The following is a 115,343-nucleotide window of genomic DNA, read 5'->3' on the forward strand; positions in this document are numbered from 1 at the left end:
TTTGTCACTACATACCAAACTGTATTTTTTTTATAGTAGGAAAGTTTATTTCTACCCAGAATTATACTGTCAATTTGCAGCGGTTCTTTCAAATCAATCTGCATTAACCCATTGCTGCTTTTGTCTTTCACCTTAAAACTTACAGCATTACAGCCGTATAAAGATTTGTTTATATAGTCGGGAGTAAAAGACAAATCATAACGCTGCACATCCCACCAAACACGCTCAGGTGTGACACTTCCACGAAGGGTATCGGCCTTGACAAAAACCGGTGTAGTTGCAGACTGAGCAAAAGCGATACATCCTGAAAATAAAACCGATACTAAACTGAATAACTGTTTCATAAAAATCAACTTACACTTAAGTATTTACAATGAATAGTTACTGCTTTTTTTTGCCGGCAAGAAGATAATAAACAGGGATACCCAATAGCCCTATTAATAATCCGGGCCATGTAAATTTAGGTTTGTACACAATCAGCAACATACAAAAAGCAGCACCCATAAGAATATAAAGCAATGGTAATATTGGATAACCAATGGCCTTATAAGGCCTTGGAATATCGGGCTGTTTTTTACGTAGAATAAATATACCGGCAATGGTTAAAATATAAAACAATACTACAACAAAAGAAATCATGTCTAACAAGTCGCCATATTTGCCACTGATGCACCACAGGCATGCTACAATACATTGCAACCACAGTCCGTAAGAAGGAACAGAAAACTTATTCAGGATGCCGGCTTTCTTAAAAAACAATCCATCCTGAGCCATTGAATAGTAAACTCTTGCACCGGAAAGAATCAATCCATTGTTACAGCCAAACGTAGAAACCATAATCATAACAGCAATGATGCCTGTGCCTGCCTGACCGAAAATAATCTCAGATACTGCAACACCTACCCTGTCTTTTTTAGCAAATGCAAGATCATGTAGTTGCAAAACGCCGGTATAAACAAGATTAGTACTGATATAAATGATCGTAACGAGCAGTGTTCCGATAAAAAGGCTAAGTCCTATATTTCGCTGGGGATTTCTGATTTCACCAGCTATAAAAGTAACGTTATTCCAGGAGTCGCTGCTAAAGATCGAACCCACCATTGCTGCCGCAACTGCACCGGCTGATGCGATAGCAGTATATTGTTCAAATGAGCCATCGGTATTTAATTGTTGAAGCGTCCACGCATGCTGCCAGTTGGCATGAAATACTTCAGGACTGGCAACAAAAATTCCGGCAACAATCAATCCGATTAAACTCAAAATTTTTGTAAGTGTAAAAGTTGTCTGAATAATTTTCCCATTCTTAATACCGCAGGAATTAATATAAGTAAGTACAATAATGATAGAAATTGCCAATACCTGGGCAGGTGTAATATCAAAAAAAGCAACACTAAACAACACTGAATCTTCACTAAAAACGGGAAAAATATAAGCAGTGAATTTAGCAAATGCAACTCCTACTGCTGCGATTGTGGCTGTTTGAATTACGGTAAAAAAACTCCAGCCATACAAAAAAGCAATGAGCGGGTTATAGGCTTTATTCAGATATACATATTGTCCCCCTGCTTTAGAGTACATAGCGCTCAACTCACCATAGCTTAATGCTGCACTGATCGTCATAAATCCGGTAATAACCCAGACAATTATAAGCCAGCCGGCACTGCCAACATTTCGGATCATATCTGCACTTACGATAAAAATACCTGAACCTATCATGGAACCTGCAACAATCATCGTTGCATCCAGAAGGCTCATTGAAGGACGAAATGCTGAGGATGGCTGCATAAAAAATTGTTGTAAATAAAATATCTTAAATCAGGATCAGATATAATTAATTAAATGATTAAACGGATAAGTGTCTACATTGAAATTCGTTGCAACAAAGCCAGAAAATTTAAACAGATAATTCCTTGCATGGTTATCTATATTTTATCCCGATCAGTGAAATATCATTTTCCTGATAAGAGCACCCTTTATAATAACTTTAAATTCTGTTTAAAATTTACCTTTAGCAGATGCAATAATATTTCGGTTTCCATCTGTCCAGTTATCTCTGTACCAGGTGCAGGGTTTAAATTCATCATTCAGTTCAATCATTTTACGCTGCATCTTTTCTCTTAATTTTTTTGCAACAGCTGTATACTTTATGTCATTAATCAGGTTCGTTATTTGTTGCGGGTCAAGTTTATTATCAAAAAGTAATTCTTTTCCGTCTTTTAAGTAACGGGCAAACGTAAACCGTTTGTCTCGAACAGCACGCCATTCAAAACCATCTAACCATTGATAGGTATGTCCCATTCCCTGCAAAAAAGCAAATTCAGGTTCGTCACTGGCTTTACCTAAACAGGTTTTACTTACATCCATTCCTTCCACAGTTGAAGGAACAGGCAATCCCGTTAAGCCAAGTATAGTGGGCATAAAATCAGGAGTATTGATTAGTGCATCAGATTTTAACCCGGCAGGAATTTTTCCGGGCCATCGTATCAAGAAAGGAATTCTTGCACTGCTTTCATAGAAAATCATTTTATATACCCGTCCGTTTTCACCAAACATTTCACCGTGATCAGATGAGAATATAAGAATTGTATTTTCGGTGAGCCCCTGTTCATCCAACTGTTTCATTAAATTTCCCATCAGTTCATCAACACTGTTTACCATTGCATAATAGACCCTCATCATCTCAGGCAATCCAGGCTTCCAGAAATTCAGCCATTCTTGCGGGTCGGTATTTCTGTCCATGTAAGGATCCGGTTGATCACGCCAGTTAGGTGGTAAATGAAATTGGGTGTTTACAAAGCGATTATAATATTTCTCCGGTACATTATTTTTCCGCCATGGATCATGCGGTAATCCAATCCATAAAAAAAGGGCAAATGGATTTTTATCTGATTTATGACGGTTGATGAAATCACTTGCAAAATTAAATTGTGCTTCAGGTTCATAATCTGTGGGATATTTTTTCGCTTCGGGTGCATCCCAATACTCACTGTTGAAATTAAGATGATGGAAATTATATGCTTTCCATTCACCATCAAAACCTAAACGATACGGACCAGGCGGCACATAATTATTCGCAGACCCATCATGTCCTCCTTCTATATTGGCCCACAAATGCCATTTGCCGATAAACCCCGTTTTATAGCCGTTTTGCATCAACACCTTGGGTAATGTTTCATGATTAGGATTGATGCGTAGCTCATTTACAACTACTCCTGTACTGGATGCATATTTTCCTGTAATAACACTTGCACGATGTGCGGTACAAACAGGTGTGCCGGAAACGCAATTGGTAAAATTTAAACCTTGCGAGGCCAATCTGTCAAGATTGGGTGTTATGGCTGTTGTGCTGCCTGAATAGCCAAGCATATCGTAACGTAACTGATCGGTCATTACGTAAATGACATTTGGCTTTTTACGTTTCTTTTGTGCATAAGTTGAAACGACAGTACATATAGACAGAAAAACGATTAAACAAGTTTTCATTTTCATTACAACGATATTTAAACAATGAATTAATCCGGAATATTCCAGTACACCGGTGCCTTCCAGCCTGTTGGTTGTCGTTCAGGCTTCAGCGTAATATTTATTTTTTTAAACTCTTCTAACAATTGAAGCATGACACGCAATTGCTGAAGATTAGTACCGGCAAGGTTGTTTTTTTCATTGGGATCTTCATCTATTCGAAACAATTCACCTTTATTTAATTTCCATTCTTTATTAACAACTGCATCTCCCCCCAAAAACAAATCACGTTTTAGAGTTGTGTTGTCTGAAATGGCTGGCCAAATATTGATACCATCCCGTTTTATATTATCTGTTCCACCAACTAAATTCAGCAGCGTAGGTAATACATCTATATACGCTGTTAGCTCATTGCAAATGCCACCTGCTTTAATTTTCTCCGGCCAGCTGATCGACGAAATAACCCTGACACCCCCTTCCCACTCAGAATACTTTTGTCCACGCAACGGAAAATTATTACCTCCCATCTTTTCTTCACCACCATTATCACTCATAAACCAGATGATGGTATTTTCTCTCAAACTATTTTTATCTAAGTATTCAATGATTCTTCCAATATTCTCATCAAGTGATGCAACCATTGCAGCATATGTCTGACGTACTGAGTTACCGTTACCTTGTGCACCATAACCGGGGTCAGATTCGTTATATCCCCTGTTAGACGGGTTGTTGCCAATTTGCAATAAAGGTCTATCCGGATCAAACCCATATTGCAGTAAATGTTCATGCTTCGCTTGCATAGGAGCATGTGGTGCATTAAAAGGAACGTATGCAAAAAAAGGTTCCGGCCCTTTACTCTTTTCATGAATAAACTCAATAACCTCGTTTGCTATTAAATCTGTTGAGTATCCTTTATCAAAAGAAGGTTCATAATTACGATGCCAGTCTAACTGATAAGAACGGTTATGTGTGAAATAGTCAATTGCACCATTGTAATGTCCATAATAAAAGGTAAAGCCCTGTTGCAACGGGTGATACTTTTTAGAAGAGTGACCCAAATGCCATTTACCAAAAGCACCACGATGTTTATACCCTGCCTTTGCCAGTGCCTCTGCTATTGTCACTTCTTGTGGCGGCAACCCATACTTCACAACAGGACTGATTACATAATCTCTTAATCCAAATCGATTCGGATATTTTCCTGTAAGAAGACCTGCTCTGGTTGGTGAACAAATAGGAGCGACATAAAACCTGTTCAGTTTAATTCCACTTTTAATAAGTGCATCGATGTTGGGAGTTTTTATTTCACTTCCATGCAAACTGACGTCATTCCATCCTAAATCATCAGCAAGAATGATGATAATATTAGGCGTCTTTACATTTTGATGTACGCTTTTCTGTGCAAACAAAACCTGCAAAAAACAAATCAAGTATAAGCAGAGACAAATTCTCAGTAAAAAGCGATGATTTTGATACTTAAATAAATATTGCATTATCAAATTAAGTTTGATACGGAGATGTATACAAAGCAGCTACTTTTTATGACTCATCTATTTTTTACTTATCTGATCATTTGAACAATTCTGTATTCTATAATGTTTTAGTTTTTTTCAAGACTTCGCAGGGTATATTTCGGCGATTGTACAGTCTTAAGCAATCCGGCAATTCATCGAACACGTTTATGATTTGAGTTCATTTATATTTTCAAATACATGTAAATACTCATATCCTTTCCCCCCGTTTTGCGTTCTGCTTTTTAATGCTGCCACTATATTGAAATATTCGACTACCAAACCCACCGATCATCATTACAACTGAAAATCGAAAAAGAATAACCCGGATAATATAATCAGCGTTACAGTTTAAAAAACTCCAGTCAATGGATTTTGATTACTGATTCCGCCAAACAATACTTCGTTTTCAGGAATTTGAATTATAAACTGCCATGAGCGTGCCGGAATAGTAAACTGATCGGCTGCATCGCCTGCTTTTGTCAAAGGAAGTTTGTTTCGTATAAAGTCAAAAAATATTTGCTCGCCTTCTCCAAACAATTCTTTTCTTCTTTCCAAAAGAATAGCGTCAATCAATTCGGTTTGTACAGCTGTGGTTGTTTGTTGAGCAACCGGCACTTCCCTTCGAACCTGTAATTGATTGAGTAATGTACGCGCCTCTGTCAATTGATTTTGTCTTGCCAATGCTTCTGCTTCTATCAATAACATTTCCGCACCACGCATTATCAGCATGTCTCCAAAAAAGTTAGGATCATCTCTGAATTTATCACTTGTCCATTCGTTTGTAAACCCAGCAACTAATTTAAACTGGCTACGCACATCAGCGGGGTCAACAATTGCTCTGAATGTACTATTTATACGGGTAAACGGAATACCTCCAATTGTACCGGGATTTCTATGTCCATTACTGGCCCAATAAGCAAAATGATTCCCGGCTCTCAGATTGTCTTCGGCTGTTTGATAAAAGCACCACATCCATTCTGCATTTCTGGTTTGAAAGCCGCTACGGAATTCAGTTCGGCTCATGAGTGGATAAGTTTGTCTGGCAGTGTTTGCAAATGTTGCAGCCTTAGCCCAATCTTCTTTTGTAAGATAAAGGTTTGCAAGTATCCCATTTATCACATCCTTGTTTATGTAGTCTTTGGAAGGCCGGACATAATTCGCCAATGCAGCTAAACCATCCAGCAAGTCTTTTTCTGCCTGAGTATAAACCTGTTCAACCGTTGAGCGATCTGCCTGCGGCCTCTCGGGAGTGGCAGGAGTAAGATAGATTGGTACACCCGGTCTTTCTTTAGCGATACTGTATGTATGTTGATAAAAACGAACGAGGTTAAAATAACACCACCCCCTTATTGCCAGAGCCTGTCCTTTCACAATCGCTATTCTATCTGCAGGTGAGGAAAGTCGATCAATATTTGTTAGAATGATATTACAGTTATTGATAATGGTGTAAAAATAAATCCATGTTTGATTAGAAGGCGCACTCCCCGCCTCTGTACGTTGGGGAAGAAAAATTGATCCCTGGTAATTCAGGTTACCATCAAACCTGTTCCAGATATCAGGGCTTGTTTGTGCGGTATATCGTTGCAGCCCCATAATACCGGGCCCAATTCCGGCTTGCTGATTTTTCATGATCCGGTAAACTCCACGTAACAATGTTTCAAAACCGGAAACAGATTCAAGTAATTTTTGCTCGGATACAGCTACTGATGGGTTTGTTGTAAGATATTTTTTACAACCGCCTGATAAAATAGATACTAAAGTTAGTATGAGAATTATCTTTTTCATATTTGTTGCTTCAGTTAATTTAAAAATGTTTGTTTACTTAAAACTGAATGTTTACACCAGCCAGATAAAATCTGCGAACACCATAATTGTATGCAGCAGTACCATCAAATCCACCCAGCTCAGGATCTGTATGCCGTTCTTTTGCTGATCCCCATGTAAGGAGATTATCACCCTGTACAAACACTTTAAACTCATTGAAAAATGGTTTCTTGAATATTTTATTCACCGGTAACTTATATCCAAGGTTCAGGTTTTTTAACCGTGCAAATGTGTTATTAAATAAAAACTGATCCGTTGGCCGCTGATTATCGCCAAACCTTACATGACTTCCCCTTGGAATACTGGCCGTTGGATTTTCCGGAGTCCATACTCCTTCTTTATACATTTCTGTTAATCCAAAAGCATTACGTAATGTGGTGCTTTCACGCCAGGGTTGATCAAACAGCACACCACCGATACTATAATAAAGCATGAACGATAAATCAAAATTCCTATAAGTAAAACTATTTGTTATACTGCCAAACAATTTTGGCAATGATGATCCAAGATATTCATACTGGCGTATATCATTGCTAACGGCTGTCCAGTTAGAAGTAGTATCAAATTTTGTTACATTCCCGTTTGCAACAAAGGTTTTAATAATCCATTGGTTATTTCCATTACGGTCATCAACACCCGCCCATTTAGGTCCCCAATATTCGTAAATAGAACGTCCCTCTTTCCACCTGCGTGCAGGCCCTGCAGTATTTGTAAATTCTGCCGGAACAGTTAGTTCATTTAAAGGAAGATCAACAATAACATTTTTATAGTGTGTAGCGTTTATCCCTATTGTCCATGTAAAATCACGTACATTAACTGCTCTGTAATTCAAATCAACTTCTATACCTGTATTACGGGTGGTCGCTATATTGGCATCAACTGATGTAATGCCGAAAGAAGGTGGTAATTGTTGTGCAAATAATAAATCTTTTGAACGACGGTTAAATACTTCAACTCCCACGTTTAACTTGTCAAAAAGTATTGCTTCGATCCCAATATTTGCCTGCTGATTTTTTTCCCATGACAAAGTAGGTGTTGGAAGCCTGCTGATAACCGCTCCGGGCTGCCCGTTAAAAATATTGTTTAGATTATAAAGCGCCTGGTATGCATATAGTCCGATATTGTCATTTCCTGTTTCTCCGTAACTACCTTTCAGCTTTAACTCGTTTACCCATTCTGCCTGAAACCATTTTTCCTGTGAAATTCTCCATGCTCCACCAGCAGACCAGAAATTACCCCAACGAACATCAGGAGAAAACCTGGAAGATCCATCTCTTCGAAAACTTGCAGAAAGAAAATATTTGTTTGCATAATTGTACTCTCCCCTTCCCAATAAACTTACTAAGCGGTAATTGTCTTCAAACGAACTGTTTTGAAAATTAGTTGAACCAGCAGACACTTCAAAAACTCCCGGTAATGCAAACCCTTGCGCAGAAGCGGAGGCTGATTGATTTCTCCATGCATAAACTTCATTGCTAACTAAAAAAGACAAAGAGTGATCATTAATTTTTTTACGGTAGCTTAACGAGTTATTAATGGTATAGCCAAATCGTTGTGTGAACGAACGTGAAGCTGTACCAAGATCAAAGGAAAGACCATTCACAGGGGATTCGTAGTAATGATTATTGTTGTTGTTCAGATCCCCGATCAATGAAAGACTATAATCTAAATCTTTTAAGATTTTAATTTCAAGATTGCCGGTTGCAATAAGTCTGTTATTGCTACTAAGATTAAAACGATAAGAATCCGGAGATTTTGGGTCCTGAATCCAGCCTAAAGCGTTGTTGCCCGGAAAATAAACACGTCTTGAAATAGAACCTGCTCCTCCCCAGTCAAGGGCTTTGTTTCCAAAGATATCTGTGAAGTAGGTATTATTTACATGATCCCATAAATAAGGAGAGAAGCCTCCTGCAAAAGTTCTTATAGTTCTGACTTCTTCGTTGGGATTATTCTCATTAGTTCTTACGTAAAAAAATGAAGCGCCCGTTTTAATACGATTATTTACAGGCACCGAAAAATTAAGTCGTGATGTAAACCGCTCGTATTTCTGACCAAGATAATTTCCCTGATCGTTTAAATAACTGCTTGAAAAAAACAGGTTACCTTTTTCACCAATTCCTGAACTTACATCGACAGAATGTTCCTGTCTGAGTTTATTGGTAAATACATCATACCAATCCCATTCATACAGTAATTTTGCATTGGGGTCAAGTTTCCCATCAAGTCCTATTGGAAAATCCATGTTCCACATATGGCGGTACTGCCTTACTGTGCCGTCAGGCATTGTAAAGGGATTTGGACCAACATGTCTGTTTGTAGTAGAAACAGTTGCATTTTGAGCTGCGTTTGCCGGAGTTCTACCCTGGAATAAAATACCATCGTCATAAAAACCTTTCCATACTGCCATCCATTGATCAGCAACTGATAAACGTTTGGGCAATGCTACAGCAAAATCACTGACACTAAAAGTTGAACGGTAGTTAACCCGTGGAGCTCCTTTTTTACCTTGCTTTGTGGTAATAATGATAACACCGTTTGCAGCTCTTGAACCATAGAGTGCAGTTGATGCAGCATCTTTAAGTATGGATACCTGCTCAATATCTGAAGCAGGAATACTGTTTAACGAGCCATCGTAGGGATTGCCATTTAAAATAATCAATGGATTGTTAGATGCAGTCATAGAACCAAAGCCCCGAATACTGATCAGAACATCTGCACCGGGACGTCCTGCGGTGTTGTTAATCTGCACACCCGGACTTAACCCTTGCAAACCGGCAGCAACATTGTTTGTAACGGAGCGCTGTAATTGCTCGCCTTTTACAAACGTTGCTGATCCTGTGAATGCTTCTTTTTTAGCTGTACCATAGGCAACCACAACTACTTCGCCAAGAGAACCGGATGACAGCTTGAGCCTGATGGTTAAATTATTCCCCGCATTGCGCAGAGAAATTTCCTGACTGGCATATCCAACATAACTAATAATCAGTACCGATGAAGTTCCCGGTACCTGAATCGTAAACTTACCGCCATCATCTGTTGTAGTGGAAGCAGAAGAGCCTTTCACCTGAACAGTAGCATCTTTTAATGGATTACCATTTTCATCATTTACCGTGCCTGTAATAATTTTCTGCTGTTGAAAATGTTCAGATTCAGCTCTTGCAAAAGCAGATCCTGATGCAAAACTTAAAAACAGGATAAGAAGAAATAAAGATTTTAGTTGTTGAAGCATAGCAGTTCATTTTAGTAAATTAAAATTACTTGCATAACTGCTCCTGCATATTCCACGCAATTATCTGATTATTTACTTTTTTTAACCGAAAGCCGTTATTACGGAAATTGAAAGGTGAAATAATAGTAATCACAATGATGTAAAGAACAATAAGAACCGGAGTATATGAAATAGTTTTTTTTAATTTCTTATCTGGAAAAATGAAGCGGTCACGACTGTAGATTTGAGAACAATTGATAGGCTGTTCCCGTGCAGAAACTTTGCTTCGAAATTAAGTTTTAGTAAAATGATACTGGTCGTTAAAAGAATTATGGATATGCTTATGGCTGCACTCATAAAATCGGAAATACACCTTGTCTTAAAAAAAACTACCAGCTTTATCCTTTTGTTCTACTGTATAAAGTCTGCTGTTTTCCCTTTAGAATTATTTTTTTTCAGAAAGATTGCTAAACAAAGCCGCCATAAGTCTTGTCAAATCTCAGTACATACCGGCTCTGAAATTTGCACTTTATCATCTCAACAATAGTACGGTTCCTTTTGCCTGAACCCTATGCCCCTTGTAATGAACTCCTTCATATACCCATATAAAATTGCCAGAATCCTGTGTCACTCCTTTGTATGTTCCATTCCACCCTTTTTCGGGTTGCAAACTTTCAAAAACCATTTTACCATAACGGTTATATATCCTAAAATAAATCATTTCTTTTATGTTTACAGCATATGGCTTTAATACATCGTTTAACCCATCATTATTAGGCGTAAATGCGGTTGGAACAAATATTTCCTCCTTATTAAAGACCTTTACATATTGCGTATCAACTGTCTTACAACCATAAATGTCCTCAAATTGTATGAGGTATTTTACATCATGTGCTCCGTTAAAAACTGGCTTATAGATAGATGGACTGCTGAGAAAAACAGCAGGACTCCATGATGCTTTAACACCAATATTTCTTGCAATAAGTGGAAAATCAGAATGGCTTGAAAAAAGTTTTTCGTCATAGGTAATGCCTTTGGGAGGTTTAATCAACTGAATGATGTGGGGGTTCGTTCTTGCCTGACATCCATCGGCATTTGTTAATAATGCATAATAGTTGCCTCTGTCAAAAACAGTAATGGAAGTATCAGTACCAGAATTATAAGTTTTGGCGTCTCTAATCCAAAGAATATGATGCTCTGGTTTCACCGTGAGTTTTGCAAAATCAGAAGTGCCAAAACATAAATCTTTTTTTCCTTCCAGACTCAACAACGTGTTGTTTACTTGCGAGGGCCTAACCCTAATACTGGCTGTATCTCTACATCCTCCGCCGGCACTCTTTACAATTAAAGTATAATTGGTAGTTTGCTGTGGGTTTGCAAATGGATTCGCTATTGTATCGTTTGACAAACCAATGCCTGGCGACCAAATGTATTGTAAGCCCGGCTTTGGAATACCGCCTAATTTCAGGGGATACCCTTTGCAATAAATACTGTCATATCCTGCATCTGCAACTGCATTTAATGTATCTCTCAGCGTATAATACAAAGTATCCTTACACCTGGTTCCTGTATAGTAGGTTCCTATCATTGCCATTACTGTTCCATCCGGAGGTATGGGTGATAAAAAGAGACGCTGCTCCGTTCCTGATAAATTAGTTAGACTTTGATTATACCACTCATATTTAGCGTACCCTCCAGGGCCATGTACGTAAGTGGCCGAATCGGCTTTGCAAAAAGGAGCCGACGAAAAAGGATTGTCGCAACCACTATTTATATCAAGATAAGCATAACCAAAATTATCACCTATATGGTTATCTGTTGCTGTGAAAGTCAATTCTATTTTCCGTCCCTTAAATTTTGTAAGATTAATTACAGCTTCTGTCCAGTTCTGGTATATGATAACTTCACGATTTCGGACAATTCGTTCTGCACTATCAAGGTTAAATCCATATTGGTATTTTGTTGAGAGGCACTCTGCAATTTCGTTCTTTGCAACATCTTTAACTGTTACATAGAAAGATGGTTCATTCTTTACGGTGCCGTATTGCGGGTCTCTGAAAACAACCGCAAACCAATAGGTAAATAAAATTTGTTGGCTTGATGATGGAACAGTAAAAGTGTACTTTATTTCATCTATTTCGCCGCCTGTGCCATTTCCTATTTGTGGCACTTCATCATTTCCTATTCTTACTGAATAGCCACTGCCGTTAGGGCATACAACTGGAAACCGTCCAAACGTATCAAGTTTTTGAATATCGTTAAACCGTGAATACATGGTATGCCGATTCCATACCGGCACGTTGTGGTAACGAATGATTGAATTATAAACACCATCACCGTCAAAGTCTAAATAATTACCCGTTCCTGTCGTCCAGTTCCTGAAATCACCTGATTCAAAATCAATATTAGGAGGGCATGTCTGTGCATTTAAAAACTGGTGGTAACCAATTGTACTAAATAAAAATATTGTAGTTAGATATTTCACTTAATGGCGAGCATAAATAATCACAAACCGTAAATCTAATCACTTAGTGAAAGAAATTACCTAATTATTTCTCTCTGTAATTTGAGCCAGTTCAATATCATTTTCTACACTTTTCTGAAAAGCTTTCCAGCTAAAATCAGAGGCGGTGTGAAATGGCATTTCATCTTTATTGTAATTTGCCAATGCGTTGGTATAATTCATCCACCACATTTTGCAATCTGTTAAATACTTTACGGCATTTGTCCGCTCATCTTTGCCGCCAAAACGGTAACGGGCCACATGTACTGCAGCTTTTAACTTATCAGAAAAATACCGGCCAAACCAATACCATGTTTCCAAATCATTTATTTCAACCATCACAGAGGAGGATGGTTTTGCAGCTTTCAGCACCTGAATTTCCTTAAGCAGTTGTGCATTGTTTTCATCATATTTTTTTGCAAGCTGCAATGGTGAAATCATACCCAATGGGATTTTTTCACCGATTTTTACAAAGTCGGCAACGTTAACATACAATGTTGTATCTAATACCGGATGACTGATGATATTATTAATATCAAAAAATTTAGGTTCTTTATTGTCTCCCCAACTGCAAAAGCCTTCGGTATAAATACTGCCATCAACTTTACCCTGATGAAAAGCTGCAAACCACAATTGATTATTCGTTGCATGCTTCCAGGCATTTAAAGCAGTTTTCCCACTTGTAATTTTATATTTTGCAGCAAGCATATTTTCAAAAACAGCATCAGATGTTAATGGATCATATAACAATCTGCCCCAACAGGCATACCAAAGCCATTGCCTTTGAAAATGATAATCCCAATCCTTAAATTTTCCCTGCTTGCTCATGAAATCCATAGCCGGTATAAAAACTTCACTGCCAACAAAACAACCATCTACATAACTATCCCCATTATTTTTGATAAACTCCCGTATAAAATCCGGCTGACCCCAACGTAATAAATAAAAGTCTTCATTACGTACGGTCCACACATACTTATACTTGTCCGGTAATGGGTTTCTATATTTATCTGTGAGCTTGCCGCCATGTACAATAAAAAGTTTGGGTGATGAATGCCCATGACTCCAGTTGTATTTAAACTCCACATAAGCGGGGTTGACAATATCTAACGATTCAATTTGCTTTCTTGTTTTCAAATCATTGTCTTCACTGGTACTTCCACCACTTCCTTCATTGGCAGATAAAGGTGCCCGGTAAACAAATTTTATTTTACGGTTTGCAGCTTTCATTCCTGCAAAAACAGTACGGTCGAGCCATGCCCTTCTTTCATCAGGGGATTGTCCGCCCATGCGCTCACCTAAAGTAATTCCCAATCCATTAAGATCCGGATATTCATTGATTACCTGTGTAATGATCTCTTTGGTGTATTGTTCAATAATTTTTGCCGTGTCACCCGGACCAAAATGTGATGGCCTTGCATTGTACTTCATCAGATTATTTGCTGCTGCAAACGATGGCGATACAAACGTGTTCCAGTTTATGATATAGGTTTCAATGCCCCGTTCCTTTGCCATAGCAAACAACTTTGTCCAAAAGTTTTTCCATGCCAGCATTTCCACATCTGTAAAAGAAGTGGCTTCAGGAAAATTAATTGGCTTAACCATGTAATGAAAAATATGAAGGCTCCACAGCGACAAAACATTAAACCTGTTTGCAGCCATCATATCTAAATAGCTTTCCCAAAATTTCAAATCCCGCACAACATTATCCTGTTGAGTCAGGCAAAAATTCTGACGGTAAGCCATCCATGGCAAATTAAACTTGATGGCACGAAATGAAAACCGTGGTTCTTCTTTTTTTTGAACAACACTTTTTAACTGAAAACCATTTTGCTCTAACTGTTCTTTTACATCCAATGCACCATACATAGCACCAGCGTCATCTGCACCTAAAATTGTAATGTGTCCGTTTTTGTTTTTAATAATAAATCCATTAGGTTTCAGTTGTGTATCTTTTAGGTAGGAGAATGCCGGATGTTTAACTGCATCACTCAACTTTACTATTTGTATAAACTCTTTTTTGTTGAATACACCTACCTCTCCCGTTATAAACATTTGCGGTACTGTTGCATGGAGTTTTTGAATGGCATAATGAATTACAGCTGACTGATTATCTATAATCGGTTTTTCAGCTATAAGACTTACAGGTAAAATAAACAAACAAGCTATGATAAGAAATAACCGCATATATATTATTTAATAGTTTTTATAATACTCTTCACTTGTTCCATTTCTACATTTCTATTCGCCGGAAAAGAAAACGGATGCAAATACCATTCTTCTGTAAAAAAAGCAGAGCCGCCGGGCTTTATAGTTTCCAAAGGCCCAATCGGTTCAATCTCCACCATCTGCTTACCGTTATACCATATAGATGTGTTTGCAGCAGTTACATCGCCATAGTATTTATTAGTAAACACAGTAATTTTTTTTATAAAGAGCAGATTGTTTGTTGCAGCATAGCCTATCCACGCTGGCTGAGCTACATCCATTTCTAACTTTGGTTTTTGTGGCGGGCCTTTTATTATTAAATAACCATCTCTATACAAAATATTTGAATCAACGGGAAGCATATTAATGGTATCCCTGTTCATAAACATGATATACTTATTAGGGAACCGACTTTTATCCGGCAACGGCATTATACAAATGCCATTGCCTGTTGCAAATGTTCTTGCCCAAAATGATGCAGTAAAGGGTTTGTTGCTTTTGTTTACAATTGTTTGAGTGCAGGTTAGTTTAGAGCTATATTCATCCAATTTAAAATCCCTGATTAAATAAATTTCATTAGCTGAATCTGTCTGGCTGATTAACTTTGCTGATGATTTACCGGTAATAGTTGCTTTCCATTTGCCAAAGAAAAACAAATCGGTATTTGGCTTGGTACGGGAAGGGCCGATATCAAATCGTCCGCCGGCTAAATGCCCTTTGCTGCGTGGCATAGATGGCGTACTAATCCATCCGTTTTGCAAACTGTCTTCGTACAAAACATTTATTCCATTAAGAGCATAGCTGATTACCCTGCCGCCTGCATTTGGTTCCAGCATTACAGTGACAGTTTTATTTTTTAATAGCACACAACTATCATATCCAAAAGCCGATACAAAAGAGGCAGTCGCCTTCTGTCCATGTAGCGGCAGTGTAAAGCCAAGTAGTAGTATGATACCGGCTGCAGTAATTCTATTTCGCTTCTGTTGTGTCACTCAGTTGTACGTTTTGTAATTCTATTCACCAAACCAGATACTGTCTTTACTAATTCATCATTCGAAAGAAATTCCCCATGTGGTTTCCTTATCAATAATAAAATTTCCCAGATCGCCTTTTGTTTTTTTTCCATTGATGATGATGTTTTCAAACCTCATGTTATAAACTGGATGCTTTGCATCATGCCCCATAATTAAACTGGGTATTTTCTGTCCACCATACATTTCAATATTCCTGAAAAGCATATCACTCATACTTCCACGTTCTGTATTCCACTGCCCCCAACGATTTGGTTTTGTAACCAGGTGAAAAATGCGCCATGTTGAATTATCTATTCGGATATTTTCAAACAGAAACTTTGTTTTATGTCCTTTACCTCCATGTATGGCACAAATCACCGCTTCGTTTTCATTGTCCCATTCATGTTCCACCCGTATCACTTCTATATCGTGTACATAGCAATTGCTGTAATCATTAGTGCCGTTCCAGCCCATTTGAAAAGGGGCACCGTTTTCCATTTGCCAAATGACACAGTTCTTTGTTTCAGTCTTATTTTGATAAAGCTTTACTGCATCATCATTTACTTTAAAGAAACAGTTTTCAATCAACGTTTCTTCACCTGCAGAAATACCATCGGTACTAAACCACCAACCCATCATTTTTACGTTATCAATATGATGTTTCTTTCCGCTTAATGTAATCATGAATCTTGGCGCATGAATCATAGTAATGCCTTCAATTTTTACATTGCTTGCATTCTTTAAGTTGATCATATGGTCGGCTGTTCTTGCAGCATAATCTTCACCACTAATTATTCCTCTTCCGAAAATTTCAATATCATTTATATTCTCTGCATACAACTGACCTTTGATATATGCTCCGCCGTGGATATATACTTTTTTCCCTTCGGGAATGATAAATTTTTCACCAATTGAATGAAAACCCGGGCCAAAATAAATAATGGATGTATCCGCAGCATTCGGAATATTTTTTTCAAGGGGGTTGGCAAAAATCAATAATGGATGTTCAATACGAATTCCGGTTTGGTATTCTACTGAGTATTGTCCCGGTTTGCTGATAACAAATTCTATAATACTATTTTTCTGTATTGTCTTTATACTTGCACTTCTGGGCAATACCTGTGCCGGGTTATGATGACTTGTATAATTATACACCCGAATAGTTACGGGTGCATCAAACGAAAAATTAACCCATGCGGTTGTTTTACTGTTGTTTGTGTAGTGAAGGGCATTCATACTATATACAAACAATGGGTATGTTTTGCCGTTTTGAATAAGCTCTACCTTATACTCTGCACTTGGATGAATATATTTATTATTGCCAACCATGTTTGATGTAGGTTCATAGGTTACCAATTTTGCAAAACAATCGTAGCTTATAAAACACAATATAACAACGAGTAAAGCTTTCATTTTTTTACAACTTGAACAGTCGCTTTTGGATTTTGAATGATTAGTTTGTCGCCTTGAATTTCAATTGGCTCAATACATAAATAAGGCTCCGCATATTTTTCGGAACTGTGATAGGCCATAAATAATTGCCCTTTTTCATTGGCAAAAACCGAGTTACTGAAAATAACCTGCGTAGGAGGTGCAAATGCATTGGGCTTAGGATAAGGCATTCGTAACTGTTCGTTTGCTTCTTCTTCAAAAAAAACATAAAGCGGTTCTTCCTGTGTAAACCTCCAGGGCCCTGTCGGCTTGTCTGCCACCATATAGCGGATGCGTTCTATATAACCTGCATAAAATTGTGTGAGGATAAGAAAATAATAATCCCCATTCTTGAAAACATAGGGTGCATCAAGGTATTTAAATTTTTCTTTCAACGCAGAAGGCCCGAGCATTTCAACAGGATCATGATGCAGTTTTCCAATTTCCACATCAAGTGTTGTGCTGTAAACCAAACCATCCATATCATAAAACACATACACCGAATCACCTTTGGTAAACAAGGACGCATTGAATCCTTCAAATAACGGTTTATCATTTGTAACAACATGGTATGGCCCCGTAATTTTTTCAGCTACTGCATATCCAAACCCCAATTTCTTATACGGACGTAAAACATCATTGCGGCAGTTGAAGGTGAGTAGATACTTATTTTGAACCTTATGAATTTCAGGTGCCGACCAAACATCTTTATACCAAACAGAATCTGAAAGACTATAACGGTTAATGAGTAACTTCTCTTCCTGCCAGTTAACCATATCAGTTGACTTATACAACATCACTCCTCTTTTTGGCCAGTATGTATTGGTATATTCTGTGCCAACGAGATAATAGAAACCAGCTTCCTGGTAAATATGAAAATCTTTTTGTCCATATGAATTCAGGCCATTAAGTATAGGGTTCGTCCATTTTTTTATTGGAACATATGATAGTGAAATAGGACTGTCTTTCTTTGTAACAATAAATTGTACGTTTTTAACAGAACTGTCATTAATACTTACTCTGCCCTGCGTTGCATTTTTTAAATAAACACCATTAATGCTTACATTTTCAAAAACGATGTTCTTTATACTGCTGACTGAATCAAATCCATTCAACACACTTAACCGCTTCATGGGTTTTCCATTTGATGTGGTCACTTTAATATTACGGAATGTAACGTTTGAAATCTTTCCCAGCTTGTCTGCTTTTGCCCAACGGTTCTTCATAATCTGCAAACTCACTAATTTCCAATCACTGTTCTCTACTCTTATATCTTCAAACAAATAGTTGCTCATGTGACCACTACCGCCATGTATAGCATCAAACACTGCTTCATTAGGATTTTCCCACTCATGATCACATCGTATGATATCGCAATCCCTGACAATAAAACCACTGTTATCGGTGTTCATATTCCAACTGATTTGAAACGGAGCACCATTTTCCATTTGCCAGATAGTAGTACGAAATACTTTGTTTCCACTACGGTATAATTTAATGGCATCGTCATTACATTTTAAAAAACAGTCTTCAGTTAATCCGTCCTCCCCAAAAGAAAAACCATCCGTATTAAACCACCATCCTAAACCTTTCACATTTTTAGCGTGTGTTCTTTTAGCACTTGTGGTAATGTAATAACCTGGGGCATCCACCATGGTAAACCCTTCAAAATAAAGGTCCGTTGATGCTGCATCAGGAAAATGAATAAGTTTACCATGTGTATGACCAAATCTTCTGCCACTGATAATCCCACGGCCAATAATTTTTGCATTGGGTGCATTACGGCCTATAATATGTGCACTGAGTACAGCCCCGCCTGCTACATACAAAGTTTGATTCGCTTTCATAAATATGGTATCCTGCTTATCATGATAGCCCGGGCCATAATACAACACATTTTCATCGTTTGGTTTTGGACTATTTTTTTCTAAAGGATTGGCAAAAATCAGCAACGGATATTTTTGAGAGCCGTCAAACTCCACTGCTATATTGCGGGGCTTCTCCAACGTAAATGAAACCGTATTCGTTTTCTTAGATACTGCAATGTTGTAGGACGATGGAAGTATTTTGCAATTACTAAATGCAGTATCTAACTTTGTTACGGTAACTGTAATTTTTCCTGCAAATGAAAAAATGGAATACGCTGTATTTTTACTCCTGTTTTTTTCAAATTGTGCATCACTTACATAAACAAAGCTCTCCACCGTTTTTCCTTTTTGTGTAATGGAAATTTTATACTGCTTTGATGCCGGCATTTGTGATGGTGCAGGATAAGTGACTACCTGTGCAGAAGTAACTAAAACAGGCATCAGAAAAACAACGGTTATCAAAAATAATTTGCTCATACTAATCATGTCGCCTCCTCTTTGGTGATTCAGCTTTATTATTATAGTTTTTCAATTCATTTACTTCAAAATCCTTAAAAGGCTTCTTTCCAACATTCAGCAATAAAATTTTATCAATTGCATATCCCTGAGAACGGCCTGATAAAGTAAGAGTGTAGAAACCTTTTTGTAAAAACACAAGGAATGGCGTAACAGTATGTTCTTTCGTTATATCATCATTGCTATTCCATGTCCATCCGTTGGGGTGACCTAATATGGCAACTTTATGAAACACTGTATCTTTTAATGCAGATGATGCTGATTGAAACTTAACCCATACATCATTCCCATCAGGGTCTGGTGTTTCAAGCCGATTAGCCGCATCCTTCATTTTACCCCTGATAAATAATTGATAGTTGCCAGGTGTAGCTATTTCAAAATGATATTTCAATAAACCTTCTCCAGGCTTTATGCCTTGTCCCGTCTTTGTCCACTCATAATAACCATAACCGCTTTGCCCACTACTGTCTGCTTTATAAAGCCATCCCGGAAATGATGGAACCGATTCACATTCCATTAGTAACTCACCATACTGTTCCCGAAACAGAAAAGCCGTATTCATTTGCTGATGCCTGCTCTCATGCCAATTTTTAATATTTCCTTTTTTAATTTTTATAGGATATTGTAATGATTCATTTGGTCTAAAAGTTGAATCGGACGTAACTAAAATTTTATCTATCTCACATCCATCTTCCCGCATAGATAACATCAACTCCTGTCTTCCTTTTACAGGTACATCAATTGTGATGGCGGCTTTGGTATCACGTTGTGTATTGCTCCACTTCCACTGCTTACTGCCAAATACCATTTTCTTTCCACTCTCAGGCCATATATTGTTGATACCAACATGCAGCGTATTATCATCACCGTCAGTATTTACTGCTCTTATCCATACGTAATATTTGCCTGCGGCAGGGAATTCAATCATATAACTTATGACTGCTGCCTGTCCACCTATTCCTTTAATACTGGTTTTTGAATTTATTCCATCTTCATCTTTTTGTCTTGCATCAGGCAGTAACTCAAGATAGGCGTTGGCAGATGCATTGCTTAAATGAGGTGCATCACTATCGGGCCCAATTACAGGTTGATGCCTTTCTGTTACAAGGTGCCACATTCTTGTTTCTGTTTTTGTTTGCCTGTAAAAATCTTCTGCTTCAAATACAATTACGTTCGATGTATCGGCATACAATAAGTTAGCTCCGTAAATTGCGCCATCGGGATTAGCAATAGCATGGTATATATCAGCTCTTACATTTTGTAATGAAAACGGCTTCGGTAATTTTCCATTATAAACAGTTGAGGAGGGACCCTTTTCTTCTGTGATCGTGAACGAGCTGTCTGTAGTTAAAATAAACTTATCAAACTCTTCTCCGTCTTCCCGCATACCAAATTGGACATCATGTATTCCTGCGGAAGAAATATCAAGGTAAGCCCTGCCTATTTTCCATGGGTTACGACTGATCCTGTTATCGCTTTTCCAAATCCACTTTTTTTTATTTACAGGTGATTGCAGAATTTTGGCAGATGCCGGCCATATCCCATTTATTCCTGCCTGCGTTGTATTATCTTCTTCATCATTACTGCGTAGTCTTGTCCATAGATAATACCTGCCCGCTTCCTTAAAGAAAACTTTATAATGTACTACAGCGACATTTCCATCGCTACCGAGATTTTCACCATTGATTATCGGATCTTCCTCTGTATGAAATAAATCGGGCAATGCTTCGATGTAAGCTAAACCAGATGCATCAGCATATGAAGCAGTATCGTGATCAGGCCACACCTGCGGATGCTGTAGCGGGCTGTTAATATACCATGCCCGCCTGTCGGTTTTTGTTTGTTTGTAAAAATGTTCGGCTTCTACAACTATAACATCCTTTTTACTGCCGGAAATAAAATTGCTGTCAACTAAAGGCAATATTGCCTGTTGTGCTGTTATATAATTACAGCTCCCCAGGAATAAAAATAAATGCAATAATCTGATCATTACTTTACGATGATTTTCTTAATAATTTTTTTACTCTGCTGTTCCAGTTGTATAAAATAGATACCGGAAGAAAATGCCTGAAAGTTCAACTCTACAACACCTTCATTCAAAACCACCTTTCTGTTTTTCAGTAATTGACCCGCTTCATTCAGTAAAGAGAAATAAACTATATTACCGGTCTTATTAACTAAATTGTATTGTTTGAAAGAAGTAGGGATAAGCAGTGTTTTACTCTCCAATACAGGATTATTTACTGATGTAACAGTTGTAAAATCAAAATAATCAGCACCTGCTTCAAACTCTGCTTCCACAGTGTGGTTAGCTGAAACGCTTCTGAACGTATAGTGCTGCAAACGGCCTGCATTAACGCCATCAATTTTTACATTTTTTATTTTATAACCTGAATTGGGAATAATATTTACGACCCTGTTCATACCACTTGGCGTAGGCAATATACCTGACGGCGAAACAGAACCATTTACCCCTGCTGAGGCTGTAATGTTGTGCAAAGGAGTTGTTGAGGTAAAGAAAATATTATAAGCTGTGTTTGTATCAATGTCAAAATAATCAGAGTAGTTCGATGCTGTAATAAGCTTGTCATTTAATATCAAATTGTCAAACGTTATATCGTGTACAGTTGCCTTGATACCATCTTTTACAAAACCCTTGAGAGGCTGTTTGATAACAGTACCATTGGCTGCTTTAAATGTATTCTCGAACAGGATATTCTGGAATAAAAAGTTTTTGATCTCCCCGGGATTGGCTGCGTCTAGTGGATCAGCGGGTTCATATTGAATGGTAATATTGGATAGCAAGGAACAGAAATCTTCTGCATATACATTTCGTATGGTATCATTTGCCAGGTTAACCCCTTGTTGCAGGACAGAACCAATAATACCTCTGTTACGGTTATAACTGTTCCATTCACTATTGATGTAATACATGTTTTCATAAGTAGTTTTGCCAACTCCTAAATTATTCCAACCCAACTGACCACTGGCGCCATTACGCATGGGCCAGAATACAGAGTTCCGAACTACATGCGGATCTCGTGCATAGTCATAATCATCTGAAGTTTTGATGAATATCTCTTCAATAACCGAACCACCCGACGGCCGGATTCCATCGTGATTGGATGCCCAGCCTATGATCTTAATATTTCTTATTACTGTGTTATTTGATGACGGGCAGGTGTGATGACAGGGATGTACTAAAGTTATACCCTCATAAAGGGTATTGTTACTTCCGGCAAAATTTAACCATGCAGTTTTTTGCAAAACGTTATTATTATCAGGTTCTTTCATTTCGTGCCATACATAATCAGCGCCGGATAAAATTCCCCTGCCAAAGATTTTACAATTATCATAACCATCTGCATCAATACTACCTCTTACAAAAGCACCACCTGCTAAATAAATCTGTTGCCCGTTTCGGGGAATATGATAACGACCTTTGTTTCCATGCTGGTCAGAAAACTTATTGATTAAATCCCAGTCACCCGGTGGAAAATAGATAAGCGAAGCCGCCTGCATTTGTGCATAAGAAACAGTATTGGAATACAGCAATACACCTGAAGCTGTTGTTGAGGGAATATTTGTTTCGGGTTTATCAGCAAAAATCATCAACCCATTTTTTATATCCTTACCACCGGAACCATCATCGTCCTTATTTTCATCGCTCACAAAATTTACACTGATATAAGCAGGCCTAAGCTGGTCACTGATTTTAAATTTAACTTTTCTGCCATCAAAGTAAACAGGATTAATGCCATACGACTTAGGCGATATATCAACTCTCACAGCCGCTGTACCATAGATCTTCTCCACTTCCACGAATACTTCCCCGGTAAATGAGAAGACAGCATAACTCATGGAACGGTCCTGAAGGATTCCGGTAACACCGTTTCCATCAGGCCCTTCGATCAGATTAGGTTTTGAAATATGCGTATAGACTTCCTGTGCGACAGATTGCTGACTAATCTTCACTGAAAACTTATCAGATTTTGGAGCTGTGGAAGGCCATGAAAAATTAGTAATCTGCCCATGAACAGAACTACAAATGCAGAACACGACAAAAAGCATCCAATATTTCTTTAATAGCAAGCTTATCATCTTGTCTAAGTTCGCATATAGAAAACAAACTATTTGGTGCTAACGTTCAACAAAGTGATGCAGATGTACATTAAACTGTCAATAATCATCAATAGGGAGCTTTTCAATATCAGTTTTATTAATCCAGTTAAATTTCAAAGATTCTCCTTTCATAAACCGTTCATAAAAACCGTTGTAAACAGCACCTGGGTACTGCTCGTATATATGACCATATCCCAACATTCGATAATCTCCTTCAGCTTTTAGTTTTGTTTCCATTTCGGTTTTCATGGCGGCTTCCAATAATTTGTATTGCGGTTTTCCTGCAAGGTTGATGATACAGTCGGGGTCTTTTTTAATGTCATATAGTTCTACAGCTACCCGATGACCAAAACAAAGTCTCCAATACGTTTTTTCTATTCCACTACGTCGTTGATTTAGTATAAAGGTTTTAGTTGCTCCGCCATCAGTATTTAAGTACCCCGTTTCAGGATTACATGCAGGCCATCGGTCAGGTTCATAGTTTATTAGATACAACATACCATTTTTATGCAAACCACGAATAGGAAAACCCCAATCATTCGGTCGTCCGATATCATGCCGCTCCTGTCCCACTAACACAAAGTTTCTTGCCGGTTCTACCTGACCGTTTTTGTTGCTGTTGAAAATATTGAACAGTGTTTTTCCTGCAAAGGAATGCATACCGCTCTGCTTTTGTGTAATGCCCGCTGCCTGTAAAAATGTGGGAGCTAAATCAATAAAGCTTACATAGTCGTCGATTTTTCTTCCAGTTGATTTTATTCCATCCTTCCACATAACAGCCATGGGAATATGATTGGCATTTTCATATTGATTACCTTTTACCCTCGGAAAAGGCATGCCATGATCGCTAGTGTAAACAATAATAGTGTTATCTAATTCTCCGGTTTCTTTTAAATACGCCAGGATTTTCTCAACCTGTTTATCCATGTATTCAATTTCAAACGCATAGTCGAGTAAATCATTTCGTATTGTATCAGTGTCAGGAAAATAACCGGGTACTTTTTTAATACTTGTCTTGCTTTTTTTCCCAATTGAAGCACCTGTTCCATATTCATAAGCACGGTGAGGTTCATTAAACCCAACCCAAAAAAACCAAGGTTTGTTTTTATCTTTTGATTGTTGAAAATATTTAAAGTTAGATGCGTAATCAATACGACTTATTTCTTTTGTTGGTGGTTGGACCCGAAAAGTATCGTAGCTCTTTATTAACAAATCTCTTTTCTTACCGTCGTGTGTAAGTGCAAATCCCGGTTGGTAGCCTTTTCCAGTGTAACCTGCTTCGTAACCATTCTCTTTTAATACTTCCGGAAACGTTTTAAACTGTGGTGGAAAATAAATCCAATGATTGGCTGCTGCTTCTAACTGCCAACTGTTTCTTCCTGTTAAAATACAACTGCGGCTGGGTGCACATTTTGCATTGGGCGTGTAAGCTTTATTAAATAAGATACCCTCTTTTGCTATCCTGTCGAAAGCTGGTGTATTTACATAGCTGCTACTATAAGCACTAAAATCAATTCCTGCATCATCGGCAATTAAAAACAAAATGTTTGGTGGCTTTTGGTTAGTTTTTTTATTCTTTTGAAAAGATAAAGATGCAAAAGCCAGAGTACAAAAAATAGGTAAAGCAAATTTTGATAAGAAGCTAAATATTGTTTTGAATTGACGCATATAATTGTTTTGAAACATTTTTACTTTTTATTGTATTGAAACTGCTTATCAAATTTAACTGTGTCAAATATTGGAGACGCCGGCATATCAAACTGATAATGTGGCAGCTTTTGTAAATTCACTGTTAGCTTTTTACCGGACGATATTTCCATTACATGACCACCCAATTTTTTATCATCGCTTATAAAATGAAAATGATAAGCTGCAGTATTAATGTCGCCAATAAATTGGGGACAGTAAAATCCAACCATTGTTCCTGTTACATTCTTCCCTTTAAAAACCGGCCTTTGCGGTATAAGCACATCTAATCCCTGTTTAAAAGGTAGCGACTGCTTATGAAGACCGCCAAGCGTAACAGAATCAAATACTCCTTGTATAGTGAATGCGTAAAAATGATTGGCTGTTGGCAATTGCTGATTTAACTGACTACGCAGTAAATCGTAATTCACAAAACTATTTAATAACACAGCAGTATCACTTTTAAAAAAACAGGCATCAGCATATACAATTTCGTCATCATCTTTTCCTTCACTGATTACACCATTTTCTCTAACCCTGTAAGCTTTTCCATCCAACATTACCAACTCGCCGTCTAAATAATCAAATGAGCCCAAGCCTATATTCCCATGCTCTTTTAATTCTGAAACTTTTAAATGCCCGTCAAACACCTTATTAACAAATGCCGCCCATATATTGTATTGATAAAATGTAGCTTCCGGCTTTACAGCAGTATTTGGTTTTGCAGTTGGACTACTGCAGGAAACAATTGCCGATAAAAACATTAGAAAAGAGTAAACTAAAATTCGTTGTATCATCATGACTTAAATTGGTTTTACACGGAATACCATACCCGGTTTTTCAACAGCGATATACAAATAACCATCCCTGCCCATTTCAGCATTGCGCATACGTCCTAAACCGGAGAATAATTTTTCTTGCTTTACTACTTTATTATTTTTCAGAACAATTCTATCAAGGTACATATACCGTAAAGAACCAACCATTATATTTCCCTTCCATGCCGGATATCTGTCACTGGTTATCATCGTCATTCCACAAGGAGCAATGGAAGGAATCCAATAAGTTTCTGCCTGCTCCATACCCTCTTTTTGTGTCAGGTTGGTAATCGGCTTACCGTTATAGTTAATACAATTACAGATCAAAGGCCATCCGTAATTAGCTCCTTTGCGGATAATGTTCAATTCATCGCCACCTCTTGGGCCATGTTCAGTTTCCCAAATAATGCCTGTTGATTTTTCAAAGATTAATCCCTGGGGATTTCTATGGCCATAGCTCCAGATAGTTGCTTTGCTTTTACCATCATTTATAAACGGATTATCTGGCGGAATTCTGCCATCATCAAATATTCTGTGAATTTTTCCATTATCGTTTTCGGTGCTTTGCGGAAATTGCTTTTCATTTCCTCTTTCACCCACTGAAAAATAGAGATAGCCCTTATCATCGAACATAAGTTTGGAGCCAAAATGATGTTTGGTTCTTGTGTAGGGTAAAGCCTCAAATATTTCCTGCACTTCAGTAAATTCATTGTCTTTAATTTTTCCTCTTACAATAGCTGTTGTCGTAAGCACAATGCTATCCGGCTTTTTAAATTTGGAGTAAGAAAGATACACCCAGCCATTGTCCTCATACGCAGGATGTAACTTTAAATCTAACAATCCGCCCTGCCCTTCTGCCAATACTTTTGGTGTTCCTTTAATAAGCGTTTTATTACGATGCTGATCAACTCTGTACAATTCGCCGCTTCTGTCAGTAATTAAATAATCGCCACCTGGCAATTGAGCAAATCCCCATGGACTTAACATACCCGTAGCAATGGTATCCAGCTGCACCTTCATTTCCTGGGTTTCAAAAACATTTGACTGCAGTTTATTTTTAGGCTTATAAGAATTTACATCTTCTATAAAATGCACGAACATCTCCGCCATTTTCCGTATGTCTCTATCTTTAATGGAATTATTGAATGACGGCATTCCAAAATCGGGGCTTCCTTTTTTAATACTTTTAAAAATTGAATCCGGCGCTGTACCATATTTCCAGTTGCGATCTACAAAGGCTTCCATTATTTCACCATGGCATCCTGAACAATTTTGTGCGTAAATTTTTCTGATTCTTTTTTCTGATGAACCGTCATCATTTCTTTTAGATATTGCGAAGCTGTAACAAAACACACTTGTCAGAATTACAACTACAACTTTTATCAGCGCTGGTATCTGCTTCATTTTTCAGTTTTTATTTGTCTCTACATTTGTTTGCTGCACTAAAGGCAAATCAGTTTCTCTTGAAAATTTCTCGGGATCTTTAGTAATAATGCGAATGTTTTTGAACTGTGCTTTCCATCCTTGCTGTTCGGGCTTATCACCTAATGAGTGCATCTTGAAGGCAATGTATCCGGCTTTTTGATATTTATCATTGATGAGGTTTACCGTTGGAATATCATTTACCCAAACTTTAATATGATTACCTATCATTTCAATGCGGATATGATTCCACTCATTGCTCCGGTTCGCATTTTGTGCACGGGCATCGTTTCGTAAATCATAAATCCATGCCCATGTTTTACCAAAATCATCAAAAATTCCTCCTGTCCATTTACGTTTTTCGTTGGGGTCTATTTTTACCTGATACCCGTATAGGTTTACGGATGCTGTATCAGGCGCATGATTTGCCCGGAATAATATTCCGGAATTAAATGGCGCATCCCGTTTAAAATCCATTTCGAGAATAAAGTTTTTATACTTTTTTTTCGTACTTGCAAATGTGTGTACAGTTGTATTAGCAGTCATATGACATTCAATGGCACTATCATTAACCAATACTTTTCCTTTACTGCCAATAATTGTCCATTTTTTTAAGGAATAGCCATTAAAAATAGACTTCCAAGGTTCAGTTTGCTGACAATAAGCGCTGCTTAATTGAAAGGCAGAAGCAATTAATATAGTTATGAATAATTTCATTTCTTTTTATTTCCCATTTTTTTAAAATCAAGAATTAAAATTCCATGACCTATACCCGTTGTTTCTCCCACAACAGAGTATTGAAAAGCCATAAATCTGCCATCATCACTTACCACAGGGTTGGTTGCTTTGTATTTTCCTTTTTCGTTGAAATATGTAATGCGATCCATTTTTCCTGTGCCATCTAAGGTCAGCTTGTATAAATCAATATAATCCCAGGTGGTATGACCACTGTCCCTTTTAGGATGATGCCTTGTACTTTCTACCATCATATACTTACCATCGGGAAAAACACCTTCGGGCTCATCATATCTGTCAGGACGGTTAGTGTAATTGATAATCGTTTTTGTTTTTAGATCAACTCCCATTACTTCTGCTTCGTATTCAACAGCCGGATAGTGTGCATTGAACAACAATTCATTTTCTAATGGCGGACGAAAATTTTGTGTTTCCAGTCTCCAGCCTTTTACAGGTTCAGGCAAATCCAGTGAACGAACAACTGTATCGATATTTTGTAGTGATGGAACTCCATTTGTGTAAACAATCTCCCCAACATAGATATCATCTGTCCCCCAACTCACTTTCATTTTTGTTCTGGATGGCGCAGCACCTTCTTTTACTTTTACATTCAAAGGATAAGGTGGAGACAATAAATCTTTCTTCAGTACCCATAGTTCCGCATTTTCGGGGCTTCGGCTCTTCCATGGATTTTGGGGATCGAAGCTCTTTGACCCGATTAACAAATAATCACCATTCGCCAGATAAAGCACACGTATAAACCCATTGTGAAAAAAGTGATGTGTTAACGGCTTTAATTTACCTGTTGCCAGTTCAACTTCATATACATCGCCAAACGTTTTTTCCATGAAAGCAATGCGTTTCCCGTCATGGCTCCAATCCGGACGTTCGCCAAATGTGGTTACTTGCTTGATGTGAGGTGGCAATGCTTTTATGAATGAATCGCTAACTACTTTCATTTGTGCCTGTGCTATGAATGCGGCACAATTGGCAAGCATTATAAAAAAAAGTGGCTTTATCATACTCTTTGTTTTTAATTGCACCCTTTAAATACAACTTTACTATTGGTATTATCATATATAACTATACTTTCTTTTTCATCACAATAACCTTCCACTTCAATTGTGCAGTTGCTTATACCTTTTGATTTTCTACCCAGCTGATACATATGAGATTTACTTTTTCCTTCCGCAGTTTTATGTGTAAAACTTCCTTCAAACTTTAAAATCATTTTGTCAGTAGAACTTTCATTTTGCTTGCTGGCCCATGAGACCACTCCCTGATTGTAAGTACCGTTTTCATTTCCCCCCATATTGTCAATTACAGTGCAGTTTCTGATTATACACTTTTCACCATTTATTCTGTGACCCCATGTTACCTGAAAGGGTGCTCCATTTTTATTGTGAACGATTGTCGTATTTTCAACAAGCCTGCATTCACTCACATAAACTGCATCATCCCAGGTATCGATGTAACAATCTTTAACTGTTACCAACCCGATTCCACCGTGTACACCATCCGTAGTATGAGTTCCTCTGTCTTCAATTAAGTCGCAACGTTCAACAGTTACTTTGCCAAAGCCGCCGTGTATATGAAACTTCATAGGATTTAAACTTCGTAAGTCATGCACATACAAGTCAGGTGATTTATCGCATCTGATAGCGGAGTAGGTTCTTCCTTTTTTACCATCGTCTACCGGACGGCTACCGTCACCTTTAATAATCGAAGTTGTACGGCTTTCGCCTGCAAACTCAATTGGTTTTATTCTGTCAGGCATATAAAAACTTCCTGTAACTGTTACGTTTTCCTTAATCACAACTTTATTCCATTCGTCAGGCACAAGAAATTTTCTGCCAATGTTTATATCAGCCACAAATGTGGCAACCCCATTTTTTACGATGGGATTATTTTTTGACAAATCCTGCGCATTTGCCTTACAAAAAAGAATGCAAACGCTTATGACAAAGACTACCGGGATTTTATTAGCAGATTTCATTTTACTTACTTATTAAGCCAATTATTGTTTACTTCGTTCGCCAATCACAATTTCAACTGCTTCTGCCCAAGTTATCAGGCCTTTTGCAGTAATATGCGCATTGATCTTGTAAGAACCATTCTTTAAACCCCGAATGATAAATTCATTTTTCTTTATTTCAATGGCATCGATTTTTTCTTTCCCATTAAACAGCTCAACTTTTTCATTTGGGTCCGTTTGCGGCGTATGGACTTTTACCCGAATTTCTGCTCCCTCGGAAAAAACGTCACCATTTAACGGGTATTCTATTCTGAAAGCACCCAAATCATTATTGGAAGTATAGGTGATATCAGCAATTTTTGATCGTGTTTTTAAACCATTTGTTTCTCGTATTGTTTTATGCGGAACGGTTGCAATGATATAAGGATCTGTTTTTTCAAAATCTGGGTAAATCATACCATTTCCATTTTGATCAATCACTTCAATCAGATACATAAAATCCCACAAAGCACCGGTATTTTTATTGTATTCAATTACATCATTTACTGCAGCAGCGGGTACAAAAGCAGTAAACACATCACCATTCCTTTTCATTTCTATTGTTTGATAATCCTGAAATTGGGTTAGTCCACGATACAAAACCCTGGCTGTTGAAATATCTGCCTGTGATGTTATGGTGGCTGTTATTCTTAAATCCGTATCAGGAAATAATTTTGAAATGGATTGGTGCCTTACTTTCGGCACTACTGTTTTTGAAATATTTGGATAGACAAGAGAAGGAATTGCAGTTTGATTATTTACAGGGCTCTTTTTTAATTCTTTAAATGCTTTTTTCAATAATTCAAATTCTGCAGCCCAATGATTGGCATCGCTCACTGTCATATCCAAATCTTTCCTGTATACATCTCCGGCTATTTGCACAATCTTTTCATATTCCTTTAAAGCCTTTGCTTCATAATGAATAGCAGAATCTAATGCCTTTGCACTTCTGTCCAATTGCAGGTACATCTGGTAAGCTACCGCAGCTTTGATTCTTTCTGCATGAAATGAGGCAATACCTGCGAGTATTTTCATGTCAAGGAGCGTTACGATCGTTTCCTTGTTAAGTTTAGCATTGGGTTGATTTTCAATTTTCCGGATGTATCGGTTGATGCTGTCTGACGTGCGTTGATACCAGGCAGCATTATGCAAAGGCCTGTATTTTGCTGTTGGTTTCTGTTGGAGTATAGCATTTGCTTCCTCTGCAAAGCTTGCAAAAGTTTGAATATCTAACGGCAACACTTTTGCATAGGCAGCCAAAGTTCCCTTTCCATTTAATCCGCTTCCACTGCCCCATTCAGGCACTCCACGTTGCTCCTGAAAATCAGGCATAGCTGAACTGATGATTCGTGGAATAATTTTACTGCTGTACGCTAAGGCCTGCACCATGTCGTTTGCGATGGTATACCCATAGTGTTTTTGAAACGCCCTTATAAATATTTCATTCTTTGTTTGCGGATTATAACCCATTCTTCCGATCATCAGGTTCTGACACCAGTAACGCTGAAACTCATATCGGGTATATTGATAGTTTTGAGTTAATGCCTGCTGTGAACCATTACCCATAGGTTCGGCTCCTTCTATTTCCATAAATTCAAACAATCCGGAAGGGTTATAGAGTTTTGAATTTAACGCAAACCTTCTTGCCCAATCTGCATCACCCCAAACTAATAACTTCTGCGAGCCACCATTCCACACCCTGTAAAGTATATCATACTCTTTAGGATAAGATAATAAATCAGCATAACCATGCCTGCGGTCTGTTTGATTGGCCTTCTGAATATGTGCCGGATGAAAAGGCATTCCCATCTGCTCTGCACTGAATTTTGTTTCTATGGCAAACCGTAATCCTTTATTCAAACCCAAATTAATAATGGTATCAGGCAATCCTTTTGCCCGTGGATAGAACTTTATGTTTCTGCCGGAATGATGGATGCCGTCAAAAACACTTCCCCAAAATTTAGTAAGTGTTGTCATGTCACGTGGCAGACCACTCTCCCAATGCATCCTGAACTGAAATGCATCAAAGGGAACCAACTCTACTATTTTCTTAATGGCGGCCTCTGTATAATCGGATAAGCGTTCGGCATCATCCGGGTTACTGACATGATTCCATATACCCAATGTAATTTTTATACCATGATCATGGGCTGATTGTACAATGTTCTGCAAAGCTTTTAAATTGCGTTGCTGCTCATCTGCAGATATCACAATGCCGCCTGTGTTTTTTGAAGGCCATTGCGGCAACTCAAAAAACAACGTATAAATTGGTGCTTTGTATTTGAAAATCAGATCATAAGAATTGATGCGGCTGCGGGCCAATTGTTCAAACAACGTTTCCCAATATAGCGGGTCGTGAAAAAAACCGTTCCGGACATGCTGGCTATTGATATATGTGGAAAGCGAACGTTCAGTGCAAAAAGGGCGCTCGATTGATTCTTTCATTACTTTATAAAAATCAGCTCCATCAGGAACAGCTTCAATCTGTTCTGCAAGTTCCAGCAGTGCATACATAGCGCCTGCAGGATCGTAACCAACAGCTAATAAAGTATTGCCGGGTACTTTCCTGATTAATAAAGATTCGGGAACCTGATAAAGTTTGCTGTTGAATGAAGAAAGAAATTTGTTATCCTGCACACCAACAATAATCTGTTTACCATCAACGGCTGGCCTATACTTATTATTCTGCTGAACAATAAAACCTTTCGCTTGCAAAGACTGCTTCAATTTTTCAATGCCAAACTGAACCGGTTTCGAAGGGCTAGTATTGGTGACGATGGTAATTGTTTCTCTGTCTTTGTCTTCCGTAGTTTTTTGTGCAAATAAAAAATGAACGCTGCAAAAAACAAACAGGGTAATAACTATTCGTCGAACAAAATGAATATTTAATATTTGTTTCAATTCATTTTCCATGTCTTACTGTTTTATAAACGTTGACCATTCTTTTTCCACTTCATTGGTCAATTCGTTCCAGTCAATGGTTCTTGTTTTAGATAAAAATTGCGGGTTGTAATTTCTTGAGGCGGCAGCAGCATATGATCTCCATTCAATCAAAGCGTTCTTTAACGAAGCAATTGTTTTTTGTTTGTACAAATCATCCTTTATTACACGATGCGCCTGGAGATAGTATGCAGCACGGATTTTATCTGCATAATATTTTCCCAGATAACTGAATGCATCCATATCATACAACAACTCACGGTATTCTTCAGTATATTTTCCCTCTGATACATGCTGCTGTTTGGTAAACACCAGTGTTGCATCGCCTAAACTATCCAATGAAGCTGCCACTTGTAAAGGAGTGATGCCGTTTATATCCTTTCGCTCCAATAGTGCTTTTACTGCATCTGGAATACTGATAATTCCACTCCCCTGCATCGGTTTCTTATTAATGAAATCCTCAACGGTATGAAACCCTTTACGCAAATCCAGACATCCTTCTACGGCCCACATAAAATCCCAGTCGTGCCAATGAAATTTTGTCGCAAGCGAAGTGATTTTTGATGCAGTTGCCCATGCTTTAAAAAGTTGTTGACTGTTTACGCCTTTGTATCGTTGTGCCAGCATCCCTTCAATAGTTGTTTGAGAAATGTCAGGATTGTAGCCCATGCGGCCCCACAACATGAAATTGTACCAATGTTTTTCAACTTCTAACTGACGGGGAGATGTTGGATGCTTACTGATAAACTCACGCCCCCACACATAACTGTCGGAGCCCATAAAATATCCTTCAGTAATCTGCTCAGGAAAGTTTTTAATAAATGCAGAAGCAAATGCAGGATCGCCCCAGCGAAAATGAAAAACATCATCGTTGCGAACATTCCACCAGCTTTTCAGATTGTATTGTTTCAATTCCTTTACATATTCATCGGCCCAGCGTGGTGCAGGTGTTGCATACATTCTTGCCCTTGCATATTTGAAACTTAAGTTGATTTCATCGGGATATTTACTGATAAAATCATTCACCATCTTGTCAACGCCACTTTGCCAATGCCGGTGTATAAATTCTATTTTACGTCCCGGTTGTATTTTTTTTGCATCCGTTATACCTTCGCCGTAAGTAGCCCATAACCATTTTTCACGATCATATTCATCCGTACGGTCTTCCATGTTTTCACCTGCAGTTATACCAATACCTGCCAGATCAGGATAAGTAAGAATAAATTCCTTTACAGCTTCACGCAAATATGCAATCGTCTTTACATTTTCCTGATCGTTATTGATTCCATACTTACCCTCGTTACCTTTTTTATTTTTTTGATCGCGGTACCAGCCGGATGGTGCCAGGCTATTCATCCATATATTCCAGGTAATAAAATAAACTTTCACACCCCGGTTTTTTGCATACCCCATCACCTTTCTCCAAAAAACAATCTTCTCTTCAATGCTCATCTTTTTCAACACAATGAGATTATCAAGCACCTGCTGCGATATGCCGCAACCTGCAATAAACTTTGCCGTTGGTTCATCTGTTCTGTCTTTATCCAATGGAAATGATGTGCCGCATACATCTTTCAAAGCTACATCAGGATAGTTCTTCATTTTTATCATAGATGGAAAAGGGTGCGGATTCCAGAGTGTAAGAACATTGTATCTGTTCCTGGCCATCATATCCAGATATTGTTTCCAGAAATCAAAATTCCACATCTCTGCAATGTTTTGTTGTGCGGCATCACCGGCATCCTGGTAAGAGGGGTTGCGTATATCCAGAGGAATATTAAATTTCAATCCCCGTTTCTTTATATACGGTTCACCTTTTATTGGAAAAGTTGATGGCACTTTATTGTTGATGCGGATTTGCTCTGCCATTTCCAGACAAGCGTACATTAAACCGGTGGTATCTCCTGCTGATATGATAAATTCCTTTTGTGAATTTTGGTTGATGTTGTAAGCCTGCGCCTGAAGATTTTTATCAATGAAAAAAAGAAAGGCAGAGTTATTTGCTGATTTGATTTCAGTAAATGCCTTCTTCAATTCAGCTTTACCAAAATCAAGCATATTTTGCTGTGCTGTTGCAGTGATTAAAATGGAGCCGGCCAGTATCAGCATTAACAGTCTTTTCATTTTTCAATAATTATATTGTTTGTTTGAAAAGAGTCAATCAAAATATCATCAGCTGAAAAAGGCTTACCGTTTATCAGAACGTTCTTAAATCTGATATCGGTTATCCATGACGCAGAAGTTTCTCCAGGTTTCCTTCCCCTGCTGGATATGATAGAACTTTTTCTAATGACAGGCCCGTTAACTGTAATATTTTCAAAATGTATATTGGAGATTGAACCAAGGTTTCCTGCACCATTTGTTTCCAGTCGTATCAGGCTCCACACCGGTCCCTCGATACGTATATTTTTAAACAGAATGTCTTTTATATCGCCAGGGCCGGATTTTCTTGAGCCGAATATCATACGGTTATTGGCTTCACTCACATGACCGGTGAAAATAATATCACAATCATGTATGTATCCGCCTTTGTGATTTTTAGGATCACCACCCCAACTAAACTGGAATACGCAACCGTTATTATTCTGCCAGAAAATACAATGGTGCACATTTACATAATCGGGTGATACATAAATTGCATCGTCGTTATTATTAAAAAAACAATCATAAACGGTTGTATGCGCCTGCCCTATTGCAGAAACGCCATCGGTATTATAAGGCCATGAGCCTACCATTTTCACATTGTGAATAGTGATGGGCACGCCTGAAGCCCTGATGAAAAACTGTCTTGGACTTGCAATGGTGATGCCTTCAATGTCAAGATGATCGCTTCCCAATCCGGGACCGTCTGCAAATGTGTTCCAGCTTTTTTCATTATCCATTGCCAGCAAATTAATGGCATGGTAACGCATCCGCTCCACAACACTTTGCTGGTAAGGCTTGCCTTTTAACCGGTATACATACTCACGGGAAAGGCTATCTCCGCTTAACACACCTCTTCCCCGGAAGCTGACATTGCAGGCCTGCATACCATGAAAAGTTCCAAGCACATAAGAACCTCCTGCCAGATAGATCGTTTGATTTGAAAACACTTCAAACCCAACACCAATTTGATGAACTCCCGGTTCAAAAAATAAAGTATGTGCTTTCTTCGCCAGTTGTTGTAGTTGTCGCCTGTCGGTACCCGGCTTTATCACCAATGTTCCCTTCAATTTTTTATCAGGAACTCCCCGTTCAGGTGCATCAGCAAAGAGAAACAATGGATTAAGGTAATCACCATTAATGACGATGGCCAGTTTATGCGGTTCATTTAAATCAAATACAAGTTCATTGCCTGATACTATTGCTTCAATACCTTCTGCAGAAGGAAGTATTTTGTATTCACCTATATCTCCATGCAAAAAACGGATACGGGTTTTTATATTCCCTGAAAAGGAATAACAAGTCCATGCTACAGATTGCTCAGTATCCGGAGGCATCGTTTTTCCCTTAAAATAAAACTGCCGAAGCGTTTCATTTTCATTAATTCCTTTTATCACGCCTGTACGAACTTCAACTGCATTATGCTCATCATTATCCAAGGGTGTACTCAGATAAACAAATGAAGAATACTGTTTATGATTTTGCTCTACCTCTACCTGATACTTTGGTGAAGAACGTACTCCCTTTGGAGCAGGGTATACATCAACAAAATCATCTGCAGCCGCCATTGAGGGAAACATGCCCGCAACGATTAAAAGGCAAATAAATACGTATTGCATTTTCTTCTGTGTCATTTGATATCATTTACATTCCAACTGAAATCATCCAGTGGTACTATCAATTTTCTTTTCAATAATTTCAACTATTGAATGAAATTCTTTACCGCCATTATCTTTCTGAATTTAATGATTGATGAAAGTTTGATTTCCCGCAATTCATGTATAGAAAGTGCTCCTCATTTCTATCTGGACGGAGATAATGACCTTCTAACCCTCCTTAACAATTCATCGTGAATCGCACTACTCCATTGTTTGAATTTTTGTTCGTTCAATTTTTCAGTTTCAGCATTATTGGATCCATCCGGTTTTATGTCAGACAATGAGACACCCCATTTCTGCAGCAGCACCCAATACGTTGCAGCGTCAGAATGATCAACACAATCCTGAACATACTTTCCTTCAGCAAATATTTTTCCTAGTGCCGAAGATTTGAATTGATTGTAGTACTCCTCGCCTTTTGGAGCGCCGCTCACAATACCATGTTGACCGATAGCTCCCAGCTCGTAATATTGAATGATCCCTTTCATTGCCTGTTCTTTCATGTAAGCACAAGCCGCTGCATCCTCCCTGCAATTAGCGACATGTTCCGGATGCTCTGGAGTTCCCTGGTGTAATGGAGAGTTTGTCCAGTGTGCAATAAATCTCACTTTCTTAAGTAAAGAAGTTTGATTTGTTGCTATGCAATAATTTACCAGAATGGCCGGCTCTGTTAATGAGCCCCAGCAAAGAACATTAAGCGTATCTTTTTCGTTTTGGAGTAATGCGAACAACGAATACACAGAGGCATAGTTACTGAGACTGCTGTATGTAACTTCAGGCTTAAATCGTTCACCGGTTTCTTTTATACAAGACTGTTGAAATGAAATATTCGGTGAAAAACCTTTTAATTTTTTGCCTGCTTCAGCAACGAAATCCTTGTACGCAGGTATAAAGTAATTGGTTGTCCACTCACCTTGGTTGGCTGATGTTTTATGTTCAGAGCGATGCGTACTGGCTACAACGATTCCTTTTGTATCGAATTCGTTTGCCATCAGTAAATAACCTGCCATTGCAGAAATATCGTCGGGATCATTTACTGTTCCCATATGATTTGTTCCTGTGATTGATTTGTCACTCATGTCCGTATATATCCAGACTTTAGGCTTGGATTGTGCATTAACATGACAAAAAGCACTAAGCAAGACTGCTGATACGATGAGATATCGAAAGATTATTTGTAAACACATCTTATAAAATAATTAAAAGGATTTTTTGTTTGACTGGCTAAAACTTTTGAATTTCTTCCTGTCCCGGTTTCTCATAACCGGGATCTTTTGCACGAACGACAACTTCACCGTTAACCATTTTTATTTCTAAGGGAACCAACGTTAAGCCTTGTTTATTGAGTGTGTATGCAGACTGACTGACGTCCTTTGTTTTTGCTTCCTGAGCTGTTAATGTTGGATGATTGGCATTATAAAAAGCAGTACACCACCAGTTTCCATTTTTATCTTTAAATGGTGTGCCGTGGCCTAAAAAACGTCCCGCAAATTTGCGTTCATCATATGGGCCTTCCAATTTGTCTGAAACACAATAGTAAAGATTGTATGTGCCTTTACGAAGTGAGTCTCTTGACCAACCGGTACCAAAGAAAATATATTTGTTTTCAAACTTGATGATGTAGGCACCCTCATGCCCCATTTTCCGATTGGATGGATTGATGGAAACAGGTTGCCCATCAAAGCCGCTTAAATCATTTTTTAATTTTTGAATTTGGGCACATTTTGATATCAGCCAGTGAGAACCATCATCGTTTGTAAAAATTGCCGGGTCATGTTGTCTGCCAAAGGATTCATTCCAATTATCAAAAGGACCTACCAGCTTACTGCTTTTCGATATAGCTATATTACCAATTCCAACATTAGAAGTATGAACAATAACCCACCTGTTATTAATGAAATACAATTCCGGTGCCCACAATTTTAAATGATCGGGCCCAAATTGACCTGGATTTAAGTTTCGTTCTTCTCTTAATTTAATATATTGCTGAAAGTTGTCTGTATTTTCAATTGTATACGGATAACCAATAAATTCCCATTTTGCGAGATCAGCACTTCTATAAACCGGAACTCCATGATCAATTATTTTTCTGCCATCAGCTGTTTCTTTTCCATGTTGAGTAACAGATAAATAATAATAACCATCTGGTCCAAGCGTAATGAATGGGTCACGCATCCAATCGTTAAATACATGAACAGCTTTGTTGTGCGATCGGATTTCCTTTCTGATATCATTTACATCCCTGTTATAAGATTGTGCAGATGTAATTACTGCACATGCCACAAATACTATTGTTAATACTTTTTTCATATTCGTTTTTAAATTGTGCTTACTCTTTATTTCTTTTTTAAGAAATGCTTTGCCGGAATATCATTAGTGAGTTCTTTAATCATAATATTCCTGTAAAATATTTCTGCTGTTTCTGATTGAAAACCAATGATGCCTTCACCTACGCTTAAATCTGTTGCATAGTTTACTAATTTGCCATTGAGTTTGTGTATCGCATACTTATTACCCATCACAATCACTTCACAGATATTCCATTCATCATTCAGTGCATGATGAGGTACATCACTCCCACGATGCTCCCCTGCTCTTTTGGGAATTGCAATACCGCCTTTATCAACTGATAAAAACTGATTTTTCACTGTATCTGCATACCATTGAAACAAGGTATTGCTCGCCCAAAAATCACCTGTATGATTTTTACCTGTTACATGATTGTAACGAACCTGGTACTCTATTCCATCAGGCCATATTTTATCATTAAATACATGATAATAACAACCGGCATCGTATTGAAACTGGTGAAAATTGTTGAATATTTTCTTTCCCCATTTATACTCAAACTTTAAAATAAAACGTCTGTATTTCTTTTTTGTATAAAATAAACCATGTGTGGTGTTTTTATTTGCCGTCATGCCAAAACTGTCGGGGAAATTTTTAAATACATGAATCACTCCATTATCAACACTATATACGTCAGCAGCTAAATCAGCGTCACCATTGCGCAGCTTTAAATTCCAGTTACTTAAGTCTTTGCCATTAAACAACGTTGTAAATCCATTATCACTTGCTGCTTTACCTGACGTTTTACAGGCAAATTGTGCAGCTACTAAAAAGAAACATAAGATGCCAGTTAATCTCATCATTTACTGATTTTAATTTGTTGAATTGTATAACTTGGCTTTGATTGTCTGATCATTCCTTTCTCATCAAACTCTACCGGATCAATTACCAGAAATGGTTTCGGTTGTTTTCCATCGTTTGCCTTTAAAATTCCATGACAGCTTAACCAGAGTTGTCCATCAGGTCCGTTGAAGATTTGATTATGACCTACCTGGTTAAAGGGACTTTGTTCATCGCCTGTGTATTCTAATCCATTTTTTACACAGGTTTGTTTGCTTTGTGCACCATAGAATGGATTGCCTTCATATTTTTTCCAGGGGCCTGTTACAGCAGGCGCAGTTGCATAACCAATTTCATATCCTCTTGTCCAGCTTGAGTAAAAAAGATAGTAGGTATTGTTTCGCTTAATCACATATGCACCTTCAATACCAATGGCATCCCATGCATGGTATTTTTTAACCTTGTTTACAGGCCTTCCATCGTAACCGGGTATTTTTGCAGTATCGCCTGTAGTTGTTAATTCATATTCAACTCCAGAAGCATTGATGGCAGATTGTGGCTTTGATTTAAATATACCCTTTTCAATATCCATTTCTGCAAAGCCAATTCCAAACTCACGGCCACGGTTCCAAAAGGCGTATACCTTGCCGTCAGTATCTTCAAAAAAAGTGAGATCATTTCCATTTGACAAAGGCTTTTCTTCTGTCACAATCTGATAAGGACCATCTATTCTTTCTGCAACAGCATACCCAACATGCTGACCTGCATAACCTGCTTTTGGATTACTGCAATTGAATGTAGCGTAATACTTCCCTTTAATCTTTTGAATTTCAGGTGCCCAAAAACGCCTGTAATACCACTTGGTACTGTCACCTCTTTCAACAATATATTTTACAAATTCCCATTGGTTTAAATTTTCAGAACGATACAATACTACTCCTTTGTTAAGGTTACTATTTGCTTCTTCCCTTTCCCAATGCGGATAAGATGTGCCAGTCATATACCACCAATTACCATCACGAAATACCTGGCAATCCCTGATGCCGTTTGCATCAATACCATTTGAAATGGGATTGATGTAATTAAATACGTTTTGCTGCGACCGGGCAATAAACGGTACTAACAAAAAAAACAAACAGTATATTTTCAATTTACTTTTCATCAGTTCTTATTCTATTCCTGTGTATTTAAAATTTTTGAATACTACTGTTCCGCTTCCTGCTGCAAACAGTTTGATGCGGTAACTGTCTTCTATCCGCAATCCTTTACCAAAAGAGACCCAATGCATTCCATCATTACTGTAATAAAGAGAAATGTCTTTCCTGTAATTTTTAATTTTGAAAAACACATGACCTTTTACAGAAGGATATTTTTCAGCTTCATTCATTCTCCAATCAGGGGCTTCTGAAAACGTAGCCATATAACCATCATAGGTAAGTCCATCATTCTCTACCGCAATTCCCGCTTTGGCGCCGCTTAATGGTATCTGCAACTCTACCGATACTTCAAAGCTTTTGTGAATTGCACCGATGCTCACTTGGGTTCCATCTCTATGATTGGTTCCGGATGCAGTCAATTGCAATACACCATTCCCGCTTTTAATCAAGCTTGAATTTTTAATATCATAATTCCAGAATGGATGCAGCAGCGTAGAATTGAAATCATCCTTTATCATCATGCCATCGCCTGCATTCTCTCCAAACCCTGGCTTCGGAATAAATGCTGATGAAGGAATACTATTTTTTACAACAGGCCACCCGTCCTTCGTCCAATCAACAGGCATGAGCAAGGTTGAGCGACCAAGACCTGTAAAATCTTTTAATCGTCCATGATATACCATCCACCAACTGCCGTCAGGCGCATCAAAGATGGTCCCATGTCCCTGGTGCCACCATGTTTCTTCTTCACTATAAGTATGTGTAATGGGGTTGTAAGGAGAGTTTTCCCAAGGGCCAATGGCTGCTTTACTTCTTGCCACTACATTCATATGTGCAGTAGAAGGACCATTGGTTCCGCCTTGTGCTGATACCATGTAATAATACCCATCTTTGTAAAACAACTTTGGACTCTCCAGGCATTTGCATTGCAGATTCCAATCTTCGGGATATTGCCAACCGTCATATACTTTTTTGGCTTCACCAATGGATTTAGTTCCTGTTGCATCCAGTTCAATTACCCATCCTGCACTTAGGTACAAATAATTTTTACCATCGTTACTGTGAATAAAGCCGGGGTCAATTGCTCCCCAATGCCCAATTCCTTTCGGGACAGGTATATCAATCTTTACAGGATCACTCCATTTACCCGCTGCATTTGTAGCAGTAGTAACAAAATTGCCGAAGCCCTTTTCATTTTCTTTTCGGCCGGGGTAATTATTGACGGGCATGTACAAATGAAACTTTCCATTGAAGTATTGGAGATCAACTGCCCAGACACGACTGTAACCTTTCAGAAATACACGGTTCACCGGCTTCCAGTTCACCATATCTTTTGAATGCCAGATGATAAAACCATCACCCCGGCTATGTGCCATATAAAAATCGTCATTCACACGAACAACAGATGGATCGCCATAGTTTCCGGGTATAATGGGGTTCATGTAATAGCCATTGTTTCTATCTGCCGTTGCCGATTGACCAACAGTAACATTACTTTGAGCAATTAATACGATTGCATTACAAAACAGAAATCCCGACAGAAATAGTATCAGTTTCATTTATGATCCCCTGCCCGTTTAGGTAAAACATAATTTTCTTTCGCCCATTTATACCATTCTTCTTTAAGCTCATTGATGATCTTAGGATATTGAGAAGCAATATCATTTATCTCACTTCTGTCCTTACTTAAATCATATAGCTCCCATGTTCCTTTACTGATAGAGTGAATGGCTTTCCAATTATTTTTCCTGATGGCTGCATTCCCCCCATGTTCCCAATACATGTAAGGATGTTTTGGCAAAGCTTTTCCTGTAAAAGACGGAACAAGACTAAACCCGGTTAGAGGATAAATCGATTCGCCGCCATGATATAATGACGGGTATGTTGTTTTTGATACATCAAGTACGGTGGGCATTATATCAATTAGGTAGGCAGGAGAGCTTACAATCGAATTTTGTTTTTTGATTCCCGCAGGCCAATGCATAATTAATGCTGTAGAGATACCTCCTTCCTCCGGTCTGTTCTTCCATTTTCGAAAAGGAGTATTTGAGGCATTGGCCCAACCCATACCATAGGAAACAGCGCCTGAATAATTAGGATTATTAATTAAGCTATCAGCTTGACTGCCCAATTCATGATAAGCTTCAGCACAGGCTCCATTATCACTTAAAAAAATGATCAATGTGTTTTCGTATACCCCTTTCTGCTTTAATGTATTTACAAGTTTTCCCACATTATCATCAATACATTTTACTTGAGCAGCGTATACAGCCATACGATATGCCACTCTTTGCTTTTCTTCAGCAGATAGTTTTTCCCATGCTCTGGCCGATGTATCTCTCTCGCTAAAACCCCATTCGTTTTTAATTAGGCCTGACGCTAATTGTTTTTTGTATCTCTCAGATCTAACCATATCCCAACCCTTCATGTATTTATCCTTAAACAATTTGATGTCTTCTTCTTTAGCCTGCAAAGGCCAGTGCGGTGCATTAAAGGCCAGGTATAAAAAGAAAGGATTAGAATCTTGTTGTTGATTGATAAATCCAATGGCTGAATCTGTAAACGCATCAGTTGTATAAAAAGGAGCGGCGGGTGGAGACAATTGCGTATTCATGTATGTCAATCCTCTTCCACCCTGTGGTTTTAAATAACTGGATGCACCGGATAGAATTCCATAATATTTTTCAAACCCTCGCTGTAACGGCCATTTTTCTTTTTCATGAAATCCTAAATGCCATTTACCAGTCATGTATGTATGGTAGCCTGCTGGTTTTAACACTTCTGCAATTGTTACGCAATGTTTGTTGAGATACCCTTGGTAACCGGGAGTACCCCAATCATTTGCATCCTTCCCGTCTTTTCGGCTTCCGGGATCTTCGCTCATTTGCCCAACACCTGTTTGATGCTGAAACAAACCTGTTAGTAAAGAAGCTCTTGTTGGACAACACCTGGATGTGTTATAAAACTGGTTAAAGCGAATGCCCTTACCCGCCAGTGCATCAATATTAGGGGTAGGTATTTCGCTGCCGTAACAACCCAAATCACTGTAGCCCATATCATCGGTCATAACTAAAACAATATTCGGCCGTTGTTGTGCCTGCAATAACAATGAGCAGCAACATAAACTAAATAGTATGAACGTTTTTACTTGCATTGAAAATAAATAGGTTTAAAATAATTGCCGAAGTGATGATGGTAATTGTTGAATAGGTTCCAGAACAATTCTGCGATAATACAATTCAGCGCCTTCGCTCTGCAGTGCAATTCTTCCTTTTGTCATTGGTTTTTTGATCCCGTTTTCTGAGAGTGACAATTTTTTTAAATGCATCACTACTTTTCCGTTAACAACATGCACACTGCTGTCTCCTGATGTATAAACCTCAACTGTGTTCCACTCACCTTGCGGTTTTTCATTGTCGGGGTTCTTATTGCAGCGGGGGCGGTTAACATGATCACCAAACCATACATATTCACTGCCGGGTGCATATACCCAGGATGAATCTTTAAACTGTGCCGGAATTTGCGCCATAGACGTATGTATTTTCCAATAATCACCACAATCATCTTGCTGAATCTGACATTCCTGTGCCAATGGCCAAACTCGGTTTTGCATGGGTCGATCCCCTGCATGGTATAGCAACCCTGCATCTCTGGGTAGTTGTAAGCGGGGGGCATACTTTTTTTCACCCCATTTATATTGAAGGCTGATATGATAATTTCCGTATTCCTTGTCGGTTGAAATGGTACCAAATACCCGACCACTTACATAAATAGCAGGTTCACCATCTTCCTGTACCACAGAAAAAATATTCAGAAAATCATTTGAACCAATAGGCTCTTTATAATTGCCAAGGCTGTCTTTGGGAAGCGAAAGTTGCAGAGATTTATGTGGCATTCCAATGTATTTAATCCAGCCATTGAAATCCTTGCCATTAAACAGGTCTTTGCTTTTCTTTCTCTCCTTGTCATTTACAAGAACAAAAGAAAACAGTAAAACCAAAACTATCAATCCGGAAAAGAATTTGAGCATACGCAACCGTTGAGTCTACAAATTAGCAGTTAATGCAGGGGGAATTTCAACTGCATATTCATTTGTTTTGCTGTATTGTACATAGTAGCCTTTCTGTTTTGAAAAAGCAATCGTTTGCCTGTAGCTTAGAAGAAAAAACAAAATGAGAGGTCTTGCCACTGCTTCACTTCTATTTATTCTTCAGTTTTCAGCCACCGGCCAATCACCCGCTTCAAAAAATCGTTCAACAGAAAATAGTACCGTTCTGTTATCCGGTGATTATGCAGACCCCTCCATTTTAAAAGATGGAAAGGATTACTATATGACCAATACCAGCATTAATTATTTTCCGGGGCTTCGGGTTTGGCATAGTACAGATTTGAAAACCTGGAAACCAATTGGATATGCACTTAACAGGTTTGTGGGAGAAGTATGGGCACCTGATTTTATAAAATATGGCGACACGTATTATATCTACTTCCCTGCTTACCCGGGCACTAACTGGGTAGTCACTGCCAAGAGCCCCTATGGCCCCTGGAGTGAACCCATAGATTTAAAAGTTAAGGGCATTGATCCGGGTCATATTGTTGGGAAAGATGGTAAACGATACCTGTATTTTAATGATGGCAAAGTAGCCGAATTGAATGACGATGGTTTGTCCTTAAAAGAAGAACCCAAAAAAGTGTATAACGGCTGGAAATACCCTGAAAACTGGACAGTTGAATGTATGTGTGCTGAAAGTCCTAAACTTCACTATTACAAGGGGTGGTTTTATTTAACTTCTGCGCAAGGTGGCACAGCAGGCCCTTCTACAAGTCATATGGTTGTTCAGGCTCGTAGCAAATCGCCCACAGGTCCATGGGAAAATTCACCTTATAATCCGATTGTGCATACCTATTCTTCTGCCGAAAAATGGTGGAGTAAAGGGCATGGGACGATTGTTCAAAAACCCGACAATGGCTGGTCTGTTATTTATCATGCTTATGAAAAAAATAATTTGCCGCATGGAAGACAGGTACTGATGGAAGATCTGGAATACAGCAAAGACGGATGGTATAAATTGAAAAGGAACCCGAAAGCAGAAAGTAAAACAGTTGTAGTAAAAAATTTGAAAACTAAATCTGACGATTTCAATCAAATCAAACTGCATGAACAATGGCAGTTTAGCGAAATGTATGATTTGAAGAATGTACAATTGCAAAATGGAAAATTAATCTTGCTTTCAGATAACGACAGCATAAAAGCGATGCACACAACAGCAGCAACATCAAATTATGAAATACAAATAGAACTTACGGCAGATTCTACAGTTGAAGCAGGCTTAGTGGCCTACTACCGTGACAATGGATACGCAGGTATTAATATTAAGGGTAATAGAGTTAGCCGTGTGGGTACCAGTTTAAAGTATGGAAGCCCGGCCTTTACTGTCAAAAGCATTCGTTTCTTGAAACTAAAACTGCAAGACTATGACCTTACGATGAGTTATAGTTCCGATGGAGTCAAATGGATAACTTTTCCAAACTCAATGAACCTTCAAACCTATCAGCACAATAATTTGGGTAGATTCAGTTCATTAAAACCAGGAATTTATTGGAAAGGAAAAGGGAAACTCATAATTGATAATTTTAAGTTTACACCTTTTTAAAAAATCATCTTTTGTCTTTTAATGAAATTACAACCTCAAAGTTTTTATTTGCAGCAGGCAAATACAGCTTCCATAAACCGTTACCCATGTTTTCGATTTTTTTGGCTGAGGAGCATCTTATGGGCAATGCGTTGTAAACAATCAGTTCGCCCGATTCAACCATCACAATCCTCAATTCATTTTCAACGTACTCAATTGACTTGACAGCATTTGCCGATAAATATTTATTAGGGTTTCCAATAACAGACCAACCATTTTTAATAGGTGACAACTGAACGAGTTTATCTGCAAAGCCGATTAAGTTAAACTTGTATGTATTTTTCAGCTTTCCTCCTTTTTGCTCGTACCAATCGTAGTATACTAATCCCTCTTTGGGTGCTTTCCACGATTCAGCTTTGGGCTGAATAAATTCACCAGCTGCCTCGTAATCTTTCACTGTAAAAGCAGTTGTTATATTTTCTGCTGGCGATGGATGCATTAGGTTGTAGGCCACGAATGCTGCTGTACCATGTTGTAAAGGTGCTACTACACGGTAAGCCTGTGGAGTTGTTAAAGCCGACAACATAACTGATTCTGGCAAAGGTACGGCAGGAGCCAAGGGGCGTAACAATTCTCCGTCGGAATATGATAATGGCAAAACTAAATTGTCTTGAAAATCATCGGGTGCATCGGATAAATAAATTGGTGCGCCAGACATAGCTTTGCTAACTGCCATCATACGTCCACAAAATTTATCGCTTGAATGAAACATATCGTGGTCGGGCCAAACGGCTTGTCCCATCCATAGTGTATTTTGGTATGACTGAAAAAGGTGTGATTTCGCTTTTGCTTCGTTGTTCAATAGGTAGTCTACACTTACCCGTGAGGAAGCACTGTATTTGGTATTCATCAAACTCAATAAATCAAGACAAAAGCAATTCATTAAACCGTTTGAAAATTCCAATGCAGCACATTCAAGTGATTGCGCATGTTGCGATACGATTTCTACTGGATTCGACATGCCTTCGTAAAATGCCAATTGCCGATTCTGATTATCAATTTTTACAAAATCAAAACCATGATTTTTAGCTGAACTAAGCAATGCACTATAAAACTTGTGGGAAGAAACCGAATCGCCTTTTGGCATCATTACCTCAAAAGGATTACCCTCATTTTTCTTAGTGATTTTTACAAGGTACGAGTCCAACTCACGGATTTCATGTTCGGGATGTATGCCTTGCCAAAGAGCATTCATCGTATGCCAAATTCCTGTCCATTTTATCTTCTCCGATTTTGCGTTCATCATAGGTGAAAACCCATTGGGAAAAGTTTTGGAGTTTGTTTTAAATGAAACCATTTGACTACTATTCATACCCTCTTGTGTTTTATAACTGTCTTGGTGTCCGTGGTCTAATAACACCCATCGTATGGGTATTGGGCTCTTTTCAATTTTCTGCATGGCATCTACCATCAGGTCGCTTGTAACTTTGGTTCGGTATTGTTCCCAACTACACCAACCAAGGTATTTAAATATTTCGGGGTATTCTTTTTCATGACGCATAGCTGTGCGGCCTTTCAGTGCCGGAGTATTTATTGCGTTTTTCCAGGCCTGTTGAAAGACATCGTATACATTGGTGCCCCGTGCATATGTTATCAGTGGGATATCTCCTGAAACTGCATCTACGCCAAACGTTGCCAATTTGATATGCAATTTTCCATCGTCAGCAATGACTAAATACGACATAGCTTTTGGACTTGCAATACCCTGTAGCAACAGGTATTCTTTGTTTTTGAGTTTAAACAGTGCAAGTAAACCATTACGGGAAGGCACTCCTGCTTTTGAATCCGGGTTATAATCTTTACTCACAATAGTTTTTAAATCGTTGGCAGCCCATGAAAAAACCCGGTTCATGCCATCTAATATTTTTTCACGCCCTATGGTACTGATAAATACAACAGATTCATATTCAGGAAGTGTAACACCAAATGTATCAAGCACTCCTTTTTTTGGTGTAGATGAATAACCAGTTAAAATTTCAACACCACTTTTTTGAATGGAACTTGCATCAAAAATATTTTTTTGAAGCTTGGTATTATTAGTTTGGCTGCTGCACTCAATGCTTAAAGCGATAAAAAGAAAACCTATAATCAGTTTCATCAGTTAATATTTATTTTTCGGCGATACCCTCAACAATATGGCCGTTAGAATCGCACCTTATTTTTCGGCTGCGGACTTCTTTTCCCAAGGCATCAGCTTCATTCCATTGGGCCTTAATTCGTCAATTAACTGATTGGCTTCCTTTGCCAGTTTCTTTTTCTTATTAAAATCTTCAACGGTTTCACCTGGATTCCAATACCATGGATGCGGTGTATGTGAAGTGTTCAATATGTTTTCCAAATCTTTCACTACATCGGGATAATATTGGGCTACATTTCTTTCACATGCCTGATCTTCATCAAGTAAAAAAAGACGTAATGGCTTGGCTGGATGTTCCCTTATACCAAACCAACTTCCTTTGCGTACTGCTTGTTCATTTTGTTTAAAGAAATAGAAAGCACGGTTATAAGGAATAGATACTGTTTTATTCTGAAGCACCGGCAATAAACTATAGCCATCAATATTTTTTGGTTTTGGTTGTTTTGCAATATCACAAAAGGTTGGAAAAATATCTACCATCCATACGGGTTGATTAAACAGCTTCACGCTTTTTTGTCCGGGATAATGAATAAAGAAAGGCACACGCATTCCCCCTTCCCGTACAGAAAATTTCCCACCATCAAACGGCCCCTTATTGTAGAGTCCTTCATCATCGGGCCAGGTTACATTACCTGCCGCATCTTTTTTTGTATTGTGCATGGAATATCCATTGTCTGACGAAAAAACGATTATTGTATTTTCGTAAACACCTTCCTCTTTTAATTTTTGAATGATTTTGCCAACAGAAATATCAAGTCGCTCCACCATGGCGCCCCACTCTCTCGATAATATCGGCATGTCTTTTCTGTCTTTCAACTGTCTTAAATTATCTACTATTGCAGGGCCATGTGGCAAGTTAGTAGTAAAGTAAAGCATGAAAGGTTTTGCTTTATTTTTAGCAATAAAATTCATAGCTTTTTCATCAAAAACATCAGAAGAATATACCCTCGATGCAGCATCTGGTTTTATTAATTTTCCGTTTGCATCATACATGCTTTCATAATCATGTGCTTTGGGATTATCTTCTTTGGCGTACAGAAATTCCATATCGAAATGCTGGTTGCCAGGATAATCAATTGTTTTTCCATTTTCATATAACTGCCACGGGAAGTAAGAGTGAGCTTCAAAATGCGACTGGTATCCAAAATGATAACTGAATCCTTGCTTGAGGGGATTACCTGTGTTATTGTAACTTCCAATTCCCCATTTACCAATAACTCCGGTAACATACCCTGCTTTTTGTAACATCTCTGCCCATGTATAAGATTCTGAAGGCAAGAATTCGAACCCCCTTGCACTGGAGTTATTACGAATAGGCGAACGCCCAACTTGCAAACCCGTCATTAAACAACCACGACTGGGCGCACATTCAGGAGCTGCAGTGTAAGCTTGTGTAAACCTTGTAGAAACAACGGCGAGTGCATCAAGATTAGGTGTTTTGTAATTGGTTTGACCATAGCAACTCAAATCACGAAAACTTAAATCATCTGAAAATATAAAGACGATGTTTGGGAGTTTAGATTTTTGCTGGGCTGATGATTGCACAATCAAGCACATCAAACAAATTCCCAATAAACTATTTTTTATTTTCATTACAGTATGATTTATTGTTTAAAAACAAACTCAACGGAAGCAATCCTGCATCTTCGTATTGACAATACTTTCAGTGCTGCTTCAACTAAATAAAATTATTGTGCCTGTTAGTGCAACACATTTCATCGTTTACTTTATCCTGTTTTTCATTTCCTGGATTACCGCTGCAAGTTCCTTCGCCTTTTCCGGATATTGCAGAATGACGTTTTTTGATTCGGTCTTATCCTTTATTAAATTATACAACTCAGGTTTTGTATCCGCTGCTGCATTTCTTTCACCACTTCTTACTAAATATTTCCATTCACCGTCACGAACACCAGTAATTTCTTTATTTGTGCTATAAAAAATATACTTCCTTTTTGAAACCTCTTTTGCTTGTAAGAATGCTGTAATATCAAAACCATCTGTTTCAGTTGAAGGCAGCGATACATTTGCATATCTGGCAATTGTTGGGAAGAAATCAACAGACGATACAAGTTGGCTACTCACTTTACCCGCAGGAATTACACCAGGCCACTGCGCAATACAAGGCACTCTCAATCCTCCTTCATAGGTTGTAAACTTGCCACCACGGAATGGAAATGCAGAACCTGCATCATCTTTTTTCTCCTGCCATGGTCCGTTGTCTGATGTAAAAATCACAAGCGTATTTTTATCCAGTTTATTTTTTTTAAGGTAATCAAGAAGCTTGCCCACATTAAAATCAATTTCTTCTACAGCATCTCCATATAAGCCACCTTTACTTTTGTTTTTAAATTTTTCTGAAGCAAATAAAGGGACATGCGGCATGGCGGGAGTGATAAAAAGGAAAAAAGGCTTCTTATTTGCTTTTTTGATAAAATGAATTGCTTTATCAAAATAACGTTGAGTAAGTGTAGCCTGATCAGCAGGATATTCTATTATAGAATCATTAAAAAACAATGGCACGTTATCTTTCAAATCAGATTTAGTTATGACGGCCCTGTTTTTTAAATTCTGCTGTACAAATTCCTGTTCTGCTTTTGCTTTTTCAATTGTGTAATTATTTTTAAACTGAATAGCGGCAGAAAATGGCTGGCCGCTATTGATGTACATATCATTACTATAAGGAATCCCAAAATATTCATCAAAGCCCTGCTTAGTTGGAAGATATTCTGTGTTATCCCCCAAATGCCATTTTCCATAACATGCAGTTTTGTATCCTTTTTCTTTAAGCATTTCTGCTATGGTTATTTCAGATTGAGCTAAACCCGTTTGCCCGGGTACCAACACGCCCCCAACGCCATTTCTTGCAGGTAATCTTCCTGTTAACAGCGAAGCCCTTGACGGACTGCATACAGAAGAAGTTACATAAAAGTCAGTGAAGCGGATACCGTTGGCAGCCATCCGATCCAAATTAGGAGTTTTTATATTGCTTGAACCGTAGCAGCCTATATCATTAAAACCCTGGTCGTCAGTAAAGATGATAATGATATTAGGCGCTGCTGTTTTACTTTGGCTAAATGCAAAATCAACTATAAAAAGCAATAAGATGCCAATCAGTTTTTTCATTACACTTTTTTATTTGGAAGGTGACCCTGCAAAAAAACAAGCCGATTTTAAAGTTGCTGCTTCTGTATTTCCAACCGGGCTGATAAGAATATCCTGTAACCCTTTTGCATAGTTTAAGCCCACTTCAACAATGCCGTTTTGTTTTACAGGCAATGTTGCCAGCAATATTCCCTGTTTTGTTTTAACCTGTAACAAAAAAGCAGTTGTTACATTTTTTACTTCAACAGAAAAATAATAGTAACCAGTTCCCAATTGAATGTTTGGAAAACTAAGGGCTTTGCTTTCATTTACGTTAACAGTATTTTTCAACAATTCAATTTTATAGGGTTGTCTGACCGTTATTTTTTCAACTCCCTCAATTGTCTGCTGTACAGGTATAATACTGCCATCTGCATTGTAGTTTAATTTGTCAATGCAAACAGAACGTTGCGTCCATGTACCCATGTTTTTAAACTCGTCCTGCCGCCAGGATGATAGTGCAGACGTGTGATAAAACAAATAATCCTGCCCATGAAACTCAGCAATGCCCACGTGATTGCTTTGTGTTAACCTCCACGGTACATAATTTTTTCCCGGTAGTTTCGGTCCGTTATTTACGTTAACTCCTAACTCATAATTTACAATGCCTCCATACTTATAAGGCCCGTTAATATTATCGGCGTATGAATATGCAATTTCAGATTTATCACGACTTGGGTCATCAGGAGTTTCTTTATCAATTTTGTTTCCATACTTTGTATGATAGGATATATAATACTTCCCATTTCTTTTGTGCATCCAAATGGCTTCCATAAACCGTTCTGTACCTAAGTCCAAATCAACCGGCTTTGTCTCCAGTTCCATCATATTATCTTTAAGCTTTGCCATTTTTTTATGACCCCACAACAAATACACACTACCATCATTATCGGCAAACACAGCAGGATCAATTCCTGCAGTTCCTTCAATTTTCGATTTCAACACTTTAAAATGTTTATCCGGTGCATCACTAACAGCAACACCAATGTAGGAAGTAACGACTCTTCCTTCTTTACCATTTGGCCGTATTGAATCGGCATGATGAATCCAGATTGGATAATACAAATAATACTTGCCATTTCTGTAAATCATATCGGGTGCCCATAGAGCCCAGTCCTGCTTCTTCACATCTTTCGGCATTACATCATCAATATTAAATACTTCGCCATGGTCTTTCCAGGTCACCATATCTGCTGAAGAAAAAGTATGATACTTGTGCATGGTTGGATAACCGCCACCATCCTCGCTATCCACAGATGTCACCATCCACATTCTTCCATCAGGCATCACATGCGGTGAAGCATCGGCTGTGTACCTATGCTTGATTATAGGATTACCAAAAGGATATGTTTTCGTATTACTGTTTTTCTTTTGACCAAAGACTGTTAATTGCAATACACAAGCTATTACTGTAATTGCTGAATAGCGGTCAAATTTTAAAATCTTATTTCTTGTGCGTTTCATAATTCTAATTTTATTTAGTTGGTTGATATTCAAACCAATCAAAGAAAGCTTTATTTGTTGACGGCTGACCGTTACTGCTTGCATACATACCTATATAAGGACCAATAAAACCACCGGCATTGTTTTGGCTGATGATCGCTGCATTTTGTTTTGCACCAAATGGTTTCATAGCATTTTCCTTATCACCAGCATAGAACTGAAAATACAATCCTTTCGCTTCTACTTTCAATAGCACATCATTTTTTATCCAAGGCATAGTGGCAGCAATTACCTCACCTTCTTTTTTTGTAACATAGTACAGCGTAAGTTTATCTACGGTCTTTTCAATCCGAAACTGACTGCTGTCGTTTTGCATTAACACAAGCCCCGCTACTTCATTTTCTTTAGTAGTCGAAAAATTGAATTTAACTGTTGCATTGAAATTAAAATGCTGAATACGTCTTGCTATAAAAGTTGGGTTGACCCATTGCTTTACAGTTTCAGGTCTTAACTGCAATGATAGCCATCCTTTCTTTTCCGTTAGTGAATACCATTTTGTCAGCGGTGTACGCAAAAAATTCCATTGATAACCTAATGTATCGGCAACAAATTCATCTTTAGCTGGAATTGAGGCAACAGGCGTCCATGGGAGATTTGGGCGTTTATCTTTCATCAACACTCTTCCAACATTCGGATTAAAAACGGGCACATTACCTTCCCATATCATTTTGGTTAAAAATGTTTCCCTCCCTAATTGATTATATCCAGCACTATCTCTGATGCCGAGTGCTACAGCCCACCATTCACCATTTTGCGTTTGCACAATATCGGCATGACCGATGGTGGTAATATCTGCCTTATTACCTAAATGACGATGCGACAAAACAGGATTGGATTGAAAAGGAATATATGGTCCTGTAATGCTATCACTTATAAACCCCGTTACTGCATGAAGATGCCATGTACCGCCTTCAGCTACTAATAAAATGTACTTTCCATTTCGCTTATAAATATGAGGCCCTTCTGCATATTTTGCATCATAAGCATGGCCTGTTGTCAGTTTATATGGTTTAGTAAGTGCCTTACCTGTTTTCACATCTATCTGCATTGTATAAACAGTATTCTGATTTGGATACATTCGTTTTCCAAATAAACTATCGTTGACTGCACCGCCACCGGAATACCATACTTTGCCATCATCATCAAAAAACAGATCAGGATCGATGCCCCAGGTCTTATCTATCCATATCGGGTCGCTCCATGGGCCATAAGGTGAGGTTGAAGTAACCATCATATTATCTCCGCAATTACAATCGTTCTTGCATTGCCTGCAAGTAACCATTACATAAAACGTTCCGTTATGGTATCGAATGGAAGGAGCCCAAATGCCGGCACTCCATTTCATGTTATCTTTAAACGTTAACTGAGAAGGTCGATTGAGCACATATCCAATCTGTTTCCAGTTTACCAGATCTTTACTGTGGTGAATGGGTACTCCCGGCCACCATTCAAAAGATGAGTTCACCATATAATAATCATCACCTACTCTGCAAATAGAGGGATCCGGATAAAACCCGGGCAGGATTGGATTATTAAAACTATCCTGTGCATTCTTTTGCTGAGCAAACGTAAACTGGTTAGTAATTAATAGAATTATTAAAAGTTTTGTTTTCATTCGATTGTTCCCATTGTTTTCTTTTGATTACTATTTTGTGGCACGTTTACATTTGGTATAAACACTTTCAACTTCTTTTTTATTTTCCGGTATGATTTATTATCGGCTTCGTTGTTATGCTCAAGATTATCTTTAAGATGATCATAAAGTTCTTCTGCACCATTTTTGTAACGGATATAATTGTATTGCTTCCATACAATAGAATTGTTGCCTTCTTCATGTGTGATGACAGCCGGAAGCCTGCGTTCTGTTGTCGGATTTTTTATTTGAGGAAGAAGCGATACACAATCGAGATTTTCAGCAAGATTAATTCCTGTTGCTTCCAGAACAGTGGCATGTATATCCATTAACGAAACAGCTTCACTGCATACAGCTCCCTTTGACTGATTATTGGGCAGATAAACTATAAGAGGTGAATTGGTTCCTAATTTCCATAGCGAATATTTCTCCCAGCGGTTTTTAGTTCCCAATTGAAACCCGTGATCGGTAAAAAAGATGACTATGGTATTATTGGCATATTTACTATTCTTCAATGCATCCAGTACATTACCAATGCAAGCATCGGTAAAGCTCATACAGGCGAGGTACGCCTGGTAAGCCAACTTAAGCTGTTGATGCTTCCGTATTTTATCTACAAAAGGTGAACTGAAATTTTGTTTATTGATTTCAGGAATATCAAACATATCTGCAGGATGATAGTCCGGCATTCCAATCTTATCTAACGGATATAAATCAAAAAACTCTTTGGGCGCAATCAATGGTTGATGTGGCTTGGAAAATCCTAATGCAAAAAAGAATGGCTTATCATGTTGTTGATTTAAAAACTCAACACAGGCTTCACTCATTTTCCAATCGCCTGTTTGTTCTTTCTTTTGAGTATTAGGCCCCCAAATGCTTGCGCCTGCCAGGTAATCAACTCTTTCTCCATTTGCATACTTCAGCGTATCATCAGCAAGCCATATAGCGGCGCCTGCTTTTGTTTTAAAACCTGTCGGCACTGCAGTTCCTGTTTGTCCAGCCACTTGCCTGGTCCAGGAAACAGGGTCGCTCAATGGATTTGGTTTTTCTGTATTGCCATGTGGATGATGAAATATTTTTCCAGCTTCAATAGTCTGATAACCGGATGCCATTAATTTTTGAGGTAGTGTCAGCAATGCTTTGTTATTACCTATTTCCCTGAAATTTCCCTGATTGGTATATTGTCCTGTTCTTTCAGGACGCAGCCCGGTCATAATTGCTGCTCTCGAAGGATTACAGGCTGGTGCTGCACAATAAGCATTATTAAACAACACACCTCTTTTTGCCAACGCATCAATATTGGGTGTAATGGCAGGTCCACCCATGCAGCCAACATAATTATTCATATCATCAACCGCAATCAGTAAAATATTGGGCTTTTGCTGTGCGTTTGAATGAACCAAAAAACAAATACAAATAAGAAGCAGTATCACTCTCATATCATCTATTTATTGTTTCAGAATTTTAAAAACACTTTTTCCTTTTTGCGATAGTATTTCAAGAATGTAATAGCCAGTCTTTAGATCTCTTGTAAGAATACCTGAGCCCGCATTTAGTTTACCCTGACTAATAATAATGCCATGCGTATTTAATAAACGGTAATCGCCAAAAAGAAAAAATCCGCTTGAAGTTTTAATGTATATGTTATCACTGAATGGATTTGGAAAAACGACTGGTGGATCTGACAACTGAGTTGCAGGTCTTACTGAATTCACCAAACAACCGGAGTATAAAATATTTTGTACTGTACTTGTACTTACTGTTAAGTAATCGTTGAAATTACCTGTGGTTATACAGTTGCTATTTACTTTTACATTTTTGAACTCAACGTTTTTAACAAGCCAGGTTGCAGTCCCGTTATTAGCAGCATTTGTTTCTCCACGGATTAATCCTTTTGAAAACTGATGATCTACTTCGAAATTTTCAATAAGTAAATCGCCTAAATAACCAACATTTGCTGCGGGAACCTGTACCGCTATATTACCGGATGCATCGGAACGGGGCTTTAAATTCACGATACCCGGTATAGAACCTTCAATCCTGAAATTACGTAATACGGTTTGTGTACTGCCACCATATCCAAAGGGTTTATAATCATAACCAACCTGTGATGCTACAATGCCATTATTATTTCCCAGCCCAATCCATTCCGGGTTAATTATATCAATATTCTCCATCAAGGAGCTACCTGAATTATAAGTATTGTCGCCGGCATTTCCTCCCCAACCATAGGTTATTATAGCGCCATTATGCCCTGCCCAAAAAACACAATCATGTACCCAATTATCAAAGTTGTAAAAAAAGTCATCCACTGCACGTATAAATGAAAAACTGATTTCAGAACCTGTGCCTGTTCTTACAGCATCATTATTTGAATGCCAACCATAAAATTTAATATTCTTAATTTTAGATTGGTTGCCTGAAACAATACCATGGTTTGGAGAATCCATAAATGTCAGACCTTCTATTCTTGCTCTTCCAATATTTATCAGCTGCCTGAAATCAATTCCTGTATAACCGGGAGTACGGGCCCAGGTATATTGTCTTCCAGTCCAAATTCCCCGGCCAAATAACTTTTGATTTAAATGACTGTTACTGGTCCTTTCAATGAGCCCTTCTACAAAAGCACCACCGGCTAAATAAATTGATTGGTTGTCAATGATCGTTATTTGACCATTAACAGAAATGTTTCCACCAGTTGCGCCCGCCTCAGCAAAATTTTTAAGATTATGGTAACCTGGTGGAAAATAAAGTAAGGATGCATTTTTTACAACAGCAGCAGGTAAACTATTGTCGTATACTACAACCCCGGCACCCGTTGTTGATGGAATATCGGTTTCTGTAGTATCAACATTGATACAAAGCATATGTTTAATCCAACCTCTGTTTGATGTTTTGTTATCCGCTGCTACAAAATTTACAGATATGTAGCGGCTTACTTCATCCATTGTAAACGAGGCTGTTTTATTGCTGTTAGACAGTGCAGCAATATACCCGTAACTACGTGGCGATATTTTAACTTCTGTTGCGCCTGTTCCAAATAATTTTTCTATTCTAAATGTAATGCCCGAACAGGATGCTGAATTGTATGCAATATTTACGAATGACAATGTCCTCCCTGTTAATTCAGTTTGCATCCAATCACCTTCCGCTATTGCATTTGACATTAAAACCTGCAACTCTTTTTCATTACCGGAATCATCTTTTACCCAAACTTTGTACTTATCAGACAGCAATGCCTGTCCAGTTGAGGTTGGCCAGGTATAATCCGTTACACCACATACGGCTTGTGCTTTCACAACTGTATGATTTGTGACAATGATAAAACAAATACCATAAATCAAACGAGAAATAAATCCTCCCATATAAAACTATTTTACAAGAATCGGATTACCCATTTTTAGAAATTTCAAAACCCCTCACCTGTATTCACTTTCAACTTCATTAGTTCAGAAGAAGGATATTTTTCCCGCATCCAGTCTTTGCGCCATAAACTTTTATTTATCTCTGTTACTTTCGCTTTGTCCAGTTTTATTACTTTTCTGTCGTAAGTATATAATCCGTTCATTTCATTTTCCACATCAGTCCATTGCGTATAAACGGCGGCACTTAGGCCCTCTGCTGCATAATCTTGTAATTGTTTAAAGAAACGCACATACTCTGCAGTTGCTGAATCTTTGCCTTTATAATTATAATGCACCCACGGCCCATCTGCATCCCAAATATGATTTTCGATAGTATAACCTATTGCTCCAAACTCGCCATTTACAATTGCTCTGCGATTACTGCCCAATGGAATAGTTGGAGGACGGTAATGATGATTACTCTTGATATGCCCTACTTCATAATCCACATCAGGTTTACCGGCATCAATACCGGTGTTACATGTTACTAATCTTGAAGGGTCTAGGTCCATCACCATTTTTGTAATTCTTTCCACATCATAAATACCCCAATGCTCATTAAATACGATCCAGTTAACAATGCTTGGATGATTCCAGTGCTGTTTGATCATTTGCTGCAACTCTGTTTCCCATTGTATTTTTTCGGCTTCAGTTCTTAATTTAAAAGTAGATGGCATATCCTGCCAAACCAGTATACCCATTTTATCGCACCAGTAATACCAACGGGAAGGCTCCACTTTTATATGCTTACGAATCATATTGAATCCCCAATCTTTTGCACCTGCAACATCCCATGCCAATGCTTCATCAGTAGGAGCAGTAAATATTCCGTCAGGCCAATAGCCCTGGTCTAACGGGCCAATCATGAAAGTATATTCACCATTCAAAACAATTCGTTGTAAATTTTTATAGGGTTTAATACCTACACTACGCATTCCAAAATAACTTGTTGCGCTATCTGATTTACCTGTGCTGTCAGTTAATGTAATTTTCAAATCATATAAGAAGGGAGATGCAGGGTTCCACAACTTTGGATTTTTAACAGGCACATAAATTGCTTGATTAATAGTGCCGGAAACCGATGCAATTTCTTTTCCGTTATCGAATGCTTTTACTTCAATTTTAGTTTTTTGCTGAAAAGAAGATGGATTAACAAGTACTGTAAGCATTTCGTTGTTAACATCAGGAACCAACTTAATATCACTAATGGATAATTTTGGAACCGGCTCCAGCCATACAGTTTGCCAAATGCCGCTATTCGGACAATAAGAATAACGTTGTGGTTCTTTAAACCTTGAATTTTCCTGTTTGCCTACGGCAATTCCTTCGTCGCTTCCAGGGTCATATACAAGTACAACAATTTCATTATTCCCATTACGGTTCAGAAAATCAGTAATATCAAAACTAAATGCATCGAAGCCACCACGATGGGTACCAACTGCTGTTCCATTTATATAAACAGTGGCTTCCCAATCAACAGCTCCAAAGTTTAAACGTATGTTTTGATTGCCCCAATCGGCTGGTATTGTAAATGTTCTTCTGTACCATGCTCTCTTTGAATCAACTTGTTTGCGGATCCCACTTAATGCACTCTCCCATGCAAAGGGTACCAGAATTTTATCAGAAAGCTTTTTAGGTAAAGGCATTTTATCTCCAGCTGAGTAAGATTTAAAATCCCAAACACCATTCAGATTTAACCACCTTTCCCGAACCATTTGCGGCCTGGGATATTCCGGTAAAACCTGATTAATATCTACCTTCTCTGCCCAAACTGTTTTTAAGGGAACATCAGCCATTTTCCATTGCTGTGAAAAAGCAGCTGCTGAACAAAAAACTACTATGACAAAACATACAACTTTCATCATATGAATAATGGTTTTAGATTTAAACTTGATAATCAACACAAGCCCTGTCAGAAATAACTGTTTGAAGCCATTGAACAAAAGCTGTATGTAATTGATGTTGCTGGTATTGCTGCAATTGTCCGAAGCTTTGAAAACTGCAATCAATCATCAAATCATAATTAGCATAAGGTGAATACATGATATTTTTATGAACAGCCATTGATTCAATACAACTTAAACCAGAAAGTTCATTCAAATGAGCAATCGCTACTGTACATAATTCATCCAAGCTTAAAATATGATTCTTGATGAAACGAAAAAAGACAACATGTCGAATCATACTAGTTTACTTTATACATTTCCATGTTATTTAACTCAGGCCCACCCCCTTTATTAGCTGAACCAGCGACTATAAAGATTTTTTTATTGTATAAAACAGCCTGTGTACCATGCCTGCCCTGCATGAGTTTTATACCTATATCCCATTGCTGTGTAATTACATTAAACACCTCTGCTTCACAATGTGCCATCCCCTGTTTGCCGCTTTCGCCGCCGATAACCATAAAAGCATTTTTACCAAAGGCAACAGAGGTGCACCCCGCCCGCTGCGTTGGGATATTCTTAGTGCTGTCTAACGTAGTCCAATTGTTAGCAGCTATATCATATACGTCTACCTCCGGCACAGTTAACTGAAATACTTGTTTTGACATTGCTGAACTTTTCCGGCCGCCTGCTACATAAATTTTATTATTTACTACAACAGCCTGAAAGTGATCCCGTGCATGTGGAGCATCGGCTAGCTGCGTCCATTTTTTTGTTTTAAAATCATACATATCCACCCATGCAACATGACGATCATAATGCCCATCAATGATACCTGCAATCAAATACAATTTGTTTTGATGAACAACACTTGCAGCAGCACCACGCAGCCTTACTGCAGGTATCGTTGTTTCAATATGCCATGTATGGTTCTTTGTGTTAAATGCATAAATATTGGCAATTGGTGTTTCGTGCGGATAGTTACCGGTAAAAGCACCTGCAATAATAACTTCATCGTTGTAGACCGATGCCTGCCAATGATTCATGATCATTGGCATTACTGCAACACTATCCCATGTATTGGTTTTGAAATTAAATCTGTTCACCGGCCTGTTTCCCCTTCCGCCAAATAGAAACATATCATCATTAACCACTGCTGCCGCACATTCATGCCGCTGAGAAGGCAGCCCCTTTGTCCCGACTGGCTGAAATGTTTGTGCATTTGCACCTGCTGTAATTACCAGCGACAAGACAGCGATGATTTTTTTTATTGGCATGCTATTTTAATTTCATTAGGATCAACACCCTGAATGCTGATATCTTTTGCTGAAAAACATGCAGCACCGATTTTCACATTCGTAAGAATGATCCCTGTTGTTTTAGCCGAAGCACCATTTTCCAGATAACTTAACTGAGACTGTTTTTCGTTGATGAAAATATTTTCCAATACGAGATTGCTAACAACCCCTTTTTTATCATTACCAATGCCAAGCAATTGATACAATCCCTGGTCAGCCCGTACATTTTTAATGGTGATATTACCGATAAATTTATCACTGCCTTTACGCAGATTGAGTAAGCCTGAATTACCGGCACCTCCTTTTTTATTCACCCAGCATTTTACTATATCAATATTGTCGGCTATACAGTTGTTGCCGCTTTGCCCTCCCCAGCTCAATTGAAACGGCGCTCCGTTGTGTTGCTGATAGATCACAAGGTTAGTTGCTTGTTGGTTATTGCCATACAACTTTACATTATCATCAAATACTTTTATAAAACTATCATCAATAAACGAATCATCGCCTCCGCCCCATCCATCGGTTTGATGATACCATGCAAAGAGTTTTACATTTTTTGTTTCCACTTTACTTCTGCCGAGTATGCAGAATTTAACAGGGTCAGTAATAGTGACGCCTTCAATAACCATATCTGTGCTTACAGCATACACAGTTGTAAATGGAATATTTGTTGGTCCGGGTTTGCGTTCGTCGCTTCTTGTTGTAATCACACCTTTACCCTTTATAACTGTTGACTTATTCCCATCATTGCACCAGAACGTACCCCATACTACTGCACCACCTTCAATATAAACCGTTTTGCCATTGGGCACTTTGTATTGCAAGCCCACATTGTGTACTTTGCCTGCTTCGAACCAAATAACATTTTTATCTTTCTTAGATGGAATATTTTGTTCCATCTCATCGGCAAATAAAAACAATGGATGCTCTTCCATTCCTGCAATATCAATAAACAACTTGCAAGGCTTGTCAACTGAAAAACGTAATTTATTTTTCTTAACTACCGGTGCAATATTGTGTTTGGTGGGGTAAATGTTGGCAGACGAAATATCTCCGTCTAACCGGGTTACACACACTTCAATCTTTCCATGAAACTCAAATGTCGTCCAGTGATTAAAGTCAGATAACTGCTCAGGTTTTTCAAAATTGGTTTGGCTGCTGTACACAAAACTTTCAATTGCTTTACCGTTTTGAATTACCTGAACTTTAAATATTGCCGACTTTAAATTAAACCCGCTCTTATTCTGCGGATCAGGATCAGGATAAACTTTTACCTGCGCTTCCACAGCGCATGCAAACAGAATAAAAACTACCACCCATATAAATTTGCTATTCCACATACGTAATTATTAATTCGTATTATTTTACTCGCCTCCGCCCCTGGTTCTGGCAATTTCAGACTTGTTTGTTTTGGGAAGATATTTACGCAGTTCATTAATGATTGCTCTGCTGCCGGGCTCATTAGCAATATTGTGCCATTCATAAGGATCTTTTTCTTCATCGTATAATTCTTCTCCACCTTTATCGTAGGCTATGTAACGATATTTCTTTGTACGCACAGCATGGTTATTGAAACCATGTGTAGTAACAGCAGGTAAATTCCATACCGTGTTTACATTTTGTAACAACGGCACCATACTTACCCCTTCCACATGTCGGGGGATCTCAAAACCACAGAGTTTTGCAAGAGTTGGATAGATGTTCATAAAATCAACCGGTGTGCTGCAGACACTACCTGCTTTAGTAACACCCGGCACTCTGAAAATCAACGGTGCCCTTGTGGCTTCTTCCCACAATGAAAATTTACGCCAATGATTTTTTTCGTTGAGATGCCAACCGTGATCGCCCCACAATACAACGATCGTGTTGTTTTTGTAATCACTTTTGTCCAATGCATCAATTATTTTTCCGATCATGGCATCTGCATAAGCAATACAGGCCATATACGCACGAATGGCCTTTTTCCATTCCAGTTCCGGATTTGCTGTTTTCATTAACGCTTCCCAATCGCCAAGCGCCAATGCCATTCGTTTTCCTTCCTCCGGCATATCGTCTAAATCATCTTTTTTATAAGGTGGAAGCTGAATGGTTTCTAAAGGAAATAAGTCATAATATTTTTGAGGCACATTCCATGGCATATGCGGCCGAAAAATTCCGGGTGCAAGGAAGAATGGCTTTTCATGCTTTTTATTAAGTTCCCCCATTGCCCACTCGGCAACGTGATAATCCCTTAAGTCATCATCACCTCCTTTCATCATTCCCCATTTAATACCACCAAAAGAACCTTTTTCATTTGCGCCACCGCCTCCATCTCTTCCGCCACGGAAATAAAAATCAAAATCAGTATCTCTATCAAAACCACCATGATAAATTTTACCACCACCCAATACTTCATAGCCTTTTGTTTTAAAGAAAGTGGGCATGGTTTGCTCTGCAGATATAACTGTTCTCCAATCATTATTATTTGCATATACACCTGTGGTAGATGGACGTTTGCCACTCATTAACGCTGCTCTGGAAGGGCAGCAAATAGGTGCTGCGCAATGGGCGCTTGAAAACAGCACACCGCTATTTGCCAACTTATCTATATTGGGTGTTTTTACCTGGTTGTTTCTTCCAAGGACACCAACCCAATGGTTAAGATCATCCACCGGAATAAATAAAATATTATACGGCTTTCCATCAGGGGCCATCCCCTTGCCTGCAGACTGAACGTCAACTGTTCCACTATTGGATGCCGCAGCTTTTTTTGTAGTAGAACATGCATATACAACGATTGCCAATACACTCAGGATAACTGCATACTTCTTTGCCATACTTGTTTTGCATTTTTTCTTGTTATTACTTTCATTACTGCACTGACAATATGCTCTGCATCCAGTCCATATTTCTTCATTAACTGATCAGGCGTACCACTTTCCCCAAAGCTGTCGTTTACAGCAATGTATTCCTGGGGTAAAGGATTATTTTTGATTAACACCTGTGCGACACTATCACCTAATCCTCCCAGTCTGTTATGTTCTTCGCAGGTAACAACACACCCGGTTTTTGAAACCGACGTCAGGACAGCCTTTTCATCAAAAGGTTTTATCGTGTGTATGTTGATAAGTTCGGCATGAATGCCCATTGATTCCAAACGCTCACAAGCCTGCACGGCTTCCCACACCAAATGTCCGGTGGCAATAATGGTAACATCTGTTCCTTCATTCATGAGCCATGCTTTCCCAATTTCAAATGTTTGTTCTGCATCTGTAAACACAGGTACTACAGGTCTGCCAAAACGCAAATACACAGGCCCTTCATAATTAGCTGCAGCGATCGTTGCTGCCTTGGTTTGGTTGAAATCGCAGGGATTAATTACGGTCATACCCGGCAACATTTTCATTAATCCAATATCTTCCAATATCTGATGGGTGGCACCATCTTCTCCCAAGGTTAACCCCGCATGTGAGACAGCAATCTTTACATTTTTATTACTATATGCGACTGACTGCCTTATTTGATCATATACTCTTCCTGAACCAAAGTTTGCAAACGTTGTGGCAAACGGAATATGTCCGGCTATTGATAAACCTGCGGCAATACCAATCATATTGGCTTCAGCAATACCGCATTGAAAAAAACGATGGGGATTTTCTTTGATGAATGTGTCAATTTTAAGTGAGCCTACTAAATCGGCACACAAAGCAACAACATCAGGATTTGTTCTTCCCAACTCCGTCATACCTGCCCCAAAACCTGAACGGGTATCTTTTTTTTCCGTGTATGTATATTTTTTCATTTTACAGTTTGCTTGTTTAATAATCACCCAGAGTTTCTTCTAATTGTGAAAGTGCAGTTTGCAACTGCTCATCGTTTGGTGCCACACCATGCCATTTATGACTGCCCATCATAAAATCTACTCCAGCCCCCATTTCAGTTTTCATCATTATAGCAACAGGCATTCCTTTACCACATAATTCTTTTGATTTGTTAAGCGACGCTACCACATCTGCCATATTATTACCATCCATATGTACAATTTGCCAACCGAATGCGCCGTACTTGTTAGCTAAATTTCTGTTATCCATTACCTGTTCAGTCGGACCGTCGATCTGCTGTCCATTAACATCAATAACAGCAACAAGATTATCCACTCTGTGATGTGGAGCAAATTGAACAGCTTCCCATATCTGCCCTTCGTTTTGCTCACCATCACCCATAAGCACAAATACAAGATGGTTATCATTCATTAGCTTCTTGGATAAGGCTGCGCCAATTGCAACTGATAATCCCTGACCTAAAGAACCGGCTGACATTCTGATACCAGGCAGATGTTCATGAGTGGTGGGGTGTCCCTGTAACCTTGAATTTAATTTTCTGAATGTTGCCAGTTCACTTACATCAAAATATCCGGCTCTGGCCAATACACTGTATAACACCGGAGAGACATGGCCATTGGAAAGAAAAAACAAATCTTCACCAACTCCTTTCATGTTAAACCGGCTGTTATGTTTCATAATATTGAAGAACAATGCCACTAATAAATCTGTACAACCTAATGAACCGCCCGGGTGGCCGCTTTGGCAACCATGTACCTGCCGCACAATATCGCGGCGAACCTGTGAAGCAATTTTTTGAAGTTGTAGAATATCTGAAATCTGTTTCATGTTTTTAATCTGCGTATTACATTTTTTGTGCGTCTTCTAAAAACTTAGCAAGGCCAATATCAGTTAACGGATGTTTTAATAAACCTAGAATCGGTTCCAGCGGTGAAGTAATAACATGGGCACCTGCTTCGGCACATTGAATAATATGATTGGCGTTTCGGATTGATGCAGCGAGTATTTGCGTAGAATATCCCTGAATTGAAAAGATATTTGCAATCTGTTTAATTAAGTGCATACCATCCCAGCCACTATCGTCAACTCTGCCAATAAAAGGTGAGAGATAAGTTGCGCCGGCTTTGGCGGCAAGCAGGGCCTGCCCTGCTGAAAACACAAGCGTACAATTGGTTTTAATACCATTATCAGAAAACCATTTTATAGCTTTAATGCCGTCTCTGATCATGGGGACTTTTACCACAATATTGTGATGGAGTGCAGCCAGCACTTTGCCTTCGGCAATAATACCTTCATAATCTGTAGCAATAACTTCAGCGCTGATATCACCTTCCACAATTTCACAGATTGCTTTATAATGGGCAAAAACAGCTTCAGCACCTTTTATGCCTTCCTTAGCCATCAGCGACGGGTTAGTAGTTACCCCGTCTAAAATACCCAATGCATTTGCCTCCTTAATCTGATTGAGATTAGCTGTGTCAATAAAAAATTTCATGTACCGTTAAGTTGTTTAAGTGTTAAAAGAAATCGCTTACCAGCAGGTAAATAAGCAATATTGCCAAACCAATACAAAAAACAAAAACCAATCTCATGCGGTTGAATTGTTTACGCTCGCTGAGATTGGTTTGCTTTCGAGCTTGTCTTGCTTGCATAAATTGAATAAATTTCAGCAGCAAGTAAGCATTGATTTCAGAAATTCCTTTGGCCTCTTCTTCCGATATTTTGCTCTATTGTTCTTAACTGTCGTTTTCAGTATCAAAAAAAGCCTTGGGAGGTTTTTGGCTAAACTCGGCCACGAATTGTGAAGGCGTTTTACCGAATTCTTTTTTGAAGGACTTGGTGAAATAACTCTGGCTTTGTATCCCTACTTTGAACATTACTTCCTGCACAGAAATATCTTCTGAGACAAGTATTTTTGCAGCCCGTTTTAATCTTAGCAATCGTATAAACTCTCCGATTGGTTGCCCGGTAACCCCCTTCACTTTCCCATAAAGCTTTGTGCGACTCATGCCGATTTTTCGGCAAATCATATCTACATCCAGTTCCTCGTCTTCCATATTACTTTCTATAATACCAATCAGTTCGTCAAGGAATTCCTTATCCCGGTCAGAATTTACCAGTTCCCTTGCTTCTGCAAAAACATCCTGATTGTACTTGGCTTTCAGTTTGTCTCTTTGCTCAAAGAGGTTGCGAATTGTGACCTGTAACAACCGAAGACTAAATGGTTTCGGAAAATAAATATCAGCCCCGCTTTCCAAACCTTCAAGGTGTGTGTCTACTGATGATTTAGCAGTTATGAGGATAAAAGGAATATGGCTAATGTCAATGTCACTGCGAACCGCGGCACATAATTCATTTCCATCCATTTCCGGCATCATTAAATCACTAATGATAAGATCAGGAAAAAACTCTTTTGCTTTTTTTAATCCCTCTGCTCCATCCCCGGCTTCTAATACTTCGTAATCGTTTCCCAAACTATCAGACAGGAACCGTCTCATTTCACTATTATCTTCAACGATCAACACCCGTTTAATTTGCGTATCGTTTTTTTTATCCTTTACCGGCCGGGTTAATTTAGTATTATTCTGACTATCGGCTTCAATCCAATCAATAGTATACTGTAAGTTTTCAAAATCAATTTGAAAATCTTCGTCGTCGCTGATCTCAAGAGATGTGTATGGTTTTGTATTCAGAGCAATACCTACCAGGAATTCTGTTCCTTCATTTCGTTGGCTATATACATGCAAGGCCCCCTTATGCAATTCAATCAGGCTTTTTACCAGTGCCAAACCTACGCCTGAACCCAAATGTTTTTCTCTGCCTGTTGTATTTACCCGAAAATATCGGTCAAAAATATTTTCGATTGAATTAGCAGTAATGCCAATACCGGAATCAGTAACCCTGATCCAAGCCATCTCCTGTTCACTCACAGAAGATGGTATTACAACATGGTTTTTATACTTTGGTTTGAATTCATGAATTGATTGAAGAACTTCAACCTCAACTGTACCGTTGCTGTCGGTATATTTAAAAGCATTCGCTATTAAATTTACAAGTACTTTTTCCATGATATTCGGATCAAAGTAAAGTCCAGTGTTAACTTCCGGCGTTTTAATGCTGAATGTTATATTTTTTTCAGATGCTAATTCTCTGAACTCTGTACTTATACTTTTTACAAAGTTCCCAAGGTCACCTTTCACCACTCGCAGCTTCATATTGTCGGTTTCCACTTTACGAAAATCCATTAGTTCATTTGTAAGTCCCAACAATCTTCGGGTGTTGCTATATATAAGTCGTAAAAAATTAAATTGCTCTTCCTTTGATGTTTCGTTGTGCAGCATTTTTTCTGTAGGCCCAAGGATTAAAGTAAGAGGCGTCCTGAACTCATGTGAAATATTCGTGAAGAACTGCAATTTCATTTGATGCATCTCTTCCTGTTTTTTTTCTTCCAGTTCCCGAAATTGAAGTTTCCGCTTTAGGTCAAACCAGGAATGCTGATAACTCCATATAATATAGATGATAAATCCCAACAAAATAATGTAAGCAATTTTTGCCAAAGTAGTTTTCCACCATGGAGCCAGCAATTTGATTGACAGTTCTTTTCCCTTACCTGTCCATACACCATCACTGTTCGCAGCTTCGACTCTTAAAGTATAATTCCCGTAATCCAGATTTGAATAGGTTGCAAAACGATTAGAGGCATCAGTGTATATCCAGTTTCTGTCATACCCTTTTAGTTGATAGCGATATTTACAACGCTCCGGATTAGCATAATGCATCGCAGAAAACTGTATTGAAAAATTATTCTGGGATGCCTCGAAAATTAATTTCTGTGAACTGCTGACTGCTTCCCTGAAAGCCTCGTGCCCTGGTTGAACAACCTCGCCATTGATAAGAAGTTCTGTAAATGATACAGAGGGTTCTCTTTGATTATTTGCAATTGCAGATGGATAAAAGAAACTAAGGCCGTTAATACCGCCAAAATACATTCTGCCACTCGCACCTTTATGTGCAGCCCCGATTTTAAAGCTATTGCCTTGCAAGCCATCATTTACATCGTAATAGATAAAACTATTTTTTGCCGGATTATACATCGCCAACAATTTTCCCGCAAGCCAAAGATTGCCCTGTTCATCCATTAACATTCCTTCAATATCTCTGATAGCCTGTGTACTGTTATCGTTTATTGTTGTAATAATATAGCTGCCATCTTTCTGTAATCTTATTTTGTTTAAACCACCTCCCAAAGTGCCTGTCCATATTACAGAATCTCCTTGCCGGAGAACAGGCCAAACGAATTCAGAACTCAACTGATTTCCGTTTGATGCATGATAATTTTTAATTGAAGCAATTGTTCCATCGGAATGCAGAAATATGTGATTTAGTCCATGATCTGTACCAACTAAAACTTCAGGTCGTTGATCATCAGTATAAATAAATGTTACACGGTCCGAAAGCAGTCCTTTTTTTGAAGCAGTTGTGATATGTTCAACTGTGTAATTATTTTTTCCTTTGTAATCGATCCGGCTTAAACCTGCATTCCAGGTACCTCCCCATACCTGACCAAATTTATCAACAGCGAGTGCAAAATAATTTCCCGAAACAAATGAACCAGGCGTATTGATTGCCCCCTTCAGGTTATCAAAACTACCATCCGGATAACGGATGCTGATACCTGATTCTGTACCAATCCACATGCGATTTTGATGATCTTTTACCAGTGATCGTATATTGTCACTCTGTAATCCGGAATTAGTTGGATGATACTGTTGATTTTTTTTTGTGTTAAAGTCGTAATAATTCAATCCGTTGTTTCGGGTGCCAATCCAGATATTCCCTTTCTCATCTTCTAGTATAGCACGGATATAATTACCGGAAAGAGTATTTGATGAATTAGGAATGCGCTGCAGTAATTGAAAAGGTTTTTGCTGCAAATCGGTCAGGTTTACACCACCTCCAAAAGTTGTCAACCATAAACATTCAGAACGGTCAATAAACACGGAGTTAACCGAATTAGATGAAATGCTTGTGCGTTCAAACTCGTTAAACCGGTATGGATAAAAAGCAGCTATTCTTGTGTTGTATTGCCACAGACCTCCTGCAGTTGAAAACCAAAAATCTCCCCTTTTGTCCTGTCGCATGTTGTTAGGAAGAGGGAAAGCTGAAGGAAAAGAAGTTAGTGGTATCAGCTCAGATGTTTGAACCGCAATACGACTCGTCTTTGTTGTCAATAAGGAGTTTTGTTTCTGAACATTGAACACATAAACACCCCTGCTATTACAGATAAACAGTTCGCCTTTTGCATTGATGTAAGTGGCTGTTATTGTGTTAGCGCCCGGATCAGTAAAAGAAATGGATTTACTGTCTCCGTTTTTTAAGATCACCAGCAATCCATTGGTATGATTCACCCATAGATTCTCCTTTTCATCGGTTCGCATCCCTAAAAATGTACCGGTGATTGTATATTGGGTTTTAAGCTTCGTAATTGAAAATTCACCGGACGTATTAAATAGCTGAACTGTATTTTGATTAACTGCAAACAATCTATTACCAGCAACCGCAATTTTTTGTAAAGGTTGCAGAAGTGCAACAGCTGTTTCATCATCAGTCGCAAGAAGTTTTTGATATGATAATGTTGACGTTTTAAAAACTGCCAGTCCGCCTTCCGTTGCCAGCCATAAATAATTATTTTTACATAAGGCAATATCCGCAATACGATTCAGATAAGCTGCACGGTTCACTACATTATTATAATAAACCTTTGTAGAATACCCATCAAACCGATTCAGTCCGGAATAGGTACCGATCCAGACAAACCCATTATCATCCTGAACAATTGAAGTCGCATCAGTATGTGAAAGCCCGTTATCAACAGTTAGATGCCTGAATCTGTAATTGACTTGCTGCGCAGAACTTTTAAACGCACCCAAGGCAACAAGTGCCAGTATGCAACAGATCAGTAGCAATCGTTTCATGAAAAAACATTAAAAGCAAATATAAAACTACAGAGCTTACCCGAAATAAAAATGACTTTCCGGGATCAACTCGTTTTATGGTCTAACAATCACTTAACAGGAGACAACTTAAAAAAAGCTGCACCATGCGAACCTATTTTTGTCTCGAGTTTGTCAGTTACTGTTCCTGCATCTGATTTTTTCCAGAGATCTCTTACTTTAAAAGTGCCTCTTAAATTTTCCAATTCAAGGGTAAATTTTACGGTTCTCTCATTTCCTGACAAATTGAATAATGCAACATATCTGTTTTTTGTTCCCGGCTCAGTTGCAATCCACACAGCATAATTTTCATCTTTGTAAACCTGCCTGTTATCTGTACTATACTGATTCACAGCCAAAACTTCGTCATTAGTTAAAAATGGCATAATACCTTTTGTTTCCTGAAGCAGATCAGCACCAAGCATCAATGGGCTTTTTGCGATACTCCACAAAGTCATCAATGTATAATGCTCTTCGTTTGTAAATTTACTCATTCGTTCCGGCCCATGGGGACGGTTATTTAATGAGAGTTTTCCGATTGGCAGCATATCTGCATCGGGCCAATGTCCCGGTTTTATAAATGGAGACCACGCATTTAATAAATCGAAATTATGTTCAAGCGATTCCCAGTTATCCCAGAAATCTGCAGATACACGCCACATATGTGAAAATTTTGAAACGTGGCTGGCTTGTGACAACGGCGCTTCGCCACACGAAAGACTCAATACCATTGGCCGCCCGCAATTAGCAAGTGCATTGCTGATGAGTTCTATTTCGCCCTTATGGTAAGGGGGATACATCATATCATCGGCTTTTATAAAATCAACCCCCCATTCAGCATATAGCTCAAACAGTGAATTATAATACTCTTGCGCACCTGGCTTTGATGCATCTACACCGAAAAAATTATTCTGCCAATTACAGGTGTCCCATGGCTCAGCAATATCTCTTGCGGTGTAAGTCGTTCCTTTAATTGGCAAGTTGTTGTAATATGCTTCTCGTGGAATACCCCTCATAATATGAATACCAAATTTCATTCCTTTTGAATGTACATAATCTGCAATTGCCTTAAAGCCGGCCCCGTTTTTTGCTGACGGAAAACGTTTTATTGATGGCAATACCCTGCCAAATTCATCCATGACTAATGTATCAAGTGGTGAACCATCCGGCTTCATACGGATATCAGGATGACCAAAACGGCGGCGAGGGTTACTCCAGTTACCTGGATCATCATTAAACCAACAATAATCGATTACTGCATAATCCCAACCGTGTTTCAATAGATTTTTTTCCATAAAATCAACGGTTGCTTTGTATTCCTTTTCGTTAATTCGGCAGTCGTATGCATCAAAACTATTCCATCCCATTGGAGGCTTTAAAGCAATCTGACGATTAAGCTTATCTGCTCCTTTGTTCATTTTTGCAGATTTCTTTTGTGCGTCTACTGTATTAGAAAAACAAAACAAGAGTGCGAAAACCATTACTAATTTATCCGTTGATGATTGAAGCATATTTCTCTTTTTGAAAGCTTTCATATAAGTCATAAATAAGTTGTTCATTTAAATTCTATATTTTTCCTGCCTGCCCCGGTTTTGGTTTAAATAATGACATTTGGGGATGTGGTTCATGTGCCTCTTGTAATATTTTTTCAAGCTGCTTCACCTTCTCAGGATATTTTTCTGACTGGTCTGTTTTTTCTTCCGGATCAATTTGAAGATTATACAATTCTGTTTTTCCGTTTTGTGAATAGGTAGTTGTATTCAGTTTAATGAGTTTCCAAGGATATTGAAGAACTGCCTGACGCCCACCGCTTTCATAAAACTCCCAATAGAGGTAGTTGTGTTTTTTTTGATTTGCCTTTTTATTTTGCAGCGTTGGAAGCAATGACACTCCATCTGCTTTTACGTTCATTTTAATACCGGCCATATCAGATACTGTCGGTAAAAAATCTATTTGAGAAAAAGGCTCATTATTAACGGCACCGGGCGTAATTACGCCTGGCCAAAAAGCGATCATTGGAACCCTGATACCGCCTTCATACAAATCTCTTTTGGTACCCCGGTATACTCCATTACTGTTAAAAAAATCAGCGCTATGCCCACCTTCATTATGCGGCCCGTTATCACTTGTAAAAATGATAAGCGTATTCTTATCAAGCCCTTCTTTTACAAGATGAGCTCTTATGTTTTTAACTGTTTCATCAAGTTTATTAATTGCAGCTGCAAACCCTTTCTCAACATCCGGCCAGTCTTTGCCGCCATAAATTCCATATGATGGCACTTCCATTCCATTTAACTTTATTTCATTGTTGGCGTGCGGGATTGTGGGCGTGTAAAACAGAAAAAACGGTGAGTTTTTATTCACTGAAATAAAATCAAGTGCTTTCTTTTCCATCAAGTCAGGAACAAATTGTTTTTTGACTGCTGCTTCACCGTAACCTTCAGGCGCATCTTCTTTAGAACCTACCCAACTGTTATTGCTCCATTGATCAACCGGCAGTAACTTGTTTTCTTTCAAAAAAAACTTCTTATCATTTTCGTACAAGAACTCAGGATAAAAATTATGTGCGTGCCACATATTGAGATAGCCAAAAGAATAGTTAAACCCGCAACGCTGCGGATCTCCGACAGGCTGCGGATGTCCGACACCCCATTTTCCAATTAATCCGGTATTGTATCCTTCTTTTTTGAGCAGTGTGGCAATAGTTTCCTCGTTACCAAGCATCTGAGGAAAAGGTTGATTTCCACGAACACTGTTATGACCATTGTGCAGTCCGGTAATCAATGCCGCCCTTGATGGAGCACAAACAGTAGCACCGGCATAAAAGTTTGTAAATTTTATGCCGTCCGACGCAAGTTGATCTATGTTGGGAGTTGAAAACTGCTTCTGACCATAGCAACTCAAGTCACCATATCCCAAATCATCGGCCAGAATAATAATTATATTCGGCTTTGTTTGCTGAGCAGTGCACGATGAACATAAATAAAGTAATAAAACAGAAAAACAGACAAATTTTCTCATAGTATTGAAAAGCAGAAAGCACCTGCCTTAGCAGCTTGCTTTCTGCAAAATTTAATTGTTGATAAGCTATTGAACCGTGATTTCAATTGTTTTATACCGACGCTCAATGTTATATTCACTTGCAGAAATTTCGTTGGGACGATTCGTTGTGTAACCATCGCCACTGTATTTTTTCCTGCCTATGTATGTAGCTACCATAACAGCTTTATAAACACCAGGAGTAGTATATCGGTAAGTATAATTTTGTTTCGTATTAGGATATACGTATGGAATTTTCACACCTTCATTAAAAGCCTCTACCATGTTTGCTGCGTCACCAACTCTTACTTCCTGCATATACACATTTCCAATATAGGATAACAAATCGCCATCATCATCAGTTGCTGCGGGATCATCAGCATTAAAGATTAACCTTATTTCATCAATTCCTTTTTTGGGATCCTTGCCCAAAGGTATATTAGTGGTGCGCCAGCTTGTTAATATAGTTTGAAGGTTAAATGCAAGGTTGTCTAAAAGTTCACGTACTGTTATGGTAGAATATAAAACAGGTGATTCTGCACCGTCTATTACCACCTGTACACCAAACTTTACACTTATACCGGTAGTGCTTGCTGTAGTAAATCCATCGGGAAAAGCGCAAAAAGGTGCGAAGGTGTTATTAGCTGTTGTATTCAATGCTCCTAAAGATGTCAGGTTTGCATTCGCATAATTCAGCATTTGTGGTACTACTGCCTGTCCAGGTTTTATTTTTAAAGTATATGGATTACCATCCGGGATACTCATTTTTATATACTTTGAATTAGTTGCATTTGAGTAATCCCATGCTACTAACCTTCCCTGGTATAATTCCATTGAAGTTCCGGAAAAATTATAGTCAGCCGGAATTGAAGTGAGACGGGGAACATACACGAAATATTCCTTCATATCCGGAATACGCAAAGCATAAACATTCGTCTTTAATTGTTCTTCGGTGTAACCAAGTTGCTCGATCAGTTTAATCCTGCTTTTTTCAAAATCCTTCCTGCTGTCGCCAGTATAAATTGCCAAAGCATCAGCTCCATCACCAAAAGAAAAATTGATGTCCTGGTTTACTCCCACTGTGGTTTTGTCTACAGTAAATGAAACATCTTTTATTTCAAGACCATCTTTGCGGCAGGATGAAATAGAAACGATGGCGATTAAAAAACTGAACAGATATGTTGATTTCATAATATTCATATTAAAATGTGAGGGATCAGTAGCCTTCATTTTGTTTAAGATTTTTATTTATATCAATTTCTTGCTGGGGGATAGGCAAATACTCAAATTTGGGCAAAGGATTCGTCAGCACACTTGTACCAAATTGTGTTGTACTTAAATTTCTGTTTGTAAGTGGGTTTATATCTGTTTTGGCCTGCATTACTCTGCTTATAAGCCTGCCGTAACGTGTTAAATCGTACCAGCGACAGTTTTGCTCACCGGCAAGCTCTCTCCAGCGTTCATCCAACAACTCATCTCTGAATTGTTGTTGAGTAAGCCCGTTTGCAAAGTCAGGAACATAATTTGCAGTTGCAGGAAATTCTTTGAAGTTTCTAATAGTTGGCGCAGCAGGCACTTCCCTAATTCCACGAAAAGCACATATCTGGTAAAAATATTTAGCCATTGTATCAGCCGCCTGTGTTGTTGTTAATACAGGGTTGTTGGCTGCAGGTGTCAAGCTGTAAACAACATTGCTTGTCGGAACTCTGCGGTAAATGTCAGAATATGTTCTTGTGTAGGTGCTGTTTTCAATGATCTTTGAGTTTACAGTAAGATTCGGATAGTACACAAAGTTTCTTGCTCTGTTACGAACAATATTCACTGCTGCTACCGGTGTAATGGAACCACCTGTTGGAACCACATCTGGTCCACTCAATTCATTTCCTGCTTCTGCATACATCAACAATACTTCGGCATATCTCAACACAGGTATGTCTGCATCATAAATATTTGTGGTATAGTTTGGTTGAGTCAGAGGTGTACGGCGATATTTTACAAATAAACGTGAGGGTGTATTCGTAGCATTACCATCGCCCCAGATAATGGAAAACCAACGGTTATTTACTCCGGGACCTGTTACAACATCAGCAGTTGCCGGCCGGTAACGAAATGAGTTCGCATTATTAACTGCTTCAAACCAATATGGTCGTGTGTATTGATATGGCTCTCTTGTTCTTAAATAAATTTCGCAGTTAGCTCCACCCGGACAATCACTGGCTGTGTTTTGGAGCCCTGCAATTCCATTTGTTTCAAACGAACGAAAATCGCCATCTTCAATTGTCCAGAATCTCCGAACGATATCACCCGGAGAATTGAAGTCAAATGCAGACACTCCAAAATCGTTTGTCAGAAATGCACCATTAGCACCTGCAAGTGTTCCGATTTCAGTATTAGTACCTGCATTATTTATAAAACCACTGTTTTCACCAAAACGTCCTGAACCTCCATCCAAAGCCTCAAATTCTACTGTAAAAAGAAATTCATTTGCACCCGTATACTGTTTGTCACGAATGAAATTATCAGGGTAATAAGTCTTCAACCCATATTTCCCGCTGGCAATAACCTGCTGAAAAGCTGCTATTGCATTTTGATAATGTTGCACCCCATCACCTGACAAATCCCTGTGTTTTATAATAGTGCCTTGTGTTAAATAAACTTTCCCAAGATATGCAAGGGCTGTAAACTTGCCAGCTCTTCCCCTTTCAGGATTTTCGGGCAATAATTGGGTAGCTTGGTTTAAATCTTCAATGATAAAGTTATAGAGCTTTGATTCCTGCTCTTTCATCTGACCTGCCGGCATATTTGAAACCGATTGAATTTCGCTTAGCTCTCTAAAGAATTTATCTATAAGAGGTACATTACGATATAACCTTACCAGATTGAAATAATAGAAAGCACGTAGAAACCTCGCCTCACCGTTTATTCTGGCCCATGTTGTACTATCGGCAACCGAAAGTTCTGATGCTTTCCCAAAAGTTTCAGCTCTCTCGATAATCAAATTGGTGCGTGCAATAGCTGTATAGTGTGCGTTCCAGATACTCAACGCTGTACCTGTAGAAGCATCGTAATTCATCCGTGCAATTGCACTGTTTGCAAACGTAGTACCAGTGGCCGGAACTGTATAGTCGGTTGTGAAATGAACATAGTAGGTAGAGCCTGTAATGTCATTATCTCTCAGGTTATTGTAGGCCTGACCTAATAATAACAATGCTTCAGTCGGGGTTTTTCCGAATGTATTTAAGTTTATGTCTGATTTTATCTCGTTTGTTGTAAATTTTTTACAGCTCGTATTATTAAACAAGAGAAACGCTAAGCAGATATATATTGAGAATGATATTTTCATAACTGTTTTTTTGTGGGTAATTAAAATGTCAAGTCTAAACCGAATAACAGGAATCTTGAGCGAGGATATGCACCCTGATCAAGGCCCGGAAATAATCCACGGTTAACACCTGTTGCAGTGTTTACTTCAGGATCATACCATGAGTAACGAGTTAATACAAAAAGATTTTGACCAGTTATTGAAATTCTTGCAGACGGAATTCTGAATCTCTTTAGCCATTTTGCCGGCAGTGCGTATCCTAATCGTACTGTTTCTAAACGCAGGTAAGAACCATCTTCAACCATCTCACTCCGTGAAAACAAACTATTGATCCTCGTCGTGAATATTGCTGAGGTTGACTGGTAGTTTGCATCCTGGTTTTGACGATTCCAAATACTGTTAACCACATCTTGTATAAGATTATTATCCCCTCTTAAATAAAATGCTCTGTTAATATTATTATTAACGTTATCATTACCATAAGACCAACGTAAAAAAGCATAAAGCTCAATACCTCGATAGGTAAGTGTGTTACCCATCCCTCCCGTATGTATTGGAAGTGTATATGCAATTGGCACGTACTCGTCACGGTCAATTATGCCATCACCGTTTACATCAAAAAATTGAAATTCACCGGTATTGTTATCCTGTGTTTTGCGGGCCGAATTATAACGTTCCAGATCTGTATTTACAAGGCCATCCTGAATTGTACCATAATATACTCCTATGGGTTGACCAATACGAAGTAATACATCATTTGGCAAACCACCGGCACCAACTGCTTTAAACCCAAGTTCAGGCACACCACCTAAGTCAAGAATTTCGTTTCTGTTAAAAGAAATATTGAAGTTTGTGGTCCATTTCAACTTCCCTTTTGTTGCGTTCCGTGATACCAGTTCAAACTCAAATCCTGTATTACGCATCGAACCTATATTCTTGATTGATGATGCAAAACCACTATAGCCAGGAAGCTGAATATCCAGCAAGATATTTGTATTTGTGTTATTGTAGTAATTAGTTGTAAGAGCGAACCTGTCATTTAAAAAACCAAGATCTAAACCAAGATTAATTCCTTTGGTTGTTTCCCATGTAATATCCGGATTAGCGAACCTGTTGTTTGGATTAACAATTGTTGTAAGCCCGTTATTAAATGGATAAAATACATTTGAGATATTGCCTAAAGGAATACCTGCGTTATTTGGGATCTGATCATTGCCAGTAATACCATAACCTGCTCTCAGTTTAAAAGTAGAAAGGACGTTAGACGCAAAATCCATAAATTTTTCATCCGCAATATTCCAGGCAACAGAAACAGCCGGGAATACACCCGTTTTATCTTTTACAAATCTTGATGATTCATCAACCCTTGTAGAAACTGTAAGTACATATTTACTTTGAAAATCATACTGTATGCGGCCTATGTAAGAACGAACTCTTACATCTGTAAATGATGGGGTTGTTCTTGCAGATTGAGCAGAGGCCAAACTATAACCACCTAAAACTTCTGTACCAAACTGTTCATAGCGGGTAAAATACTGGTTTGCGATATCCTTTCTGGCCTCAAATACAAACGTGCCATTTATTCTATGATCACCAAATTTTTTGTTGACAGACATTCTCGGTTGAAACACAAAACGAGTATCTCTTCTGTCAGTGATATCAACCCTTCCTTTTACTGTAAATGCTTCTCGCAACTGGCTTGGTATATAAATATTTCGATAAGAATCATCGTTGATAACACCGCCCTGGAGCACAAATTCCAACCATGAAAACGGCTTTGCAGACACACTAATATTTCCATTGAAGGAGTTAGATGCCCGTTTTGCGTCCGTTTGTTTTACCCTGAACTCAGGGCTTTCAGGATTTGCGCCCTGACCACCGTTATTAATCACCCCCTCAGATGAACCTTGAATATTATCCCGATTGATAAAAGGATTTAAAAAATTGGCTTGGCCAATTGCATTATCGGCTCTGTTATCGCCAATCAGACCCGTATATGCTGAATTTGCATATTGAAATTTAAGTGAAGCACTAAAGACATTGCTTATTTTCTGATCAAGGTTTAAGCGAGCTGAAAGTCGACGAAACCCTGAATTAATAATGTTTCCCTTTTCATTTGCATACCCCAAAGAAGCGAAATAAGATGTTCCGCCCTGAGTAGAACCTGAAAAGCCTAAGTCATAAAACTGTCGGGTATTTGTCTGTGTAATTAAATCAAGCCAGTTGGATCCATCAAAATTTGTTACACCATACTGATTTTTAAGAATATCATAGGCATCAAGACCAAGCTTATTGGATTCCGTTGGATTAGCCAATAATTCCCACAACCCTGGCTGTCCGGGTAGAGGTATATAGCTTGTTGCAAAACCACTATTATCTCCCGCCTCTGATCTGTAACGTGCAGCACGATAAAGTGCATAATCTTTAGGGGATAAGGTATTGATCGTTCTTGCTAATTCGCCGAACCCGACTTTCGAACTAAATGTAAATTTGGGCTTCGCTGATTTACCTTGTTTTGTAGTAATTACAATTACCCCGTTTGAAGCACCAACACCATATAAAGCGGTTGCGGATGCATCCTTTAATATATCAATTGATTCAATATCATTCGGATTTATGGAAGCTAAAGGATTAAATGCATCGTTTGCACTGTTTGTATAAGGTATATTATCTATAACAATCAGTGGATTAGAGCCTGCAGTAATAGTAGATAAACCGCGGATATTTATACTAAAGCCTGCCCCCGGAGTTCCGTCATTTGAAACAATATTTACACCTGCAGCACGTCCCTGCAATACTTCGGAAATATTCACCGGTGCAGTATTTTCAAGCGATGCTTTGTCAATCTTAGATGTTGCTGCAGTATTATCCTTTTTAAATGTCCGAATGCCGTATCCAACAATTACAACCTCTCCTAAATCTGACCCTGATTTTGATAGTTTAATATTAATAACAGGCTGACCTTTTATTGAAATAGTTTGCTTTTCATATCCAGTGTAAGTAATTACAAGTGCATCATTAGAAGCGGCTTTAATTGAGAATTTGCCATCCTTTCCTGTTATAGTTGAAAGACTTGATCCTTTCAGTGAAACAGTTGCATTTTCGAGTGGTAAGCCGTCTTCGTTATCGGTTATTGTCCCTGTGACGGTAAGCTGGTTTTGTGACCATGCTGAAAGCGCTAGTACAAAGCTGAAACATGCAAGTAAAATGCATTTTTTCATATAGCAGTCGTTTTAAGTTTTAAATTAAGGCTAAGTTAAATCAGGTTTCGAAAGGCTTGTTTGCTCTGTTGCTTAATAAAATTGCTCTATCGTTCAAATAAATCATCTAAACACTTGAAAACAGAGAAGTTGGAAATAACATTGCCTATCAACCAATCTTATTAAAATGGACGTATTAAATTACTTGTTGTCCTGCCGGCTGATTATGAATAAGTAATATTTCGACCACTTTCCGACCTGCTTTCAACATCAGCAGGCCGGAAATCAGTATCACCATCAAACAAAAAAATCAAAAAAAGCATGTCTGTTACCCATTGCCTGGAATCTCATTTTGAAATGTATTCCGGGGTTTTTGAAGTTTTTCCAAAAATTCTGTAGGAGTCATTTTAAATTGTTGAAGAAAACATTTTGAAAAATACGAAGGCGAACTGAAGCCGGTCATGTAAGCTATTTCACTGATATTATTTTCACCTGCAGCGAGTAATTTAGCAGCTTGCTTTAACCGAACCAGCCTGATAAGCTCGTTCGGCACCAAACCTGACATTGATTTTAGTTTCTTATGCAAATTAGATCGGCTGATCGCCAGATCTTTACTCAGTTCTTCTACCGATAACTGCGGATCGATTATACGCTGCTGAATTATTGCCACCACTTTTTCAATAAACTCTTTGTCCTGCCTGTTGGTAGTAAGTACTTCGGCTTCGGTATTGGGTTGTTCGGAAAATCGTTTTCTTAATTTTTCTCTGGATTCAAGCAGATTTTTTACCACAGCCAGCACATGTTTCCATTTGAACGGCTTTGAAATATACGCATCGGCTCCACTTTCTATGCCCTCTATCTCTGCTTCGCTGTTACTTTTAGCAGTAAGCAGTATTAACGGAATATGGCTGAACTGCACATCACTTTTAATTTGTCGGCAAAATTCAACACCATCCATAACCGGCATCATCACATCAGAAAGAACAATATCGACAGATTGAGTTTCGATGAGCTCCAATGCCTGTTTCCCGTTTGCTGCTTTCAGAACTTTATAATTTTCGGTCTTTAAACTGTCTGCAATAAAATTGAGTAAGGAAGCATCGTCATCTGCAACAAGAACAGTTGCTTCTGCTTCTTTTTCAAGAGAGCCATCCGTTTCAATCGGCAACACCGGCTCTTTCACTTTTTCCAGAGGCAGTTCAAGTGTAAAAACGGTCTTTACTCCTTCCCTGCTTTCTACCAATAACCTTCCCCCATGTTTTTCTGCAAGTGAACTGGCTAATGCCAAACCGATACCCGAACTGCCTAAGTTGTTATATTGATGAATACCCGAAGAACTGGTGAAAAATTTTTTAAAGATATGTTGCAGATTTTCACCCGGTATTCCAATGCCATCATCCTCAACCCGCAGATGTAAACTGGCTTCGTTCTGCATACCGGTTACTTCTTCAATTACAATTCGTACTTTTCTTCGGGCAAACTTGAAGGCGTTAATCAACAGATTGCTTAAGATTTTATGGAGTACTTCCGGATCAGCATCCATCAGCAATGAACTTGTTTTGGTGGTAAGTGTAAACTCGATGTCTTTTTGATAGGGTAAAGATGAAAACCGTGAATAAACAGATTGCACCAAAGAAACTACTTCAACTTTTTCTTTTTTGATCGTATATACATCACTTTCAATCCGTCTGAAATCAAGCAACTGGTTAACTAGATCCATCAGCCGCTCCGCATTTTCTTCCATTATGTGCAGCTGTTCCGTTTCTGTTCTCTCCCATTTCTTCAGCGTGATTAATTTTTCCAATGGTGCAATAATTAGCGAAAGCGGTGTACGTATTTCATGTGCCATTACGGTAAAGAACTCAATCTTGCGTGCATAAAACTCCTGCTCTTCTTTATTCTTCATCCGCTCAACCTTCAACTGATTTTGCCTGCGTATGTAAGCAGCTGAATACTTGTATGCAGTATATACAATGCCGATCAACAGCAAAACGTAGATAAAATAAGCAAGTATTGTTTTATAGAACGGAGGTTTAATTACAATGCGAATTGTTTTTTCGGGCACATTCCAATTACCTTCGTCTGCCGTTGCCTTTACTTTAAATGTATAGGTACCGGGTGGTAAATTAGTATAGGTCGCTTTACGTTCGGCTCCAACATAGTTCCAGTCGGGATCGAAGCCCTCCATTTTATAAGCATATTGAAGTTTATCAGTTACAGCAAAACTTAACCCGGCATATTCAAAACTCATGAAAGACTGATCGTGTTTTAGCGTAAGTGCCGAAGTATAATTGATCTGCTTATGCAAGCCTGTACCTGTACTATCGGGTAACAGGTCCTTATTAAACAGCTGAAAATTGGTAAGTGAAACAGTAATCTTTTCATTCGTTTGATCGGCAATTGCCGGATTAATGATATTAAATCCTTCAATACCTCCTGCAAACAGGTTGCCGTTGCGTGCTTTGTACAAAGCCTTATAGTTAAACTGTTTTCCCTGCAGGTTATCCTGCATAGTATAATGCTTTATTTTTTCTGTCTGTAAATGAAGACTGTATAAACCATTGTTGCTGCTAAGCCATAAATTGCCATTATCGTCGCCAGTAATACCATAAATAATATTGGCAGAGATCAACCCATTGCCGGTGTATGGCTTCAGTTCTTCTGTTTTATAATTATAACGGTAAAGACCTCTGCCATCTGTACCAATCCATAAGTAACCATGTGCATCATCAAACAAACAAATCAATTTTGAAGGTGCTGTGCCGCTGCTGCTTTTTATTTTTTGTACCGCATTGGTTCGTTTGTCCATGCGCAACAGTCCATTGTTATGTGTAGCCACCCAAATAGTTTTGCTGTTATCCTCATACAAGTCGTAAATGATCGTGTTCAGTAAGCCTTCTGTTGGAATAGTGGAAAATGTGCTGCTTGATGAATTAAATCGACAGAGCCCCCTGTCGGTACCAACCCAGATAATGTCGTCTTTGTCCTGGTATAAGCTGAAGATGTTATCGCTGATGAGGGAGCTGGTATCACCTTGCTTGTTTCTGTGATACTGTACGGATCCGGTTGATGAGTTCAACACATTTACACCGCCTGCAAACAAACCTATCCAGATGTTCCCGTTTTTATCACGCAGCAAGCTATGGACGTTATGGTAGGAAAGTTTTTGCTGCCCTCCTGAAAACGGATACTTCTGAAACTTTTTTGTTGCAGCATCATAATAATGTAAACCGGCGTCCTCTGTTCCTACCCAATACTTTCCGGGTTTATCCTCCAGGAAACAACTGACTGCTCTTCCACTCAAAGAACCCGCATCGCCTGTTGGATAGTATAATTCAAATGCCGAGTTTCTTTCCCTGAAGAAATTAACACCTCCAAAAAAAGTACCCACCCACACAATACCACTTCTGTCTGCATAAATTGAATACACGGCATTATCGCTGATGCTGAAGATGTCGTTGCTTTTATTACTGTATACAGTAAATTTTTCTGTTGCTAAATCCAGTACGTTCAACCCTTTTTCTGTGCCTACAAACAACTTACCCGCTGTCGTTTGATTAATCGATCTTACAATATCATCTTTTAAAGCACCATCACCGCCTGCACGATAGGTTTTAAACTGCTGTTCCGCTTTATTCCATTTACACAAGCCGCCGTTCATCGTACCAATCCACATTACACCATCAATCCCTTTATGAATGGCATTGATAAAATTATTACTTAGATTACTATTGGTTGATCGAAGATTCTGAAACTGCTTTGTTAAAGGTGAAAACACATCTACACCTGTACCAAAATACCCGATCCATATATTGCCCTCATCATCCTGCTCCAGTCTTGTTGTTTGATCCGAAGAAACGGAATTGCTTTTGCCGGTAAATGTAAACTGTTGTGTTTTGCCCGTAGTTGTGTTGAAATAATAAAGCCCGTTTAAACGGGATGCAAGCCAGATATGACCGTTGCGGTCTTTCAGAATATCAAAAATGGTTTTGCCTGCTGTAGGAGAAAACAGTGAAAAATATTCTGTTTCGAGATTAAGGATGTAGGCACCATTTTCTGTTCCAACCCATAAGTGCACGCTGTCAATACGTGTAATACAATGAATAAAGTTGTTGCCAAGTATACCTTTTACATTCTCTTGAAATTGAAAGTTTTTAAACTGGTATCCATCAAAACGGCTAAGGCCGTTTTTTGTTCCAAACCACATATAACCATTATCATCCTGCATAATGGCACGTACTGTGCCGGACGGCAGTCCATCAGCAACAGAAAAATTCCGAAACAACAATTGCTGTGCTTCTGTTCCTGTTTGAAAGAAGCAAAACAAAAGCACAGCCACATATCGTACAAGCAATTTCATAGAGTGAAGGTAAATAACTATTTCCCCGATGGCCTGCAGAGTTGTTTAATAAAATCAACTTCATACTTGCTGAATGGCGTACCGTCTTTCCTGTAAATATCATGAAACCAGAGCAATGGTTCCTTGCCATCTTTAATGGGTGTATCCCATGCAAAAATGGTATTGGTTTTACCACTTACAAAACCCCAATTAATTGCACCTACGTTTTCCTGTTTCAGTAAGGGAAGAATGAGCTGAAATAAACTTCCGTTCCGGCGTGCCATATACTCGGTACAGATTAACGGACGGTTGTACTTACGCAATGTGTCAATAGCATTCTTATGATGATCAATATAATTGTAATTGTGATAAGTAATAATATCAGAATTGTCCAATTGAAATTTGTTCAAATCCTTAAAAGGCGGAGCATTGTTCCAAACACCGGCTGTAACAGGTTGTGATGGATTGACTTCTCTTGCCCATTGAAACACTGCCTTGAGTAGCGGCATACTTTTATTGTGCTGTGCATTATTGCCCGGCTCGTTGTACAGATCCCACATAAGGATACGGTCGTCATTTTTAAATGTGGTCATCAGATCTTTTACATATAATTCTAATGTTTTTATTGTATCAGGGTTTGTATAAAGCATGGTACCCGGATCTCTCACCCAACCTGAATTATGAATTCCGGGCTTTGGCTGTGGTTGCGTACCAACAAATGAGGTATCGTTCCAGCAATCATCAAAAAACACAAACAGGGTTTTTATACCGTGCTTAGTTGAAATGCTGAGATAGGTATCAAGACGCTTTTTGAATCCATCTTTATCAGATGTCCATAACAAATGATGCAGGTACACACGCATCACATTAAAGCCAAGCCCTTTTGCCCAACCTAACTCTCTATTGATGGTTGCTGTATCAAAGCTTGCCGCCTGGAACATTTCGAGTTGGTTGATGGCGGTACTTGGTTGAAAATTACTGCCACGCAGCCAGCCTTGTCTGGCGTACCATTCTTTTGCTTTTGTTTCTGACCATTTAGAGCTTTGCGCACTTACTGTGATGCATGTAAAAATAAATGCCGCAATTATACAACTGTATTTCTTCATACTATTTGATTTTGGATGATTGCCTGATTTGGTTCAGCTGTTGTTGAAATTCCTGTATCATGGAAGGATATTGCTTTGCAAGATTTTTTTGTTCAGAAGGATCTTTATCAAGATTATACAACTGCACTTCACTTGATAAACCTGATTCTACTTTTTTGTTTCGGAACCAGCCCGGCACTGTTCCTTCAACGGCAGCAATAAACTTCCAGTTGTTTTTTCTGAGAGAAAACGTGTAGGATTCTTCCAGCATCCATATTCTTCCTTTATTTGTTTTCCCCAGCCATGCAGCTAACTGGTTTTCGCTGTCTGTTGCTTCATTGTCTTGCAACTTTGCATTGATTAAAGCTGCAACAGTTTTATAAAAATCCACCTGTGATACTAGTGCTTTGCTTACCGTTGGTTTTATTTTTCCCTTCCAATATATAATGGTTGGTACTCTTGTACCCGCTTCATAAGCGCTGTATTTTCCTCCACGATAAATACCTGATGGTTTGTGATTGCCCACCAACTGTTCTGCAAAATCAGCATATCCATCATCGAGCACGGGGCCATTATCACTTGTAAAGATCACTAAGGTGTTTTCGGTGAGTTGCAGTGAATCGAGCAGCTTCATTACTTCACCCACCATCCAATCCATCTCCACAATGACATCGCCACGTGCACCCATGTTTGTGTTTCCAACAAATTGTTTATTCGGTGTTCTCGGCACATGAATATTCGGAAACGGATAATATAAAAAGAAAGGTTGCTTCTGATTTTTGATAATGAATGATTTTGCTTTTTCATTCAGTACAAAAGGGATTTCCTCATCAACCCATCTAGCTGATTTCCCTCCAGTCATATAACCAATTCGACTGATACCATTGGTGATCGTATTGCTGTGTTGTGTATCAGCTTTTTGTTTCAGCAATTGCGGGTGTGATAAACCTGTTGGTTCATCACCGATCCTGTTAGTATAGCTGACCTTAATCGGATCGTTGACATCAAGATTGGGTACTTTTCCATTCTCGACATACACAGTCGGTACACGATCCGTTGTTGCAGGAATTAAAAATGAATATTGAAACCCAATCGATTCAGGGCCAGGTGTAATTGTTCCGTTCCAATCTATGGTTCCGTTTCCCAAACCCAAATGCCATTTGCCAACAACACCCGTAGCATAACCATTTCGTTGCAACATAGTCGCTACTGTTTGTGTACCCGGTTTAAATAACAAAGGCGCATCGCCCGGAAGAATAGCTGCTTTGTTTCGAAATGCATATACACCAGTAAGCAAACTGAAACGAGATGGCGTACAGGTAGCAGCAGCGCAGTGTGCATCGGTAAAACGCAAACCACCGTCAGCAAGTTTATCAACATTGGGAGTACGCAGAGTTATTGCACCGTAACAACTCACATCACCATAACCCAGATCATCGACATAAAACAAAATAATATTCGGTTTTTTGTTTTGCGAAAACCCTGCAAGAGCATTTGCAAAAACAAATACAAGTATGATGAAACGCCTTATCATATTTTTAATACAGTAGTTACTTCTGCTGCAGTCTCCATTTTTTTCCTTTGTTGATAATATCAGTAAAATCATCAAACCAGAGCGGATTAGGAGTAAAGGAACCGTCAGTTTGTTCTTTTAAACTTTTCATTGGGAAAATAGGATTAATAAACCAGGTAGGTGAATTAGGTCCCATTTTCTGAGGAGCTGATTGACTTAAATAGCCATAGGTAGCCAATACTACTCCGTATTTCTGAAAGTAACGGTAATACGTTTGCATAAAATGCTGCGGAAACCAGCGGCGTGATGCAAAAAAATCATTCCACTCGGCAGCACTAACTCTTTCTGAATTGGCTTTACTATACCATTCATAGCATTTCATAGAAGAAGGATAATTATATTTAGCTGCAAATTTTTTCCCTTTTTCACTATCGCCTAATTCATCAGCCACATGCTGGTTGTACAATCGGAAGAGAGAGTACTCAGGAACAATAATCGGCTTATCCGGCATGATACTTCGCACAAAACGAAACGCTTCATCCATTTCAAGAGAATCGCTGATGTGCAGGTGAACCGATAACCCTTTAATTCGTTTGTCGGTTTGTGCCAGTTTAATTAAACCAACTACGCCAGGGGTTTGTTGCTCAGCTTTTAAAAACAATCTTGGTAAAGAACCTGTATAAACATCCGGCCGTTTTATTTTTTTATGTTTTGCATAATAAGGCTCTACAACTTCTGTAAGTAAGCGTTCGGTAAACTTCACCAGAGGAACATAGCCTTCGCTGTTAAGTTGTAAATCGCTTTCATTGGTTTCAAGATTCGGTTCATTACCGAGTTTAAAAATATCAATACTTCCACCTACTCTCTCAATAATGGCAGATGCTACTTTAAAATACTTTTTTTCGTCCTCACTACCGGGTTTTGGAACATCAAGTTTAAACTTTTTAAAATCCCAGCGAAAACCAAATGCAACTTTATAGCCTTTCTTTTTTGCTTCAATAATATTCTGCAGACCCGGTTCTGTTGCTGCATTTTTTTCACCCCGGATGTATTCAAAAATATACGGCGTGGTACGCACCCACTCCACCGGTGTTTTTGCCAGATATGTAAAATCAATGATCTCCGGATCATGATTAAAGTTAGCACCGATCTCCTGGGCATGCAGCATTACTGTTAACAACACACACAGTAATACATTCATTATTTTTTTGCTCATAGTTACTTTGATTTAGCCGGAAGTGATTGATAAAATTTATTCGCCCGTTCATGATCGGGCATCAATTTGCCATTCTCCCATTTCACCGGCACAAGTCCCGGTCTACAGGTAACCGGATATTTCTTACCCATTTCGCCACGTGGATTAAAAAAAGTGGTACTCCACCATTGCCCTTGTTTGTCTTTAAAAATATTATTATGTCCACCCTCAAGTATTGCAGGGTATCGCTCGCTGTAAGGGCCATAAATATTATCGCTCTCTGCTACTACAACATCATAACTGTACAACGAATTGAGATCTTTTTTGTCATTGCGCAAATAAGTAAAACTTCCATCTGTCTTTTTTACTGACCATACAGTTTGCAACAACTGGTACCTGCCATTATTTTTTGCAATAAAGACTCCTTCAATATAAGGATCGGGATTGTAAGGTTTTTCTTTTAACCGCCTGAAAGGTTCCGCAATATCTGTAAGTTCATGATTCATTTTGGCAATGAAGTGATTATGACCAACCAGGTAGACTTCACCATTTTCATCTTCAAACATACTTAAGTCAATATTTCCAAAAATAGGTTTGCTTTCATTTCCCTGAATGTTTTTATAAGGCCCCTGTGGTTTACCGGATATACTTTCTAACACAAATGATCCGGCACCACCATTTAAACAGGCGATGAGTAACCACTTTTTCTGACTTTTTATATAATGCAATTCGGGTGCCCATACAGCCCGGTAAAATGAGTCTAATGGATCTTTATTGGGTGATTTGGCCCCATGCTCTAAGGGTTTTCCTTTTTTTTGCCACATGGCCGCATCTTTGTCAAAACTCCAGATTAAACCCAATGCCTCCCATTGCTTCATATCCTTTGAACGCCAGAGGTATAACCCATCGTTATAATCCCAGCAATGAATATTACCTGTTGGGAAAACCCTTCCGGGTGTTGCCGTTGTACCTGTCATATAATAATATCCATCGGGACCTGTCATTACATAGGTATCACGCATCCAGTAATCAAATACAGGTGTTACTGCAGCCGATACTGTCAGCGCTTTGTTTCCTACCGGTGCTGCAGGGTTACTGTATTCCTGCAAAACAGTTGGCTTAACCGTTTGGCAGCATAGAGCAAAACACCATAAACAAAAAGTAATTGTCGAAAATAATCTCATGTTTATCATAAAGAAAATAGTTAAAAATAGTAAGGGTAAAAAACGGCGGCAAGACTACCGCCGTTGGACTATTGATTATGTCCCCCTTAACACTGCTAAAAAAAATTAATAGCCATCTGTTTGTTTACATGCTTTATTTGCATCAATTTCTGCCTGAGGTATTGGAAACAGTTTATGTTTTTCTGCTGCTGCAGTAATACCTCTTGCCTGCGCACCGGTTATAAACCGATTGTGTCGCAATAAATCTTCCCTTCGTTTTCCCTCACTATAAAATTCCCATGCACGTTCTCTTAAAATAAAATCACGCAACACATCTTTACTTATTGCCTGAGCGAGTGTGAGTGCTGCAATACCTGCACGTGTGCGCACAAGATTTATTAAATCCAATGCTTCCTGCGTCGGGCCATTCAATTCATTTAATGCTTCGGCCCTTGAAAGTAAAATATCTGCATAACGGATTAATGGCACATCGTTACCGCTATGGTTGCCAATGGTTGCATTATCCCAATATTTTAAACTGCGAACATTATCGGCAGTTGCAAGCAGGTTTACTGTTGCATTACTTTGATTAACATAACTCCTGATGAGCAACGTCGCTCTTTTATCATTGGCAACATCAAAGGTGCTTGTAAACATAGTACGCATACGGTACTGAGTTGCAAAGTTGGCCATACTCAACGTAAACACAAAGGCAGGTATTTGTGTAGTGCTTTTGAAAGCCGGAGGTAATGCACCTGCAGTGTACCAGTTACCAAAACCAACTTCATTACGGCAGGGTGTTACCCAAATCATTTCCCTGTTACGTTCATTGGCAACCGTAAACATATCCTGGTACTGTGGAAATAACTGATAGTAATTAAAATTCATTACTTGCTGTCCTGCATCTGCTGCTTTTTGCCATTGTCTTGTATTCAAATAATATTTTGTAAGTATTGCCCATGCAATGCCTTTGTTGGCTCTTCCAAATGCTTCTTCTGCACCGGGCGCAGGGAGGTCGGCAATGGCAGCATTAAATTCTGTTTCAATAAAGTTGCGCATTTCTGCATCGGTTGCCCTGGCAAGTTCTACTTCTGTAATACTTGACAAACGCAAAGGCACAGGGCCAAACCACCTGTACAATAAATCATACGCAGCAGCTCTTAAAAATTTTGCTTCTGCTGTATATAATTTCTTTTTTGCATCGGGCATATTTGCATTTGCAATATTATCGAGCACAAGATTTGCATCACGTATGCTTCTGTACGAGGGTCCCCACACATCGGCCTGAAAAGTACCCAACGCAGCATCCCATGTAAAGTTTTGTATTTGCGACAGAGCAAGATTTTCATTGCCGCCACTGTTAAAACCAACATCGGTACTTACTTCAGAGATATTTATCAAAAATCTTGAAGGCGTTGGATTTTGCGCATTTGCATACGAAGAAAACAAAACAGCCCGGGTGCCCGCTTCGCCACTTAAAACAGTTGCTGGCGAAAACTCAGCATAGGGTGTTACTTCCAGTATTTTTTTACAACCGGTTAAAGCCAGAAACGTAAATGCTATAAGAGAATATATTTTGTATTTCATTTCAATAATATTTGCAGGGTTTAGAATTGAACATTTACACCAAACAAAAAGGTACGTGCCATTGGGTAACTGCTGTAATCAATTTTAATAATGTCATTGCCGATAGCATTCAATGCCGGATCGTAGCCAATGTATTTGGTCAGCACAAACAAATTCTGACCGGTTGCATATATGTTTAATGATTTTATTACTTTACTGTTTTTTATCGTGAATGAATAACTGATGGTGGCCGATTGCAAACGGAAGTAAGAAGCATCCTGTACTGTCAATGAATTAATCTGATGGTTGCCCGCCTGTGCCCCTGATGCTGATGCTCCTGCACTTGTTGCAAAAGAAGGATACTTATCAGATGGGTTTGTTGCTGTCCAGCGGTTAAGATAAGGTTCTGCCAATCTGTTTCTCCTGAAACTTACAGGGTACAATGCATCTACATACGCATTATTGATATTACTTGAGCCTTTCTGCCCGTCAAAAAACAAAGCGAGTGATAAATTTTTGTATTGAAGCGTAGTATTAAATCCATACGTAAAATCGGGTAGAGATTTACCAAGTATTACACGATCGAGAGCGTTAATTACTTTATTGCTGTCAACATCCAGAAATTTTAAATCACCGGGCTTTGCACCGGTTGGTGCTTTTGTAAAATCGTCAGCCGTTTGCCATACACCGGTCACTTTATAACCATAATAAGAACCTATTGATACACCCGGGCGTATGACTGAAACATTTGAAAGATTACCTGCACCACCTGTTATAATTTCAGGAATAGGACCAAGATTCAGCACTTTGTTTTTAATTACAGAAATATTACCGCCTGCGCTCCATGTAAAGTTTTTTGAACGTATAACATCGCCACCCAATGTAAATTCAACACCCGTGTTTTGCATATCGCCCACATTTTTTGTTTGTTCTGTAAAACCGGTGCTGGGTGGTAACGGTAATGCCAGCAGCAAATCAATTGCTTTGCGTTTAAACACATCAACTGTTCCGTATAATCTTCTTCTGAAAAAAGAGAAGTCAACACCAGCATCAAACTGTAATGCACCTTCCCATTTCAGGAAAGGATTGGCACTGCGTGTTGGTGCAATAGAAGTGTACAATGTATTACCGAATATTGCCTGGCCGCCACCTGAGAAAGAAGCAAAATAAAGATAGTTGGCAATGTTCTGGTTACCTACTGCGCCATAACTTGCCCGTAGCTTTAATTCATCGAGGTTTTTCATCTTCTGAAAAAAAGCTTCTTCATGTAATTTCCATGCAGCCGCAACCGATGGGAAATATGCAAACCTGTTTTCTTCGCCAAACCTTGCAGATCCATCTGAACGGATGGAAGCAGTAAGCAGGTATTTATTTTTATACGAATAGATAGCTCTTGCCAGCAACGAAACAATTTTGTTTGAAGCCCTGCCGCTTCCTACTCTTTCCAATGAATCGGCACCACTACCCAATGCATTGTAAGTAAGATCGGGCAACAGGTAACCTGCACCTGTTCCGCCAAAAGAATTACTGCCATAACGATCGAAGGTTGCACCGGCCAATGCAGTAACACTGTGATGTTTGCCGAAATCTTTTTTATAGTTGAGTGTTGCCTCCCCCATATAATAATTGGCATTGCCCACATCAATAGTGCCTACACCACCTAAGGGGAGACCTTGTATAGTTGTTGGATCAACCCATGTATTTCGTTGCGAAATATTAATATCTCCACCAATACGCAGCTTCAAGGAAAGTGAGGGAATAAAAAAGTACTCACCATATACATTTCCGAATGTGCGGAAATTATCACTGTTGGCATATTGCCCGTTGAGCAATGCCAGGGGATGATCCATTGTGCTCATAAAAAATGAGCGGTTATATGTGCCGTCAGTATTGTAAACAGGATAACTGGGGTCGTAATATATAGCGGAATACAAAGCACTTCCGTTTTCGTTAACTCCAAGTCCAACGGAATTGTAATCATCATGTATATAAGAAGTGGCGAGATTAAACCCAAATGCATATTTTTTTGCTACACTGTTTTCAATATTCACTCTTGCTGTATAACGTTGTGAACCTGATTTGCGCACCACACCTTCCTGGTGGAAATAGCCAAGCGAAGCAAAAAACTTTGTATTGTCTTTACCACCTGAAAAGGTAAGATCATGGCTTTGAATAGAAGCCTGGCGGAACAACAGATCCTGCCAATCGGTATTCACCACATCATGTGTTACACGTTCGGTTGGTACTCCACCGCCTGCATCGATAATTGCATTGAGTGAAGTTTTATATTCATCACCGCTAAGCAGATCTAAACGTCTTGAAACATTCTGCACACCATAGTAACCATTGTAAGAAACTTTTAATTTTCCCGATGCTCCTTTTTTTGTTGTGATAAGTACCACCCCGTTACTGCCACGTGAACCATAAATGGCAGTGGCCGAAGCATCTTTCAATATTTCAATTGATTCAACATCGTTCGGGTTTAAACTGTTGAGCGGGTTACGTGGATTTGGATTATTGGGAAACCTGTTGCCACTTGCCCCAACAGGTGCAAGATTATTTACCGGCATTCCATCAATCACATATAACGGATCATTACCTCCGTTAATAGAACTGATACCACGGATTTTTACACTCATGGCAGCGCCCGGTTCTCCGCTTTTTTGATATACCTGTACACCTGCTGCACGGCCAACCAATCCCTGGTCTAAACTGATGTTGGCGCCGCCTGTTAAATCTTTTGATTTGAGCGATACAACTGAACCTGTTAAATCGCTTTTGCGTGTTGTGCCGTAACCAATAACCACCACTTCGCCAAGGTTAGCCCCAGATGCAGCAAGTGTTACATTAATGTTACTGCCTGATCCCACTCTTACTTCTTTTGTCGTGAAATCAACAAAAGAAAAAACAAGAATATCACTGTTAGCGTTTACAGTTATTGAATAATCGCCGTTTGCATTTGTGGTGGTGCCCGTACCGGAATTTTTGAGCATAACAGAAACACCTGCAACAGGCTCGCCTTTATCAGCCGATGTTACTTTTCCGGTAACAATGCGGCTTTGCGCCTGTGCAATGTTGATGGTAAATAGAAACAGTGTTACAAACACAACATGGTTGTAAACTGTGCACACATACTTGTTTGTTTTTTTTATCATATAGCAGTAGTTTTTAGAATTATTAATTGCAGTTGAGAACACCAGCGTTTATATCAGCAAACTGTTGAAAAAATGAATAACGACCTTCTGCTTCTCCGGTCGGTAACAACTCAACAGAACGGCCTGTGAACAATGAATTCATAATCCAGGGATCGGTATCAACTGTAAAATCTGCACCAACCGGGTAGCTCTGTCGCATGGCATACGTTGCAAACCAGAATTTGTTGCTTGCTTTAAAAAGTTTAAAAGAGTTGCACAAATAATCTTTTCTTATTTCAAGCCAGGGATTGTATTGATGAAAAGCATCCCACTCTTCTTTTTTACGTGGATTTTTTAATGCATAATCAATGTACTGCCAGCATTTGGTAATTCCTGGCGGCGGGGGTAAAATAAAATCGGTTGTACTTGCATTTGCTGCATTGACAAACTCAGGCGTAATATCTGCGTTCAGGTTTGAACGCCACCATTTCATGAGGGAGTATTCTGTAATAATAATTTTCTGATTATCTCTCAATTTATCATGCACATAATTTATGGCAGTAGTAATTTCAGGGTTATTATCGTGATGAATGTGCATGCTTACTCCCGCAATCCAACTGTTGGCTTTAACCCATGCAAGCAAGTTATTTATACCTGCATTACCCTGTCTGCCGCTTTGATACATATTATCAAACGAACCTATGAAAATGGGCCTTTGCAGATTTTTTGCAACTAAATAATTCTGAACTCTTGTTGCCAATGCTTTGTAAAAAGTATTGAGTGGTTCATCCCACGTGTTTGTTTCTGATTCAATAAAGGGTTCGTTTCCAACAACAATTACATCGGTACCAAGTATCACTTTATCCAGCACCTGATCAACATAATTAATATAATTGCTCCAGGCACTGCTGTTTACGGCCGGATACGGTCTTGTTTTAAAATTGAATTTTAGATTGAGACAGGTTTTATAGCCTTGTCCCTTAAGCTTTAAATATTCTGTAATACGTGGACTGCTGTTGAGATTATTATTATCGTAATGATGAAAGATGTCGAGAAAGCCACGCACCCATTTTGTTTTGCTGCGGCTGAGCTCACCTGGGTTTATTTCGTGCAGGCTTTCATTATAGTTTACCCCGAGATAACGTTCAGTATCTGTAACCATAACACCACCGCCGGTAGATGGATCGGAAGGAGGATTGGAACCACCCCCATTACCAGAAGACGGCTTTTTGCAGGCAGTAACTGTAATTGAAATAGCGAGAACTGTTACAGCAAAAAATTGTGTTGCAAAACGGACTAAGAAAATTCCCTTCTTCATGTCGGCAGATTAATCGTTGAATTGTTACAATCGTTAGATAAAATTATCTGCCAACAGGTAGTTTAGCCTGTAACTATTGTGCTTAAATCTGGTAAAATTGTGTTTTTGCTGCTTATACTACATTATTACAATCAAAAACAGAGCTTCTATTTGTTCAGACTCCTTACGCATCTGAATCCTGTATGTTCTAACCCCGTATCAGGACTGCTCTTCATACGTCTTGCCACCCGGTAGCCACTACAATAACTGTCGTTACATAAATAACTTCCGCCACGTAAACTCCTTTTTTTGGTATGTGGTTCATCAGGGTCAAAACTTTTTGTTGGGCCCTTGGGGTTGACTGTTGTTTTTCCCTGTAGCGACTTATAATAATTATAATCGTACCAGTCGCTGCACCATTCCCACACATTGCCTGCCATATCAAACAACCCATAACGGTTACAGTTATATGTTTTTACGGGTGCATATTTCATGAATCCATCTTTCTGTTCATTTAAATAAGGAAACTTCCCTTCCCAGCTATTTGTTTTCGGAGCTCCCATGTTTACATGTTCATTTCCCCATGGATAAATATTGTTGATGAGCCCGCCTCGTGCAGCATACTCCCACTCAGCTTCAGTTGGCAAACGTTTGCCTGCCCATTTGCAATAAGCCATGGCATCGTCCCAGCTAACATGTACAACCGGAAAATTTTCTTTGCCTTTAATAGTACTACCTGGCCCTTCCGGATGTTTCCAATCGGCGCCTGCCACCCAACTCCACCATTGGCTGTAGTTATTGAGATCAACCGGGCCACTGCTTGGTTTAAATACTAAAGAGGCAGCTACTAAAACACTGTCAGGTGGTTTGGGTGTACCTGGTGGTACAGATTTTTTTAATTCTTCCCAATCGGGTTTCCGCTCAGCTGTTGTAATGTAACCGGTAGCTACTACAAACTTTTGAAATTGAGCATTCGTCACTTCAGTGATATCCATATAAAAAGAGTCTACACTTACTTTATGTTTCGGATATTCATCAGCACTTGCCTGCTCATTATCTCCTCCCATCTCAAATACCCCGGCGGAAATAAGCACCATCCCCTCAAGTGAGGTATCACCACTTGCCTTTACGTTACTGCTGTCGCCGGTTGCAAAACGTTGCGGCACAGCCATACAGGTGTGTACACTGCTGCTATCCGGGTCTGCCTTTGCATCATTTGATTCATTGTTATTATTACAACTCAGCAGTAATGCAAGTACTGAAAGTATGTATGTACATTTTATAAACTGTTTCATTTTATTAAAATTCTTTTTCACCCATTTCACTCACAGGCAAATTGATTTTCCGGTTTTTACGAGCCAGGTTAAAACCAATTGAGAATTGTAACTGATCGGGTTCGTAAATATAATTGGTTGTAGTGAAAAAATTTGTTCCCGAAGTGGTAATGCGTTGGCGGTTACTGAATTTTAATCCTCCATCCATATACAGCCATTGAAACTGTGCATACCAGCGTTGATCTTTTGTTGTTTTCTTTACGGTAAAATGTGGTGTTACAAAACGGCTGTCTTCACCTTGTGCAGTGGCACGCAACGAAAGATAATTAATGCTTAACTGCATAATCCAGTTATCCGGTAATGTAAACGATTGAGTGCTGTTGATACTGTACACCCAACTGTTATTACTTATTGCAATCGTGCCATTAAAGATGTTTCCCTTAATTTGATATTTATAAATATTTCCACCTGCAATAAACTGCCACCATTTGGTAACCTGCAATGTAATATTAGTTTCGAACCCCGTTTGTGTTGCACGGCCTGCATTGGTAAAGACACGGTTTAAAATGGTATCGTTAAATATTTTATTTACCCGTTGTATGGGATTGGCTATTCGTTGATGATACAATGTAACAAAGAAATTTCCTTTACTGAATGTTTGTTCTGCACCCACTTCATAATTACCAATAAACTCAGGCAGCAGATCAGGATCGCCTTGTTCCAATGTTTCTGAGTGCTCACGTTCTGGAAACGGATTTAATTCATAGTTATTAGTGCGCTTGATACGGCGGCTGTAACCGGCTTTCAGCACCCCTCTGTTCCAAGACTTATAACGAAACTGCACCGACGGGAATAAATTTGTAAGTGATAAACGGCTTTTTGCATTGGCCTGAGAGAAACTGAGGTTTCGTACCGATTCTTCCAAGCGAAGACCTGCTGAATAATCTAATTTTTTATACGATGAACCGTATTGAAGATAAGCTGCGTGAATATGGTTGGTTACATCTACTCTGCTTGTAAAAGCAGGATCGGTTACAAAATTTGCGGTTCCCAATACTTTTGTGAGATAAACAAAATTTCCATTCTGTTCATCATACCTGAACTGGTAGCCCGCCTGGAAAGTTGCCCTGCCAATTGATTTACTGTAATCAGCTTTTATACGATATGCATTAAGCGGATTGGTAGTGGGATTCCATGTGTATTGAATTGTATCAGCAATGAAGGGATAACGGAGGTTATTATTATATGTATTACCGGTGAGATCAGCCCTTTCAAACAACCCGGAAAAACTAAGCTTCGATTTATCGGCAAACATATGTGTATAATCCAGATTAGCTAATGTAAACACGCCTTCTTTTTCCTGCGTATTTTGATTGAAGTAGGTGAAGGCTGTGGAACTGTTGTTTGACAAATCTGTTTTGGAATTATTGTATAACAAATCAGCCACACGGCTTTGAAAGCGTTTGCCAATATAAAAACCGGTGCTTATTGTATTGGATTGATTGGGTTGGTAACTCAATGCAAGCCTTGCGCCATAATTGTAACGGCTAAAACTACGTTCGCCGGTTGATGGGAAACTTGTTTTGATATTGTTGATGATAGTATATACATCTCCTTCCCGAAAACCTGCCATATCATTCCGCAGATAATTAAACCCTCCACTGGCATCCCATTTATTTTTACGATACGATGCGGATACATCAACGCTGAAACGTTGTGGATTTGTATAACGCCGGTTATTAAAATCATTCAAAGCTGGTACGCCTCCCATTACATTTGTCTGCAGCATCCATCCATCTTCTGCCCCGGTTTTTGTAATAATATTAATGATGCCGCTTTTACCATCTGCATCATACACAGCAGACGGGCTGGTAATGATTTCAATGTTTTCAATTGAACCTGCAGCCAACTGACTTAATACAAATGCAGGATCGCCCTGTGTTGGTTTACCATTAATGAGCACCAGAAAACTGGCGGACCCTCGAAACGAAATTTCACCCTGGCCGTTTACAGACATCGAGGGTAGATTCCTAATAACATCCACACCGTTTCCATTGGCGGCATTTGCAAATTGCGACGGCTTGTACACCTGCCTGTCAATTTTAAATGAAACAGGCGGCCTTGCACCTTTTACAACAACCTCAGTTAATGAAGATGCTTCAGGATATAAATACAAGGTGCCGAGTTTATACTGCTTCAATAAACCGTCATAGGAAAATAAAATCTTCTTCTCTTTATAGCCACTAAAACTAATGGAAGCTGATTTAGCAAGAAGGCTGTCGGTTTTTGTTTTAAAATTTCCTGTACTGTCTGTTAACAGGCGTTGGATCTTTTGCCCATTTGCATCATATAAAGTTATTGACGCACCTTTTAACGGTCGTTGTTCAAGACTGTCAACCACTTTTCCGCTCAAATCTATTTGCTGAGCAGGTGCTGTCCCGGCAATTAACAAACAATTGACAAAAATTAAGAGACTCTTCATTATCATATTTACTATTTAATCCGTTACAGGAAACTGTGCAATACGCAATGTAGTACATCCATAAGGCACCAGTGTTATTGTTTGTGTTTGCCTATTGCCTGTTTCTACTCTGCTACGTGGCTGTGGCCCTGCTGAATGATTGTACTCCTTCCAGTTTTCAATTAGCTTTCCTGTGGTGGTAATGGTTACCGGTGCGTTTTGTAAATTCCAAGGCATGAGTGCTGGTGCCGCATTTTCTTTTATATTAAACTGTAATTTGTTCACAGCATCAATTGTAATGCCATAGTTCCAGGGAGTTTTGGCAAACACTTCATAAAACGGCTCGTTAAAATCGGCATTCTTTTTTTGTTGCCAGTCTTCTTCAACTTTCAACGCATACAATAACGGGCCCCGTTCAACAGCTACTGCATTTTCATCCCAACGGCTGAGCATGATGTGCATCGGCAGCTCAAGGGTTACCACGTCATTTTTTTTCCATGTTCTGCTGATGATTACAATACTGCCGCCTTTTTGCTGCGCATAAGTTTCTCCGTTAATTTTTACAGTTGCATTTTTACACCAGCCAGGAATTCGAATATGGAAAGGAAATGCAACTGGCGATTTTGTTGTGTAAGTAAATTTTATTGTACTGTCAAAGGGATAATTAGTTTCTTCCTTAAAGTTTATTTTCTTATTTCCTGCTACTGTTGCATTTACTTCGCTTTCGCTAAACAATAGTGCAGCAATGCCATTATCTGCTGTGGCATACCAAAGATTTTGCACATATTTCGGATAACCCTGGTGCATATTGCTGGTACAGCACGGATAGCCGGTAAGCAAACCATACACTAATCTTCCATCATTATTATTAAAAAAATTACGTTCATCATACGTAATCTTAATTTGGTTTACTTGCTGAAAATATTGTTTGACTTTGTAAGCATCGTCATGTTGCGTAGGCAATACATTGAATGCAATTTTCTCTAAGTAATCAGCATAATAAGTATCACCAGTTAATGGCAAAATACTTTCAAACGAGAACATCATTTCAACTGCTGTACATAATTCTGAGCCTTGTGTGGCGCTGTTGCCATGCAAACGTTCATCACCACCAAACATACCGGTGGCAAAGCCATGTACGTTTCTGAGTGCAGTTAATCCCTGCATGATGCTTTGCAAATAACTGCTGTCACCGGTACGTTGAAATTGTATAGCAGGAGTTTTAATGCCCTGTGCCACATTTACACAATGCAGTTGGGGATAAGGATTTACCGTTGCCAGTGTGCCATCAGTAAAATAATTTTTCCAGGGAGTGGTTTGTTTATAAATTAAATCGCCGAGTTCTAATAGAAATTTATCGCCGGTTATATTATATAACCAATAAACAACAGCCAGGTTATCACCGCCACGTTGTGCACCCCAAAAACTCCAGTGGCCAAGGGGATGTTTTGGCAATTGCGTCAGCATATACTTGAAATAATTGCTCATTAACTGCAGCACACGTTTATCTTCTGTAGCTGTATAATATTGCTGCAGCACTTTCAGCATTACCATTTTTGGCCACCAATCTTCATGGTCAATATTCTGCACACCTTTTACTTTTGGTAAAGGAGTTGCAGGTGGCTGCGGGCCAAAATAACCATCGGCACGTTGAGTTTTTATACTCCACTCTATCCATTGCTGTGCTTTTGCTTTTAATTTTTTATCATCTAAAATATAAGCAAGCGGCACCAGGCCATCCAACCAGTAAGGGCCACGTTCCCATGCATCGCCATTGCCACCCAGCCATGCGTTGTTAGCACCACATACCAACGAATAAACACTATCAAGATTGCCCGTTAATCCATCCCTCTGCAAATGGAGCATATTAAGCAACCATCCTTTGGGTTTAATGGCTCCCAATGGCAACTGTACGTAAGGCTGTTGTTGCAAAGGCGCTTTATTAGTTATGTAATAACTGTTTACCTGAGCATGATTGTTGTTGATGCAACAAACAACCGTAATAATGGATAAGAGTATCTTCATTTATTCGGCTTTAAATTCTTTATGTGGCGGCAAACTAATTACCGGTGTGCCGCCATTGGTTTGTACGGAAGCTTTGACGGAATAAGTGGCTTTTGCTTTTACAGCATCCAGTGGAATTTTCACAGTATAAGTTCCATTTGCAACATTAGCGGATTTGAACTTAGTTTCTTCCACGTTCAAATAACTTACATCACTCAGCAATACCGCAAACTCCGATTCACCATCGGTTGGGATATTGCTAAACTTTACTTTTACTTCAATTGCATCTGAAAGTTTGGTAATACTTTCTACTTCCACAGCTATTTTTTTATTACTGCGAATAATGGTGGCAATGTTGGGATAAAAACTGCATTCGCCATCAGTAGTGTATGATTTTACGGTATAAAAATATTCTTTGCCTTTTTCAATTGTTGCATCAGTGAAAGATGTTTCTGTTAATCCTTCTTTTAATACACTAAACTTATGCGGTTGCTCTCCCCTGTATAACCGATATTGCAGATCTGCAATTTTTTGTTTGGGCTCATTCCACTTTAATGCAACAGAGCCATTGCTGTTTTCAATAGCTGAAATATTTGTGGGTGGTAACGGTATATCTTGTTTACAGGTTACTGTAACACTTTCAGATGGGGTGCTTTCACCTAAACCATTATACGCTTTTACAGTTATAATGCAGGGTTTATTGTAAACAAGTGCTTTTAGTTTAAATCCAAATACATTATCTGCATCATACACAATAGTACCTATACCGCCAGGTTGTGATACCATTACTTTATAACCTGTTGCATTGGGTACAGATTTCCAGAAAACGGTTATTTGATTATCACGTGGAGCCGTTTTAAAAATTTCTGGTGCAGCAGGAACTTTATAATTAATTGCAACAGGATCTGAAAATTCACTTACTCCATTCTTATTTTTTGACTGAACTGTAAATTCATAACTGCGGCCCTTCATTAATCCTTTGCATATATAATTTGCAGCAGTAAGCGACTGAGTTGTTTTCTTCCCTGTTTGTTTATCAGTTATTGTAAGCAGATATGATACTGCTGACGGTTGTTTCCACCATTGCAACGCTATACCATTACTTTTTACTTCTGCCTTGTAAATTCGGGAAGTTTCAGGCAATTGTTTACGGTTGTTTTTCCATTTCAGTAATACAAGTGAATAGGGCATGATCAATGCGGTTCCGTTTACCTGTATTTTGTCTGCTATGACAGTTACGTTTTTATCATCCGCTTTCGTTTCTGCTATATACATGCGCTCTACCGCCTGATTTATTGAAATACCATCTATTCTCAATTGCACATCGTGCCACTCGCCGCTGCGATTGGTAACAAGAAGGTAATCATAACCGTTTGTGCCCTGCATAGCCAATGCATACATGCCAACAAATTCTTTATTATTTAAGCCGGGTACATTGGCTGCACCTGTAACTGTTGTTGCCCACACATAATTTGCATTGTTGGTGGCTTCATGTACAATACGCAAGGCTTTACCTTCATCATCCCATTCAATACCTGTTTCCAGTTTCGTTGTATTAATTGACACATTATTTTCAAAGGCATCCATAATTTCTTTATTCAGGTTTTTTGCAGGCTTAATTTTATTGCTTATTTCATGCGACCCAATCAACCATGTATTGGAATGAGACAATTGCCTCAATGTATATTCAGCATTATAAACGGCACTCATAATTCCATTGAGCGGACGGTTCCAGACACCAAACTCGGTTATCAGCATGGGAATATCCTTTTTTGTCCATTCTTCAATTTCATTCATCGTTTTTTTATCTGTTGCTTCTATGAGTTTGGTATTCATGCGGCGGTAAGCTTCTTCAAAACTTTCCTCCTTACCTGTATGTGGTGCATAAGAATGCTTGCTGAACACATTCCAGAAAGCTCCTTTCTCTTTCTGATAGCTGTTGATTTCTTTCATAAACCCCCAGATGCCATCCCATGTAAAATTCAGCGCTAATTTTGCTTCTGGAAAAATCTGTTGTATAGCATCCGCATGTGGTTTCATTTTTTGTGCATAGTCGTAACCATCGTTCCACCAGTAACGCTGGCGGCCGGGTATATAGAAATAAGGTTCGTTGCAAAACTGCCATACTTCCACTTTAATATTATTGTTCTTACAAAACCTTGCCAATTCCAATGTCATCTCCGGTGTTTCGGTAAAGGCATTTACTGTTATTACTAATTTTGCATTCACCGTTCCCAACAAATGATAGAGGTCAATGATGCGATGAGGTCCTTTTACTTCTACAAATTGATACAACCTGTCGTAGGCTTCGCCTTTATCAAACATATTGATATACTCTTTATCATACATGCCTGTGGCTGCACTGAATGCATCCCCTGCTGTACCACTCCAGTAACGCAGCCATCCGGGACGTAATTCATTTACAGCTTTAATAAAATCAGGGTGTTTATAACTCCACACTTTATCTCCAATCCTCGCATTAAAGCCACTGCTGCCTGGCACCATAGCATGACCTTGTTTTGTATCGATGTTAATACTCGCAGTAACTGCCTGCTGTGCTTTTGTTGCTGCAAACGTTATCAAAAGAATATAAAAAAGAAAAAAACGCTTCACAATCACTTTGTTCAATTTAATGTTTCAACAATTTCATTCCAAAACCGGGAGCATCACTCACCTTTATATTTCCGTTTATTAATTGGTAATTACCATAATCAATATCATCTGATAAGCAGGTAACACCTTCCACAGTGCAAACACCACCAATACCTGCGGCAAGATGCGCCGTGTAATTGGTTTTTAATTTATCGCCCCAGGCATGTGGACTTGCCAATGCCCCTCCTGCTTTTAACTCTTTCAACAAACCAATCCAGTTGCTGAATCCATAACCCATCGTATCGGTAAGCATAACATCCAATGTTTTTTCTTTCAGGAGTGTCATACATACATCATGTAATGGATTTGCTTCACCATCGGCGTAATATGTTTTTTGAAACCCGTTTTTATTCATCCATTGTTTTAATACTCTTGCCTGCTCAATATTTTCAGTAAACGGTTCTTCAAGCCAGTAAAGCGGCACATCTGCAATGCCTTTTAAAAACGTTTGCACATCCTGCATACTGTATGCATCATTGGCATCAACCAACAGTTGCACATTCTTGTTTTTGTATTGCGACCAGATGCTGTTCACCACATCTATATCCTTCTGCAAACCCTCATCATGCGCATACCACTTACCACTGCGGCCTATTTTTATTTTCAATGCACGATAACCATAATTAAAATCCCATTCACAGTTTTTAAACACCATATCCATTCCCCCCGCATGATTATCTGCAGGCAGTTCATCCAGATAAATCATACCACTGTACAGCGGTGTTTGCAGCGTTCCTTTTGCACCCAGTAATTTATACACCGGCTGCTGCAGGATCACACCGCATAAATCATAAAGGGCAATATCATACTTGCGGCTGACACCTGTATGAATACCTGTTGCAGGAGAAATAAGTTCTGAAACTTTTTTACCGATGATGCCCGGATCTTCTTTCAATCGTTCAGGCCCGGCAAGTCCCCAGCCCATTGCACCTTTATCAGTATAAATTTTTAAAGCAAAATTTTTATGATGCTGCCCATGTACATCACGCATTGAATTTCGTCCAACCAATCTTGGCCAGCGGTAACTGAACTGCACTGTTTCAACTTTTTCAACAACATGATGTTCCAGCTCAGCATAAGAAGGATGCTTTAGATTTTTTTCTGCATGTAAAGAAAATGGGTCGAGCAACATGACGCCTCCTCCAATAACGGTTACATTTTTTATAAAGCTTCTACGTTTCATATTTTTTCAGTTTAGTTATCTTCAGCTCCACCATCGCTGTCGTTTAATGGATGGTCCTTATCAATTGGTACCGGCTGCGGTACTTTTTCTTTCCTCAGCCAGGCTAACAACTCGCTTAACAATTCATTGCGTTTCGTTCTATTGGTTAAAGACAGATTAGTGCGTTCGCCTTCATCATTTTTTAAATTGTATAACTCTACAGCATTATTGTTATCAATGTTTTTCATGCCACCATTGAGCAGCCACTCTTCATAATACAAATGAATTTTCCAATCGCCTTTTCGTAAAACAGTTACTGGCCTTGTGCGGAAGATGCTGTCTCTGCCACGAATGACAGGATCGTTTAAATAACCGGGGAAATGCCAGTAAAGATTGGTTCGTTTTGTAGTGCTTGCTTTTCCTTTAAACAAAGGCAGCAGGTTTTCCCCATCCGTTTTAACAGTAGTATTGCCTGCCGCTGCAAGAAATGTTGCATACAAATCAATATTGATGATGGGTGTATTGTTTTGTGTATTTGGTTTAATGTTGTCCTTCCAGTAAGCAATAAATGGTTCACGGATGCCGCCTTCATAATAACCACCCTTATTGCCACGCAATGGTTCCTGCGATGATTGTTGTGTGGCACCATTATCGCTTGTAAAAATCACCAGCGTGTTTTTATCAAGCCCGGATTTTTTCAAATACGCCATGAGTATACCAATACTTTCATCCAAATCATAAATGCAGGCAGCGTACAATGCGGTTTTACCGTCAAGTCCCTTTTGTTTAAACCGTTCAATGGTTGAAGGCTTTGCCTCAATATTAGAATGAATGGCATGATGCGATAAAAACGTAAAGAACGGCTTATGCTGATTGTGCTGCATAAAAGCAATAGCGGAATCAGTTAATGAATAGATACCTTTAGGATCCTTTGGTTCATCTCTTTTTTTGTTGGGGTTATCCTTTCTGCTGTCGAAGAATACATCAAAGCCCTGATCTGTTGGTGCTGTGCCTGTTGTTTTATTTGAGGACAGATGCCATTTACCAAACAAACCTGTTGCATAACCTTGTTTCTGCAAAGCTTCCGCAACTGTTACAAATGAACTTGCCAGGTAATTAGTGTTGGGTACCGGCACTACTTTCATTTCTTTTTTTGGTCCACGTGTGGTACTGCCCACTGCGTACACACCATGGCGGGGTGTATAACGGCCGCTTAATAGACAAGCTCTTGATGGCGCACAATTACCGGCACCAGCATAAGCGTTGTTAAATACCATGCCTTGTTTTGCCAACGCATCCAGATTTGGTGTTTCAACTATTTTACTGCCTGTAAATCCGGCATCCTTATAACCCAAATCATCAGCAAAAATTAAAATGATGTTTGGTTTTTCCGTTTGCTGAGCTGTCGTTACTGTACTTAATATGATGCTAATAAAAGCTGTCAGAATTTTTTTCATTACCCATTCGTATTTACTTTTTTAATCTCTTTTTCTTTCTCCTTATTGACTTTGCTTTCATCTTCAATCACCAACGTGCTTAATTGATGTACGCCCCTGTTTTGCCACAGATAATAAGGAATAGCTGTAAACTGTACTTCCTTGCCATTTGACAAGCCCTTTCCACGCAATGCCGTTATTTTTTCATCCAGTACACTGTAATCAACTGTTGCAATCGTATTTTTCTTTGGCAAGATGAATTGCAGCAAATTAAAATTGTTGTCGGCCCCTTCCAGCGAATAGAGTAATGGGCCACGCATTAATGCCACACGGCCTGTATTTGCCTTTACTATTTCATTTGTATAAACACGGCGGACAGGCATACTGAACTTCAACTGCAATACATCATCCTTCTTCCAGTTGCGCCTGATGCTGATGTAACCGCTTTTATCAATAACAGGTTTAACAATTTCACCATTTACTGTAATTGTTACTGCTGGCATTTTTATTTGCTGAAAATAGTAAGGGCTGTTGGGCAAGTGTGTTGCACCTGTTACTGATGCCGGCAATCGCAGATAAATAGTGAATGCGTTTGCATTGCTTTTATTTATCTGGAATTGGTAAATTCCCTCCCATGGATATTGTGTTGTTGTTGTAAATGCAAAAGTTTGCCCATTCAACTTTGTGTTTACTTCTGTACCTACTAATTGATTAATGTAAATACCAGTTTCATCTTTTGCATAAATCCAGCGGTTGATGCCGGTAACAAAGCCGGGCACTTTACTCGGGCAGCAAAATAAATACGAACGCCTCACACCACTGTGCTCATTTTTTCTGCCGACAGTATCGATGTTCAATTTATTACTGTAGAAAAATGTACACGCATCAGCACCAATGGAAGCAAGTGCATTATTATACATTTCAATTTCAACGATATCAGCGTAAGAAGCATCCCTGTACAATAAATTTAAACGGTGGTTCCATTGCCCCTGTGCTATACCTGCACAGCTTTCGCTGTATGTGTTCAGCAAAGGCAACTCATTGTTCAAACCATGTTGTTCAGCGTTGGTACCATTACCCGTACCTCCATGAATGTACATTTTTGAACCCGTTATATTTTTCCATAACGATTGCAAAGCGGTTTGTAAATCATTAGCACCTGTTGCCCTTGCCACATCTGTAGCGCCACTGTAGATATAAGCAGTACGAACGCAATGACCGAATGCTTCCCTTTGTTCTGCCAATGGCTGTTTATTTTGCCCGTTACCAATATCAACCGGTCTTGTAAATTTTACATAACGGGAAAACAAATTGGCGTACTGCAGGTAGTTTTTGTTACCAGTGAGTTCATACATTTTCATTAAGCCAATTTCAACCTGTGGATGCTCACCATAGTTCCTTATTTTTTCTTCGTCGAAATTGGTAACAATATTATCTGCCAGCTTCATTGCCACTTTCAGCAACTTATCTTTACCTGTTGCTTTATAATGCGCAAATGCAGCTTCCATTAAATGCCCTGCACTGTATAGCTGACTGTAACCATAAGGCCACTCGCTGTATAAGGAACGCCATTTTACATCGGGTCCGTAACCAAATGTTTTTACTTTATTATCAGTAGGTAAAGGACTGGCTTCATCGCTAAAAGGAAGCATGTATTGGGTATTGATGTAGCCATCTGCTGCTTGTGCTGCTGCAATAATATCAATGAGTGAATCAATTCTTTTATAGATAGCTTCATCCCAATAACTCACTAAGGAATAAGCTGCATCTTCAATAAGTTTATATACATCACTGTCGGCTGCATTGTACAATCTTATCTTTCCTTTTTTTTGTTTGGCAACAATGCGAAAATTATCAATCTTACCCTGCTGCTCTGCAATGTTGAACAATAACGGCAATCCTTTTGTTTGTATCATTCTTATTTTGGGCAACCAGAAATTGTCTTTCAACTTAACTTCTTCAAAACCTACTTCCTGCAATTTGCTGAAAGGATAAAGATTGGTTTGCGCAGTTACAACATTTACCATAAGCAGCAACCAGCAAGAAAGAATAATTTGTATGAAATATTTGTACATAATCTATTGCCAGGTGTATTTATAAAATCTGAAATCGGCTGCGTTTGTTATTTCAAATTCCGCTTCGCCATTTACATTAGTTGATTTAGTGAAGGTTTGATTCGTCATTAAATCAGTAACGGTAATTTTTTTATTGGGCAGAAATTTTAACCGTATTGATTTTTTTGTTTCCGTATTCAACCGTTCCCGAAACAAAGTGATATAACCTTCTTTACGCTGCGGATGATGTGCCTGGAAACCAGTCCAGCTTTTATTGTTTGGTTCGCTGCCAACAGGATAAACAATACTTTCATACATGCTATACCGAACTTTTCGGTATGCATCAAGTACTGTTTTCACCTGTTGCTTTGCTTCATTACTGTAAAACTGTGTTTCCTGGAAAAACAAAGGTGTACTCATTAGCGGTACAGCCACACTGTAGCGGTGATTGTATAAATAAGCATCGCTTGATGCGGTGTCAACTTTATCAATATTCTGCACACTGCCCTGAAATTTGTTGAGGTTGCAATATTTAGCCAAATGCCATAAATCTCTCAATACTAAATAAGGAATGTACACTACGTTTGTGGGGAACTTTGGTTTGCGGTTTTCTAAAAACACACCGCCATATTCTTTTGCCCAGAAATAGCCGAACCTTGCATTGTTCTCAGTAACATCCCAGTTTACTTTTGCCTGGTGCTTGCTGTGCAATTCAAATGCACGGATTTTTTGTTCCATCATTTCTAAGGATGCATGGTTGCGTAGGTTAGCAAAATCTAATTTATAAAAACTGAAACCGGCGGTGTCATAATTCTTTTTCATTTCTTCTGTACTCACTTTCATAGAAGCAAACCACAACCCGGTTTTCATATTTAACTCGTCTGCTTTTTTACGAATGGGTAAAAATCCATTGGGAAATTTTTCTCTTACCGGATACCATCCACGGGGCGTTGGGTCAAAACCTTTTTCGCCTGCATACATCTGGTAGCCATCATCAATCTGCTGCACATCAATACCCAACTCTTTTTGAATCGTCATTTCCTTTCTTACGTTTTGCTCAGTGGCTGCACTGCGTTGCCTGTCGCTGCCCCATGTGTTGGCTATAATATACACATCTGTTTTTGGATTAACAGGATAACGTTCCCGTTCAAAAATCTTTAAAGCCAATTCCCGTTCATCGTTACCACCTTCAAACAAAACAACCCAACTGGCCCATGCTTTGCGATATTGTGTTGGTAATATTTCATGCTTCAATAAAGATGTTCCTGTTGATGCAATACCATCTTCTGTACAAATAAATTCTCCGGTATCATGGCCAAACTGGTTTACACATTTGTGCGACTCTTTAATTACTAACAAACCATTCTTTCCACCCTGCACACACATTCCATTTGCCCAGTTAATTATTTCGGGTGATGTAAAAGCTGTTTCAATCACCTGTTCTTTCAACAAGGGTGTAGAATCGGTATTGCGGTGCTGCGTATCATTAAAATATCCAAAATAAAAACGTTTCTGTTTTTTTGCATTAACAGGAATAAACTCTACCCTGCCCGATGCGTTGGAATAATTTACTGATGTGTTTTGCAGTTTGCTGCTGTCACCTTTTATGTACAACTGTGTAAAAATACCGTTGCTGTTTGGATAAAGCCGCACATGATACTGTATGTGCAGGTTGATGCTTTCATATACATACTCCGCAATCATTTCCAAATGTTCTTTGGCAAAACCACTATCGTTATTTTGTTTAGCAGTAAGCGAAACTAATGTTGCTTTCGTGGATGCAATAATGCCGTTGCCATATTCCCAATCGCAAACTGGCAGTTTTGTATTCACCCATTCTTTGCCGTTCTTCAGTTTCAACGAAATGGTTTGCAAACCATGCTCTGTTTTTCGCCAAACTCTCTGCACATTACCGGTGGAAGCAATAATGGTATTGCCATTAGTTTGCACAGAAGCATGTTTGTATTTTACATTCAGTTGCTGTGCAGTTGTTGTAACTGATAGCAGCAGTAACACCAATAAGCTGTATGCAGGTTTTTGTTTTATCATTTTATCAATTGATTTTAATCGCCTCATTACGGTTACAACTGATTTTCCCGGCTTTAATTTTCAGTTCTGCCATTTGCAATACTGCTCTCCTATTGCTGATAGGTTGTTTAGGAATACCAATGCCACTGTCATAATCACGCCAGGGTTCAACATGGTAAAAAATAAAAGCACGGTTATCTTTTACTATCACACTGCAATGCCTTGCACGGCTGTTATCCAATTTTCTTGTGCCACTGTCTTTCAAAATGATGCCCTGGTATTTCCAGTTTTCACTGTCACTGCTTTCGTAAACCATCAACCCTTTGTGTGGGTCAGTGAGCATGTAGTATTTATTTTTCCATTGAAAGATGTACGGTGCTTCTTCAAATGGCTGACCTGTTGCAGCTTCATTAAACACATCGCTTTTTGAAAAGCCGCTTGCTTTCCAGTTTTTCATATCTGTTGAAACAACATGAAAGAGTTCATTCTTTTTTTCGCCTGCTTTTTTCCCCTTAAACCATACATGCACAGTGTCGTTCTTTTTATATACTGTAGCATCTAACGAATTATAAGTAGAGTCGTGCATGTCAGCAACTTTAATCCATCCGTTTACAGGATTGTTTAAAGCCGTTTTGTAATGCACAATTTTTGCAGGACCACCCCAGGGACCTTTTGCTGTTGTAGTATCAGGCTTCCATGTAACAAACATGTGCAGTTCATTTTTATCAGCAATAATGGCGGGTGCCCAAAAAGTAGCAGGCATATCTTTTGTTCCACCAATTCCATCAAACTTGCAATAACCAACAAACTTCCAGTTCATTAAATCTTTTGATTTGATAACGCCGACAGGTGTGGCTGTAAATAAATTTTCAATGGTTGCCCGACGGGAAGTGTAATAGATGTAGTAATATTTGTCTGCAGGGTTGTAAATAATTTCAGGGTCACAACTGCCATAGTAATTTGGGTCACTGAAAAGGGGGGCAGGAACTGCTTCTCTGTTCTGGGCTGATACAGTAACTGCGTTAAGTAATAAAATAATATATAGAAATGTTTTTTTCATCTACTTTATTGTGGCCCACTACCGGGTCTCAGTTTTATATAAGGCTTCATCGTTTCATACCATTGCTCCCATGATGTAATCATAGAACGGAATAATTCAGGTTGTTTTGCTGAAAGATTTGTTGTTTCGTTCTTATCCTTACTTAAATCATACAATTCCCAATTAGCCACATCGCCTGTTTTACTTACAATTTTCCAATTCTTATTTATGAATGCCATGCCCTTTGCATGTTGAAAGAAAACACTATCCCGGCCTTTGGTTATTTTATTCTGCAGCACAGGTAAAAAACTTTTTCCATCCAGCGAGGTGAGTGAATGGCCGTTGTATGTTGAAGGATAGTTGAGTTTGGCTATGTCAAGTAATGTTGGCAACACATCTGTTACATGGCCCAATGCAGAACTAATACTACCTTTTTTTGCTTTTAATCCAGCAGGCCAATGCACAATCATGGGTGTATGAATGCCGCCTTCATAACTTTCAATTTTCCAGAACTTATAAGGGGTGTTGGCAGCATTGGCCCAGTTGTTACCAATGCCCGTGTAAGAAATTTCAGAACCAATGGTTGCTGTAGTGACATCTTTATCGTACTGCAAATTTTTCCCATCTCTTGTTTGTGAAGGACGATCGTAGCCGGGAACGTTGGGAATTTCAGGTGAAGCTCCATTATCGGCCAGAAAAATAATGACAGTGTTATTGAGTGTGTTGGTTTGTTCTAATGTTTTAATGATTTGCCCCACACCAATATCTAACCGTTCAATCATTGCCGCATGGGTCGCCATTTTTAGTGATTGTTTTTCTTTTTCTTCAGCACTTAATTTTTCCCATGCGCCATTCTTACCCATTACATCAATCAATTTTGTTGTAGTTGGGTTAATCAATCCCATTTTTACCATGCGGTTATAACGTTGCTTCCGTAATTCATCCCAGCCCATATCATATTTGCCTTTATACTTTGCAATGTCTTCCGGTTTTGCATGTACAGGCCAATGCGGTGCCGCATGTGCAACATATAAAAAGTAAGGTTGTTTTTTTTGAGTAAACTCTTTGATGTATTCAACTGAACGTTGATTAATAGCATCGGTGATGTAATAATCTTTCGGCACTTCTTTTACAGGTTCAACACCGTTCACCAATGAAAACGGGTCGAAATAATTCACCACACCCCAGATTATCCCGTAATGTTTTTGAAAACCACGGTTGATGGGATAACTTTCAATTGATGCAAATGAATCATTGAGATATGCCTGGTGATTTAACCATTTCAATTGTTCTTCTTTCGTTGGTTTCTGCACATCATCACTCAGGTGCCATTTACCCACCATGCCTGTTTGGTAACCATTTTGCTTTAACAGTTCTGCAATGGTGGCGCCATTTCTCGTAAGTGCATTTCCGTTATTCGCCAATCCAACTTTGTGTGCATACTGCCCGGTTAATAAACTGGCTCTTGTGGGGCAGCATCTTGAATTGTTATAAAAATTGGTCATACGCAAGCCATTGTTTGCAAGACGGTCGAGATTAGGCGTGTTGATTTCACCACCAAAACATCCTAAATCAGAATAGCCCAAATCATCGGCCATAATGATGATGATATTTGGCCGTGATGGATTGGTTTGTGCAGCCACTGTTTCTGTTTTATAAGCAAACAGAAATAAAACACTTATTATTTGAATTATTTTTCTACTCATTGCTGATTAGTTTTTGTTTTTTGAACAGCATCGGGCAAACTGTATTGCCAGCGTTTAGGCTCTTTAAAATAGGGTTGTGCATTTACCCTTTTATACCATGTTTCGTATTGCTCAATCATTTGCTGTAAGATTTTAGGATTAACTGCTGCTAAATCATTTAACTCAGTTCTGTCTTTTTCCATGTCATACAAACGCCAGGGTTCATTTACCTGTGATGTTATTTTGTAGTTACCCATCCGCATGGCTCGATTGCCTTCATGTTCCCAAAAAATGGGGTTTGTTCTTGTGATCACATTTCCACTTAACAAGGGCAACAAACTATTGCCGCTTGTCGGTAAAATATTATTGCCGTTATACACAGTTGGATAATTTGCATCAGCCGCATCCAAACAAGTGTTCATTATATCAGTAATATGCCCAACAGTTGCGTTATATGTTCCTTTTAGTTTTTGCTGAATGCCTGCAGGCCATGAAAAAATAAATGGTGTGGCAATACCACCTTCACTTGTATGATGTTTGTATAACCAGAAAGGGGTGTTGTTTACTTCAGCCCAGCCCTGCCCAATATGCACAACAGAATTTACAAGACCCGGATTTGTGCCTCTGTAAATTCCATCTATACCCGGTTCAGCATTACCACCATTGTCACTTAAAAACATGATGATTGTATTTTCATACAAACCTTTTTCTTTCAATCCTTTTATCAATACACCAATGCTGCTGTCGAGATGATGTACAGTGGCTGCATAAATAGCCATCATGTGGTCGTACCGGTTTTTTTCTGTTTGAGAGAGT

General features: G+C 38.8%; 70 protein-coding genes (2 of these 70 cut by a window edge). 1 reads left to right on the forward strand and 69 read right to left on the reverse strand.

All coding sequences use genetic code 11. From position 1 onward, the window contains the following. The 29 genes from VK159_RS12365 to VK159_RS12505 form a co-directional block, all read right to left on the reverse strand. Positions 1–344: the start of a M1 family metallopeptidase gene (locus tag VK159_RS12365; protein WP_324230451.1), read on the reverse strand. 1,333 nt of this gene lie to the left of the window's left edge; only the first 344 of its 1,677 coding nucleotides appear in the window; its start codon is at positions 342–344; its stop codon lies off the left edge, out of view. Between the two features lie 37 nt (positions 345–381). Beyond that, a complete protein-coding gene (locus VK159_RS12370) occupies positions 382–1,785 on the reverse strand; it encodes an APC family permease (RefSeq protein ID WP_324230452.1) in 1,404 nt (467 codons plus the stop codon). Between the two features lie 210 nt (positions 1,786–1,995). After that, the gene (locus tag VK159_RS12375) at positions 1,996–3,489 is read right to left on the reverse strand and encodes a sulfatase (RefSeq protein WP_324230453.1); all 1,494 of its coding nucleotides are present in this window, start codon (positions 3,487–3,489) and stop codon (positions 1,996–1,998) included. Positions 3,490–3,512: 23 nt separating this feature from the next. Then, positions 3,513–4,880: an arylsulfatase gene (locus VK159_RS12380; RefSeq protein ID WP_324230454.1), complete on the reverse strand. Its 1,368-nt coding sequence runs from the start codon at positions 4,878–4,880 to the stop codon at positions 3,513–3,515. A 444-nt stretch (positions 4,881–5,324) separates the two neighbouring features. Further along, positions 5,325–6,761 (reverse strand): RagB/SusD family nutrient uptake outer membrane protein, encoded by a 1,437-nt coding sequence (locus VK159_RS12385; RefSeq protein ID WP_324230455.1) that lies wholly within the window; start codon positions 6,759–6,761, stop codon positions 5,325–5,327. Positions 6,762–6,798: 37 nt separating this feature from the next. Then, entirely contained in the window at positions 6,799–10,029 is a 3,231-nt protein-coding gene (locus tag VK159_RS12390; RefSeq protein ID WP_324230456.1) for a SusC/RagA family TonB-linked outer membrane protein, read from the reverse strand. Positions 10,030–10,540: 511 nt separating this feature from the next. Beyond that, a complete protein-coding gene (locus tag VK159_RS12395) occupies positions 10,541–12,493 on the reverse strand; it encodes a T9SS type B sorting domain-containing protein (protein ID WP_324230457.1) in 1,953 nt (650 codons plus the stop codon). A 60-nt stretch (positions 12,494–12,553) separates the two neighbouring features. Beyond that, a complete protein-coding gene (locus tag VK159_RS12400; protein WP_324230458.1) occupies positions 12,554–14,698 on the reverse strand; it encodes a hypothetical protein in 2,145 nt (714 codons plus the stop codon). A 5-nt stretch (positions 14,699–14,703) separates the two neighbouring features. Further along, positions 14,704–15,711: a hypothetical protein gene (locus tag VK159_RS12405; protein WP_324230459.1), complete on the reverse strand. Its 1,008-nt coding sequence runs from the start codon at positions 15,709–15,711 to the stop codon at positions 14,704–14,706. 57 nt (positions 15,712–15,768) lie between these two features. After that, positions 15,769–17,145: a glycosyl hydrolase family 28 protein gene (locus tag VK159_RS12410; RefSeq protein ID WP_324230460.1), complete on the reverse strand. Its 1,377-nt coding sequence runs from the start codon at positions 17,143–17,145 to the stop codon at positions 15,769–15,771. Further along, positions 17,142–19,508 carry a family 43 glycosylhydrolase gene (locus VK159_RS12415; RefSeq protein ID WP_324230461.1) on the reverse strand — a complete coding sequence of 789 codons (2,367 nt, stop codon included), beginning with the start codon at positions 19,506–19,508 and terminating at the stop codon, positions 17,142–17,144. The genes VK159_RS12410 and VK159_RS12415 overlap by 4 nt, the downstream gene beginning before the upstream one ends. Before the next feature lies 1 nt (position 19,509). After that, on the reverse strand, positions 19,510–21,537 hold the full coding sequence (locus tag VK159_RS12420; protein WP_324230462.1) for a hypothetical protein: 2,028 nt from the start codon (positions 21,535–21,537) through the stop codon (positions 19,510–19,512). Continuing rightward, entirely contained in the window at positions 21,537–23,522 is a 1,986-nt protein-coding gene (locus tag VK159_RS12425) for a T9SS type A sorting domain-containing protein (RefSeq protein ID WP_324230463.1), read from the reverse strand. The genes VK159_RS12420 and VK159_RS12425 overlap by 1 nt, the downstream gene beginning before the upstream one ends. 204 nt (positions 23,523–23,726) lie before the next feature. Beyond that, complete coding sequence (locus tag VK159_RS12430) at positions 23,727–25,211, reverse strand: sulfatase (protein WP_324230464.1); 1,485 nt, start codon at positions 25,209–25,211, stop codon at positions 23,727–23,729. Between the two features lie 146 nt (positions 25,212–25,357). Next, positions 25,358–26,155 carry an acetolactate decarboxylase gene (locus tag VK159_RS12435; protein ID WP_324230465.1) on the reverse strand — a complete coding sequence of 266 codons (798 nt, stop codon included), beginning with the start codon at positions 26,153–26,155 and terminating at the stop codon, positions 25,358–25,360. Positions 26,156–26,158: 3 nt separating this feature from the next. Beyond that, entirely contained in the window at positions 26,159–27,577 is a 1,419-nt protein-coding gene (locus VK159_RS12440) for a PQQ-dependent sugar dehydrogenase (RefSeq protein ID WP_324230466.1), read from the reverse strand. Between the two features lie 3 nt (positions 27,578–27,580). After that, positions 27,581–28,312 (reverse strand): DUF1080 domain-containing protein, encoded by a 732-nt coding sequence (locus VK159_RS12445; RefSeq protein WP_324230467.1) that lies wholly within the window; start codon positions 28,310–28,312, stop codon positions 27,581–27,583. Beyond that, positions 28,309–29,352: a hypothetical protein gene (locus tag VK159_RS12450; protein WP_324230468.1), complete on the reverse strand. Its 1,044-nt coding sequence runs from the start codon at positions 29,350–29,352 to the stop codon at positions 28,309–28,311. The genes VK159_RS12445 and VK159_RS12450 overlap by 4 nt, the downstream gene beginning before the upstream one ends. An 11-nt stretch (positions 29,353–29,363) precedes the next feature. After that, complete coding sequence (locus VK159_RS12455) at positions 29,364–30,248, reverse strand: hypothetical protein (protein ID WP_324230469.1); 885 nt, start codon at positions 30,246–30,248, stop codon at positions 29,364–29,366. Between the two features lie 99 nt (positions 30,249–30,347). Next, positions 30,348–33,257, reverse strand: coding sequence for a hypothetical protein (locus VK159_RS12460; RefSeq protein WP_324230470.1), 2,910 nt, complete (start codon positions 33,255–33,257; stop codon positions 30,348–30,350). A 3-nt stretch (positions 33,258–33,260) separates the two neighbouring features. Then, positions 33,261–35,408 carry a hypothetical protein gene (locus VK159_RS12465; protein WP_324230471.1) on the reverse strand — a complete coding sequence of 716 codons (2,148 nt, stop codon included), beginning with the start codon at positions 35,406–35,408 and terminating at the stop codon, positions 33,261–33,263. After that, positions 35,405–37,060, reverse strand: a complete 1,656-nt coding sequence (locus tag VK159_RS12470) for a hypothetical protein (protein WP_324230472.1) — start codon at positions 37,058–37,060, stop codon at positions 35,405–35,407. Before VK159_RS12470 ends, VK159_RS12465 begins: the two co-directional genes overlap by 4 nt. Positions 37,061–37,227: 167 nt before the next feature. Continuing rightward, the gene (locus tag VK159_RS12475) at positions 37,228–38,163 is read right to left on the reverse strand and encodes a nucleoside hydrolase-like domain-containing protein (protein WP_324230473.1); all 936 of its coding nucleotides are present in this window, start codon (positions 38,161–38,163) and stop codon (positions 37,228–37,230) included. 145 nt (positions 38,164–38,308) lie between these two features. Continuing rightward, positions 38,309–39,394: a family 43 glycosylhydrolase gene (locus VK159_RS12480; protein ID WP_324230474.1), complete on the reverse strand. Its 1,086-nt coding sequence runs from the start codon at positions 39,392–39,394 to the stop codon at positions 38,309–38,311. Positions 39,395–39,420: 26 nt separating this feature from the next. Continuing rightward, entirely contained in the window at positions 39,421–40,236 is an 816-nt protein-coding gene (locus tag VK159_RS12485; RefSeq protein ID WP_324230475.1) for a DUF1080 domain-containing protein, read from the reverse strand. After that, on the reverse strand, positions 40,233–41,348 hold the full coding sequence (locus tag VK159_RS12490; RefSeq protein ID WP_324230476.1) for a glycoside hydrolase family 43 protein: 1,116 nt from the start codon (positions 41,346–41,348) through the stop codon (positions 40,233–40,235). The genes VK159_RS12485 and VK159_RS12490 overlap by 4 nt, the downstream gene beginning before the upstream one ends. 33 nt (positions 41,349–41,381) lie before the next feature. Beyond that, a complete protein-coding gene (locus VK159_RS12495) occupies positions 41,382–42,929 on the reverse strand; it encodes a family 43 glycosylhydrolase (protein WP_324230477.1) in 1,548 nt (515 codons plus the stop codon). After that, complete coding sequence (locus VK159_RS12500) at positions 42,926–44,524, reverse strand: arylsulfatase (protein ID WP_324230478.1); 1,599 nt, start codon at positions 44,522–44,524, stop codon at positions 42,926–42,928. The genes VK159_RS12495 and VK159_RS12500 overlap by 4 nt, the downstream gene beginning before the upstream one ends. A 15-nt stretch (positions 44,525–44,539) precedes the next feature. Further along, positions 44,540–45,400 (reverse strand): DUF1080 domain-containing protein, encoded by an 861-nt coding sequence (locus tag VK159_RS12505; protein ID WP_324230479.1) that lies wholly within the window; start codon positions 45,398–45,400, stop codon positions 44,540–44,542. Between the two features lie 142 nt (positions 45,401–45,542). On the opposite strand from VK159_RS12505, the gene VK159_RS12510 reads away from it, so the two are divergent. Then, on the forward strand, positions 45,543–47,024 hold the full coding sequence (locus VK159_RS12510) for a family 43 glycosylhydrolase (protein WP_324230480.1): 1,482 nt from the start codon (positions 45,543–45,545) through the stop codon (positions 47,022–47,024). A gap of 4 nt (positions 47,025–47,028) precedes the next feature. Here the strand turns inward: VK159_RS12510 and VK159_RS12515 are convergent, their stop codons facing one another. From VK159_RS12515 to VK159_RS12710, 40 genes are all read right to left on the reverse strand, one after another. Beyond that, the gene (locus VK159_RS12515; protein WP_324230481.1) at positions 47,029–49,161 is read right to left on the reverse strand and encodes a Sip1-related alpha-galactosidase; all 2,133 of its coding nucleotides are present in this window, start codon (positions 49,159–49,161) and stop codon (positions 47,029–47,031) included. Between the two features lie 57 nt (positions 49,162–49,218). Further along, positions 49,219–50,793 (reverse strand): sulfatase-like hydrolase/transferase, encoded by a 1,575-nt coding sequence (locus VK159_RS12520; protein ID WP_324230482.1) that lies wholly within the window; start codon positions 50,791–50,793, stop codon positions 49,219–49,221. A gap of 129 nt (positions 50,794–50,922) precedes the next feature. Continuing rightward, positions 50,923–52,323 carry a sulfatase gene (locus tag VK159_RS12525; protein WP_324230483.1) on the reverse strand — a complete coding sequence of 467 codons (1,401 nt, stop codon included), beginning with the start codon at positions 52,321–52,323 and terminating at the stop codon, positions 50,923–50,925. Positions 52,324–52,332: 9 nt separating this feature from the next. Then, a complete protein-coding gene (locus tag VK159_RS12530) occupies positions 52,333–53,805 on the reverse strand; it encodes a family 43 glycosylhydrolase (RefSeq protein WP_324230484.1) in 1,473 nt (490 codons plus the stop codon). A gap of 10 nt (positions 53,806–53,815) precedes the next feature. Then, positions 53,816–55,459, reverse strand: a complete 1,644-nt coding sequence (locus tag VK159_RS12535; protein ID WP_324230485.1) for a glycoside hydrolase family 43 protein — start codon at positions 55,457–55,459, stop codon at positions 53,816–53,818. Then, positions 55,456–56,916: a sulfatase gene (locus VK159_RS12540; protein WP_324230486.1), complete on the reverse strand. Its 1,461-nt coding sequence runs from the start codon at positions 56,914–56,916 to the stop codon at positions 55,456–55,458. Before VK159_RS12540 ends, VK159_RS12535 begins: the two co-directional genes overlap by 4 nt. Before the next feature lie 9 nt (positions 56,917–56,925). Next, complete coding sequence (locus VK159_RS12545; protein ID WP_324230487.1) at positions 56,926–58,842, reverse strand: T9SS type A sorting domain-containing protein; 1,917 nt, start codon at positions 58,840–58,842, stop codon at positions 56,926–56,928. A gap of 44 nt (positions 58,843–58,886) precedes the next feature. After that, positions 58,887–60,746, reverse strand: coding sequence for a glycoside hydrolase family 2 protein (locus VK159_RS12550; RefSeq protein WP_324230488.1), 1,860 nt, complete (start codon positions 60,744–60,746; stop codon positions 58,887–58,889). A 19-nt stretch (positions 60,747–60,765) separates the two neighbouring features. Then, a complete protein-coding gene (locus tag VK159_RS12555) occupies positions 60,766–61,065 on the reverse strand; it encodes a Dabb family protein (RefSeq protein ID WP_324230489.1) in 300 nt (99 codons plus the stop codon). Position 61,066: 1 nt separating this feature from the next. Further along, positions 61,067–62,044 carry a Kelch repeat-containing protein gene (locus VK159_RS12560; protein ID WP_324230490.1) on the reverse strand — a complete coding sequence of 326 codons (978 nt, stop codon included), beginning with the start codon at positions 62,042–62,044 and terminating at the stop codon, positions 61,067–61,069. Beyond that, on the reverse strand, positions 62,035–63,405 hold the full coding sequence (locus tag VK159_RS12565; protein ID WP_324230491.1) for a hypothetical protein: 1,371 nt from the start codon (positions 63,403–63,405) through the stop codon (positions 62,035–62,037). The genes VK159_RS12560 and VK159_RS12565 overlap by 10 nt, the downstream gene beginning before the upstream one ends. Before the next feature lie 24 nt (positions 63,406–63,429). After that, positions 63,430–64,881 carry a sulfatase gene (locus VK159_RS12570; protein WP_324230492.1) on the reverse strand — a complete coding sequence of 484 codons (1,452 nt, stop codon included), beginning with the start codon at positions 64,879–64,881 and terminating at the stop codon, positions 63,430–63,432. Next, a complete protein-coding gene (locus VK159_RS12575) occupies positions 64,854–65,846 on the reverse strand; it encodes a transketolase family protein (protein WP_324230493.1) in 993 nt (330 codons plus the stop codon). The genes VK159_RS12570 and VK159_RS12575 overlap by 28 nt, the downstream gene beginning before the upstream one ends. A gap of 16 nt (positions 65,847–65,862) precedes the next feature. Further along, on the reverse strand, positions 65,863–66,714 hold the full coding sequence (locus VK159_RS12580; protein WP_324230494.1) for a transketolase: 852 nt from the start codon (positions 66,712–66,714) through the stop codon (positions 65,863–65,865). Between the two features lie 16 nt (positions 66,715–66,730). Beyond that, positions 66,731–67,381: a fructose-6-phosphate aldolase gene (fsa, locus tag VK159_RS12585; protein WP_324230495.1), complete on the reverse strand. Its 651-nt coding sequence runs from the start codon at positions 67,379–67,381 to the stop codon at positions 66,731–66,733. A gap of 241 nt (positions 67,382–67,622) precedes the next feature. After that, positions 67,623–71,861, reverse strand: a complete 4,239-nt coding sequence (locus VK159_RS12590; protein ID WP_324230496.1) for a hybrid sensor histidine kinase/response regulator transcription factor — start codon at positions 71,859–71,861, stop codon at positions 67,623–67,625. Positions 71,862–71,950: 89 nt separating this feature from the next. After that, positions 71,951–73,390, reverse strand: coding sequence for a glycoside hydrolase family 27 protein (locus VK159_RS12595; RefSeq protein WP_324230497.1), 1,440 nt, complete (start codon positions 73,388–73,390; stop codon positions 71,951–71,953). A 55-nt stretch (positions 73,391–73,445) separates the two neighbouring features. After that, on the reverse strand, positions 73,446–74,900 hold the full coding sequence (locus tag VK159_RS12600; protein ID WP_324230498.1) for an arylsulfatase: 1,455 nt from the start codon (positions 74,898–74,900) through the stop codon (positions 73,446–73,448). 66 nt (positions 74,901–74,966) lie between these two features. Beyond that, on the reverse strand, positions 74,967–76,109 hold the full coding sequence (locus VK159_RS12605) for a hypothetical protein (RefSeq protein WP_324230499.1): 1,143 nt from the start codon (positions 76,107–76,109) through the stop codon (positions 74,967–74,969). A gap of 25 nt (positions 76,110–76,134) precedes the next feature. Beyond that, entirely contained in the window at positions 76,135–78,261 is a 2,127-nt protein-coding gene (locus VK159_RS12610) for a RagB/SusD family nutrient uptake outer membrane protein (RefSeq protein WP_324230500.1), read from the reverse strand. Between the two features lie 20 nt (positions 78,262–78,281). Beyond that, positions 78,282–81,461, reverse strand: a complete 3,180-nt coding sequence (locus VK159_RS12615; RefSeq protein ID WP_324230501.1) for a TonB-dependent receptor — start codon at positions 81,459–81,461, stop codon at positions 78,282–78,284. 307 nt (positions 81,462–81,768) lie between these two features. Continuing rightward, the gene (locus tag VK159_RS12620; protein WP_324230502.1) at positions 81,769–85,800 is read right to left on the reverse strand and encodes a hybrid sensor histidine kinase/response regulator transcription factor; all 4,032 of its coding nucleotides are present in this window, start codon (positions 85,798–85,800) and stop codon (positions 81,769–81,771) included. Positions 85,801–85,817: 17 nt separating this feature from the next. Then, entirely contained in the window at positions 85,818–86,885 is a 1,068-nt protein-coding gene (locus tag VK159_RS12625; protein WP_324230503.1) for a cellulase family glycosylhydrolase, read from the reverse strand. Position 86,886: 1 nt separating this feature from the next. Continuing rightward, complete coding sequence (locus VK159_RS12630) at positions 86,887–88,398, reverse strand: arylsulfatase (RefSeq protein ID WP_324230504.1); 1,512 nt, start codon at positions 88,396–88,398, stop codon at positions 86,887–86,889. A gap of 16 nt (positions 88,399–88,414) precedes the next feature. Next, positions 88,415–89,593 (reverse strand): hypothetical protein, encoded by a 1,179-nt coding sequence (locus tag VK159_RS12635; RefSeq protein ID WP_324230505.1) that lies wholly within the window; start codon positions 89,591–89,593, stop codon positions 88,415–88,417. 2 nt (positions 89,594–89,595) lie between these two features. Next, complete coding sequence (locus tag VK159_RS12640) at positions 89,596–90,756, reverse strand: family 43 glycosylhydrolase (protein ID WP_324230506.1); 1,161 nt, start codon at positions 90,754–90,756, stop codon at positions 89,596–89,598. Positions 90,757–90,861: 105 nt separating this feature from the next. Next, a complete protein-coding gene (locus VK159_RS12645) occupies positions 90,862–92,322 on the reverse strand; it encodes a RagB/SusD family nutrient uptake outer membrane protein (protein ID WP_324230507.1) in 1,461 nt (486 codons plus the stop codon). 20 nt (positions 92,323–92,342) lie between these two features. Beyond that, positions 92,343–95,456, reverse strand: coding sequence for a TonB-dependent receptor (locus tag VK159_RS12650; protein ID WP_324230508.1), 3,114 nt, complete (start codon positions 95,454–95,456; stop codon positions 92,343–92,345). Between the two features lie 22 nt (positions 95,457–95,478). After that, positions 95,479–96,753: a hypothetical protein gene (locus tag VK159_RS12655; protein WP_324230509.1), complete on the reverse strand. Its 1,275-nt coding sequence runs from the start codon at positions 96,751–96,753 to the stop codon at positions 95,479–95,481. 146 nt (positions 96,754–96,899) lie between these two features. Beyond that, entirely contained in the window at positions 96,900–98,027 is a 1,128-nt protein-coding gene (locus VK159_RS12660) for a formylglycine-generating enzyme family protein (protein WP_324230510.1), read from the reverse strand. Positions 98,028–98,031: 4 nt separating this feature from the next. Continuing rightward, positions 98,032–100,488, reverse strand: a complete 2,457-nt coding sequence (locus VK159_RS12665; RefSeq protein WP_324230511.1) for a TonB-dependent receptor domain-containing protein — start codon at positions 100,486–100,488, stop codon at positions 98,032–98,034. 15 nt (positions 100,489–100,503) lie between these two features. Continuing rightward, positions 100,504–102,492, reverse strand: a complete 1,989-nt coding sequence (locus VK159_RS12670; RefSeq protein WP_324230512.1) for a beta-L-arabinofuranosidase domain-containing protein — start codon at positions 102,490–102,492, stop codon at positions 100,504–100,506. After that, entirely contained in the window at positions 102,493–105,084 is a 2,592-nt protein-coding gene (locus VK159_RS12675; RefSeq protein WP_324230513.1) for a fibronectin type III domain-containing protein, read from the reverse strand. It lies immediately after the preceding gene. Between the two features lie 16 nt (positions 105,085–105,100). Continuing rightward, positions 105,101–106,306, reverse strand: a complete 1,206-nt coding sequence (locus VK159_RS12680; RefSeq protein WP_324230514.1) for an enolase C-terminal domain-like protein — start codon at positions 106,304–106,306, stop codon at positions 105,101–105,103. An 11-nt stretch (positions 106,307–106,317) separates the two neighbouring features. Next, positions 106,318–107,742: a sulfatase gene (locus tag VK159_RS12685; RefSeq protein ID WP_324230515.1), complete on the reverse strand. Its 1,425-nt coding sequence runs from the start codon at positions 107,740–107,742 to the stop codon at positions 106,318–106,320. Next, positions 107,742–109,796 carry a glycoside hydrolase family 127 protein gene (locus VK159_RS12690; protein ID WP_324230516.1) on the reverse strand — a complete coding sequence of 685 codons (2,055 nt, stop codon included), beginning with the start codon at positions 109,794–109,796 and terminating at the stop codon, positions 107,742–107,744. The genes VK159_RS12685 and VK159_RS12690 overlap by 1 nt, the downstream gene beginning before the upstream one ends. A gap of 3 nt (positions 109,797–109,799) precedes the next feature. After that, positions 109,800–111,824, reverse strand: a complete 2,025-nt coding sequence (locus VK159_RS12695) for a hypothetical protein (protein WP_324230517.1) — start codon at positions 111,822–111,824, stop codon at positions 109,800–109,802. 4 nt (positions 111,825–111,828) lie between these two features. Next, entirely contained in the window at positions 111,829–112,863 is a 1,035-nt protein-coding gene (locus VK159_RS12700; protein WP_324230518.1) for a family 43 glycosylhydrolase, read from the reverse strand. 5 nt (positions 112,864–112,868) lie between these two features. Next, positions 112,869–114,548, reverse strand: a complete 1,680-nt coding sequence (locus VK159_RS12705; protein ID WP_324230519.1) for an arylsulfatase — start codon at positions 114,546–114,548, stop codon at positions 112,869–112,871. Beyond that, positions 114,545–115,343: the 3' portion of an arylsulfatase gene (locus VK159_RS12710; RefSeq protein ID WP_324230520.1), read on the reverse strand. 812 nt of this gene lie beyond the right edge of the window; 799 of the gene's 1,611 nt are visible here — the last part of the coding sequence; its start codon lies off the right edge, out of view — the gene reads right to left on this strand; its stop codon occupies positions 114,545–114,547. The genes VK159_RS12705 and VK159_RS12710 overlap by 4 nt, the downstream gene beginning before the upstream one ends.

Source organism: Lacibacter sp., from assembly GCF_035299325.1.
In the GTDB taxonomy this organism is placed as follows: Bacteria; Bacteroidota; Bacteroidia; order Chitinophagales; family Chitinophagaceae; genus Lacibacter.

What these genes read in the sequence shown, in the direction of transcription:
- VK159_RS12610 (WP_324230500.1), bottom strand. Translation starts at nt 78,261, where the DNA reads ATGAAAATATCATTCTCAATATATATCTGCTTAGCGTTTCTCTTGTTT.
- VK159_RS12640 (WP_324230506.1), bottom strand. Translation starts at nt 90,756, where the DNA reads ATGAGATTATTTTCGACAATTACTTTTTGTTTATGGTGTTTTGCTCTA.
- VK159_RS12595 (WP_324230497.1), bottom strand. Translation starts at nt 73,390, where the DNA reads ATGCTTCAATCATCAACGGATAAATTAGTAATGGTTTTCGCACTCTTG.
- VK159_RS12370 (WP_324230452.1), bottom strand. Translation starts at nt 1,785, where the DNA reads ATGCAGCCATCCTCAGCATTTCGTCCTTCAATGAGCCTTCTGGATGCA.
- VK159_RS12510 (WP_324230480.1), top strand. Translation starts at nt 45,543, where the DNA reads ATGAGAGGTCTTGCCACTGCTTCACTTCTATTTATTCTTCAGTTTTCA.
- VK159_RS12465 (WP_324230471.1), bottom strand. Translation starts at nt 35,408, where the DNA reads ATGAAAAGACTGTTAATGCTGATACTGGCCGGCTCCATTTTAATCACT.
- VK159_RS12665 (WP_324230511.1), bottom strand. Translation starts at nt 100,488, where the DNA reads ATGAAGAGTCTCTTAATTTTTGTCAATTGTTTGTTAATTGCCGGGACA.
- VK159_RS12555 (WP_324230489.1), bottom strand. Translation starts at nt 61,065, where the DNA reads ATGATTCGACATGTTGTCTTTTTTCGTTTCATCAAGAATCATATTTTA.
- VK159_RS12400 (WP_324230458.1), bottom strand. Translation starts at nt 14,698, where the DNA reads ATGCGGTTATTTCTTATCATAGCTTGTTTGTTTATTTTACCTGTAAGT.
- VK159_RS12660 (WP_324230510.1), bottom strand. Translation starts at nt 98,027, where the DNA reads ATGAAACAGTTTATAAAATGTACATACATACTTTCAGTACTTGCATTA.
- VK159_RS12495 (WP_324230477.1), bottom strand. Translation starts at nt 42,929, where the DNA reads ATGAAACTGATACTATTTCTGTCGGGATTTCTGTTTTGTAATGCAATC.
- VK159_RS12620 (WP_324230502.1), bottom strand. Translation starts at nt 85,800, where the DNA reads ATGAAATTGCTTGTACGATATGTGGCTGTGCTTTTGTTTTGCTTCTTT.
- VK159_RS12575 (WP_324230493.1), bottom strand. Translation starts at nt 65,846, where the DNA reads ATGAAAAAATATACATACACGGAAAAAAAAGATACCCGTTCAGGTTTT.
- VK159_RS12580 (WP_324230494.1), bottom strand. Translation starts at nt 66,714, where the DNA reads ATGAAACAGATTTCAGATATTCTACAACTTCAAAAAATTGCTTCACAG.
- VK159_RS12390 (WP_324230456.1), bottom strand. Translation starts at nt 10,029, where the DNA reads ATGCTTCAACAACTAAAATCTTTATTTCTTCTTATCCTGTTTTTAAGT.
- VK159_RS12695 (WP_324230517.1), bottom strand. Translation starts at nt 111,824, where the DNA reads ATGATAAAACAAAAACCTGCATACAGCTTATTGGTGTTACTGCTGCTA.
- VK159_RS12560 (WP_324230490.1), bottom strand. Translation starts at nt 62,044, where the DNA reads ATGCCAATAAAAAAAATCATCGCTGTCTTGTCGCTGGTAATTACAGCA.
- VK159_RS12540 (WP_324230486.1), bottom strand. Translation starts at nt 56,916, where the DNA reads ATGAGAGTGATACTGCTTCTTATTTGTATTTGTTTTTTGGTTCATTCA.
- VK159_RS12470 (WP_324230472.1), bottom strand. Translation starts at nt 37,060, where the DNA reads ATGACACAGAAGAAAATGCAATACGTATTTATTTGCCTTTTAATCGTT.
- VK159_RS12705 (WP_324230519.1), bottom strand. Translation starts at nt 114,548, where the DNA reads ATGAGTAGAAAAATAATTCAAATAATAAGTGTTTTATTTCTGTTTGCT.
- VK159_RS12530 (WP_324230484.1), bottom strand. Translation starts at nt 53,805, where the DNA reads ATGAAACGCACAAGAAATAAGATTTTAAAATTTGACCGCTATTCAGCA.
- VK159_RS12480 (WP_324230474.1), bottom strand. Translation starts at nt 39,394, where the DNA reads ATGAAAAAAGTATTAACAATAGTATTTGTGGCATGTGCAGTAATTACA.
- VK159_RS12570 (WP_324230492.1), bottom strand. Translation starts at nt 64,881, where the DNA reads ATGGCAAAGAAGTATGCAGTTATCCTGAGTGTATTGGCAATCGTTGTA.
- VK159_RS12625 (WP_324230503.1), bottom strand. Translation starts at nt 86,885, where the DNA reads ATGAAGAAATACAGTTGTATAATTGCGGCATTTATTTTTACATGCATC.
- VK159_RS12680 (WP_324230514.1), bottom strand. Translation starts at nt 106,306, where the DNA reads ATGAAACGTAGAAGCTTTATAAAAAATGTAACCGTTATTGGAGGAGGC.
- VK159_RS12615 (WP_324230501.1), bottom strand. Translation starts at nt 81,461, where the DNA reads ATGAAAAAATGCATTTTACTTGCATGTTTCAGCTTTGTACTAGCGCTT.
- fsa (WP_324230495.1), bottom strand. Translation starts at nt 67,381, where the DNA reads ATGAAATTTTTTATTGACACAGCTAATCTCAATCAGATTAAGGAGGCA.
- VK159_RS12500 (WP_324230478.1), bottom strand. Translation starts at nt 44,524, where the DNA reads ATGCAAGTAAAAACGTTCATACTATTTAGTTTATGTTGCTGCTCATTG.
- VK159_RS12605 (WP_324230499.1), bottom strand. Translation starts at nt 76,109, where the DNA reads ATGAAATCAACATATCTGTTCAGTTTTTTAATCGCCATCGTTTCTATT.
- VK159_RS12600 (WP_324230498.1), bottom strand. Translation starts at nt 74,900, where the DNA reads ATGAGAAAATTTGTCTGTTTTTCTGTTTTATTACTTTATTTATGTTCA.
- VK159_RS12545 (WP_324230487.1), bottom strand. Translation starts at nt 58,842, where the DNA reads ATGGGAGGATTTATTTCTCGTTTGATTTATGGTATTTGTTTTATCATT.
- VK159_RS12505 (WP_324230479.1), bottom strand. Translation starts at nt 45,400, where the DNA reads ATGCTCAAATTCTTTTCCGGATTGATAGTTTTGGTTTTACTGTTTTCT.
- VK159_RS12565 (WP_324230491.1), bottom strand. Translation starts at nt 63,405, where the DNA reads ATGTGGAATAGCAAATTTATATGGGTGGTAGTTTTTATTCTGTTTGCA.
- VK159_RS12450 (WP_324230468.1), bottom strand. Translation starts at nt 29,352, where the DNA reads ATGATAAAGCCACTTTTTTTTATAATGCTTGCCAATTGTGCCGCATTC.
- VK159_RS12550 (WP_324230488.1), bottom strand. Translation starts at nt 60,746, where the DNA reads ATGATGAAAGTTGTATGTTTTGTCATAGTAGTTTTTTGTTCAGCAGCT.
- VK159_RS12475 (WP_324230473.1), bottom strand. Translation starts at nt 38,163, where the DNA reads ATGAGTGACAAATCAATCACAGGAACAAATCATATGGGAACAGTAAAT.
- VK159_RS12525 (WP_324230483.1), bottom strand. Translation starts at nt 52,323, where the DNA reads ATGAAAAAACTGATTGGCATCTTATTGCTTTTTATAGTTGATTTTGCA.
- VK159_RS12535 (WP_324230485.1), bottom strand. Translation starts at nt 55,459, where the DNA reads ATGAAAACAAAACTTTTAATAATTCTATTAATTACTAACCAGTTTACG.
- VK159_RS12415 (WP_324230461.1), bottom strand. Translation starts at nt 19,508, where the DNA reads ATGAGCAAATTATTTTTGATAACCGTTGTTTTTCTGATGCCTGTTTTA.
- VK159_RS12520 (WP_324230482.1), bottom strand. Translation starts at nt 50,793, where the DNA reads ATGAAAATAAAAAATAGTTTATTGGGAATTTGTTTGATGTGCTTGATT.
- VK159_RS12375 (WP_324230453.1), bottom strand. Translation starts at nt 3,489, where the DNA reads ATGAAAATGAAAACTTGTTTAATCGTTTTTCTGTCTATATGTACTGTC.
- VK159_RS12630 (WP_324230504.1), bottom strand. Translation starts at nt 88,398, where the DNA reads ATGATAAGGCGTTTCATCATACTTGTATTTGTTTTTGCAAATGCTCTT.
- VK159_RS12690 (WP_324230516.1), bottom strand. Translation starts at nt 109,796, where the DNA reads ATGTACAAATATTTCATACAAATTATTCTTTCTTGCTGGTTGCTGCTT.
- VK159_RS12700 (WP_324230518.1), bottom strand. Translation starts at nt 112,863, where the DNA reads ATGAAAAAAACATTTCTATATATTATTTTATTACTTAACGCAGTTACT.
- VK159_RS12420 (WP_324230462.1), bottom strand. Translation starts at nt 21,537, where the DNA reads ATGATCAGATTATTGCATTTATTTTTATTCCTGGGGAGCTGTAATTAT.
- VK159_RS12445 (WP_324230467.1), bottom strand. Translation starts at nt 28,312, where the DNA reads ATGAAATTATTCATAACTATATTAATTGCTTCTGCCTTTCAATTAAGC.
- VK159_RS12515 (WP_324230481.1), bottom strand. Translation starts at nt 49,161, where the DNA reads ATGAAACTGATTATAGGTTTTCTTTTTATCGCTTTAAGCATTGAGTGC.
- VK159_RS12650 (WP_324230508.1), bottom strand. Translation starts at nt 95,456, where the DNA reads ATGATAAAAAAAACAAACAAGTATGTGTGCACAGTTTACAACCATGTT.
- VK159_RS12410 (WP_324230460.1), bottom strand. Translation starts at nt 17,145, where the DNA reads ATGAAAGCTTTACTCGTTGTTATATTGTGTTTTATAAGCTACGATTGT.
- VK159_RS12460 (WP_324230470.1), bottom strand. Translation starts at nt 33,257, where the DNA reads ATGGAAAATGAATTGAAACAAATATTAAATATTCATTTTGTTCGACGA.
- VK159_RS12635 (WP_324230505.1), bottom strand. Translation starts at nt 89,593, where the DNA reads ATGAGCAAAAAAATAATGAATGTATTACTGTGTGTGTTGTTAACAGTA.
- VK159_RS12670 (WP_324230512.1), bottom strand. Translation starts at nt 102,492, where the DNA reads ATGAAGATACTCTTATCCATTATTACGGTTGTTTGTTGCATCAACAAC.
- VK159_RS12645 (WP_324230507.1), bottom strand. Translation starts at nt 92,322, where the DNA reads ATGAAATACAAAATATATTCTCTTATAGCATTTACGTTTCTGGCTTTA.
- VK159_RS12435 (WP_324230465.1), bottom strand. Translation starts at nt 26,155, where the DNA reads ATGATGATACAACGAATTTTAGTTTACTCTTTTCTAATGTTTTTATCG.
- VK159_RS12385 (WP_324230455.1), bottom strand. Translation starts at nt 6,761, where the DNA reads ATGAAAAAGATAATTCTCATACTAACTTTAGTATCTATTTTATCAGGC.
- VK159_RS12655 (WP_324230509.1), bottom strand. Translation starts at nt 96,753, where the DNA reads ATGAAGAAGGGAATTTTCTTAGTCCGTTTTGCAACACAATTTTTTGCT.
- VK159_RS12440 (WP_324230466.1), bottom strand. Translation starts at nt 27,577, where the DNA reads ATGAAGCAGATACCAGCGCTGATAAAAGTTGTAGTTGTAATTCTGACA.
- VK159_RS12485 (WP_324230475.1), bottom strand. Translation starts at nt 40,236, where the DNA reads ATGATGAGATTAACTGGCATCTTATGTTTCTTTTTAGTAGCTGCACAA.
- VK159_RS12590 (WP_324230496.1), bottom strand. Translation starts at nt 71,861, where the DNA reads ATGAAACGATTGCTACTGATCTGTTGCATACTGGCACTTGTTGCCTTG.
- VK159_RS12685 (WP_324230515.1), bottom strand. Translation starts at nt 107,742, where the DNA reads ATGAAAAAAATTCTGACAGCTTTTATTAGCATCATATTAAGTACAGTA.